This is a genomic window from Acinetobacter sp. QJM3NY_42, from assembly GCF_056173745.1.
Genome location: NZ_CM149689.1, coordinates 2306346 through 2421688 on the forward strand (window position 1 = coordinate 2306346; position 115343 = coordinate 2421688).

Consider the following 115343-nt stretch of genomic DNA (forward strand, 5'->3'; position numbering starts at 1 on the left):
TTACTTGAGTTGTTGCCACTCAATTACAGCTTGTGCATGGTTACCAATTAAGGTCCATTCACCATCCATTACATTGAGCTGTAGTTGCATGGTTCGTTCACACAAGGCTTGTAACGCCTCAGTAGAAGCCTCAGAAATCTGCCATACTTCGACATTATCCAAAGTTTTTATCTTGCTGTTCTTTTTCCACCAGTCCGACACCTGGCTGCCATAGGCTATAATGGCGACCTGCTTGCAGCGTGAACTGGCTTTTTTAACTTTATCTTCATCCGGACAGCCTACCTCAATCCATTTTTCCAATTGCCCCGTTAAGTCCTTTTGCCACAAGGCTGGCTCATTGGTCTCAAACAGGTCTTTGGTAAACTCAAGCTGCTCATCAGCAAACCGAGCAAAAGCAGCAATACGTACCATCAAGCGTTCAATGGTTTCAGATGGATGCAAAGCCAGAGTCAGTTGATGGTCACTGTACTGGTGTGTATCCATATTGGCAATATTCAGGTCTGCCTTATATATTGTTGCTTTTAACGCCATAACGGTATCTTCATCATAAAAGTATAAATGGCGCCAAGCATAGCAAAAAAATAGGTCTATTTATTTTAAGTAATGGCCATCTCAAGGAAAATTTTAAATCTGGCTATTTTCCTCGGCTATATTTAACTGTGCAGCCAAAAGGCTCATCTCAAAATTTTCCCAATTACGATTTTCAGCTGTAATTATCTCTATCCGGTTATCTATCCCTTCTTCACCTGACTTGTAATTCAGCTGTTGCGGATTGAAGTTAAAATAGATCCAGCCCTGATCAGTATTAAAGATCCCTTTGATTCTCAGCCAGTTTTCAGTTGCACAAAACAGATCCAGCAAAGCATAAAAATCAAATTGCCAGCGCTTAGGTAATTTCCAGCCCGCTACACTATAACCTTGTGCAGTTTCTACATAATGATAAGGTAACTTTTTAATTGGTTCTTCACTCAGCAGTGCTGTTTGTAAACGCTGTACTTTAAGCAAAGGCTGTAACTTGCGCTGTATACCCTGATACAGCAAATCAATTTCTGCCAGATCAAGCTGCCCCTGTTCGGCCATTATCCAGTCTTGGCCATAGGCCGCATATTCCTTTTTGAGCTGTTCTAAAGCCTCCCCATCAGCAAAACTCATCAGATCACCATGTGAAACCACTATGATTTGTGCGGCTTTAAGCTGATCCTGATAAAGGTTTTGGCTTACCCACTCCTGTTCGTGTAAACGTGAACCATCCAGCACTGTCACCAGAGCACGAACGGTAAGCGTCTGTTGCCAATGAGGCTCAGTAAGCTGTTCGAGTAACTGGGCCGGATGTCCAAGCCCAGTAGGTTCAATAAATAGCCGGTCTGGCTTGGTTTCAGATAACAGTCTTGAAAGAGCAATCTGCATAGGAAGCTGGCTGCTACAGCATAAACACCCTCCCAGCAGCTCCTTTATTGCGTACCCCTGCTGCTGAGGTAACAGTTGTTGGTCAACTCCGATCTGACCAAATTCGTTCATTAAAATAGCCCAGGTTTCATGCTTTGGTTTCTGCCTCAACAGATGTTGTAACAGTGTGGTTTTTCCTGCACCTAGAAAACCGGAAATAATGTGGGTTGGTATTGCGGCTGGTGTCTGAATCAACTTCACGAAAATTACTCTGCTTAATGAAAATAGTAGACAAGGGATCTCAATTTTATACTGGTGACCTATTCATACCATAGGTTCAGTTTTTACTTGGACTTGCATTGAAATCTGAACATAAACAAATTATTCAGGCTTAATCTTACTCTTATAAAGCTTGCGAAATCTTTTTAATTTAAGTTTTTACTTTTTAACTGCTCTCCGCCATGTATCTATTCAAATAATCCTCTTTCAAATTTATTTTTCTTTACTATATACAGATGGAAAAATAATTTTCAAAAACACCGTACTACTGTTTTAAAATTCTGAACCATTCTATAGCTGTGTTTTGTTGACCAGATTTATGTGATTTTAAGAGTTTTAGGCTCATATTAAATATAAATGATGAACATAATAATTTTTATTTGCTTACATTTAAGATCAATTTTTAATCAATTTAATTTAAATATAGTTTATTTTCTCAAGATATAAGATTTTTACTGGATTTTTATAATAATTTTTAGAAAAATAAAGAAAGAACCTTAAATTAAGCAATTTATTGAATTGTTTAATAAATTTAATTTCTATGATTGTTAAATTTTATTGATTTATAAAAAATATAAGAAATAACCAATCATTGCTATAAAAATATATCACCTCTATTGTGTATTTAGGTTAATTTATTGATCAAATATTAATCTAATTTACATGATTTTATACATTTTAGTATGATTTATTATTTAATTTTTTACATTAAACTTACATTAAATCCTTAATTGTGTTTTGAGTGTAACCGTAAAGTTACGCTTTGTATGAATTATTGCAGGCTCAGAAAAGGGAACATAGCATGACATCCAACCCAGAAGTCCTGAACATATACACTGTTGAGGGATATGTACTGGGTTCTTTATTGTTTACAAATAGAAGGATGCCAATATGAAACTTGTTAAAACATTACTTGCTACTACTCTTGCTCTAACTGCTGCTACCAGCTTTGCTGCAACTGCTAAAGATCAGTCAGCTACTGAAGAAAAAGTGGTTGTTTCAACTCAGGAACAACCAACTGCTGCTGGTACAGAAAGTGCAGCTGCTCAACCTACAACTGCTCAGCCTGCATCTGAAAGTGCTGCTGAAGAAGCTAAAGATTCTGTTGCTCAGCCACAGTAATTTTATGTTTTAGTGACATCATTTTTTTAAAGCTGTATAAAAGTTTTAAAGAAATAGGTCAAGCCTTGCTGCGGCTTGGCCTTTTGCTTTTTAGTACATTATGATTGAAATATATTTATTTAAGTTTAAATAAGAGATATAAAAAATGATCGCCGGAGCGATCATCTGGTAAATATATTGGCTTAACTTGGGGATGTCGTCTTTTTATAAATACTGCAAGAAGGATGATGATGCTCTTGCAGGCGTAGCACCTTACGCTGTTCAGCAGCTTCAAAGCGGCAACGTTTCCAGTCATTGTTCAAATTCAGTGGAGGAACCTGACGTGGTTTACCCTGCTCATCTACGGCAACCATAGTAAAATAACAGCTATTGGTATGGCGCACTGTACGCTTTTGAATATTCTGTGCTTCTACCCGTATGCCAATTTCCATTGAAGTACGGCCTACATGGTTTACGCTGGCCAGAAAAGTCACTAGCTCACCAACATGAATGGGTTCTTTAAAATTTACCTTATCTACAGACAGCGTCACCACATAACTTCCTGAATAGCGGCTGGCACAAGCATATGCCACCTGATCCAGTAGCTTCAGAATCGTTCCTCCGTGGACATTACCTGAAAAGTTAGCCATATCAGGCGTCATCAGGACAGACATTGTAAGTTCAGATTGATCATCTGTAGCAGGAACGACTTGATCTAATGGTGACATTGTCTCTTTGTCTCATCTATAACTGGGATATTTAAGGGACATTATTATATCGCTTTTCACTGAAAAAACATGTTCAAAGCGGCAAATCACCTGTAACAATAAAATAAGTTATTTAAAAACATATTAATAGAAGCTTTAAGGCTTTTAATGAGTACATCCGCCTGAATAGAAAGGCCGGCAGATGCCGGCTTTTGTTTAACTTGCCCGATAAAATGGGGCCTGTGATTTGGGTAAAGATGGCCGGTTACGAATCCGGTCAGCCAGTTTTTCTGCAATCATGATAGTGGTTGCATTCAGATTCCCAGTCATAATTACGGGCATGATAGACGCATCAACTACTCTTAAACCATTTATGCCGTGAACACGGCCCTGACCATCAACTACAGCCATATCATCTTCACCCATTTTACAGCTACAGGAGGGATGATAAGCTGTTTCTGCATGATTACGCACAAATTCATCCAGTTCAGCATCAGATTGTAAGTTTTTACCCGGGCTAATCTCCTCCCCACGATATGCATCTAATGCGGGCTGATGCATAATTTCTCGGGTGATACGGATTGCATCACGAAATTCTCGCCAGTCCTGCTCAGTACTCATGTAATTGAACAGGATACTCGGATGCTCAAATGGGTCTCTGGATTTAAGCTTGATCCGGCCCCGTGAAGGTGAACGCATAGAACCAACATGGGCCTGAAAGCCATGTTCTTTCACCGGATTAGAACCATTATAGTTAATGGCAACCGGCAAGAAATGATACTGGATATTGGGCCATGTAAATTCATCTGAACTGCGAATGAAACCACCTGCCTCAAACTGATTGCTGGCTCCAATACCTTTTCCTAAAAACAGCCACTCGGCACCAATTGCCGGCTGATTATGCCACTTTAACGCAGGATAAAGTGAGACCGGTTTTTTGCATCTGTATTGCAGGTACATTTCCAGATGGTCCTGCAAGTTCTCGCCCACCCCAGGCAAGTCATGTACTACCGGTATATCCATTGACTTCAAAAAAGTACTTTGTCCGATGCCTGAGCGCTGTAAGATTTGCGGTGAAGCAATAGCTCCTGCACACAGTAACACTTCATTTCTAGCATATACCTGATGTAGTTGAGCAGTATTTGCACCTTGAATATATTCAACGCCAATAGCACGTTTGCCCTGAAATAAAATTTTGTTAGTCGTGGCATGAGTCAGGATCGTGAGGTTCGGACGGCCCTTCGCCATATCCAGGTAGCCACGCGCTGTACTGGAACGTCGGCCTTGCGGTGTTACAGTACGATCCATAGGACCAAAACCTTCCTGCTGGTAGCCGTTCAAATCATCAGTACGTGGATAACCAGCCTGTACCCCTGCCTCAACCATAGCATGAAATAACTCATTATTGCCCTGTTTAGGGGTGGCTACAGAAACGGGACCCGAATCTCCATGATAATCATTGCCACCAATATCACGTGTCTCTGCTTTTTTATAGTAGGGCAGACAGTCAGCATAGCTCCAGTCTTCTAAACCTTTAAAGCTGGCCCACTGTTCCAGATCCATGGCATTACCCCGGATATAACACATGCCATTAATAAGTGAAGAGCCACCTAGACCTTTACCGCGGCCACATTCCATACGGCGGTTATTCATATGAGGCTCAGGGTCAGTCTGATAAGCCCAGTTGTAACGACGACCCTGCAAAGGATAAGCCAGAGCAGCCGGCATCTGGGTACGAAAATCCAGACGGTGATCCGGCCCACCTGCCTCTAGCAAAAGGACACTGGTCTGCGCATCTTCAGTTAAGCGTGCTGCCAGTACGTTACCTGCGGAGCCGGCACCGATAATGATGTAGTCATATTCTTTCTGCACAATATCCTCTCCTGATCAGGCTTTGAAAATAGACTGAAATGGTTGCAGTTCTACCTGTACCGATTTGAGCTGGGTATAATTTTGCAGGGTCTGGATACCATTCTCACGCCCTACACCAGACTGTTTGTATCCTCCAACAGGCATTTGTGCAGGCGATTCTCCCCACGTATTGATCCAGCAGATTCCGGCTTCAAGTTGATGAATCATTCGATGTGCCTGTGCCAGATCTGAACTTACTACTCCCGCGGCAAGTCCGTAATGGGTATCGTTAGCGCGCTGAATGACTTCTTCTTCATTCTCATAATTCAAGATACTCATGACCGGCCCGAAAATTTCCTGCTGCACAATCTCCATCTCGTCATGACAGTCAGTAAAAATAGTGGGTGCAACGAAAGCACCCTTGGCCAGTTCATTTGCAGTAAGCCGATGCCCCCCGGTTAATACACGTGCACCCTGCTGCTTACTGCGCTCAATAAAGTCCAAGACTTTTTGCATATGAGGAAAACTGGCAAGCGGACCAAAATTGGTATCAAGTTTTAAGGGATCTCCTATCCGGATATATGGAATCCGCTCCAGAAGCTTTGTTTCAAAAGCTGACTGTAATTTTTTAGGAATAAATACCCGAGTACCATTAGTACACACCTGACCTGAACTGAAAAAGTTTGCCATCATCGCGATATCGGCAGCTAGATTCAAATCGGCATTTTCACAAATAATCAGAGGTGATTTTCCACCCAGTTCCATCGTTACATCTTTTAAAGAAGAAGCTGCTGCTGATGCCATAACTTTCTTGCCGGTTTCCACCCCACCGGTAAACGAGATTTTCTGAATATCGGGATGTTCCGTCAGATACTGCCCGATTTCTCCCCCACCAGTTACAACATTAAAGACACCGGCTGGCACACCAGCCTCGGTATAAATTTCAGCCAGCTTCAGGGTCGTCAGTGGTGTAGTTTCACTGGCCTTGAATACCATTGCATTTCCGGCAGCTAAAGCTGGGGCAGATTTCCATAAGGCAATCTGAATTGGATAATTCCAAGCCCCAATCCCTGCTACCACCCCTAATGGTTCACGGCGGGTGTAGGCAAATGAACCCTCACGTAATGGAATCTGCTGCCCTTCAAGCATCGGTAAAATTCCGGCATAATATTCAAGTACATCGGCTCCAGTCACAATATCGACCGTTGAAGTTTCACTATATGCCTTGCCACTGTCGAGGCTCTCAAGCACTGCAAGCTCATCATTACGTTCACGTAAGATGCTGACTGCTCTTGCCAAAATACGTGAACGTTCAATCAAGCTCATAGCTGCCCAGATTTTCTGACCGTTTTGTGCAGAAATAACTGCCCGGTCAATATCATCTTTGGTACAGACTTGAACCTCTGCCAGAACTTCACCATTGGCCGGGTTAATGGTCTTAAAAACATCAGGAGAAGAACTGTCTGTAAATTGTCCGTGGATGTATGGACGTTGCAGATTGAACTTCGACATGAGAAATCTCCTTTTGTTGTGATTCTTAATATACAAGCTTGTGATCGATGTATTGCTCACAGATCCGGATGGTTTCATCGATCCTGAGCGGTGTCTGGCTTAATGCGCCGCGTAACCAAAAACCATCGATCAGTGCAGCAAGTCCGAGAGCTGCATCTTCGGCCTGTTTTTCATCCAGACACTTGCAAAATTCGTGTTTAAGGCTGGAATACAGCCATTGCTCATTGACTTGCTGTAATTCATGTAAATCCGGTTGATATAAGCTAACCGACCAAAAAGCCAGCCAGGTTTTCATGGCAGCCTGATTTATCTGTGAGGGCGAAAAATTGCCCCGCACAATGGCCATAAGCCGGGCTTTGGGAGAAGCTTCTGTCTGGCTTAATGCCTGTGCCACTGCAGTTTCCAGCTGCGCCAGCAAATACTGCATGGTGGCAAAAATAAGACCATGCTTGTCTTTAAAGTAATGACTGATAATACCGGTCGATACACCTGCTCTTTTGGCAATCTGGGAGATTGAAGCCTCAGCAAGGCCTAACTCGTTAATAGCTTCCAGTGTGGCATCAATCAGTTGTTGGCGACGAATCGGTTGCATTCCAACTTTAGGCATCGGTCTTATCTTCCAAAATACAGAACAAGTGTGAACTGCTACATATTTTATCTTTATTTTTATTGAACGTTCAATTAAAAAAAACTATAGTTTTATAGCAAAGATGTACAGCACACTTTATTTTTGGATCTGTTGTAGCTTTTAAACCAAGCTATTTACTTAAAAAAACTGTTTAAAAAAGAATAAAGTGTACTGTAAATCCGAAATTTATATATTCATTGGAATCTCGAGATTTATGGCGAATAAAACAGTCGAGCAGACGAGGGACAGCCTGAATAAGGTGGTCTTTTACGTTTCTGCTTCACTCATTCTACTGTTCTCTACTATTACTATTTTATTTAATGAACAGGCAAATTATGTCATTACAGCTGTACTAAATTGGGTATCCAGTACATTTAGCTGGTATTACCTCCTCGCAGCTACCCTATATATGGTCTTTGTTATTTTTATTGCCTGTTCACGTTATGGCAATATTAAACTTGGACCCAAGCATTCAAAGCCGGAATTTAGTCTGCTCAGCTGGTCAGCAATGCTGTTCTCCGCCGGAATCGGTATCGATCTGATGTTTTTTTCGGTGGCTGAACCACTGTCACACTATATTAATCCGCCAGTAGGTACGGGCGAAACTTATGCAGCTGCACGGCAGAGTATGGTCTGGACCATGTTTCACTATGGCTTGACTGGCTGGTGTATGTATGCCCTGATCGGTATGTCACTGGCGTATTTCAGCTATCGCTATAATTTGCCTTTAACCATTCGCTCTGCGCTTTATCCCATCTTTGGTAAAAGAATTAATGGTGCCTTGGGTCATACGGTCGATACGGCTGCGGTACTGGGAACAATTTTTGGTATAGCTACCACTTGTGGTATTGGTGTTGTACAGCTTAACTATGGCTTACACGTACTTCTTGGCCTGCCAGAGAATTTATGGGTCCAAACTCTGCTAATTTTAGTGGCTGTAATCATCTGTATTATCTCGGTCACCTCTGGTGTAAATAAAGGTTTGCGGATACTTTCCGAAGTCAATATTTATGTGTCAGTGGGTTTGCTTATTTTTATATTGCTGTTGGGTAATACACAGTTCCTGCTGAATGCCCTGATTCAAAATTTCGGCGATTATCTCAGCCAGTTTCCAAAACTTACTTTAGAGAGTTTTGCCTTTGAACAGCCAACAGAGTGGATGCAGAGCTGGACACTGTTTTTCTGGGCCTGGTGGGTGGCATGGTCTCCTTTTGTGGGTCTATTTCTGGCACGTATTTCCCGAGGGCGCACCATCCGTGAATTCGTCTGTGGCACCCTGATCATTCCTTTGCTGTTTACCATGACATGGCTATCCATCTTTGGTAACAGCGCCCTTCATAGTGTAATTTTTGAAGGCAATATTCAGCTTGCCGAGACAGTAATTGCCAACCCGGCCCATGGTTTTTATGATCTGCTGGCCCAGTATCCGGGCTTTCCATTTATTGCTTCAGTGGCCACTATTACTGGTCTCCTGTTCTATGTGACTTCAGCCGATTCAGGGGCGCTGGTGCTGGGGAACTTTACAACGAAATTTACCCACATTGACCATGATTCACCCCGCTGGCTCAGCATTTTCTGGTCAGTTGCGATTGGCCTGCTTACGCTGGCAATGCTGATGGCAAACGGTATTACAGCCCTACAAAATGCCACTATTATTATGGGACTGCCCTTTAGCTTTGTAATTTTTCTGGTTATGGCTGGTTTATATAAATCATTACGTCTGGAAGATTTCCGGCAAGCCAGTACCAGTATGAACGCCGCTCCTGTGGTGGGCAATGTCGATATTTTTAACTGGAAAAAACGTCTGAACCGGGTTATGCACCATCCGGGAACTACCGAAACCAAGCGTATGCTGGATGAGGTCTGTTTGCCCGCCATGCAGGCTGTAGCAGATGAACTGATGAAACGGGGTGTTGAAGCCAGTGTAGAACAAAAACTGCTTGAAGATGAACTGCCGCTTTATCATCTGGATATTATTATTCATTTAGAACAGGAACAGAATTTTATTTATCAGATCTGGCCGATACGCTACATCACACCCAACTTTAGTGAACGTGGCAAACGTGGTAAACGCCACTATTACCGTCTGGAAAGCTATCTCTATGAAGGTTCCCAAGGAAATGACCTGGTTGGTTACAGTCGCGAACAGGTGATTAACGATATTCTGGATAAATATGAACGTCATATGATGTTCCTGCACATTAACCGGATTAGTCCGGGTACACGGCCACTTTTCCCAGATCCAGATGCTTAAACTCAATACGGATGACTCCAATGAACCCAGATGCAATCCATTCATTTGCCCTGTTCTTTTCACTGCTCAATCCTTTCCTGATGAGCATTTATATGCTGGGAATTATCCGCACTTCTGAGGCAAAAACGTTTAATACAGCGCTGATTACAGGCAGTCTGATCAGTTTCATGGTTTTTCTGCTTTTTGCCTGGGGTGGTGAAACGGTATTTAACCAGTATCTACATGTGCGTTTTGAATCTTTCCAGATTTTTGGTGGCCTGATCTTCTTAGTAATTGGCTATCGGTATGTTTTTGAAGGTGCAGAAACTATTGGCGTTATGCGTGGAGCACCCGAGCATTTGGCCGGCACAATTGCCATGCCCTTTATGATCGGGCCAGGGACTATCAGTGCAGCAGTCATTACCGGTATGAAAATGTCTATACTAGAGACAGCGGCAGTCATTGCATTTACCCTGTTACTCAGTTGTAGCCTGCTGATCCTGATGAAATATGCACATGATCATTTACAGAAACGTTCGACCCGTTATGTAGATATGTACACTGCAATTGTCGGACGGCTAGCTGCCTTACTCATTGGTACAATTGCAATTGATATGGTGATTACTGGTGTAGTAGGAATCTGGACAGACATGGTTTAAATACCAATTATTTTGGCAGGTAATTTTCAGCTAATTTACTGGGCCTTTTAATAGAAAAACCAGAATTTTTAATTGAGTGTATGGAAAGATACAGATCAGCTCTTATCGTTCCAAAAATGCTACGTTTCGTTATAGCTATACGGGTTTATCGCGCCGCTAAAAACAATAAAATAGATAACAGATAGAACAGTTATATAGAGGTGTCAAAATGAATGCTTATTTACACCGCAGTGAAAACCGGGGTCATGTGCAGGCAGGCTGGCTCGACACAAGACACAGCTTTTCCTTTGGTCAGTGGTATGATCCAAAATACATGGGTGTCAGTGCATTACGTGTTATCAATGACGACCGGATTGCGGCCCATAACGGCTTTGGTACGCATTCCCATGACAATATGGAAATTTTAACCTGTGTCCTGTCTGGAACTATTTTTCATCGCGACAGTATGGGTAATGAAGGCCAGATTCATGCCGGTGAATGGCAACTCATGAGTGCAGGCCATGGCGTTCAGCACAGTGAAATTAATAATCATGATGAGCCCGTACATCTGCTCCAGATCTGGATTCATCCTAATATCAAAAATGCTGAGCCAAATTATCAACAGATCAGTCTGGACCCGGGCAAACATCCGGACCAGTGGCATCTGATTGCCGGACCAGAAGCAAATGCACCAATGCACATACGCCAAGATGCAGAGGTTAAAACTGCTGTCTTGCAAAAAGATGCTTCTCTAGAGATTGCTGCAAAGCATAAGATCAACTATGTTCATGTAATTGAAGGCTGTGTGCAAATTGGTGAATATACCGTAAATGCCGGTGATGCTTTAGTTTTCGAAGCTGAAACTGAAGTTAAAGCCCTAGCAGACAGCCGCATGATCTGGTTTGATTTACCTTAACTTTTTAAAGTCATAATTAACAAAAAGGAAGGGCTTGCCCTTCCTTTTTTATAAATATTGCAAGTTCATAAACTTCTATCTATTTAAAAAATCAGTTTCAGACCGAGTCCGTACTGCCAGTCTTTTTCTGACGAGGTTTCTTGCTGCCAAACTGTAGCTTCACGCCCTTTCTCATAGGCATAAGCCACATCAATAAAAGGCATGACTCGCTTATTAATTTCATAACGGGACTGCACACCCAGTTGCAAGCTGGATAAACCTTTTTTACGCGCATACTTTGAATCATCACTTAACACCAGCTCTGACTCAATATAAGGCTGTAAAATCAGCTTTTGCGTTACTAACAGATCACGCTCACTCTTCAAGTTAAAAGAGAGTTGCTGGTCTTTTCCAGCATACAGGTAGGCATCTGTTTCAAAGAAATAGGGCGCCAGACCATGCAATCCAAGCATGGCGTCTATCTGCTCCTGCTGCTCTGGTTGCCGTTCTGTGTAGCGATAACGCACACCGGTCTGCACGTCCCAGAAGTCAGAAATAGCCCGGCTATACAAAGCGGCAATATCATAATCTGCCTGTTCTGACTCAGCCTTATGAATATGACCTTTTATAAACAGCCTGTTCTCATCTGTTCCGATTCGGCTTTCAAGTTCAGTTTTTAATATTCCCTGTCCATCCGGATTCCAGATCCAACGATGCTCAAGTTCAGTACGTTGAAAAATTTGTCCACCATGTTCACGTATATGGTTGGCATGAGCTTGTGCTTCTGACGTTACGGTCATGGTTTTCTGCGTTGTAACAGATTGCTGCTGTAACTTGTCCTGATGGTCATGCAAAGTTTCAGCAAGGCTTATATTGCTTAAAAGCAAAATACCACTACCAATTAGCAGACGATTACATAACTTAGTGATGTGCATGCCTAGCTCCTTGTGACGAGTGACTTGCTGCTGGCGTATGAGTTGCTGATCCAACTTGGGCTACTACCAGTTTATTCATCATACCGGCACTCATGTGATAAAGCAGATGACAATGAACCGCCCATTCACCCAACTCATCGGCGGTGAGTAAAGCCGTGACGGTCTGGCCTGGCGGTACAATCACAGTGTGCTTATTCGGCATATTTGCCAGCGGCTGACCATTTTCCAGCTGCATAAACATGCCATGCAAATGCATCGGATGGGCCATCATGCTGTCATTGATAAATTTTAGCCGGACACGTTCACCATATTTCACCTGTAAAGGCTCAGCCTCAGTAAATTTCTTACCGTTCATAGTCCAGACATAGCGCTCCATATTTCCCCCCAGACGGATGACCAGCTCCTGTTCAGGCTGACGCTGGTCAGATTGAGGATTTAAGGATTTTAAGTCTGCATAAGTGAGTGCTTTATGTCCTGCAGGGGTCGAGGCATTAGCCCAGCCATAGACCGGTGTAGTGGTACTTTGTGATAATCTTTGTTCCGTTATATCCGACATAGTCCGCTGTTCTGCTGCTTCCTGTTTTTTTGATGAAGTCACCATTTTCGAATGATCTATAGCAGCATGGTCTGTGCCCGGTACGGGCATTTGGGAATGTATCTCACCCTGAGCGTCGCTATTGCTCATATGTCCGGCATGCTGATTAGCCATATCATTATTATGGCCGCCATATTGCATCCCCATATCAGCCATGGTCAGCAAGGCACGTGGTCTGGCATCAGGCTGCCGGGTTGCGGGCCGGGCAGAATCCGCCTGATCATGCAATGAGGCAAGTGCAAAGCCGGTACGATCAATTGATTCGGCCTCAATCTGGTAATGACTATCTTTGGGCTCGACAATTGCATCATAGGTTTCGGCTGTACCAATCCGGAACTCATCTACAGGTACTGGCTGAACTGGCTGCCCATCTGCACTCACTACATGCATTTTCAGGCCCGGGATTCGGACATCAAAAAAGGACATGGCTGAGGCATTGATAAAACGTAAGCGGATCTTCTCGCCTGATTTGAACAGACCTGTCCAGTTCTGCTTTGGTGTCTTGCCGTTAACCAGAAAAGTATAACCTGTGACATCCGATAAATCGGTTTTTAGCATGCGCATCCGGTTCCGCATAGAACGGTCTTTCCAGGTAGCTGACCAACCTTCACGTTTTACCTGCTGCCAGACATCACCTAGGGTTTCACGCCGGTTCTGATAATATTCTGCTGACTTCTTCAGGTTATTTAGAATCTGGTCACTCTTGCTCTGGTGAAAGTCGGATAGCATCACTACGTAATCACGCTCTGCCTGTTCATGCTTGGCGATAGACTGGTGATCTTTGGGATAGACTACAAATGCCCCATATAGGCCATCCTGCTCCTGTCCCTTACTGTGTGCATGGTACCAATAAGTTCCATTCTGACGAATTTTGAAGCGGTATTCAAAATGACCACCCGGTTTAATACCCTGAAATCCATTAAAGCCAGGTACACCATCCATTAAAGCCGGCAATAACAATCCATGCCAGTGTAAGGAAGAGTCTTCATTTTTAAGCTTGTTATAAACATGAATTACGGCTTCATCGCCTTCTTCAAACTCGAGTAAAGGAGCTGGAAATTTTCCATTTACAGTAATACGTTTTAGTGGCTTGCCGGTTACATTCACCAGCTGTTCATCAATAGTAAGATGATATTCCTTGACTGCCGCCATTAACCAGGTGGATGAGGACAGACAGGCACCCAGTAACAGGGCTTGACTCAGTTTTATAGACATGATTTGACCTTGATAATTAAAAATAATTTTTAATCGTGAAATTAAGGTCAGGCTTTAGGAGGGCGCAGAATTTCCTGCCAGTATCCCGGCAAGTAACGGGCAAAATAATGGCTGTGGCTTGTTTCGGGTAAAGAAAGATTTGGTAAAGATTCAGGCACGTTATCAGCTGCTGCTAAAACCACTTGCAGTGTATTGCAATGTAGTGAGCTGCAATCGTGACAATGAACCTGCTGCACTGTCTGATGGTTATCACCATTGATACAAGAATGATGCGCAGATTGTGATGCAGCATGAGACACTTCGTGACAGCCTGCATGGCCAACATGCTGGTTCACTTGCTTCGTAGGTTGAGATCCGCCGGAATGACTTAGCAGATGAGCAGACACAGTAGACCATCCTGTTAGAAAAACAAGAAAACAGATAAGCCAAGACTGTTTTAAAAGTCTGCCAAGGCGCACGTTCAGGTCCACAAATCGTATATTAGCTATATCAGCATAACGGATTTTTGCCGGGGTGCAAGCGGATTTCAATAGGCCATTCCATATAAAAACCGAAAAATAATGGCTGAGTATTATTTTAATTTTCACTTATTACGATATTCATAATTAAATTATATATTGTGTAATATATAAAAATAAGTATGATAGAACTAAGATAAAAACAGCTGTCTTAAGCTTTGGAAAATTTGCAGACATTTTAATTTCTGGACATGAACTAACTTTAAGCAAGTACCCTGATTTCCATAGATACATCAGGTCAGATAAAAGCGGCAGGCTGCCTTCATTTGGACAAAAGGAACAGTTAAATGACGACACAACTTAAATCATTCATCGATGTTGCACCAGATTCAGATTTCCCGATTCAGAACCTGCCTTATGGTATTTTTAGTGAAACAGCTGATGGAAAACGTCGCGCCGGTGTTGCACTAGGTGAGTATGTAGTAGATCTGGCACTACTTGAACAGGCTGGCTTACTCACGATTGAAGCAGGCAGAAACTATTTTGATCAGTCAACCTTAAATCAGTTTATTGAGTCTGGACGTGATCAGTGGACTCAAGTTCGCTCTACCCTGCAATTGCTTCTTTCCAGTACAAATCCAGAACTGCGTGATAATAGCGAATTGCGTGAAAAAGCCTTCTTTAAACGCTCAGAAGTAGTGCTACATTTACCAGTCCATATTCCCGGCTATACCGACTTCTATTCTTCAAAAGAGCATGCTACCAATGTTGGCTGTATGTTCCGTGATCCCAAGAATGCCTTGCTTCCTAACTGGTCAGAACTTCCGGTCGGCTATAATGGTCGTGCCAGCTCAGTAGTAGTTAGTGGTACAGATATAGTTCGCCCGTCGGGCCAGGTTAAACTGCCAAGTGAAGAACGCCCTGTATTCACTGCCTGTCGCAAGCTCGACTTTGAACTGGAAACCGGTTTTATTATTGGCAAACCAAACCAGCTGGGCGAACCGATCTCCATTGAAAATGCCTGGGACCATATTTTTGGAATGGTACTGTTTAATGACTGGTCAGCACGTGATATTCAGCAATGGGAATATGTACCACTTGGTCCATTTAATGCCAAAACGTTTGCTTCCTCTATTTCACCGTGGATTGTCACGCTAGACGCCCTGCAACCTTTCAAGACCAACAGTCCGGAACAGGAACCACGTCCATTGGCTTATCTGCGTGAAGACAACAGTGCCAACAGTTACGATATCCAGCTTTCTGTTGAACTTCAGGCAGCCGGACAGGTACAGGCCGATGTGATCTGCCAAACCAACTTTAAATATATGTACTGGTCAATGGCCCAACAGCTGACTCACCATACGATTTCTGGCTGTAACGTTCAGGTCGGTGACTTGATGGGTTCAGGTACCATTTCTGGCCCTACTCCCGATTCTTATGGCTCCCTGCTGGAACTTACCTGGAATACGACCAAGCCACTTACACTCTCAAATGGCGAACAGCGCAGTTTCTTGCAAGATGGCGATACCCTGATCATGAAAGGCTACTGTGAAAAAGATGGTCTGCGTATCGGTTTTGGTGAGGTAAGCGGCAAGGTACTGCCAGCTGTCCAGTTTAATTTTAATACTGATGAATCAGAGGTAGAGCAACGTGAAGCTGTATAGTTACTTCCGTAGTTCCGCGGCTTACCGGGTGCGTATTGCCCTGAATCTTAAAGGACTGCACTACGAACTTGTGCCTGTACATCTGCTGAAAAATGGAGGCGAACAGCGTTCTGAAGCTTACTGCCGCATGAACCCAACTGCACTGGTGCCTACGCTCACAGATGGAGACTTCAATCTGGGCCAGTCCATGAGTATCTTAGAGTATCTTGAAGAAACTCATCCTGAAACGCCCCTCTTACCCAAAGATGCACACTCGCGAGCAAGAATTCGGGCATTTTGTCAGAGTATTGCTTGTGATATTCATCCGGTGAACAATCTGCGGGTATTACAGTATTTAAGTCAAACCCTGCAAATTGGTGAAACAGCAAAATCTGAATGGTACGCCCATTGGGTGACTGAAGGTTTTAAAGCACTTGAAGCTTTATTACACGACTCAAATGGCAGCTACTGTTTTAACGATACTCCTACACTGGCAGACTGCTGCCTGATTCCTCAGGTCTATAACGCCAAGCGTTTTAATATTGACCTGACAGCTTTCCCCAAAATTGAAAGTATTTATACACACTGCTCAACATTGAGCGCATTCCAGAATGCTGCGCCAGAAGCGCAGTCGGATGCCGCATAAAAAATAAGGACATTTGTTCATGACTATTCAAATCGAAAAAATTCACCATGTGGCCTACCGCTGTAAAGATGCTAAAGAAACCGTCGAATGGTATAAGAAAAACCTGAACATGGATTTTATTCTGGCATTTGCCGAAGACCATGTACCTTCTACCAAAGCTTTTGACCCTTATATGCACCTGTTTTTAGATGCCGGGAATGGTAATGTTCTTGCTTTTTTTGAACTGCCAACCCAGCCAGAAATGGGCCGCGACGAAAATACACCAAAATGGGTCCAGCATATTGCATTGAAAGTTAAAGACCGTACAGCTCTTGAAGCCGCCAAAGCACATCTAGAGGCAAATGGTGTAGATGTACTCGGTATTACTAACCACGGCATTTTCCATTCAATTTATTTCTTTGATCCAAACGGTCACCGTCTGGAGCTGGCTTATGATGATGAAAAAGCCCCGCAGAAAATTGCCATGATTACTGAAGAAATGAAATATGAGATGCTAGAAGAATGGAGTAAAACCAAGCGTGCGCCTCATCATACTCATTTTTTGCATGCTGACGAACTGGATCAGACTACCGCTTAAACCATAGGAATTCAACTTATGAATAAAGTCTATGAAAGTGCAACTGCTGCCCTTCAGGATGTAGTCGCAAATGGACAAACTCTGGCAGTCGGTGGTTTTGGCCTGTGTGGTATTCCTGAAGCTCTGATTTCAGCTCTAAAAGAAACCGGAGTAAAAGACCTGACCTGTATTTCTAATAATGCAGGAGTAGATGACTTCGGTTTAGGAAAGTTGCTGGCTACCCGTCAGATCAAGAAAATGATTTCATCCTATGTTGGAGAAAATAAAGAATTTGAGCGTCAATACCTGAGTGGTGAACTTGAAGTTGAACTTACCCCTCAAGGTACGCTGGCCGAAAAACTGCGGGCCGGCGGTGCTGGTATTCCCGCTTTTTTTACCCAGACCGGCGTAGGCACTCTCATTGCTGAAGGGAAGGAAGAGCGAGAGTTCAACGGCAAAACCTATATCATGGAAGAATCACTGACAGCCGATATATCGCTGGTTAAAGCCTATAAAGCCGACAAAGCCGGAAATCTGGTCTTTCGCAAAACTGCACAGAACTTTAATCCGGTCTGTGCCATGGCCGGAAAAATTACCGTGGCTGAAGTTGAACAGATTGTCGAGATTGGTGAGCTGGATCCGGATGCTATTCACCTGCCGGGAATCTATGTTAACCGTATTGTACTCAATGCCACACCTGAAAAACGGATTGAACAGATGACACTGAAAACGGCGGAGGGATAAATATGGCTTGGTCACGTAATGAAATGGCACAGCGTGCCGCACAGGAGCTTGAAGACGGATTTTATGTCAACCTGGGTATTGGATTGCCGACCCTGGTCGCCAACTATATTCCAGAACAGGTCAATGTCTGGCTCCAGTCTGAAAACGGTTTACTGGGGATTGGGGAGTTTCCGACTGAAGAAACGGTGGATGCTGATCTGATCAATGCGGGTAAGCAGACCGTAACAGCCCGGCCCGGCGCTGCATTTTTCTCAAGTGCTGAATCCTTTGCCATGATTCGTGGTGGACACGTCAATATTGCGATTTTAGGGGCAATGGAAGTTTCCGAACAGGGAGATCTGGCCAACTGGATGATTCCGGGCAAGAAAGTTAAGGGCATGGGCGGAGCCATGGATCTGGTTGCAGGTGTACAAAAAGTCGTAGTGCTGATGGAGCACTGTGCGAAAGATGGAACACCAAAAATTGTAAAACAGTGTAGCCTGCCACTTACAGGTAAAGGTGTAGTCCACCGGATTATTACCGACCTTGGTGTGATGGATATTGACGCCGCAGGGATGAAACTGATAGAACTGGCCAAAGAGGTGACGCTAGAGCAGATTCAGGCAGTTACAGGCGTACAGCTAAATGTACAGCTAGAGAATGATGCAGCCTGATCCAATACTATAAAAATTATGTGAATAAAAAAGCAGCTTCGGCTGCTTTGTGTGTCCTAAGTAAATAATAAAACAGGCTATGGGCAGCTAGATACCATATCCAAGAATAAACAGACAAATGGATTTCAAAAACTATGTATAAACATCAAGGATTACTTGAGCGGTTCGCTCTTCGTATCAGTAACTGGTCAGAAAAATGGTTTCCTGACTCTTATATCTTCGCTTTACTGGGAGTCATCATTGTTTCAATTGCCGCGATGACGATCGGTGCTCCGGCCCAAGCTGTAGCTGAAGCTTTTGGTGATGGATTCTGGAGTCTCATTCCATTTACCCTACAAATGACCATGCTGATTATTGTCGGCTATGTGGTTTCGGTTTCCAGACCCGTCGAACTCCTTATTCAGAAAATGGCTCTTATACCCAGTTCCGGTCGTAAAGCAATTGTACTGGTTGCTACCGTCAGTCTGCTGATTTCCCTTGTCAATTGGGCCGTGAGTACTATTTTGACGGCTCTTTTAGTGATTGCACTGGCAAAACGTACTGAACTGCGAATGGACTACCGGGCCGCGGCTGCTGCAGCTATTATTGGTATGGGTGCGACTTGGGCACTGGGTATCAGTTCATCTGCTGCCCAGCTACAAGCCAATAAAGACAGTTTACCTGAATCTATTTATCAGCTTACCGGGGTTATTCCCTTCACTGAAACAATTTTTCTGTGGCAATCCATCGTTATGACTTTGGTACTGATCATTGTCTCAATTGCAATTGCCTACTGGTCTGCCCCCAAAAGTGAAAACGTCAAGACCATGCAGGATTTTAACTTGGACTTTGAAATTGAGAAAAAGCCAGAACTAAAGTCTAGCCGCCCGGGAGACTGGCTAGAAAATTCCCCAATCTTAACCATACTGGTGGTGGCGATTGGTGTGGGCTGGATGATTCTCGAATTTACCCAGCAGAATCCAATTCTGGCTATTTCCAGTTTAAATACCTATAACTTTGTCTTTCTGATGCTGGGTCTGGCTCTGCATGGGACGCCACGTAATTTTCTTAATGCCGTGTCCAAGGCAGTGCCTGCGGTCTCTGGCGTATTAATCCAGTTTCCTTTATACGGCAGTATTGCTTTTATTATGACTCACGCCATGAACAGCAATGATCTTTCTTTATCTCACTATATTGCCGAGTTTTTTGTTTCTATTGCTTCCAAGGAAAGTTTTGCTGTAGTGATGGGAATTTATTCAGCTATTCTTGGCTTTTTTGTACCCTCAGGTGGTGGAAAATGGATCATAGAGGCCCCATATGTTATGCAAGCTGCCAATGACCTGAAAGTACATTTGGGCTGGTCAGTGCAGATTTATAATGCTGCTGAGGCTTTACCGAACCTGATCAATCCATTTTTTATGTTGCCGATGCTGGGTATTTTGAAACTTAAACCTAAAGATGTGATTGGTTTTACCGTAACCCAGCTGATCGTGCATTTTCCGCTGGTTCTTTTTTTATTGTGGATACTGGGACGTACTCTGGCTTATACCCCACCTGTATTTTAATAGTACTGGCTTTTTCAAGAACAAAAGAGCCTTTCATTTTTACCAACACTGTACTGCGTTTTTTCGTTATGGTCTGAATAGGAATTCAAATATGCAACCGATTGTTATTGTTTCTGGTAGCCGTACTGCTATGGGAAGTTTTCAGGGTGGTTTATCCAGTTTAACTGCACCTGAGCTGGGAGCAGCCGTCATCCGGGAATCTCTACAACGCGCTGATGTTCAAGCCGATCAGGTTGATGAAGTGATTATGGGCTGTGTACTCCCTGCCGGGTTAAAACAGGGCCCGGCCCGTCAGGCAATGCGTCTGGCGGGCTTGCCTGACCATGTTGGCGCCACCACTATCAATAAAATCTGTGGTTCAGGCATGAAAGCTGTCATGCAGGCAGCAGATGCAATTAAGGCAGGTAGTGCTGATATTGTAGTGGCAGGCGGGATGGAATCAATGAGTAATGCTCCATATCTGATGCCCAAAGCACGTGCAGGATTTCGCATGGGTCATGGTGAGGTCAAGGACCACATGTTTTTAGAAGGTCTTGAAGACGCAGAAACCGGCCGTTCGATGGGTTCACTGGCACAGGACATGGCTAACCAGAAAGGTTATACCCGCGAACAGATGGATGAGTTTGCGATCCGTTCTTTAACCCGTGCGCAAAAGGCTATTAGCGAAGGCTATCTAAAAGATGAAATTGTGCCAGTAACTGTCAGCAGTCGTAAAGGTGAGGTCATTGTGGCTCAGGATGAGAATCCATTTAATGCTAAAATTGACAAGATCGCTACCTTGCGTCCAGCTTTTGCCAAGGATGGAACAATTACGGCAGCTAATGCTAGCTCAATTAGTGACGGCGCTTCAGCCATGCTGGTCATGACTGAAGAAAATGCACAGCAGCGTGGTCTGACACCACTAGCAAAAATTGTAGCGTATGCTTCACATTCACAACATCCCTCTGAATTCACAATTGCTCCAGTGGGTGCAATTGAAAAAGTTCTGAAGAAAGCCGGCTGGAATGCAGCAGAAGTTGATTTATGGGAAATTAACGAAGCCTTTGCCATGGTAACGATGGCCGCGATTGATGCCTTTGAGCTGGATGTTGAAAAAGTTAATCTACATGGAGGTGCCTGCGCCCTAGGTCATCCATTGGGTTCATCAGGTTCACGTATTATTTTGTCACTGATCTATGCACTTAAACGCACTGGCAAGCGTAAAGGTATTGCAGCACTTTGTATCGGTGGTGGAGAAGCCACTGCAATAGCGATTGAAATCATGGCCTGATCTGAGTATTGTCAATTTTCTGCAGGATATACCATCGAGCGTGGTATATCCTTTTTCATATTCTGACTCTGGAAACAATCATGTCTCAGCAAGATTACGAAAATGGCCTGAAAGTCCGCACTGAAGTTATGGGTGAGGCATTTGTACAGCGTGCCCAAAACAACACCGTTCCATTTACCCAGCCGCTGCAAGACTGGATTAATGAACATGCATGGGGGTCGACCTGGCAACGTGAAGGTATACTGCCACGCAAATACCGTTCTCTGATTACGCTTGCATTTCTGGTTGCCCAGAAGAGCCCTACCGAACTAAAGGGACATGTTCATGGTGCACTCAATAACGGTGCCACAGTTGAAGAGATTCAGGAAGTTTTATTGCACAGCCTACCTTATTGTGGAGCACCAGCAGCCCAAGAAGCTTTCCGGGCTGCGCTTGAAGTGATTAATGACTACCATAATTCGTAAAATTTTATAAAGTGCAGGCCTTTAACCTGCATTTTTTATTTTTATTAATATAAATATTTTATGGTTATTATTTAAACTTTAGTGCTAGAAAAGCATTTTGTTTGCTGGAAGTGTGTTAGCCTTAAGTTGATGGCTTAGCTTTGAAATTAATGGACATCAGTTATATAAATTAAGTTTTCCTCATATATTTAACTGATGGACAGCGTATAATATTAAGACATCTAATAATAAGTATCCTTTTAAGAACTATTCCCCAAGGAGTCAGCACCATGACTTATCAACATATTTTAGTTCCCGTAGATGGTTCACCAACTTCTCTCGCTGCAGTCAAACAGGCAGCTGATATTGCCAAGGCTTTTGGCAGTAAGGTTACAGCAGTTTGTGTACTTTCAGTTGAACCTTTTATTGCTGTTGAATTTGTCGATACCCAGACGCTGGTAGAAGACTATCGTAACAAAGCTAAACAGGAAATACAGAAAACTCTGGATCAGGCCAAAGCCCTTTTTGCCGCAGAAGGAGTAGAAGTAGAAACCCGTCTGACTGAAGGACAGGAAATTTATAAAGAAATTATCAATACCGCAGAAGAGATAAATGCTGACCTGATTATTATGGGTTCACATGGTCGTAAAGGCATCAAGAAAATCTTTCTCGGAAGTGTAGCCCAGAGTGTATTGGCAGCAACGCATTTACCAGTCATGATTATCAAACAATAATTATTTGATCTGTTAATTGCATTTAAATCTCAGGTCAGGAGAGGAAAATCAGCCTAGACAGTTTTAAAGACTATCCAGCTCATTTTCCTCACATGACTTTCTAAGATATCGGTTCTGATGAATACCTTAGATCCCGATCCATCTTCAATCGATTGCACTACTCCCACTATTGCTGTAGGTCACTTAGATAACATTCTTTTTCCTTTAAGTAAAAACTGCCCAGTTCCGGTATACTGATTGTTCAATACGACTTTGCTCACCTTCTTCATGATTCAGAAAAAGCTGTAGCTTAAACTAAACCTGCTGTTATTACTTTGCCTAAAGTAATTCAGGATCATCACTCAACAGGTTATACGAATAGGGAGCGATTTAAATAGCATGAGTATGGCCTTGTACATATAAATAATTATTATTCATTTAGTTTTCTATATTTCATTTTTAGAGGCTACTTATATAGTCAGAAAAACAATACCTGAGATAAAAATCTTGAGTAAAGCTAATTCTTATTTAACCAGAAACTACTGACCCAATATCCAAGCAATAATATTCAGCAGTCTAAATATTTAAGATCTTTTTAAAGCATAAAGAGAACTGCTCACTAGTCATTTTTTATATTCTTACAAAAAATAAATAATCCAACCAGAATCAATTCAGCTCTTCTTGAGCAGGCTCCTCAAAGCGAGTTATCCATTGATCCAGGTTTGCCAAGTCAACCACAGGTATACTGTCGATGCCCAGCTGGTTACGTTTTTTCAGTCGTGACTTCAGCTCATCTATAGATGCCTTCAAATAGCACACTTTGGCTATAACACCGAGCTCCTTGGCTACAGCGCGATAATGATCACGCTCCGTCCTTAACCAGAAGCCATATTCAAGAATGACACTGTGGCCCTGTTTAAGTAATTGCAGGGCAAGCTGCCACTGGAGCTGCTCTACCTTAATTCTTGCCTGATCATCGTAAAAACTTAAACCGAGATCATATAACCACTCATCTGGTGAAAAGCGAATAGCCCCATATTCTTTTTCTAGAATTCTAGCCAATGTAGTCTTTCCTGAGCCTGGTAATCCACACATTAAATAAAGAACTGGAATTATAGTATTTTCAGGCATTTATTATTTTCCCTTTCTTTCATTTCTGACTATAGTCGTAGCAGATTAGGTTTTGACTGATAACTTTCTCTATTTTATATTTTTAATTTAATCAAAAATTAAAGCATTATGTGCGCTTACTCCTGCCAGTGCCCCATCACCTACGGCTAAAGACACTGAACCGCCGGGCCGAGCTGCGTCTCCACAGGCAAACACCCCATCAACTGAAGTTGCTTTTAGGTCATTTGTATAAATGAATTCCCCTGTTTCATCTTCTTCAATTTTACAACCCAAATCCTTAATCCAGCCTTGCTCTAAAAAGGTTTTAGTTTGTATAAACAATCCATCAAAGTGTGTGATGCTCTGATCTGTAAATATTACATCAGCATGAGAATCCATCTGCTTAATTGAACGGTCATCTATGGTCACGCCTCTTTCTTGTAATTGCTGTTTGACTTTCAGATTCAACAGGTCTGGCTGACCATTTAATAAGAGTGTAGTCTTACCCCAGTCTGGAAGCATCATGGCCAGATGGGTAACATGGGCAGAACTGGCTAAAAGTGCAATATTTCCCTGATTGAGTTCATAGCCATGGCAATACGGACAATGAAATACAGATTTCCCCCAACGTTCGTTTAGACCTGAAATATCGGGTAAGCGGTCAGTGACCCCCGAGGCTATAATTATTTTTTTGGCATGAATTGGCTGTTGAGTATCCAGACACAAATAAAAATCCTGATTATTTTTTTCTACCCGGTGGACCGTGCCTTGTTGCCAGTTGACTGTCTTATAGCGCTGTAATTGTTCCCGTGCCTTTTTTATAATTTCCAGCGCCTGAATTCCATCTTGTGCAAGAAAACCATGAGAATTTTCGGCGAATCGATTTCGTCTCTGCCCTGCATCAATTACTATAATATTTCGACGTGCCCTTGCCAAAGGTACTGCTGCAGATAAGCCGGCATAACTTCCGCCAATAATTGCAACGTCATAAATCATTTTGATAACTCCGAAAATCTCATTTTAGGAATTAGCTTAATACTTCTAGCTTATACCAATGTTGATGTCCTTTATGAGAAATGCAACTTTATGATTATTTTGTTTGCTTAACTGAATTTCTTTATCACCTTAAAGTGAAATGGCTATCTCAAGCAGCATTTTTTTAAAATAGAAAATTTAAATCTATAGCAGATCACACCTACCCCAAATATTAATTTTAATTAACCAGTTATTTTTAATGAATATATTTATTATATAGGTACTTTTTTACTTATTATTTTATTCACTTAAATAATATATCAAAATTAATCACTTTATATAAGTTTACTAGCTTAAACCTCCCCCTACACCAGCAGAACTTTCTTTTTGAGTAAATGCACTACTTATGCGCAGGCTAGTATTGTTATCAATAGTACGCTGATAATCTACAACAACTGCCTGTTCAGATCTTTACAGATCGGCACCAGCACGGTTTTTCCTTATAAAACGGCTGTGCTTATTACTACATTTATCACTTGATTTATAATTTAGCACTGCTTCTTCAGGGATAACTCCCTTAAATTGGTCACTAAAAAACCTGCTCTAGCCTGATCATGAGAATAGATAGCATCTTAAGTATCGATCTTCTATTTTTTAATATTTAACCTTCTCTGATACCATATTATTTAGATATTAAAATTCTCAATATTTAAAAAATATTTCTATAAAATAAGATTTTTAAGGCTGACTATAATAGAAATTGTCTTGTTATTTTAGTTTTTATTAAAATCAATAAGTTAAAAATATATTCAATTCAGAAGTTATAAGCCCTAATATATAGCTAAAATAAACTCCCTCTATTTTAACAACCTTAACAATAAAAGAGTATTCTATGCGTCATTCTTATCATGCTGAACAGCACTATATGGAGCGTGCGGGATGGTTACGTGCTGTTGTACTGGGTGCAAACGACGGGATTATCTCTGTTACCAGCCTTGTCATTGGCGTAGCGGCAAGTGGGGCCTCCACTCATACCCTGTTAATTACCTGTATAGCCGGCCTGATTTCTGGCGCTGCCTCAATGGCAGCCGGCGAATATATATCAGTTAAGTCCCAGCAGGATATCGAGCAGAGTGATTTGAATATGGAAGCACGAGAATTAGATCTTCATCCGGCCCATGAATTAAAGGAGCTCCAAGATATCTATATACGTCGCGGTTTAGACTCTGACCTTGCCCGTCAGGTTGCTCAACAGCTGACTGCACATAATGCTCTGGACGCCCATGCAAGAGATGAAATTGGTATTTCAGAACAGACTTCAGCAAATCCTGTTCTTGCAGCAGTCGCATCAGCTCTGGCTTTTTCAGTGGGGTCTTTGTTTCCTGTTGCTGCAATTATTTTTCTTCCTGAATCTATACTCCAATCAGGCATTATTATAATTGGTATATTAAGTCTGGGAGTTCTGGGTGCGCTGGCAAGCTATGCCGGTGGCAATTCTATCTGGAAAGGTGCAATACGTATTATGATATGGGGAATTATTGCAATGCTGTTTAGTGCATGGGTGGGTTCATTATTTAATGTCACAGCTGTTTAGGCAATAAATCATATAAATATATTGTACCCTTATAACTCTTTTAATTTTATTTTAAGCAAGAAAAACCATAATCCAGATAGTATGTTTATGTGATCAGGTTATGGGCTTATTCATATAACACCCATCATGTTAATTTTAGAATTTCTTAAAATCAAATAACCATAACTGATCTATTTAACATACTGCCAAACGACAGGATCAACATAATCTTCATCAATATGGTAGCCCTGTGCCATAACTTCTTTTTCATCAATTTCCCTTGATTTTTTACTTCTTCTCAACTCATTTGTAAATGCTTGTTCTAACTCTTTTGATGTCATTTTATAAGTATCAATATTATTCTCTGAATCATCCATTGAATTTCTTTCATCATAGCGAATTGTATTGAAAGTATAATGAACCATATATTGTTCTTTACCATCTTCAGTTTTTTTAGTTTGTTTTATACTCAGATCCAAAAGGATACCATTGCCATATAAGCGGTAGCCGATCGAGTTTCCTCCAACTGTATTTATTATTTTTTTCCATTCTTCATAATTAAAGATATAAGTCGGATCAATGACATCACCTGATTCCATTAGATATCGAATATTATCTTCTTTTGCTATTCGTGCAGAAAAACGATAGAAATAATTTTTCCACTCGGCCTGATTAATTTTTTTCATTAAATCAACATAAGCTTGATAGGCTTGTTCAGGACGTACAAACTCTTCTTTGTTTAAACCTGCATTGATAGTCATCACCTCAATACCTTCTTCCCCATGAAAAGATGCTCCAAGTACTGAAAAAACATGATTAATGGTCAAGCTACTTGTACTATTCTCGATTTTAATTTGGCCTAAGTTCGGTAGTGAAAAATCTAATTCTCGAAAACTCGCTACTGGGTGATTATCTACCTTCCCTTGATTGTAGTGAGCAAAATCTTTAAAACCTTGTGGACCAAAATGTAGTGAATAAGGTTGCTGATTCATTGTATTGTTCTCTGTATTTTTTGGATGAGGTTGACAGCTTAAAAGGAAGAGTCCGAATATAAAGACAAAGATCAAGTTAAAATAGATCTTAAATTTTTCCATCATTACTGTCCTTACCAACATTAAAATCAGCTTTACTGTTACCCCATCCTGCAATAATTGCGAGTTCCTTTTCTAAAAATGGACGTCCTTTGTTACTCAACATTAAAAGATGATATTTTTCTGCTGCTTTTTGAATCCATTCCATACGGCTATCATAGTTTTGAACTCTAGTATGTGGCAAAGGCTCAATATAGACAGATTCAGGGAGTTGATTAATAACTCCTGCATGACGACCTTTATAGTTTCCATTTTTATCAGGTTTGACCGTATCAACGCCATAATCACTAGATAAGACTAAGGTACTATCAGGGAGCTTGGTATAGCTTTGTAACGTTGCCTGTGCTTGTACTTTCCAATCTTTCCATACCAATTCCTGTAAAATATTTCTTTGCTCTTGTACTGCAATCGCCATCAAATGTTTTAAAAGATTTTTACTAGACAACTTAAATCTAACTTGTCTTGATTCATTCTTTCTTTTAAATACATTTTCAATTTTTGGAAGATACTCAAAAGCCTGTGTAATTTCAGGGGTACTTTGTAAGTGCTTAATTATCGGTAAGCAACTTGACCAAGGAATATTTCTTACTTCTTCTTTTATATGGGTGAATTTTGAGACATCACGTTGAGTTCTACACTGGTTAAAAGATGCAGATGACATACTCCAAGCGTAGTGCCATGGAGCAATATCCATGAATAACCATAAATTTCCTTTTGCAAAAGAATGTACAGGGTCTCGAATCACACTGAGTGGCATCCACTTATATCCCCATGCGGTGAGTCCATGTTTGAACACTGCTGCAACTGTTTTTGAGGCAAATGCGCCTAGACCCATCCAATAATAACGACCTATAAGTTGTTTATCTCCATGATTTTCCTGTTCAAGGTAAATTTTGGCATAGACCGATGCTATTCTTCTAGCTCTTGCTTCATATCCTGGTTCGAGTTTATAGAGATTTTTTCGTACATCCATTAAATTAGATACGTTTTGCAATTTCAAGCGAACCTCTTGCCTCAATCTTCTTAATGATTTGTAGAATCTCAGGAGCCTGAATCTGGTTAATACGCTTATTAGCAAGAGCAATATAAAGCTCATCCAATGAAGCTCGTACATTACTAATGTGTTTGGATGACCAAGTTTCTTTTTGATTATTGAACCAATCCTCTGCGACTTCCTTAAAATAAGGCTGCTCCTGCTCAACCTCAGTTGTATTTTTGAGTTTATATCTCAGATCAAACGCGATCTCCCTTGCACGCTTTAAACTTAGCTCAGGATAGATACCTAATGCTTTAGACTTCCTTTGTCCATTTTCCGTGTATCTGATAGACCAATATTTTTTGCCATTCGGATCGACTCGTAAAGACAGACCATTAATATCAGAAAGGCGGTACTGTTTTTCCTGCGGTAATGCTTTTTTACACAGCACATCGGTAAGCGACATATCTTTGTCCCACATAATTAAACTTATTTAGTGGGTCAAATTGTCCCAATTTTGACCCTCATAAAAGCAAAAATAGGGTCAAACAGCTTAGGACAAGGTCGGACAACACAGCCAATAAAAAAGCCTCTAAACATTAAGTTTAAAGGCTTTTTTAGATCCCGATGGATTACTTCGGAAAGAATTTTGGTGGAGGTGGCGGGAGTCGAACCCGCGTCCGCCAGCACTACACTCGAGAATACTACATGCTTAGATATCGTCTACTTTTTTAACTCTTTGTGACCCGACGAACAGGGTACAAATCGCGATCCTCTTAATTTAGTACAAAACCCCAAGGCTTGGTTTTATACGGACTTGTGTGCGTGCGCTTCAGTCGGACTCCCTAACCACAAGTATTCAGAGAGGCGGACAAGCTGCCCTTAGGCAGCTAGAGCGTATGATTCGTCGTTTGCGACTAAAAAATGCAAATTTGATTTACGAGAGAAAATGCGCTCTCGGCATGCATCTATGAGTTTCATCACCAGCGTCGAAGCCAGAGACACCCCCAAGTTACGTTCCTATCTTAGCATACTTTTACTGATTTACCATGCCGTAATTCATTAAAATCAAGAGCGAGATAGGTTTAATACTATAATTGCGGTAGTATTTTATTTTTCAAGTTCTTCTTATAAAAACATGAGTTATTTATTAGCACTCGATCAGGGAACAACTTCCAGCCGGGCAATTGTTTTTGATGAATCAGGCCGCATTCATGCCACTGCACAGCGTGAAATTCATATACAGACTCCTCATTCCGGTTGGGTGGAACAGGATGCACAGGAAATCTGGACTACACAAATTGCCGTAGTTCAGCAGGCACTCGCCTCAGCACATTTGCTGGCAAAGGATATTAAAGCATTAGGTTTAACCAATCAACGTGAAACTACAGTCGTGTGGGATAAACGTACTGGTCAGGCACTTACTTCTGCCATTGTATGGCAGGACCGTCGTGCATCCGACTGGTGTAATCAGATGATTGAACAGGGCCACATGCAGTTAATCCAGGAAAAAACCGGACTGCGAATTGATCCTTATTTCAGTGCAAGCAAATTGGTCTGGTTACTCGAACATGTCGAGGGACTGCGTACACTGGTTGATCAGGGACATTTAGCGTTTGGAACAATTGACAGCTGGTTAATCTGGAATCTGACACAAGGTGCTGAACATGTCATCGAAGCGAGTAATGCTTCACGAACCATGCTCATGAATCTGCAAACCCAAAGTTGGGATGAAGAGCTTTTAGAACTGTTTAATATTCCATGTTCCGTATTACCTAAAATTATCTCATCTGACTGCTATGTTGCAGATACCGCCAGTGGACTTTTGGGCTCAACCATTCCAATCATGGGAGTTTTAGGTGATCAACAGGCTGCACTATTTGGTCAATCCTGCTTTGAGGCAGGTACAGCCAAGAATACGTATGGTACAGGCTGTTTCATGTTATTTAATACAGGCACTGACGTCCAGTTCAGTCAGAACAAGCTGCTGACTACCTTAGCTTGGCAATGCCAGAATCAAGCCCACTATGCACTCGAAGGGAGTGTCTTTATGGCGGGTGCAATTATGCAGTGGCTACGTGATGGTTTAGGGATCATTCAAAAAAGTAGTGATACTGAAAAACTGGCAGCACAGGTTAAATCCAGTGAGGGTGTAGTTTTAGTGCCTGCTTTTACCGGATTAGGCGCACCGCATTGGGATAGTGAAGCACGGGCCATGATTTGCGGTATGTCACGCGGAACTACAAAAGCACATATTGCACGTGCCTCGCTAGAAGCAATTGCCTTTCAAGTTTCTGATGTATTGTCTGCAATGCAGGCTGATCTGGATCAGCCCTTAAAAGAACTGCGTGTAGATGGTGGAGCCAGTTGCAATGATATGATGATGCAGTTTCAGGCAGATTTACTGAATGTACCAGTGTTACGGCCTAAACTACAGGAATCGACGGCATGGGGCGCCGCAGCCATGGCGGGGCTAAAAGCTGGAGTATTTAATAGTCTGGATGATCTTTCAGCTTCCTGGCAACTGGAGCGAGAATTTATACCGCAAATGTCAGAAGATGAGCGTCAGCAACATTTAGCGCGCTGGAAAGATGCCCTACAGCGGGTACGGTCCGACCTAAACTAATTCAACAAGAGTAAATAATAAAAAACCAGGCCAAGCCTGGTTTTTTCATCAGTGTGTTGGCCCCGTTGCAGCGCCTGTTTTTGGTTTTGGACACAACCAGATAATCAGGCCAGATACAACAAATACCAGTGAAAATAGCAAAAACACATGGTCAGCCGCTAATGTGAGTGCCTCTTTGTTTACCAGATTGGAAATCATCGCTAAAGCACCTTCCGGACTCATACCACTTTGGACTAATACATGTTGTGTCGGTTCAGGGTTCAAGCTCGACACAATTTCACTGCGTGCCAGTTTGGCATGATCATCCCACATCGTGGCAGACATAGAAGCACCTATTGCACCTGCCATCGTTCGCATAAAACTCATCAGACCAGCAGCAGAGGCTATTTCCTGAGGCAATACCGACGCCAGAGCAATATTCGACAGTGGAATGAAGAAAAATGGCACTGCAAAACCTTGTAGAATCTGTGGAATTGCCAATGCCATAAAGTCTGCTTCCGAGGTCCAGAGTGCTCGCATAAAGGTCACTCCACCCAAGACTAATAGACCGAAACAGGCCAAGGCACGCTGATCATAACGGGTAGAAAGCTTGGCAACCACAGGAGACATAGTCAGGCTGCCAAAGCCCATTGTTGCTGTCACATATCCGGCCCAAGTCGCAGTATAGCCAATATTGATCTGTAGCCACTGTGGAATCAGCACAATACTGCCAAAAAACGCACCGAAACCAAACGATAAGGCCAGTACTGAAATCGTGAATCCCCGATGCCTGAAGACCCGTACATTTACGATCGGATTATGTTCGGTAATTTCCCAGATTAAAAATACGATAAATCCGGCAATCGCAACTGCAGCCAGACTGTTGATAAGATTACTGTGAAACCAGTCATGTTCATGACCTAAATCTAGCATCAATTGCAGGGCACCAATCCAGATTACCAGCAGGATAAGTCCGATGTGGTCAATCTTGAGCTTATTTAATGGGGTTTCAGCACTTTTGAGTAGGCTCACTGCTCCTAAAGCGCAAATAATACCGACTGGAATATTAATAAAGAAAATCCAGTGCCAGGAAATATTATCGCTGATTGTACCGCCAAGAATTGGTCCAAGAATCGGTCCAATGACGGTAGTCATCGCCCAGAGACCCATCGCCTGTGCATGTTTTTCCTGTAGGAAAATCCGCATAAGCAGAGTCTGGCTCAGTGGCATGATCGGCCCGCCAAAAAGCCCCTGCCCGATACGGCAAATGACCAATAAGGCCAAGCTGTTTGAAAGGCCGCATAATACTGAAAAGACAGTAAACCCGATGACGCAGGCAACAAAGGTACGGACCACTCCAAAGCGGCCAGCCAGCCAGCCGGTTAATGGTACGCAGATTGCTTCGGCAACAGCATAGGAAGTAATTACCCAGGTGCCTTGTGTACTTGAAACAGCAAGGCTTCCAGTAATATGTGGTAATGAGACATTGGCGATGGTGGTATCAAGGACCACCATAAAGTTAGCCAGTGCCAGCACCAGCGCTGCAATCAGCAGCCGTCCGCCTTTAAGGTCGGCAAAAGGTGTGCTTTGGCTATTCATATTGAATTACCTGGTCAGGTCAACCGTTGCGTTCATGGACAGCCCTACCCTAAGCGGATGCTGTGCCAGCTCTTTCGGGTCAAGTGCAATCCGTACTGGTAGACGTTGAACCACCTTGATCCAGTTTCCTGTGGCATTCTGGGCTGGAATTAAAGCAAAAGCAGCTCCAGTTCCCCCGGAGAAGCCTAAAACCTTGCCATGATAAACCACCTCATCACCATAGAAATCTGATATCAACTCTACAGCCTGACCGGTTCTGACTTTTGCCAGCTGACTTTCTTTAAAATTAGCATCGACATAAAGCTGGGCCACAGGAACCACCACCATCAGTGAGTTTCCCGGTGCTACACGCTGTCCGACCTGCACATTACGGCGGCTGACCACACCATCAAGTGGCGCACGTACTTCTGTCCGTTCCAGATCGAGCATCGCCTGCTCTACCCGTGCCTGGGCAATCAGTACATCGGGAGTAGAGCGTTCAGTGGCACCACGAATCAGTGCTTCGTTGGCGGCCAGTGTGCTTTGTGCTGCTTTACGGTTAGCCTCAGCTTGAGACAGACCCGCTTGTGCTAAGGTCAAGCTAGCTCGTGCGGTATCTAACACGGTTTGCGCACTGCTCATTTCTTCTTTGGAAATTGCGCCTGTTTCTGAGAGCTTGCGACGGCGTTCATAATCAGCCTGAGCCTTGGCAAGATCAGCCTCTGCCTTCTTAACCTGTGCCTGAGCACTGGCAATCTCATCAGCGCGTACCGACACCTGTGAATTTAGTGACTGGCTGTTGGCCGAGGTTTGGTTATATTGTCGTTTGGCTTTGGCCAGTTCTGCCTGTGCCTGCGCCAGAGCAATTTTAGCATCACGCGGATCAATACGTACCAGTACATCTCCCTGTTTGACTTGTTGGGTATCCTTGACCAGCACTTCTGTAACCTGTCCGCTCACCATAGAGGTAATCTGGGCAGTATCGGCCCCTACGTAGGCATTATCTGTAGAAACCGAACGGCTGGCAAAGTACATCCACAATGCATAGATCAGCACCGCGACAATAAAAAGAATCGCTACAATTTTAAGAAGTTTTTTTCTTTTATTGGGAGGAGGGAAATCGCCAGAAGAAGTGACTTGCGCCGGGTCGAGATCATGAGCTTGAGCATCAGTCATAGGCTATTCCTTTTGAATATGGACCAAAGCACTGTATGGGTGAAAAGACCTTGTCTGGAGCCTATCCAACTTTTATTTGGGGCTTGTTTTTCATGCAGGGCTTTGGAGAAGGAGATGGATTTTAATGCAGCTTTAAAATAAATGTCGCAAAAAAAATGTAACTGGCAAGTTCTCTTTATATGAGAAAGCTCTGCCGATTCCCCAAATAGAAACTCCAGTTTTATAGAAGTTTTAGCATTTAACTCCAAAGTCGGTTTTATCTCATCTGCATCAGGCCATCTTGCTTTAACTGTTTTTCTAATAGGCATAAGACGCAATTGCTGTGGCAATCGCCTTGTTTTCATCATTGATCATGGTCATACGCATGGTACAGCCTTTACGTCCTAATCTGAGCGTTTCAGCACGTGCAATAAAATGCTGTCCACGGCCCGGAGCCAGATAATCAACCCGCATATCAACAGTCGCCAGTCGGGAGACTTTTTTAATAGTATCTGCCAGTTGCTCTGCAGGCGCGCGCTTATATAGCTCACCCATGGCAACAATACCACCGATACTGTCCAGCAAAGTTGCAGCCACACCACCATGCAGAATCTGGAAAGCCACATTACCGATCATATAAGGCTGCATTTCAATGTAACCCTCAATTTGCCCTTCAACGACCCGCATAGTCATGCCATTATGCTGAAAATAGGGAGAACTGTTAAAGGCCTTGCATAACTGTTTAAGCACCACATCAATATTGACTTTCGAGCCCAGATGAATATTGCCAGTCCAGCTTTTATTTGTCTCGTTAACCATTTGCCCGAATTACCTTTATTGAATAAATAAATAAATACCGTCGCCCTAAACCCAGATTATGGGTCTACAATAGCGGGTAGTTTAATACTGATGATCGAGATTGTTATGACTTATACGTTCAATCGTCCTGCATTTCCTGCCACCCGCATGCGTCGTATTCGAAAAAATGAAAAAATGAGATCAATGGTCAGGGAAACGCAACTAACAGCTGATCATTTGATTTATCCCGTATTTGTGTTACCTGGACAAAATCAGAGCCAGGATATTCCAAGCATGCCGAATGTACAGCGCCTCTCTGCAGACCTATTACTAAAAAAAGCGGAACGTCTTCTGGAACTCGGAGTTTCCAAGCTGGCATTATTTCCGGTGACGCCTCAAGAAGATAAAAGCCTGACAGCTGAGGCTGCATGGCATGAAGATGGTCTGGTACAAACTACTGTTCGCCTGCTGAAAAAAGAGTTACCTGATATGATACTTATCACGGATGGTGCACTTGACCCGTATACGACTCATGGCCAGGACGGTATTATTGATGCTAGCGGCTATGTACTTAATGATGAGACTGTAGAATGCTTGATCAAGCAGGCATTAAGCCATGCTGAAGCAGGTGCAGATGTGATTGCACCAAGTGACATGATGGATGGACGCATTGGTGCAATCCGTCAGGCGCTTGAAGCCAATGGACATATTTATACCAGTATCATGGCCTATTCAGCAAAATATGCTTCTAGTTTCTATGGCCCTTTTCGTGATGCGGTAGGCTCGGCCAGCAATCTGAAAGGTGGCAATAAATATAATTACCAGATGGACGTAGGTAACCGTGCCGAAGCCCTGCATGAAATTGCCCTAGACCTGCAGGAAGGCGCAGACATGGTGATTGTCAAGCCAGGTATGCCGTATCTCGACATTGTGCGGGAGGTGAAATATACTTTCGGTGTACCTACTTTTATTTATCAGGTAAGTGGCGAATATGCGATGCTGGCAGGCGCGATCCAGAATGGCTGGCTGTCCGACAGTGCCATCCTTGAATCATTACTCTGCTGCCGTCGGGCTGGTGCGGATGGAATCTGGACCTATTTTGCTGAAGAAGCAGCTCTTAAACTTAAAGCGATGCAGTAAAATTCGGACAGGATAATGAAGATTGCCATTATTGGAGCCGGAATCAGTGGACTGCTTACGGCACTTGAGCTTATAGAACAGGACTGTTCAGTTGATATTTTTGATCAGCCCTACAGCGGGAGTGCCTCTTGGGCAGGCGGTGGAATCCTCTCTCCAATGTATCCCTGGCGTTATACACCCGCCGTAAACCAACTGGCTCAATTTGGCAAAGCTTTATACCAGGAATGGAACCAGAAGTTGCAACCGGTTTCAGGAATAGATTTTCAGATTCATGAAACCGGCATGCTGATTTTTGACCAGGAAGATTTTAGGCAGGGCCTGAGTTATAGCCAGCAATTTCAGGAGCCAATGCAAATCTGTGAACTTATACAGCATGAGCAGCTTCGTCAGATTAACCCGCATATTGCATCTGGTTTTAAAGAAGCCCTCTATTTCCCCCAGCTTGCCAATATTCGTAATCCACGGCTATTACAATCCATTCAGAATTATTTAAAAACGCATCCTAACGTGCAGTTTTTCGAAAATACAGCAATTCAACAGCTTGATATTCAACATGGACAGGTTATGGCTGTACGAGACCAGAATCTTTGTAGTTTCCAGGCCGATCAGTTTGTACTGACTACAGGTGCCTGGTCTGAACAGTGGTCTAGACAGTTAAATATCCAGTTACCGGTAAAACCGGTACATGGGCAGATGATTCTGTTCAAGACACCAGAGAACTGGTTACCGACCATGTGCATGAACCGGGTAATGTATCTGATACCACGTTCTGATGGCCATATTGTCTGTGGTTCGAGCATGGCTCATCAGGGTTTTAATACTTCTATAAACCCTCAGACTTCAGAAAGTATTTTAACTGCATCTCTGGAAATGGTGCCTGAACTGGCCCAATTTCCCATTGTGAAACAGTGGGCTGGGCTGCGTCCCGGTTCTCCAGAAGGTATCCCTTACATCGGAAAAATACCAGATATTAATAATTTATGGGCGAATTTCGGGCATTTCCGTAATGGTCTCTGCATGGGGCCTGCATCTGCCCGCCTGCTGCGTCAGCTCATTCTTAAGCAGCCGCCCCTGATTGAGCCTCAAGTTTATTCACCTGAACGCTTAATTCCTCAAAGTTATGATAGGGTTCACTCAACGGCCAGCTAAAAGCAGATGATCATTTCTCATCTAAAAGATCGGTAAGTGCACTATTTAAATCTGGATATTGAAACTCAAAGCCTTGTTCCAATAAAGCTTGAGGCATTACAAACTGCCCATTTAATACCAGTTGTGACTGTTCACCCAGCATTGTTTTCAATACACAGGCTGGCATACTCAACAATGGTTTTTTATGTAATTTAGCAGCAGCTATTTCAGCAAATTTTCTCTGAGTGCCCTGTTCTGGCGCTACCAGGTTATAGACTGCCTTTGCCTCACGCTGCTGTAAAATAAATGTAATGGCACGCACCACATCATTAATATGAATCCAGGTTACCGGCTGAAGGCCATGACCGATCTTGCCGACCAGATTAAAACGGATTGGCATAAGCATCTGTGGCAATATCCCGCCGTTTCTGGCAAAGACTACTCCAAGCCTGATAATACTAACCTGTTGTCCGGGATTGTTTTTTGCCTGATGTTCCCACCGCTGACATAGCTCGGACATAAAGATATCCTGCGGCGGTGAGCTTTCATTACAGTATCCGCTCCACTGTTCTTGTGGATCAATACCATAGTACCCTATCGCAGAACCTGAAATGATGCGATGTGGCTGTATCCTGTTCTGTTGTAGCCATTCAAATACTTGACGTGTTGTCTCAATCCGGCTATTGATCAGTTCAAGTTTGCGCTTTTCTGTCCAGCGTGACTGGCCAATATTCTCACCTGCCAGATTAATTACATAATCAATCGGTTCCTGACTGATCTGTTCCAAACGGTGAATATATCGCAAACCGGCCTGAGAAGAGCTTCTATTTGGATTACGTGTCAGACCAATCACCTGATAACCCTGCTGAATCAGGTAAGCAGCAAGATGTTGGCCAATAAAACCGCTGGCACCGGTGATTAATACCTGTGGTTTCTGCTGCATCATGTAGTCCTCTTATATTTTTTAGTCAGATGAGCCAAATTTATGCTGAGCCATACGCTGGGCTTGTGGTCCATAGAACCAGTATGTCAGTAAATATAAAGGAATGGCCATGAGCAGACACATAATTGCAACCAGACTCAAAAATTGCGGGTGCTGAAGATACAGCATAAAATTCTGCCATATTTCCGGATCTTTTCTTGAAAACCACACTAAACCTAGAACCAGAAAACTCAGGTTATAACCCCAAAATATCAGGGTAAATCCCAAAGTCAGCCTTTTTCTTTCCCGCTGGCTTGGCGCACGGCCCTGTTGATTTAAAAACTTGTATAGGGTAATGATCATCGCGGCCATATAAGGAATAATAGTCAAAATACCGCCCAGACCCGCCGGTAATAATGCAGAGACCACGCCTACCACTAAGGTAAGTCCCAAACACCAAAGGAAAAACTGCAAATAATATCTTGTAAGCGAGGGCATTTGACCAGTCCTAAAACAACAGATTTTTTTCAGTATAAGCCGGATAAAAAGTTTTTTTAATTTTTTTGCATTTCTTTGTCAACCAAATCCGAGGACATTACGTTATATAGGGTACAAGGCCAGCAGCAACCGCAAACGATGCATGGCATCCGCATCTGTTTACGGTGGCCTTTACTTATCAAAGCAATAACTTGAACTTCATGGCGAGTGTATATCCTGGTATCACTCATCGAAGTTTCCTTCCTTGGCCGACGATTTACTCATCACTCGAATCGTCGGCTTTTATTTTGCCTGTATATTTTAGCTTGCTACTTTAAAACCCTTTATTTTTATTGATCCTTATAAGCTTTAAGCTGGCATACAATAGATTATCTGCTGGCAACTAGCCAAGTACAGGCGGAAATGCTTATAGTATAGCCTTGCAGTGGTAGCATTGGGTTTTGGGGCAGGCATGGCGGTACGTTTTTTTCATACTTCAGATTGGCACTTGGGGCAGTTTTTCTATAACCACTCGCGGCAGTATGAACATCAACAGTTTCTGACCTGGCTTATAGAACAGATTAAAGACAAACAGCCACATGCGCTACTAATTGCTGGTGATGTTTTTGATGTGATTAATCCGGCATCTAGTGCTCAAAAGCAGCTCTATCAATTTCTGGCCGATGCGCACTCTGCTGCTCCCCATATGCAAACCCTGATGATTGCCGGCAACCATGACTCTGGTTATCGTCTTGAACAGGTTGAACCTTTACTTGAGAAATACAATGCAAAAACAGTCGGTATCGTGCGCTGGAATACCGAGCATCGTCTTGATTTCGACCGGCTGATTTTACCTATTCATAATGAATATCAAGAAATAGTTGCCTGGTGTATTGCACTGCCCTTTTTACGCCCGGCTGAAATTACCGGTCATGGTGAAGCAACCCAAGACAGCCAGCAGGCAATCGAATACATACATCAGGCACTTATTAAGGAGGCCTTGCAGCGTAAAACTGCAGATCAGGCATTAATTCTTATGTCTCATGCACATATGCAGGGTGCTGATGAATCTAAAGAGTCGGAACGGCCCATCATTATTGGCAACCATGAAGCACTTTCGACTGAACTGTTTAGCCCTGAAATTGATTATGTGGCTTTGGGTCATCTACATAAACCACAGAAAGTCCAGTCTCCACATGTCCGTTATAGTGGCTCTCCGATTCCTCTTTCATTTAGCGAACTCAACTATAAACATCAGGTACTTGAGGTCAATATTGATCCGGATCTATCTGAGAATAGACTCGAGATGAATCCGCTTTATATTCCGCGTACTGTACAGCTACACCGCTTGAGCGGTGAACTCGATGAGGTATTAACGCAGCTTACCTTACTACCTGCAGGAGAAATTTCTGATATCGACCAGCGTGATTATCTTGATATTGAATATTATAGCCTGACTCCGCCTCCACCTGACTTACGCAAAAAAATTGAAGATCTGCTCCCACCCGAGCGCTATCGGCTGGTGCGGATTAGCCGAAAATATTTACAGCAGAGTTCATCTGAAGTTCATGCATCTAAAATTGATCTGGCACCGCCAACCCCTGAACAGCTCTTTGAACAGTTATGGCAAAAAATGGGCTATAGTCAGGATGAACAGGTCAAGCAAGATTTTATGACACTACTGCAAGATGCACAGCAGTCAGAACATAAAATGAAAACGGCGGATAATACATGAAAATTGTACGCCTAAAACTCCAGAATCTGGCTTCTTTAGCAGGTGAACAGGAGATCAATTTTGAGGCTGACCCTCTACAGCATGCTGGTCTGATTGCTATTACTGGCGCCACAGGTGCAGGAAAATCGACCCTGCTGGATGCGATGTGTCTGGCATTATTTAATAAAATTCCCAGATTAAAAACCCATGAAGGTAAGCTCAAGGATGTCAGCGGCCAAGACGTACAGATTGATTCAACCCTCAATATCCTGCGGCGAGGAACAGCCCATGCCTATAGTGAGCTTGAGTTCATCGCCCAGAACCAGAAACGCTATATTGCCCGCTGGGAATTAAAACGTGCACGCGGACATGCCGAAGGTAAATTACAGGCAGTGCAGCGTGCATTGGTCTGTGTCACTGATGGCAACATGCTTACAGACAAGGCTAAAGAGTGTGATAAACAGGTATTGGAGCTGATTGGCCTGAGCTTTGAACAGTTTACCCGGGCCGTACTTCTGGCGCAGTCAGAAGTTGGAGCGTTTTTAAAAGCCAAAGACAATGAGCGGGCTGACCTGCTGGAATACCTGACCAATTCCAATATTTTCAGTCTGGTGGGTAAGGCTGCGTTTGAACGGACCAAAATGGTCCGGGTACAGCGAGAAAAATTAAATGAGCTGATTGGCCATGTAGAGCTGCTCAGTACTGAACAGATGGCGCAACTCGAAGATCAATATAAAGCACGACAACAGCAAGTGCAGCAACTTGAGCAACACCGCCAGATTTTAAGAAATGAGCTGCAATGGCATAAAAGTCACGACCTGCTCTACACTCAGATACAGGCCAAGCAGGAGTTTTATCAGGTCCAGCTGGATGCCAACCAGAAGCTGGGTGAACAGCGCCAGCGTTTACAACAGCTTGAGCAGTTCGCCTCCATTCGTCCAATCCTGCTTCAGCAAAAACGCTGTGAGCAGCAATTGCAGAATCTTGAAAAACAAATTTCTCAACACCAGCAGTTATTCCAGCAGGTTTGTGAGCAGTATCAGGCAGCACAAAAAAGCTGTCAGGCAGCCAGAACTGCAGTAGAAAATGAAAAGCTGCGTCAGAACCAGCTAGCTCCCTATTTGAATCAGGCCAAACAGTTCTTGGACCAGCGGAAGCTAATTGAGAGTCAGTATACGCAGGTACGCAATAAACTTAAGGAAAAAACTGCTGAACAACAGCAGCAACTTGAACAGTTACAGCAGGCACAGCAACAATATCAGCAGCTGGAAAATATACAGCAGCAACTACAGCAGCAACTTGCACAAAGCCAGCAATTGTGCGGTTTTGATAGTGAACCGCAAGCCAGTTTACAGCACCTGAAAGCCTATATAGCTCAGGCTCAACAGGCATCGGAACTGTACACGCAAGATCAAATTATCCATCTTCAAATCCAGCAGGATTCAATTGAACAGCAACTTCATAAACTGGTTCAACATGCAGGTGATGCCAACCAGCTTGAACAAAAACTGCGTGATTTGTATCAGCAGCGTGAGCAACAGCTGGAACGCATCTACCAGTTTGAACAGCTCCAACACCAGCTTGAGCGCTGGCAGATACACTATATTGAACATCAAAGCCTCGACCAGAATATTCATCAATTAAAAAGTGAGATTCAAGAGCTGCACAATGCAATGCTGGAACAGCAATCAGCTTATGAGCATGACAAGAAAGAGCGTGAACTGTTACAGAAGCAATTACAGCAACAGCGTCTACTCTTTTCAGAAAATATTGAGCAGTTACGTGCAGCTCTGCAGCCAGATGAACCGTGTATGGTCTGCGGCAGCCAGCAGCATCCTTATCGTGAACAGCAGCATTTACTTGAGAAATCATTGCTGGCTATACAGGAACAGCAGGAAAAAAATTATCTGCAAAAAGAACAGGAAGCTCAAAATCAGTGGCTGGCTGCCCGGCAGCAGTATCTAAAACAGGAAACCGTCCTGTCACATTTGCAGCAACAGCAGCAGTACTCTCTTGAACAGATACAGCAATTACAACAGCAGCTTCAGCACAAATACAGTTTTTCCGGGCTAGAGCTTCTATGGGAACAGCCCCCCGAACAATTGCTTTTAAAACTAGGAGAGCTACAACAGGTTCAGCTTAAAGTACGTGAACAGCTTGATTTTAATATTACAGAAACTCAAAAGACCCAGTCGCAGTATAATGAATTGGTTCGGCAACTCGAAAAGCTTCGAGCACAATGTATCCGTGCACAGCAATTACAACAGCTCGCTACTCCAATTTTAAAGAAACTGCCTTCAAGTCAACATTCAGACTGGCATGACAATAGCCTTCAAGAAGCACAACATATTTATCAGGTCTTCCAGAATCGCTTGTTACAGCTTGAGCAGCTAAATACTCATAAAGGCTCAGTAGAGCAGCTAAACCTAAAATTACAGCCTCAACAGCTTCAATATCAATATTTAAATACGCAAATTGTTCAATTAGAGCAAGAGCTGGAACAGCTCAAGCAGCAAGGTCTAGATAATGTTACACAGGTTAAAGAATTAACGCTGAAAGTTGCCGGACAAACTTACGAACAGGCCCAACATTGGCTGGATGACCTTACGCAACAGCTTTCTATACTGGAACAATCCTGCTTAGAAAAACAGCAGTATTTTGAAGGACTTCAGCAAAACTATCAGCAGCAGCAATCCAAAATTTCTCAATTTCAGGCGACCCGGCAGCATGTTCAGCAGGAATATACGAATATATATGCCCAAGTTCAACACTGGCTCAATGATCATCCTGACTATTCCCCTGAACTGATTGAGTTTTTAGTATTACAAGATGCGACAGAAGAACAGCGAATACGTCAATTGATTCAGGCGAACGATCGGGGTCTATCTGAGGCAAAAACTGCCTTAAATACCCTACAGGAACAGTTTGAACAGCATCTTGCTACCAAACCGGCCCATGAGTTTGAACAGTTACAGAATTTGCTTGAAAATCTGGAAATACAGCTAGAACATACTTATCAGGAACGTGATCAGCTAAGAACAAAACTGGAAATCCAGCAGCATAATTTGCATAAGCAGCAACAGTTTCAAAAACAGATTGTGCAGGTACAGCAGGAAGAATACCGTTGGAGCCGTATTTCAGAGCTGATTGGCAGTGCAGACGGTGCACGCTTTAAAAAACTTGCTCAGGAACATCACTTGGATATTCTGGTCGAATATGCCAACCAGCAGCTTCAACCATTAGCACCACGCTACCAATTGCAACGAATTGAAGACAGCCTGGGACTGGCTATTATTGATCACCACATGAACGGCGAAGTCCGGCCGGTCCTGTCACTCTCTGGCGGAGAAACCTTTTTGGTTTCACTCGCATTGGCACTGGCAATCGCCAACATGGCTTCAGGTTCCATGAAAATCGAATCTTTATTTATTGATGAGGGTTTCGGTACGCTAGACCCGGCATCTCTACATGTAGTCATGGATGCACTGGACCGTTTACAGGGTCAAGGTCGTAAAGTAACCTTAATTTCACACGTACAGGAAATGCATGAGCGTATTCCTATCCAGATTCAGGTGAAAGCGGTTGGCTCTGGCGCCAGTCGGATTCAAATTGTTGGTTAATATAAGGCAGCTTCATTTTAAACTGCCGGCAGATTTGAAAATAGTTGTTTCGGTGCTGATTATACTTTATCTGAATAATCCCGGGTGCCAAATAGCGCTGTTCCAATCCGCACCATGGTAGAGCCGGCTACCACTGCAGCTTCAAGGTCAGCTGACATTCCCATACTCAAGGTATCCCAAACTTGCGGATGGGCATGAAATGTGCGCACCTGGTTAAATAGTTGCCGGGTATGTTCAAATGCATCAGTATGGCCTGGTGCCGGTATAACCATTAGGCCACGCAGGCATAAGTTTGGAAGCTGACTGATCATCTTGACCAGCTCTGCAACCTGTTCAGGTGTACAGCCATCTTTGCTTTCTTGCCCATCAATATTAACCTGAATGCAAATATTTAAAGCAGCTCGCTGTTCAGGTCGCTGAGCAGACAGCCGCTCTGCAATAATAAGACGGTCTACCCCATGTACCCAGTCAAAATTTTCAGCCAGCAGTTTAGTTTTATTGCGCTGCACGTGTCCGATAAAATGCCATTCAATATCATTTAAATCTTGCAGGCTGTGTATTTTTTCGAGTGCTTCCTGTAGATAGTTTTCACCAAAACTGCGTTGCCCAGCCTGATACATTTCACGTAAGACGCCAGCAGAATGTGTTTTGGAAACTGCCAGTAATTGTACTGTTTCATCTGCACGTCCTGCTTTGTGGCTTGCTTCTCGAATCTGTGCCAGAACCTGATCACGGGCATCTTGAAGTTTATTCATTGACTGAGTTCTCATTTTGCCAAGTTTTTTTAAATTCCCTGTATTCAACTGTTGGTTCAGCTGAGGGAAAGCCGTATTATTCTACAAAATAATCAAGAATTCTTTTACGGTGGCGGGGACATTATGGATATTACAGAACTTTTGGCATTCTCGGTTAAAAATGGTGCCTCAGACTTACATCTTTCAGCAGGAATGCCGCCGATGATCCGGGTCGATGGAGAAGTCCGCCGTATAAATCTGCCGGCACTTGAGCATAAGGATGTACACCGTCTGGTCTATGACATTATGAATGACAAGCAGCGCCGTGACTATGAAGAACTGCTGGAAACCGATTTTTCTTTTGAAGTTCCCGGTGTCGCCCGTTTCCGTGTGAATGCATTTAATCAGAACCGTGGAGCTGGTGCAGTCTTCCGGACCATTCCATCGAAAGTACTGACTATGGAAGATCTAGGCATGGGCCAAATCTTCCGTGATATCTGTGACTACCCACGTGGTATTGTTCTGGTTACTGGCCCGACAGGTTCGGGTAAGTCAACCACGCTGGCAGCAATGCTCGATTATATTAATGAAAACCGTTATGACCATATTTTAACAGTAGAAGATCCGATTGAATTCGTACATCAGTCTAAAAAATGCCTGATTAACCAGCGTGAAGTCCACCGTGACACACATGGCTTTAATGAAGCCCTGCGCTCAGCCTTACGTGAAGATCCGGATATTATCCTGGTAGGTGAGATGCGTGATCTTGAAACTATCCGTCTGGCACTGACTGCGGCAGAAACTGGTCACCTGGTATTTGGTACCCTGCATACCACATCAGCTGCAAAAACAATTGACCGTGTAATTGACGTATTTCCTTCTGAAGAAAAAGATATGGTTCGTGCCATGCTATCTGAGTCACTTCAGGCTGTGATTTCACAAACACTCCTCAAGAAAAATGGTGGTGGTCGTGTAGCCGCCCATGAAATCATGATCGGAATACCGGCCATCCGTAACCTGATACGTGAGAATAAAGTTGCTCAAATGTATTCTGCTATTCAGACCGGCGCCAACCATGGTATGACTACCCTTGACCAAAGCCTGAAAACTTTAGTCTCTAAAGGCGTCATCAGCCCGCAAACTGCCCGTATGGCAGCAAAACAGCCCGAAGCTTTTATGTAATTTGCAATGTAATTAAGTGAGATAGCACATGGACTTTAATGACTTGCTTAACCTGATGATGGAACAAAAAGCATCGGATCTGTTTATTACTGCCGATGTTGAACCGTCAATGAAGATTAATGGCCAGATTGTTCCGGTTTCAAAAAACAAACTGACTGGTGAAATTGTCGGACAGCTAATTCATGCAATTATGACCGATAAACAGCGGCAGGAATTTGCAGATACACGTGAATGCAACTTTGCTATCACTAACCGGGAAAAAACAGCCCGTTTTCGGGTCAGCGCCTTTCAGCAGCGTGATTTACCCGGCATGATTTTACGCCGGATTGAAACACAGATTCCAACAATGGATGACCTGAAACTGCCACAGGTGTTAAAAGAACTGGCTATGACCAAGCGCGGCATTATTATTTTCGTGGGTGCCACCGGTACAGGTAAGTCAACCTCGCTTGCTTCAATGATTGGTTATCGGAACCATAATTCCAAAGGTCACATTATTACCATTGAAGATCCGATTGAATTTGTTCATGAACATGCCGGCTGTATTATTACCCAGCGTGAAGTAGGTATTGATACGGCATCCTTTGAAATTGCGCTAAAAAACACGCTGCGACAAGCACCTGATGTTATTTTAATCGGAGAAATTCGTTCAAGGGAAACGATGGATTATGCGATTGCATTTGCAGAGACTGGTCACCTGGTCCTGGCAACTTTACATGCCAATAATGCCAATCAAGCACTAGATCGTATTGTCCATTTCTTTGAAGCAGACCGGCATAGCCAGCTGTATATGGATTTATCACTGAACTTAAAAGCGGTAATTGCCCAGCAGTTGATCCCTACTCTAGATGGTAATGGCCGGCGTGCTGCAATTGAAGTTCTGATTAATACCCCTCTACTTGCAGATTACATCCGTAAAGGCGAAGTACATGAAATCAAGGACCTGATGAAGCGTTCACGTGAATTGGGTATGCAGACGTTTGACCAAGCACTATATGATTTGTATAAGGCCGGTCAGATTAGTTACAAAGATGCCCTTAAACATGCCGATGCTCCAAATGATTTACGTCTGCAAATCAAACTGTCCGAAGAAGGGGCCAGTCAGTTAATGGCTGCAGGACGTAATATTACTTTTGACGGGCAATAAACGATAACGACAATAAAAAAGGGCCATTCCATGGCCCTTTTAATATGTTGTATTTATGTAGATTTTATTTCTTGCGAAAAGCATCTTGGCATTCAGTATCGCCACAGTAACCATATAAATTGAGCGAGTGACCTGTCAAATGAAAATTATATTGCTCAGCAACCTTATGCTGCTCCTGTTCAATAATATCATTTGTAAATTCAACCACTTTATTACAGTTTAGGCAGACCAGATGGTCATGATGATCTTCCTGCATAATTTCAAAAACTGAATGACTATTTTCAAAATTGTGACGCTGGATAATACCGGCTGTTTCAAACTGGGTTAACACACGATAAACGGTTGCTAAACCTACATCTTCACCCTGTTCGAGTAAAGTTTTATAAATATCTTCCGCACTCAAATGATGTTGTTTTGAATTTTCTAATAATTCCAATATTTTGATTCGTGGAAGGGTAACTTTAAGTCCAGCTTTGCGTAAATCTTGATTTGAAATAGCCATGAAAAAAGGTCTCTCAACAAATTTTAAGTTGGAATATGCAACAGAGTTTAGATGCAGTATGATTTATCCTTGGATCAAATGCATCATAATTAATTGGGATAGTGTAGCAAAATGCAAAAACTTATGCTGACGTTAGTCGTCACTTCACTGCTTGTCGGCTGTTCAACCTTGGGCGTTTATAAAGTTGACATCCCTCAGGGAACGCCATTAACTCAGGCACAAGCTTCAAAAGTCCAGGTGGGTATGTCTCATCAGCAAGTACGTTTTCTGCTTGGAAGCCCAACCGTAACTGATCCATTGAATCCATTACGCTGGGATTACATTTACAACTATATCCCAGGAACCTATGCCAAGAAAGCCAAGATTCCAGCGGCACATGGCCAGCATTTAAAGATTTACTTTAATGAAACAGGTATTGTTACCAAAATTGAAGGGCTGGAAACTATTCCAGAATTCCAACCTGGTCTGCCTGCTTCCAGAGAAGCGATTTTAAATGCGCCCCCACTATAGACGCTTTAAAATAAAAAGAAACCCCTCGATGAGGGGTTTTTCATATCATTTCAATTGTCTGAGGCGATTACTTTTGGCATAACGTCCCACCGGATTTTTTTCTGCCCGCTTACGGCGAGTCTCTTTCGGATTTACGGTTAAAGGCCGATAGATTTCTACCCGGTCCCCTGCCTGTAGTGGCTGGCTCATCTCAGTCACTTTTATGCCAAAGATTCCGGTCTGTAGCACTTCAGGTAAATCAATCTTATTCCGTATACCACTTTGCTCTATTGCATCCCGAACGGTCATTCCTTCAGTAAACTCAACAGCAATCAGAAACTGTGCTTCAGGATGGGCATAAGCGACCCAGACTTGCTGATGCTTCACCATTATATAAACTGCCTGATAATCGCAACCATAGCTAATAAAATAGATAACGGTAAAACAATACGCACTGCAATACGCCACAAGTTGTAAAACAGCTCATTACTAAAGTTCATAGATTTGCGTAAATGGCTAATCTTCATGATCCAGCCAGCAAAAATGGCATAGATCAGGCAAATTATAAGACCCCATAACATTAATACCAGATTTAGCGCTGAATAAATTTCTGGAATCGCCCAAACCAGTAAAGCAATTAGTAAAATCGCCCATTGTAGAACAATCGCAACTTGACGTTGTAATAACTGCTCACGGGCAAATTGAATAAACAATGCCGCTGCTGCTAGTGCAGTAATCACCAATGCAATAACAGGAAGCTCACCATTAGCAACAAAGAACCCAAAAGCAATTACAGCGACTAGCTGTGCAAACCAGATCGGTAGAACGGTGCCTGTTACTGCATTTTGTGTTTGTACCCGAGGCAAACTACTTTGCCAGTATAAGCCCAATCCCAGACCACTGGCCACAAGCGCAAGTACTGTTGCACTTCCCCACTCGCTAAACTCGACTGATGTCCATTGCCAGCTTGCAGCCGGTGTACCTAGGGTATTTGCAGTAATTAGTGAAATAATAACGCCTAAAGCTGTCACAGGAACAAGGAACTGGCGTGGAATAAAAGAGCCAATTAATGCAACCACTGCCATTGCCAGAAAAACAAGATGTGGAGCAAAGTCCGGAATCATTTGCAACTGAATCAGCTGAGCGGCATTAAATAATACGGCACCAGCCAAGAATGGAATAAAGATAACTGCAAGCCAGCCTACTAGACGCCAGCGTGCTGAGGCATCTGCATCGCGGGTCAGCCCAGATAAAGCATTTAATGCGGTAGTTTTGGAACGTTTAGCGAGTGCAATTTCCAGATAAGTAATCGGTAAGGCTAAAAATAGCATCGTTCCTAACCAGAGCAACCAAAAATCAAACTGTCGCTCGAATTGAATCCCCACCACCGGGGCAAGCGTCGCAATAATAATAAAGGTTAAACAAAATGCCATCAGCGGCGATAACCATCGTGACATAGAATTGTCCTGCATGATGCGTTCCTTGAATGAGTCTGCCGATATTTTGCCTTTCTCATGAACGAAAATCAAAGACTCAAATAAAAAATGCAAACCACCCCGAAAGATGATTTGCAGCGCTAATTTTTTATTTACTTATTCCTTGTTATTCTTATGTCAGTTTTCTTATGAAAAGAAACGAGCAAACCAATTTTTTCCCTTTTTCTTTTCTTTCTCTTTCAGGATGCCCATCATATTTTCTTTTACAGCGCCAACATAATCAGCATCATCATGCTGAATATGGTTAATTAACCATTTTGAAAGGATTTCATGTAACTCATGTTCAATAGACGCCCCTTGTTCAAACTGTTGACGGTAAAGTTCAATCTTTTTAATAAACAGATCGTGTACACGTTTATGAGGTACACGATATTTATAACCGGCTTCTTCTTGCAAGCTCTCTTCAAAAGTAAAATGTGACTGGGTGTAATCAATAATATCATCAAGAATCTGTTTCGTATGATGACGATCTGTATTCTGGTCAATCTGGTTAATATAATCCAGAATCCGCTTGTGTTGATCGTCAATTACATCGATACCAGTATTATACTCTGGACTCCATTTCATTTTCATTACGTCCGCCCCAGCTATAATCAATTAAGTACTGAGAGAATCATATCGGTAAAAAAACAAAATAAAAATGAAGTAATTTGGTTGGTTTTAATATAATTTCCATATTTATTATTCAAACTATTATTTTTGATATAAAAAATATTTTAACCAGACCAAAAGAGTAAGTTATTTTTTAACCAATTTATATTATATTTAGTTTTCAATATTTTATTAATACAAGCTTTTCTATATTTTATATATTAAGGGGTATATAATAAATCTATTATTTTATAATAACTTATATTTTAATATTGATCAGCTTTAGTGACTCGCTTTAATTCAGGATTTTTAGCTTCCCGAATGAGTCGTTCAATATGTGTAAAAGCATATTTAACCGGTTTTCCATGCTGAAATAAAATCATTTCACCTGGTTGATATGCTGTCCAGATCTCATTATGAGTCAAAGGTTCTGTAGTAATAACTGCAACCCGGTCTTCTGGTGTAGTCACATGACTAAAATCGACTTCAACATCTAAATCGATTAATTGTGCAGGCTGAAACGGATATTCACGTACCAGCCAGTGCAGCTTAGTGGTGGCATAGCTAAATAATGCCTGGCCATTTGAAAGACAATAATTGAACGTACCGTACTCTGCAATTTTAGGTGCAACATCCTCTAGTACAGCAAAAATCTCTTCTATTGCAGGCTCATTATAGCCAAAATGCTCAACCAACTGATCAAGCAAATAACAGAATGCATATTCACTGTCAGTATTTCCTACCGGCGTAAAGCGGCCAGTCAATGGAGGATTAAACTCATGCAAGTCACCATTATGGGCAAAAATCCAGTGGCGCCCCCATAATTCACGTATAAATGGATGTGAATTTTCTAAAGTAATTTTACCCTGTGTTGCTTTACGGATATGGGCAATTACATTTCGAGATTTGATAGGATAATTACGGATAAGCTCAGCAATCGGCGATTCTACTGCCGACTGATTATCTACAAATAGCCGGCAGGCCTTATCTTCAAAAAAAGCGATACCAAAACCGTCTGAATGGTCAGAAGTTACTCCAGCCCGCTGTGAAAAGCCGCGGAAAGAAAACGTTATATCTGTCGGAGTTGCACAATTCATTCCCAAAAGCTGACACATAATCTTTAATCAGGGTCTTAATAAAATCTTGAAGTTATTGTGCATGAGTCATCTTAAACTTGTAAATCTTAATCTTGGTATATGTCTGTTTTATTTCTTGCAAACAGAAAAAAGTCACCGAAGTGACTCTTTAAACTGTCCAGTTATGACCTGCTTGCACCAAAATGGGCACGGTTAGTAATCAAAGTTCCAACTCCATGATCAGTAAAGACTTCCAGTAGGGTTGCATGAGGTACGCGACCATCAACAATGTGGGCACTAACTACACCTGCCTTGACTGCATCAAGTGCACAGCCAACTTTGGGAATCATGCCACCATAGATCACGCCTGTTTCAATCAGATGATCAACTTCCTGTGTGGTAAGGCCTGTTAGCAATTTTTTATTTTCATCCAGTACACCGGCAATATTGGTTAACAGTACTAGTTTTTCAGCACCTAGAGCTTCAGCCACCTTCCCTGCAACCAGATCAGCATTGATATTGTAGGTATTACCTTCCTCGTCTACACCCAGTGGTGCAATCACCGGAATAAAGTCACTCTGGGTAAACATTTCGATGACATCGGTTTTTACTTCAACGACTTCCCCTACCAGTCCCAGATCAATCTGGTGAATGCTGCCATCTTCTGCCTGTTTTTCCATCAGAAGTTTGCGAGCTTTAAGCAAATTACCGTCTTTGCCGGTCAAACCAATTGCACGGCCACCATGCTGGTTAATCAGATTGACAATAGACTTGTTAACACTGCCACCTAATACCATCTCGACTACTTCCATAGTCGCAGGATCTGTTACGCGCATCCCATCTATACGCTCAGACTCGCGGCCTAACTGTTTTAGAAAGGAATCGACCTGCGGGCCTCCACCATGTACGACGACCGGGTTTAAACCGACTGTTTTTAACAGAACAATGTCACGGGCAAAGGAGCTTTCCAGTGCCGGATCAGTCATGGCATTACCACCATATTTTACCACCAGCGTTTTACCGGCAAAATGTTGAATATACGGCAACGCTTCGGTCAGAATTTCAGCCTTGTTGATGCCAGCACTAGTTTGCTGATGTGGCATTCACCTCTCCTTATTGAGCATCCAGGATATCTTGTGCAATTTCAGGATATCGTTCACTTAACATTGAAACAAATTTATATCGGATTTTATCCAGCGTCAGGCGGTCGTCCGCATCAAAACGTACGGTAAAGTACTCGCCAGTATTGGAAGCTCGAATAATGCCAAAACCATCTTTAAAATCAAGGCGTATTCCATCAATCTTACTCAGTTGAGCACCAAAACGGTGACTCAGGATTTCGATATCCTCCAATACGGTTTTAGGATTGGTCTGATGTGTACTGATATAAGTATCTTCGGTACAGCAGCGCTCAGGATAGACCGCCAACAACTCTGATAACTTTTTGTCTGGGAAATGTCCCATATATTCAATGACACGTAACGCTGCATATAAGCCATCATCATAGCCAAAACCACGACCATCATTAAATACATAGTGGCCAGCGTACTCTCCACCAAAAACAGCATAGCCCCCAGATTGTGATAAATATTTTCTGAGAAAGCTGCTTCCTGTACGGATCATATGTGGATGTCCACCCAAGTTTCGAACCGTATTACGAACCATGCTGGAACATTTAACATCGAATACCACTGCGTGACCGGGATGGTTTTCCAGACACATCTGGCTAAATAAAGAAAGTAGACGGTCTGCAGTAATAATATTTGCCTGTTCATCGACCAGTACTACCCGGTCCCCATCACCGTCCAGTGCGATACCAATATGGGCCTGCTGTTCAATCACATTTGCCTGTAACTGTTTTAAATGAACAGCTTGAGATGGGTCCGGGGCATGATCTGGAAAATTACCATCAGGCTTACAGCGCAAAGCGATCACTTCACAGCCGAGTTTCTTCAAAATGGTTTCTGCACACTCTCCTGCTGAACCATTCAACGCATCCAGTACAACCTTGAGCGGTTGTTTTAAGTGAATATCTTTTAAAATTGCCTGCTGGTAAAGGCTACAGAACTCGGCCTTATGCTGATGTGGCAAGGTTAAAATAGAATCAGATATAGAAGGCTGATAATAATTTTCTGCTGTACTTGCGATGGATTGGATCATATCTGGACACGGCGGTTCACCCTGAATAATCCATTTAATTCCGTTATCGGTTTTTGGATTATGGCTAGCGGTCACCATTATACCGTTTCCACTATAGTTGCGCGCTAAATAGTACATTTGCGGACTGGAACAGCAACCAATTTCAGTAACACTCAGCCCCTCTTCACCACATACTTGAGTCAGAATTTGTGCATAGAAAGGACTACTTAATCGCGCATCATAACCAATCACCAGTTCAGACTGGCCAGCATCTTTAAACTGTTTTGCCAAGGCGTGTGCAGTTGCCCGGACCACAGCCGGAGTAAAACAAGCAAGTTTTCCACGGATATCATATGCGCGAAAAATAGCTTTTGGAAAAGGAGAATGATTTAATTCCATACTATATTCTTTTATTCAAGGCGCCTACCTTGGAAATAAAAACTAAAAATTCAGAATAAAAAAGTAGGCGGGTTATTATCAGAATGCATAAGGTATACCTAAAAAAAGAATATTTTTTAATATAGATTCAGTAATGTTTCAACAAGAAATGTTAAGAAATTGTTTTTAAAAGTTTTATTAGCTTATAAACAGGCTATTCTCTGTTTATAAGCTGTTATTTTACTTCTGCCCGGTATGGCCAAAACCGCCAGTTCCCCGCTCGGATGCAGTAAATTCATTCACTTGTTCAAATTGTGCCTGGACTACGGGAACCAGTACATATTGAGCCAGGCGCTCACCAGGTTCCAGTGTAAAAACTGTCTGACTACGGTTCCAGACAGATACCATAAGCTCGCCCTGATAGTCTGAATCAATCAGGCCCACCAGATTACCAAGTACAATCCCATGCTTATGACCCAGTCCAGAACGCGGCAAAATTAGACCCGCAAAATTTGGGTCTTCAATATAAATCGCCATTCCAGTCTTAACCAGAATAGTTTCACCAGGTTTAATTTGCACCGCCTCATCCAGACAGGCACGTAAATCCAGTCCGGCAGAACCAGAAGTCGCATAAGTTGGCAAAGGCCATTCATTACCCAGACGCGTGTCGAGTACTTTAATTTGAACTTTCATAAGTATTCCTATTTCTATGTCGAGTACAGACCAGCTGACTTAACGTTTCAATAAAGCTTTGAGATTCTGTAAATATTGCTGTGCCTGTTCTTTCGGGTCTACATTAGCAACCAGTTTTTTCTTGCGGCCTAACCATTCAACTTCATCTTGAGGCAACTCATCCAGAAAGCGGCTTGGCGTCATCTGTTTCATTTGTCCCCCATTCTTGCGCTGCTCTGCCAGAGTTAGAGTTAGAGCCTGACGGGCACGGGTAATACCCACATACATCAGGCGACGCTCTTCCTCAATAGTTTCACTGGCAATCGAATTTTTATGGGGCAATAATTCTTCTTCCAGTCCAATCATGTAGACATACGGAAATTCCAGCCCTTTAGCAGCGTGAAGAGTTAGCAAGTTTACTTTATCAATATCTTCCTCTTCCTGTTGCTGCTCCAGCATATCGAGCAGAACCATTTTACGAATGACACTCTCAATATTTTTATCATCCACATCTTCTGCCCGGTTAATCAGACTTTGAATACTACTGTAGAGACTTTCAATATTATCTAACTTGCTTTTTTCTTGAGCAGGTGTAGCTGCCTGTTCTCGGATATAGTCGATATAACCTGCTTCATTCATCATCTGGCGAATTTTAGGAACTGGTTCGTCATCATCCAGCAATTCACGGGTAAAATTTCCAATAAAATCAGCAAACTCATGCAACTGTGTTACAGCTTTTTTAGGAATGACCATCGTGAGCCGCTGATCTCCGGCTGCAGATAATAAAGACAGATGGTTATCTTGGGCAAATAGTCCAAGTTTTTCTAAGGTTACCGGTCCAATTGCACGCTTGGGTGTATTAATAATACGCAAGAAGGCACTATCATCTTCTGGATTAATAATAAGGCGCAGATAACTCATGACATCCTTGATCTCTGCACGGGCAAAGAAAGACTGGCCACCCGACAGTTTATAGGGAATTTGCATCTGGCGAAGCTGGGTTTCTAAAACGCGTGCCTGAAAGTTACCACGGTACAGCACTGCATAATCTTTCCAGCTGCGGGCATTCATCAGTTTATGCGTTAAAATATCCTTTACAACACGTTCTGCCTCATCATCGTCATTACGACAGGTAATGACCCGGATCACATCGCCGTGGCCTTTATCACTCCAGAGCTGTTTATCAAAGATATGAGGATTATTGGCAATTACCGCATTGGCAGACTTCAGGATCCGGCTGGTCGAACGATAGTTCTGCTCAAGCTTGATTACTTTTAGGTTAGGAAAATCCTGCTGTAATAATGCCATATTTTCAGGTTTAGCTCCTCGCCAGGCGTAAATTGACTGGTCATCATCACCTACAGCTGTAAACTGGCCCATCACGCCTACCAGCAGCTTAACCAGAATATACTGTGCGGTGTTGGTATCTTGATACTCATCGACCAACAGATAACGTACCCGATTTTGCCATTTATCACGTACTTCCGCATTTTCCTGCAACAAGCGGGTCGGCATCACAATTAAGTCATCAAAATCAACAGCATTGTAGGCACGAAGGTTGCGCTCATATAACTGGTAGAGATGTGCCATCTGTACATCTTCTGGAGTTTCACAAGTACTATGTGCCTGTTCCGGTAAAATCAGATCATTTTTCCAGTCAGAGATTTTTTTCATTGCCTTCGCAATGAGTTCTTTACTTTCTGCACCCGATAGATTGTCACGATGCATCAGATCCATCAGTATGCGTTTACAATCATCTGCATCTAAAATAGAAAAGTTGTTTTTAAGAGGCGTATTTTTCAGCTCAAGGCGCAACATGTTTAAGCCAAAAGTGTGAAAGGTCGAAACTGAAAGTCCTTTAATTTCCTCACGTGACAACAATTTACCGACACGCTCTTTCATTTCTCGTGCAGCTTTGTTAGTAAAGGTCATTGCTGTAATCCGGTGCGCCGGTATTCGGCACTGCTGGATTAAATAAGCAATTTTACGGGTAATTACCGAAGTTTTACCTGAACCTGCCCCTGCAAGTACTAACAAGGGTCCTTGAGTGTATTTCATAGCTTCAAGTTGCTTGTTATTTAACTGACTTGCCGACGACATAATACTACCTCTCCTGATCCGAGCATGATTATAGACAGGTCTGTTTCAGATGCCTAATGTTAATTGGGTACCAAATAGCCATAAAAAAACCACCCGAAGGTGGTTTTTATACAACTTCAATTAAATTATTGGGTTGCATAAATACTAATTTCTACACGGCGGTTTTGTTCACGGCCTTCAGCAGTTGCATTTGATGCAATCGGGTTAGAAGCACCTAGACCCTGAGCATTAATACGGGTACGTGGAACGCCCTGGCCAGCCAGATAGTTGGCTACAGCCTGAGCACGCGCCTGAGATAGCGGGATATTGATTGAATCATTACCAGTGCTGTCAGTATAACCAGTTACCAAAATGGCACTCTTGTTATCTTCTGTCAGGGTTTGAGCTACTTTATTAAGCGTTGTATAGAAGTTTGGCTTGATCGTAGACTTGTTGGTATCAAATGTAATGTTGCCTGGCATAATCAGACCAACAGAACCATCCGGGTTACGGTTAACTTCTACCCCAGTACCTGCCATTTGTTGACGAAGTTTTTTCTCTTTATTGTCAAGATACACGCCTGTAGCTGCACCGACCACCGCACCAATTGCTGCTGCACGGTTATTCTGTGCACTTGAATTTGCATTTGACTTAGAAATACCATAACCCGCAAGTGCACCCAGACCGGTACCAATTGCTGCTTTATCATATTCCATGTTTTGGCAACCCGAAAGTGCCATTGCCCCTACTACAGTTGAAATCATTAGTGCACGCATTGCATGCCTCCTTGTCCTTGTTGTCTAAAAGGATAATGAAATAAAAAAAAATTTTATAACATTGATTTTTTGTTAAAAAATAATGGATTATTTACATTTTGTAATACTTTTAGATCTTTTTCGGAAGTCATAGCCCATAATTTCTTCATACTCGCTTTTTGATGAGTTTTTTTGATGAAATACTTCATTTCATGAATTGCTTCATTTAGGATGACAGGGTTCAGGTAACAGGACCTTTCTATGTCATCCCAAAACAAGAAACAAGCTTTACTAAAAAAAATTACACGTGGACTGACCGTAGGCTCGGTAATTACAGGAAGTACTTTCCTGCACGGACCACCTGTGCTGGCGCTCGGGTTAACAAAGCTGATCAAAAACTCGCGTAAAATTGATGAAACGAATATTGAGATTACGAACCGCTGGTTAGCAGTCAATAACTGGTTAATTGAGCATGTACTTTCTGATTTAAAATGGGATATTACCATTGATGAAAATCTCGATTTAAGCATGCAAGGTCGTTATCTAATGACCTGCAACCATCAGAGCTGGGTAGACACTACAGTGAATCAGTACTTTGGTCTGACCCGTATGCCTCTAACCCGTTTTTTTACCAAATGGGAACTGATCTTTATTCCTTTTGTCGGCCAGGCTTTTAAAATTTTAGGTTTTCCGATGATGAAGCGGCACAGCAAAGAGCAGATCGCAAAGAATCCTGATTTAAAAACCCGTGATTTGGAAGAAGCACGCAAGGCCTGCCAGCAACTGGTAAGTCAGCCTTATACCCTGCTCAATTATCTGGAAGGGACACGTTTTACCCAAGAAAAACATGACCAGCAGAAATCACCTTATAAGCATTTGCTTAAACCTAAGGCTGGTGGACTGGCATTAGCATTGAATATTTTAGAAGATAATATTGATGCGCTGGTGGATATGACTATTGTTTATCCGGATGGTGTCCCAGGCTATGGAGATTTCTGGTTAGGTGACGTAAGCCGGATTGCAGTAAACCTGCGTAAAATTGAAATACCTGCTTGGGTTAAAGGTGGCAATTACGAAGAAGATGAAGAATACCGTAAACGCTTTCAAGCCTGGGTACATCAGATCTGGACTGAAAAAGATCAGTTAATTGAATCCATACAGCAAAAATATGCCTAGTTTTTCTATACTCTGAACAATCATTAAGGACCTGTATGCAAGAAGAGCCCGTCAAAGCGAGAACCAGTTTTATTCCAGTGCGACATGATACGTTAGCCTGGAAATTGTTTCTGGTTTATGACGTATTCATGATGGTACTGATTGTCATTAATCTGGTCTGTTTAAGTGGTAATGCCATTTTAATGAGTGACTTCGGAGAATGGCTGTTTGAGTTTATCCGTGTGCCTGAAGCCCTTCAGTTTTATAAGACTGAATTGCGTCCTTGGGTGATTAAAACAGAAGGCTGGTTTACCAGCTTCCTGGTGGTAGAGCTTCTGGTACGCTGGCTGATTGCCATTATTTATAAACATCACCCACGCTGGTTCTTTTTTCCTTTTATACACTGGTATGAATTACTTGCCATCATTCCACAATTACGTTTTTTAAGATTACTGCGCGCCGGGGTAATTGCTTACCGTTTAAATGAACTGGGTTATCAGGTTATTCCTGAAAGCATTTATAAGCGTGCGCTGTTCTATTATCACGTGGTAATGGAAGAACTTTCCAGTCGTGTAGTCTTAACCATATTAGATGGTGTACATCGTGAACTGGTCACCAGTACTACCCATAAAAAGCTGATCCATGATCTGGTCGATCACCACCGGGACCTTTTTGCGGCAGCTCTGGCTCAGGTATTACAGGAATCATTAGCTCTGGCCTTAAAAGAACATCAGAATCAGCTCTCAAAAGAGGTTGGCCTGATTGTTAACCGGGCCATCGAAGAAACGCCGGAGCTCACCCAACTGCTACGCCTGATACCGATTGTAGGCAGCCGTATTGAACAGCAGATACAGAGTATCGGCCAACGCTTGGGTGAAAATATTACTTATGGTTTAATTGATCCGCTGGTAGATGGAACACTGGATCAGCCAAACTCGACCTATATGCTGATCGCACAAAGAGCCAGCCAGTTAAATATAAATAATCAGGCACTTGAGCAATTGGTTGAATCAGCAGTATTTGAAAGTTTAGAATCCATCCGTAAACAAGTAAAAATTAAACAATGGCAACAGATTCTGGCCGAGAGCAAAGTAGCCAAAGAATAAACATCTCGGTCAAAATATTTGTACTTCGGCTAGAGAATTCATGCATTTTAGTCTAGGATTTGCTCTATTTAATAACATGACTTTGGCAAACTTTAAGTTAAAAGCCTCTAAGGAATAATTATGGCTGATATACGGGTTACAGGCAGAATGGTTAACTTTACCCGGTTAACCTTTGACACCAATGATCATGATGCTATCCGCCAGCAACTGAACACTCTAGTCGATGAAAATGCTTATCAGGGTGCCCTGGTTATTCTTGACAGTACCGTCGAGCAGGAACTGATTGCACTGATCCAGCTGCTCGTCAGCCTAGATTTGCAGCCTATGGCTGTAATTGACGGCATCCTAGGTGATCAGGCACGCGCCATTCAGTTCCCGGTACTCGCCTCTGACCGCCCGTTACAGCGCATCAAGCCTACCAAAGAACAGGTAGTTGAAGCGCCAGTATCTCAACAGGCCGAGGCTGAAAAAACAGGCAGTATTCGTTATATTACCTCTTATCACGATGAGATTTTACGTACTGGGCAGTGTCTGGTCCAAGACCATGGCGATATTATTCTAAAAGCCGGAATCAACAGCGGCTCTGAAGTGATTGCTTCAGGAAATATACATATTTATGGCAGTGTTCGTGGTAGAGTCATTGCCGGCGTAGGAGGCAATACCTCTGCAAGAATTTTCTGTCATTCCCTTGAGGCAGAACTGGTATCTATTGCAGGCACATACTGTGTAGCAGACGACATCCCGCAGCATGTCGCCAAAAAACCTGTACATATTTACTTGAATGATGACCAAGAGCTTGAATTTGAAGCCTTGGAATTTTAAGGTATAAATTATCACCAAAAGCCCCATTTAAGGGGATGGACCATAACAGGAGTGGATTCGGTGGCCAAAATTGTTGTCGTAACATCAGGCAAAGGTGGAGTGGGTAAAACTACAACAAGCGCATCTTTTGCAACAGGTTTAGCCCTACGTGGTCACAAAACCGTCGTTATTGATTTTGACGTAGGCTTACGTAACCTGGATTTGATCATGGGTTGTGAACGCCGCGTGGTTTATGACTTTGTCAATGTTTTAAATAATGAAGCCCGTTTACAACAAGCTTTGATCCGTGATAAAGATATTGAAAATCTTTATATTTTACCGGCATCACAGACCCGTGATAAGGATGCATTAACAGATGAGGGTGTTGCCCGGATTATAGATGAGCTCTCACAAGAGTTTGACTATATTATATGTGATTCACCAGCCGGTATTGAACGTGGTGCTATCTTGGCCATGTATCATGCTGATGAAGCAATTATCGTAACCAACCCTGAAATCTCTTCTGTGCGAGACTCAGATCGCATTATTGGCATGCTGGACAGCAAGACCAAAAAAGTAGAACAAAATGAAGGCCGTGTACGCAAGCATTTGTGTATCACTCGTTTTAACCCAGAACGTGCAGACCGTCAGGAAATGTTATCAATTGATGATATTTCAAAAGATATTTTACGTGTCCCGACTTTAGGGGTGATTCCAGAATGTCCAACTGTACTTCAGGCATCAAACGAAGGTAAACCGGTTATTCTATATACTGAAACCAGTGCTGGACAGGCTTATGATGACCTGGTTGCGCGCTTCCTTGGTGAAGAACGTCCTTATCGTCACATTACTGTGAAACCGAAGGGCTGGTTAGCACGACTATTTGGAGCATAATTATGGCAGGATTCTGGAGTAAGCTTTTTAGTGGTGATGAAAAACCATCAAGTGCTAAAACAGCTAAAGACCGACTGAAAGTCATCGTGGCCTCTGAACAGGGTTTAGGTAGACGTCTAAGCCAAGACAAAATAGACCAGATGAAAAAAGAAATTATGCAGGTGGTCAACCGTTATGTACGCGGTGTAGATGAGCAGCATATTCAGATGTCTGTTCGTTCTGAAGCGAACATCGAAATGCTGGAAATGAATATCAATTTGCCTGAAGAACGTTAATCTCATTACTGATTAGGCAACCGAATTAAATCAAGGCAGAATATGCAGCAGCGCATGGAAAGTATCACTTTCTCCTGCTGCAAGTATTTTGCTTTTTTAATTTTGTTTTGAATACTGAGGAGATCGTGATGGCATTGTCACAGCCAGCAACATTCAATGAAGAATGGTCAGATGAACGTGTGTTTGGCTATTTGAATCAGCTTCCTCCTGAAGGCATAAATGCTGACTTTCATGTTCTCTATCATGCATTCAAGCATATGCGTCCAAGTGATTATGAACGTTTGCTGAACAAGTTTATTGCTGATGGCCGAGATCTAAATGCTACTAATCCTCAGGGACAACGTATTCATGAAGTGATTGCTGAATTTCCGCGCCAAAGTGCTCCATTTCTAGAAGTTCTGGCTAAATTTGCTTAAAAACAGCTTTATAACCGAAATAATAAAAAACCTGCTTGAAGCAGGTTTTTTATTTAAAGACCTTTTATACTAAAATTTCACGCTTACCATTTGCACCCATCGCACTTACAATACCATTTTCTTCCATCTGATCAATAATGCGCGCAGCACGGTTGTAACCCAAGCTAAATTTACGCTGGAGAGAAGAGGTAGAAGCTTTACGGGTTTCCAGTACAAATGCGACACACTGGTCGTAAAGCATATCCCGGTCGGAACCGCCTTCTCCACCATCCTCGAAACCACGTGAGCTTGGTTCTTCATCAAACGGTGTCAATATCTCGTCAATGTAATCAGGATCACCACGTTCGCGCCATGCATCACAAATACGGTTAACTTCATCATCAGAAATGAAGGCGCCATGTACACGTTCGGGTTCAATTTTACCTGGCCCCAAGAACAACATATCACCGTGCCCTAACAAGTCCTCTGCCCCACCTGCATCTAAAATAGTACGGGAGTCAATTTTGCTGTTAACACGTAATGCCACACGGGTTGGAATATTGGCTTTAATCAGGCCGGTAATGACATCCACAGAAGGGCGCTGAGTTGCAAGCAATAAATGAATACCAGCAGCACGTGATTTTTGCGCGAGACGAGTAATCATTTCTTCTGCTTTTTTACCCACCTGCATAATCATATCTGCAAATTCATCAGCCACGATCACAATCATAGGTAAAGGAGTTAAGCGTGGAGCACGCTCTTGAGTTGCCGAATCACCGGGTTTCCATGTCGGATCAATCAGATCCTCACCGTTCGCAATTGCTTCTTCGACCTTACGGTTATAATCAGTAATCTTGCGGATTTTCATGAAGGACATCAGCTTGTAACGACGTTCCATTTCATTAACACACCAGTTCAGTGCACTGACCGCATCTTTCATATCAGTCACTACGGGCGTTAAAAGGTGGGGAATATCATTATAGTTAGCCAGTTCTAATTGCTTTGGATCAATCAGAATTAAACGCAACTGATCGGGGGTATATTTGAGCAGCATGGAAAGAATCATGGCATTTACAGCGACTGACTTACCCGAACCGGTAGTCCCTGCCACCAGCATGTGGGGTGCCTTGGCAAGATCAGTCAAAACCGGATTACCTGAAATATCCTTACCCATAGCCATTGAGATAAGGCCATTCGGGTCGCGATATGCCGGTGTTTCCAGTAGCTCGGTTAAACGTACCATTTCACGGCTACTGTTCGGTACTTCGATTCCAATATAAGGTTTGCCTGGTATAACTTCCACTACACGCACCGAAGCCATGGACATTGAGCGAGCCAAGTCACGGGAGATGTTGGTTACTTTAGAAGCTTTTACCCCAGGCGCCAGATCCAGTTCAAAACGGGTGACTACCGGTCCTGGCTGGGCCTCAACCACCTTGGCTTTAACATTAAACTCCTGCAACTTGATTTCCAGAAGTTCTGACAGGCGTGCCAACTGCTCAGCAGTAAAGTTTACTTTCTTGTTCGGGTCTACCGGATCTAGCATGTCAACTGGAGGCAAAGTTGACAGATCACGACGCTTGTGTACCACTTGCATGGCACGTGACATCGGCCGCCCAGCCCGGTCAGTTAATGGCGCATCAAGATCAAATTCTTCTTCAATTTCTTGAGGTTTACCAGCCGTTTCATGCCAAGCCTCAATAAAGGCTTCTTTATCTTTGGCAAGAATTTCACGCTCATCTAGATGCTGCTCAGTCTCTGTTTCACGCTCTAGTGCATTAAACTGAGTTTTAATCTCTGCTTTTACAAAGGGCGTAGACTGAGCATAACTGCTTGTTGTTCTCACAGGCTGATCTTTAAAGTGGTCTTCATCTTCCACCAGAAAATCAACCAGCTCCTCAAGCTCAGCAACATCACTGCCGTTATTCTGCATGGACTGTCTCATCAGTGCAGATTGAACTCCCGTGGCGCTTGCTGCCCCAGAAACACTGGCCGTCACACTGGATACAGTAGCTGATGCGGCAGATGAGCCCTGTCCATTCGATATATTTTTGCTGTTAAAAGGTGTATGTACATCTGTTGCCGTTTTAGTTGGCGGTACAGCAGCTAACAGCTCATCAAAAATCTGGTCATCATTCCAGTCCAATATCTCATCATTATGTGGTGTTTGAGGCTGATACGCAGGAGAACGGGATTCAGGCTGTCTTTCTTCCTGAGCCACTACCACTTGTTGCAGATGATCATGTGGTGTAACCGGTTTATCATCTTCGGCAGCTTTTAACAGGGCATCAATATCACGGTCATGATTATCATCATGTTGTAAAGCACGCCATACTTCACCGGTGGCGACCACACGCTGGCTGTCCTGCTGTAACTGATGGGCTTTTTCTAAAGTACGTTCAAACTCTGCTTCATCTTCAGGATCAAGTGAAGGCATCTGATGTTGTATCTGCTCTTTTGCCAACATATCGTTAAATAGACGCTCTGCTTGCAGGTCTGCTGCTGAAGGTTGAGAGGCTATCTTAGCTGGCTGCTTTATTTCTGAAGCTAAAACCTGCTCTTGTGCAGGTTCTCTGGTTCTGATCGCGACCGGCTTTTTTATTGGTTGCTGTTCAGTGCGGTCAAAGTCTGATTCACTGGAAGGTACATTACGGTAAAACAGATCTTGCAGATATGCAGGGGTTGCCTTAAGCGTAACCCAGGTTTTATTCCATTGAATACCAAATGCCAGAGTCAGTAAAATTAGACAAAATACAATCAGAAAGAAAGTAGCACCATAAATTGTTAACACCTGTACCAGACTACTTCCCAGTTCATAACCGATAATGCCACCAGAGGCATTTTCCAGAGTATCTGCAGGTAAATTCCAGTGTAGATATAAAAGGCTGGACGTGGTCAGGATTAAAAAAAACTGGGCAGCATAACGAAACGGACGGTTCAGGAAACTGCGTGGCCACCAGAGCTGGATAGCTTCAATAAAAAGGTAGATGGGAATAAGCAAACTTGCCCATCCTACAAAGCCAAAAAGCAAATCTGCAATCCAGGCACCCGCTACGCCGCTGGCATTAGAGACTTGCTGGGTATCACTGGAAATATGCATCCACCCGGGGTCAAACGGTGTATATGTTACTGTTGCCAGAAACAGATAAATCCCGAATGAAACCAAGAATAATGTCATTAATAAGCGCTGTGCATAAACATTTGACACCGCAGTCATATACTGTCCCGTAACCATTTATCAATTGATGTTCTTATATAGAAGCCGTCAGGCTTTCTTCAAAGAAGAAAACTTTATATTATGCACCGGTTCCCATTAAAATGATGCATCATTATTTATTTGTGTTGTTAACATATTTTATATAGCTCAAACCGATTTCCATCATCAAGATTATCCACATGGATTGAACACAACTTTGCTGATGTTTCACGTATACTTTTAACAATTCTACATAAAAAAGGATAGCTTTAATGAGCATTCGTCACTCACGGTTAATTATTTTGGGCTCGGGCCCCGCCGGTTACAGCGCAGCAGTGTATGCAGCACGTGCAAACCTAAAACCCACACTCATTGCAGGCATGCAGATGGGTGGCCAGCTTACGACCACTACTGAAGTAGACAACTGGCCAGGTGACCCTGAGGGTCTTACTGGTCCAGCTTTAATGGAACGTATGCATGCTCATGCAGAGCGGTTTGGTACTGAGATGATTTATGACCATATTAATGAAGTGGACTTAAATGTTCGTCCCTTTGTTTTGAAGGGTGATATGGAAGAGTACACCTGTGATGCCCTGATTGTGGCAACAGGCGCAACCGCCCAGTATCTTGGTCTGGAATCCGAAGCCAAATTTATGGGCCAGGGTGTAAGTGCCTGCGCAACCTGTGATGGTTTCTTCTACAAAAACCAGAAAGTTATGGTAGTAGGTGGAGGTAATACTGCGGTTGAAGAAGCATTGTATTTATCAAATATCGCTTCACATGTTACGCTTGTACACCGTCGTGACAAACTGCGTTCAGAAAAGATTTTACAAGATCACCTGTTTGAAAAAGAGAAAGAAGGCAAAATTTCGATTCTCTGGAACCATCAGGTTGAAGAAGTCCTGGGCGACAATACTGGAGTAACCGGTGTAAGACTCAAATCTGTTCAGGATGACACACTACGTGATGTTGATGTTCAAGGTTTATTTGTTGCCATTGGCCACAAACCAAATACCTCAATGTTTGAGGGCCAGCTTGAATTACGTAATGGCTATATTCAGGTACAAAGTGGCACAGCAGGTAATGCGACTGCAACGTCAATCCCAGGCGTATTTGCAGCAGGTGATGTAGCAGATGATGTTTATCGCCAGGCCATTACCTCTGCGGGTTCAGGCTGTATGGCTGCACTTGATGCAGAGAAATACCTGGATGGTTTAACACCAGAAAGTTAAGAGAGTTTAGTTATTTTCTTAATAGCCGCCTCAGTGCGGCTATTCTTATTTTCAGTTTTACAGTTATGCTTGTATGCCTGTTTGAAATTACTTACCATAAATTAAAGTGATTTTTTCAGACTGAATCATGACCATGCTTCCCCCCTCTCAATATATTTTTCCTGATCCTATAGAAGCTGATACTGAAGGCGAAGGCCTTATATGTATTGGGGCTGACCTCTCTCCGTCTACTTTATTAGAAGCTTACACACATGGGTTATTTCCCTGGTTTAATGCGGGTGAACCTATTTGCTGGTGGTCACCAGAACCACGCTGTGTAATTTATCCAGAATGTTATAAACCGAGCAAATCTTTACTACGGAGTATGAAAAAGTACAACTATCACATCACGGTAAATCAGGCTTTTGAACAGGTTATTTCTTCATGTGCCTTACCGCGTAGCTATAGTGAAGAGACGTGGATTTCCAAACAAATTATCCAAGGCTACTGCGACCTGTTCAATGCAGGTTTTGGCTATAGTATTGAAGTCTGGGACGATACAAAGTTGGTAGGAGGCCTATATGGGGTCACCATTGGCAAAGGCTGTTTCGGTGAATCGATGTTCAGTACCCGCACTGATGTTTCAAAAATGGCTTTTTATAGTCTCATGTTAATTGCAAAGGAGAATAATTTACCCTGGGTCGACTGCCAGCTGGTAAATGAACATCTGCTTAGCTTGGGTGCCTGTACAGTTTCTCGGCAGGATTATCTTAAATCGTTACAAGATGTAATTATTCAACCTACTATCGATTGGAAAAAGTATCAGGAGCGTGTATTTTCAAGTGAAACAGTTGCACTTAATAGCTGCCTGAGCGAATGATAATAATGAGGGACCATGTATGAAATCTTATCACCCTAAGTCCCTGTTAAATGACTTGCAGTACTATATTACACCACCACATGACTGTAGTTATCTAGAAAAGAAATCTGCACGCATGGTCTTTCTGGACCCTGTTCACCGTATTGACGTAGAAACATTGTCTGAGCTTTCTCGGCTAGGCTTCCGACGTAGTGGCGACTTTATCTATCGTCCAGAATGCCATTTATGCCGGCAATGCCTTTCCTGTCGGGTCCCTGTAAATGCTTTTCAAATGAACAGCAGCCAGAAAAAAGCATGGAAGCGTAACCAGGATTTACGCATGAATATTATTTCAACTCGTGATGCAACCTGGCAGCATTATGCACTGTATGAGCGCTATATTTTGGCACGTCATGCTGATGGAGACATGTATCCACCCAGTCAAGACCAGTTTGAAAAATTCTTGGTACATAGCTGTACAGAAAGCTTCTTTCTTGAGCTGTGGAAGGATGAACAGCTCATCAGCGTTTCTACATGTGATCCGCTGGATGATGGTATTTCAGCGGTTTATACTTTTTTTGATCCTGATGAAAACCGCCGCTCCTTAGGGGTATTTGCAATTTTAAAGCAGATTGAATATGTAAAAATGCTAAGTTTAGATTACATCTACCTCGGTTACTGGGTACCACATTCAGCTAAAATGAACTATAAATCCCAATATACCCCATTAGAAATTTTACTAGATGGACAGTGGCGGCATCTGAACCGTTCCTTAAACGCTGAAGAGATTCATGCGCTGGGTGATTCACTCCTCACCACCCTTCCTTCGGGCTGGAATCAGCTGATTGTTAAATAAATCAGTTTGACTTAGCGAAATAACTGGCTGAAATCCTCACTACAAGACTTGACCATGATAATGGCATGTTCACGTCCTCCATTCGGTCCAGGATAATAATTACGTCGCTGATCAATTTGATGAAAGCCGCTTTTTTCATAAAGTGCGATGGCAGCTGTGTTGCTTTCACGTACTTCCAGAAAAATTTGTACAGGCATATTTTCTAAAAGTGAAATTGATTGCTCAAGTAGGGTATAACCTAGTCCTTTACCTTGCCAGGAAGGATGAATACCCATTAATAACAGGTTAGCTTCATCTAGAATAGGCTGTAGAATACAGAAGCCGATAACCTGATCTTGCAGCTCGTATACAGTACACAGATAACTTTGTAATGCCTCTTCAAATAATCGAAAAGACCACGGGTGAGTCTGAACCTGTTTTTCAATCTCAGTCACCTGAGGCAGGTCAGATTTTTGCATTAAGCGGATCATATACAACAGGGCTTTTATAGCTATCCAACTTGCATTATAAGAATTGTTTATGAAAAATCGAGAATAAAAAAGGACAATTTAAATTGTCCCTTTTCTTATATACTTTTAGAAACCTAGTTTATTACGCCATTTTTCTAAAAGAGCTGTGGTATCTGTATCATTTGGATGAAATTTTGGTCTTAAAAAGTCTGCCAGTTCAGGAATTTGTCGAGTTATAAAACCCTTACGGCCATACATAAATTTCAGCATATATCTGGTATTTTTCCAGGTTAGTTTTTTATCTGCGCTTAAGAGACGCACAGTAAAATATGACTGTGTAAAGAAAATCAGCGTTAAGGCAATGATTAGCGCCGAAGAGCGCATAAAATAAGCCTTGGGCCCTTGCCCATACATTGCTGTATAAACATCAAAGGCTACAGCTTTATGCTCATTTTCCTCTATGGCATGCCACATCCAGAGTTTATACATGGTCTCATCATTAAATAAGGCCTGCACATCTGCATTCTGCAACAGCTCAGCCGCAATAGTGGCAGTAAAATGTTCAAGAGCACATGTACCTGTTAAATCAACCATTTCCTTGGTGTAACCGAACGGTTTCATCAGACGGTATACAACTTCCGTACCTACTTTAAGTACTTGCCCTGTCTGCTCTTCCATTTTACGTACATCATAACCATAAGCCTGAGCAGAAGCATTAAAGGCAAGATGCTCCTTAGAATGCATAGCTTCTTGCCCGATAAAAGCACTAATCTCTTTTTGAAGTGCTGGATCTGAGAGTTTAGGGTTTTGACGCACCGCACGGGTACTATCTACAAAAAATTTTTCACCCTCTGGAAACAGTGCAGATAAAGCTGTCATAAAATGGGTTATACCGGCATCGCCGCTCGCCCAGTAACGTGGAACCTGATTAAATTCAAAGTCCATACGACGTACAGGAAAGCTAGCACCGGCACGATTTGAAATATTTACTTTAGCATTCATTAGGGTTACTCCTCGCAAGTGAGCAATTCGCTAGCTTGCTTTTATTTTTTGATTTCTTATTTCTTATCATACGTCTTTTTTATTGTGCTATAAGGGCAGATAAGGACATAGAATTATCAGTTAAGGACAGCTGATATTTATTTTTGTCTGACAATTTTATAAAGTTATTTAGATATATATTTATATAAATAAAAAAAGCGCCCTAAAAGGACGCTTTTTTTGACACAGTAAAGTGATTATGCAGTTACTTTCGCAACAACACCAGCACCTACTGTACGACCACCTTCACGAATCGCAAAACGCAGACCAGCGTCCATCGCGATCGGGTGGATCAGCTCAACTGACATCTCAACGTTGTCACCTGGCATAACCATTTCAACGCCTTCTTTCAGCTGGATCGCACCAGTTACGTCAGTTGTACGGAAGTAGAACTGTGGACGGTAACCATTCAGGAATGGAGTGTGACGACCACCTTCTTCTTTAGAAAGTACATATACTTCTGCATCGAATTTAGTGTGCGGCTTGATTGTACCTGGTTTAGCCAGTACCTGACCACGCTGAACGTCTTCACGTTTAGTACCACGTAGCAGAACACCACAGTTCTCGCCTGCACGACCTTCGTCAAGCAGTTTACGGAACATTTCTACACCCGTTACAGTCGTTTTAACTGTATCTTTGATACCAACGATTTCAACTTCTTCGCCGACTTTAACGATACCAGACTCAACACGGCCAGTAACTACTGTACCACGACCTGAAATTGAGAATACGTCTTCGATTGGCATTAGGAATGCTTTGTCGATTGCACGTTCTGGTTCTGGAATGTAAGTGTCAAGCGCTTCAACCAGAGCAAGAACTGCAGACTCGCCATACTGACCGTCGTTGCCGTTCAGTGCTTGAAGAGCTGAACCACGGATGATTGGAGTGTCATCACCTGGGAAGTCATAAGTAGACAGGAGTTCACGAACTTCCATTTCTACCAGTTCAAGTAACTCTTCGTCATCAACAAGGTCACATTTGTTCAGGAACACGATGATGTAAGGTACACCAACCTGACGAGAAAGCAGGATGTGTTCACGAGTCTGTGGCATTGGGCCATCAGTTGCTGCACATACAAGGATCGCGCCGTCCATCTGAGCAGCACCAGTGATCATGTTTTTAACATAGTCAGCGTGGCCCGGGCAGTCTACGTGAGCGTAGTGACGAGTTGGAGAGTCATATTCTACGTGTGAAGTATTAATGGTAATACCACGCGCTTTTTCTTCTGGTGCAGAGTCAATTGCTGCGTAATCTTTCGCTTCACCGCCGTAAGTTTTTGCACAGATTGTTGCAATCGCAGCGGTTAAAGTTGTTTTACCATGGTCAACGTGACCGATTGTGCCCACGTTTACGTGTGGCTTATTACGTTCAAACTTGGCTTTAGCCATGATGATCTTCCTTTATTAACTACTCATGGAGGGTCACCCCATGAGCACTTGGTTTTTAACTAAGAATTAGTTTGGGCTTATAGTAATCGAAAGATTACTCGTCGTCACCTTTTTTACCGCCAGATTGGAATTTGCTGATGATGCCTTCAGCCACGTTACGTGGAGTTTCAGCATATTTAGCGAATTCCATTGAGTATGTTGCACGGCCTTGAGACATAGAACGCATTTGAGTCGCGTAACCAAACATCTCAGCCAGTGGAACTTCTGCACGGATAGCTTTAGTACCGCCAGGTAAGTCGTCCATACCCTGAACCATACCACGACGACGGTTCAAGTCGCCCATGATGTCGCCCATGTAGTCTTCTGGAGTTTCTACTTCAACTTTCATGATAGGTTCAAGAAGAACAGGATCTGCTTTCATGAAACCGTCACGGAAGGCATAAGAACCTGCCATTTTGAACGATAATTCGTCAGAGTCGACATCGTGGTAAGAACCATCAAATAGTGTCGCTTTAATACCCACAACAGGGTAACCAGCCAGTACACCATTCTTCATACGTTCTTGAATACCTTTGTCAACTGCACCGAAGAATTCTTTAGGTACTACACCACCAACAACTTCTTCAGCGAATTCGTATTCTTTACCAGTTTCGTCAACATCAATAGGCTCAAGACGGACATATACATGACCGAATTTACCTTTACCACCTGTTTGACGTACGAATTTACCTTCTTGCTCAACAGTCTTTTTGATTGTTTCGCGGTAAGCAACCATTGGTTTACCAATATTCGCTTCAACACCGAATTCACGCTTCATACGGTCAACGATGATGTCAAGGTGAAGCTCACCCATACCAGCAATAATGGTCTGACCTGATTCTTCATCGGTACGAACACGGAACGATGGATCTTCTTTCGCCAGACGACCTAAAGCAATTGACATTTTTTCTTGGTCAGCTTTAGTTTTTGGCTCAACAGCCAGTGAAATTACTGGCTCTGGGAATTCCATACGCTCAAGCGTAATGATGTTTTTCTCATCACACAGAGTATCACCTGTAGTTACGTCTTTCAGGCCTACACATGCTGCGATATCACCTGCACGGATCTCATCAAGATCCTGACGCTCATTGGCATGCATCTGCACGATACGGCCAATACGTTCACGCTTAGATTTAACCGGGTTGTATACAGGATCGCCCTGTTTTAATACACCAGAATAAACACGAACGAACGTCAGGTTACCTACGAATTTGTCATTCATGATTTTGAATGCAAGAGCAGAGAACGGAGCTTCATCAGATGCTTCACGAGTCGCTTCTGTTTCAGCTTTATCGTCAAGAATACCCTTGATCGCTTCAACGTCAGTAGGAGCAGGCAAGAACTCAATTACTGCATCCAACATACGTTGAACACCTTTGTTCTTGAATGCAGAACCGCAAAGCATAGGTTGAATTTCAGATGCTAATGTACGGGCACGTAGACCTTTCTTGATGTCTTCTTTAGAAAGATCACCTTCTTCCAGGTATTTGTCCATTAACTCTTCTGAAGCTTCAGCAGCGGCTTCAACCATGTTTACACGCCATTCTTCAGCCAGATCTTGAAGATCAGCTGGAATTTCGCCGTATTCAAACTGCATGCCTTGAGACGCTTCATCCCAGATAATTGACTTCATTTCGATCAAGTCAACAACACCGGTGAAAGTATCTTCAGCACCAACAGGGATTACTACAGGTACTGGATTTGCACCCAGACGTGATTTCATTTGTTCAACAACACGGAAGAAGTTGGCGCCAGTACGGTCCATCTTGTTCACGAATGCCAAACGAGGTACTTTATATTTGTTTGCCTGACGCCATACTGTTTCAGACTGAGGCTGTACACCACCTACCGCACAGTACACCATGCATGCACCATCAAGTACACGCATAGAACGTTCAACTTCGATTGTGAAGTCAACGTGTCCCGGGGTATCAATTACGTTGATACGGTGTTGCGGGAATTGGTTACCCATACCAGACCAGAAACAAGTAGTTGCAGCAGAAGTAATGGTAATACCACGTTCTTGCTCTTGTTCCATCCAGTCCATAGTCGCGGCACCGTCGTGTACCTCACCGATTTTGTGAGAAACACCTGTGTAAAACAAAATACGTTCAGACGTAGTTGTTTTACCTGCGTCAATGTGCGCAGAGATACCAATATTACGGTAACGAGAAATTGGGGTTTGACGAGCCATGATTTCTTGCATTCCTAAATTTTGTTGTTAAAACAGGACGCTTTAAGTTACTTTTGCAACTTAAAGCGAATTGATGACAGATCAATGAAAAACATGCCTATCATCTTCCTGATTAGGGCCTGTTTTAACCGCTTAGAAGCGGTAGTGAGAGAAGGCTTTGTTAGCTTCAGCCATACGGTGCACATCTTCACGTTTTTTGATCGCTGCGCCTTTACCTTCAGCTGCATCTAGCAACTCACCAGCAAGACGTAAAGCCATAGTTTTTTCAGAACGCTTAGCAGCAGCATCTACTAACCAACGCATTGCTAGGGCAGTACGACGGGATGGGCGCACTTCCATAGGTACTTGATAAGTAGCACCACCAACACGGCGTGCTTTTACTTCGACCATAGGGCGAACTTTTTCAAGAGTAGTCTCGAAAAATTCAACCGGATCTACTTTGTTTTTTTCTTGAACGCGGTCTAAAGCACCGTAAACGATGCTTTCAGCAATAGATTTTTTACCATCTTGCATTACGTGGTTCATGAATTTAGCGATGGTTTGGCTGCTGAATTTTGGATCCGGAAGGATTTCACGAGCAGCGACTACGCGACGTCTTGGCATTTTAAACTACCTATAAATATGACACTTCAGGTTAATCCAGCAGTAGCACAAAGTGTCGTGTGCATTCGCTGGCCTTACTACACGTCGCTTGAATTTCACAAAAATAAATGCAGAAATCAGACAAGCGAGACGATAAAGGTTTGTGGCTCTATATCCTTAAGAAATTATTTCTTAGGACGTTTAGCACCATATTTAGAACGTGACTGGTTACGATCTTTAACGCCAGCGCAGTCTAAAGAACCACGAACGGTATGGTAACGTACACCTGGTAAGTCTTTAACACGACCACCACGGATCAGAACAACACTGTGCTCTTGCAGGTTATGGCCTTCACCACCGATATAGCTTGATACTTCAAAGCCTGAAGTTAAGCGAACACGGCAAACTTTACGCATTGCTGAGTTAGGTTTTTTAGGTGTAGTTGTATAAACACGTGTACAAACACCACGACGTTGTGGACAAGCCTTCAACGCAGGAACTTTGGATTTCTCAACCAAAGTCGTACGACCCTTGCGGATCAACTGATTTGTTGTTGCCATATGGCAATTCTCCCGTAAATAAAAAACCTCAAAAAAATACCACTTTTTGAGGGCATGCAATTGTAAGCCAAGACACAAAAATGGTCAACATTTGATGCCATAACAAATGTTGACCAAGTACCTGACAAAGCTTATTTATCAAGCTTTTATGTTTTTAGCCTATTTTTTCGAAGAAGAGTTTTTTGTAACTGCTTCTTTAGCTTCTGTAGAAGAGTTTGTAATGTCACCAGTTTCAACTTTAACCTAATCAACAGGCTTATCTATTGCTTCTTCGGCTGCAAGTTTAGCCTGATTGCCAGCAACCAGTTCTTCCTCATCAACTACCGGGTTATCTTCATCTAATGGCACAGCAGTCTTTTGAGGCTCTACTGCTTCATGAGGCTCCACCATATCTTCCGCCAAGCTTTCGATATCTTGCTGAACTTCCTGCTCAATATCAGCTTCTGTCTTTTTCTCTTCTTCAGAAGGTTTTTTCTGAACTTTCACCTTGGCAATCGTGTCATGGTCTTTAAGCTCAACTTCTTTTATCTTGTCAAGATTGACCTGTTCTGGCTGTTCAATTTTTTCCGGTTTGGCAGAAACCGCAGGACTTGCCTGCTCCAAGGCTTTCTCTGAACGGTTAAATGCTTCCAGAGGTGAAAGTGAAGAGTCATTATGCTGCTCTAGATAAGATCGTGCTTCAGCAAATGCTGTCTGTGCCTTTTGGCTGGCCTCTTCAACCAGTTTCCAGCTATAGATTGCGCCAACTGTTGCACCAACCAAAGGAGTAAGTTTAGTCAATATAGATAGCTTAGAAAAAACAGTAGGATTATCTTGTTGCTGACCATCCTGCCCGATCCATTTTTTAAGCATTTCAAAATCATTACTCGACCCTAACAGCTGCTGTAACTGTGAAACATCATTATTTTGCAGCATACCGCTCACAGCTTTAAGGCCCATCAGTATTGCCTGTTTTTCAGCAATCAAACCCATGTCAATCTGTCGCAGCACATGTTGTACAATTTCCTGATCTTCTTTCAAATCGAAGCCATGCGCCCGTCCGGTCTGGTAAATGGTTCTAAGAGCTAACGCTAGAGATGCTGGTACATCAACCGCGGCCCCTACAATACCGGTTGCACCGCTGACTGCGCCTTGGACTGATGCAATCCATTTATTCTGCTCTGCCAGAGCCTGACTTAAACGTTTTGAACGTTTAGGATCTTTTTCGAGCTCTTCAAGTTTACTGGCACCTGCCTCGCTTAAAATGGCTTCCACCGAACTGAGTTGTGAACTGAGTTCACTCAGACATTCAAACATATAATCAGAGATTTTATTACTGACTTCAGGAGGAATAAAATTAGCAACACCATTAAAACGGTTGTAATGACGACCTAATAGTTGACGTGACATTTTGGGCACATAATCACGTAAAATATGCTGTGGATGATCATCAGGACTAGCTTCCATTGGACTTTTTACACGAGCAGAGCCTTCAATAACCTGATTCTGATCTGTCTGTCCATTCTGCTTAGTGGCACCACCAGGCGTTGCTTGATTCAGCATATCCAAACCTGTAGAACTGAGCTTTTTAGCCACTTTCACAGCACTGGAAATAAAACCTGCTGACTGATTATTATTAGTATTCGTCATCAATCTCCCCTCTTCATTCAGTTAGTTATTTGATAGTAAATACTAGGTGTAGTGAAGATTTAACACAATTCTAAAGTGTTTCTTTTAGTTATAAGCAGGTAACTCAAAGCATGCTATGTGCAACTCGTGTATAGCTTGCAATACGCATAGGATTTGCCATAAGAAAACAAAAACCTTTCTGTTATTATGAGTTCAATTTGAAAGATGAGTAGCGTAGCGCATCCGGCATAACCCCGCTCCTGCCAGAGTGTCCAAGCCAAGCTCATAACCTCACCATAAAGGGAACTGTAGATGAAACGTGTTGTAATCACTGGTATGGGTATTAACTCATGCATTGGTAATACTTTAGAAGATGTTACTCACTCTTTACAAAACGGCATTTCAGGAACACGTTTTAATCCAACTTATGCTGAACTTAATTTCAAAAGCCATGTAAGTGCAGCTGCAGAACAGAACTTTGACAATATTGACCGTAAACTGAAACGTTTTATGGGCGTATGCGCCATGTATGCTTATAACTCGGCTGTGGCTGCAGTAGAAAATGCGGGCCTTCAGGTAGAAGATCTCGCTGGTAATCCACGCTACGGCATTGCAGGTGGCTCTGGCGGTAACTCAACAGCTTCTGTAGTTGAAATGACCAAGTTACTAGAAGAAAAAGGCGCACGTAAAATCGGACCTTTTTTTGTGCCACGCAATATGAGTAATACCATTACTGCTAACGTAGGTGTTGCATTCAAACTTCAAGGTATGGCGCACTCTATTACCAGCGCCTGTGCTACTTCTGCTGATGCAATTGGGTATGCCTATAATCTGATTCAGCTAGGCAAACAGGACCTAATGCTGGCAGGTGGCGGTGAAGAAGATCACTGGTCTCAAAGCCTGTTATTTGATGCTATGGGCGCATTGTCTTCAAAATATAATGACACACCAGAAAAAGCTTCACGCCCATATTCAGCTGATCGTGATGGCTTTGTCATTGCAGGTGGCGGTGGTTTTGTTGTTTTAGAATCTCTTGAGCACGCTCAGGCTCGTGGTGCCAAAATTCTTGCTGAAGTGGTTGCATATGCAGCCAATTCTGATGGTGCGGACATGGTAGCGCCAAGTGGTGAAGGTGCAACCCGCTGTATTTTAATGGCGCTTGAAGAAGCCAAGCAGCATGGTATAGAAAGCATCGATTATGTGAATACTCATGGGACATCAACACCTGCCGGCGATGTAACCGAGCTTAAAGCAATGGAACGCGCTTTTGGCGAAGGCCATGTACCAGCAGTCAGTTCAACCAAGTCCATGACTGGTCACAGTCTGGGGGCAGCAGGAGTACATGAGGCAATCTATTCTGTTTTAATGATGCAGAATGACTTCATTGCTCCCAACATTAACGTGACCGAACTGGATGAAGGCGCTAAACCATTTGATATTGTGCTTGAAAAACGTGATGCGAAACTAAATACTGTAATGAGTAACAGTTTTGGTTTTGGCGGCGTCAATGCCTGCCTGATTTTCAAGAAATGGGATAATTGATGAATGCACCTTCTGATGCTTTCTTTTGGATAAAGGCTTTACATATTATTGCCGTGGTATGCTGGTTTGCTGCTCTGTTCTATCTACCGCGTCTTTATGTTTATCATGCCATGAGTGATGATACAGTCAGTCATCAGCGCTTTGAAGTAATGGAGCGTAAGTTGTACCGGGGAATTATGTGGCCTGCAATGATAGCTACCCTGATTACAGCACACTTTCTGGTGGACTGGGGAGATCAGTTTTATCATTACCATGAAGCTTTATGGTTTTATCTAAAAGTAGCATTAGTCGGTTTACTGGTCATTTACCATTTTGTTTGTGGCTATTACCGTAAAAAACTGATCGGAAATGCACATTACAAGACACATAAGTTCTGGCGTTTTTTTAATGAAATGCCGACCCTTTTACTGTTTGCTATTGTCATTCTGGTAGTGGTCAAGCCCTTTTAATTATCAATAGTCGAAAAAGCCCCAGATTCGGGGCTTTTTTATTTGTCTCAGCTTTTTAAATTTATTTTTTATAAAAGCTTTAAATTACATAAATAAAAAATTAAAAACTGATTTCCATATTTTTTAGCTCAGCCTACTTAAAATTGCCGGTAATGTATCAAAACTTTTTATCATATATTGAGGCTGTGCCTGCATGAGCTCTTCTGCAGAACCGTAACCATACTCGACCGCAATTGTATTTATGCCATTATGACGCGCCCCTAAAATATCATACTCACGGTCTCCAATCATTAAACACTCCTGTGGCCTAAGTTGCTCCTGCTGCAAAATGAAAGCAATTAATTCTGCTTTGTTTGTACGCTCACCGCTCAACTCGCTTCCATAAATTTGAGTAAAATAATCTGCGAGCTGAAAATGTTCCAAAATTTGTCTGGCATAGATAGCAGGTTTTGCTGTGGCAAGAAATAATTGATACCCCTGCTCTTGGAGATATCTGAGAGTTTCTGGCACAGCCGGATAAACTTTATTTTCAAAAAGTCCGACTACAGAAAAACGCTCCCGATACCCCAGCAAAGCCTGCTCAGCAAGTTGTTCATCTCCATTATCAAGCAGCTTAACAAAAGATGCTTTTAAAGGCGGCCCAATGGTCCAGTCAATATCCAGATCGGGCTTTAGGGGATAACCTAGTTTTTCCATAGCATAACGGATACAAGTATGTATTCCCACCTTGGGATCAGTCAGGGTACCATCAAGGTCAATCAGCAGATTCTTTATAGTCATGTTGGACAGTTATTCAGTAGGTTTAACACGGGATTAAGGTCGAGAGATGAAGTAAACTATTCTATACTAGCGTAATTTGCATTAAATAAGGATACGGCAGTGCGTCCTACAGTTCTTTGTTTTTCCGGACTTGATCCTTCAGGCGGCGCAGGTCTGCAGGCTGATATTGAAGCAATTGGGCAAAGTGGTGCACATGCTGCAATTGCCTGTACTGCTCTAACCATACAGAACTCTCAACAAGTATTTGGTTTTGAGGCAAGTTCACGAGAATTATTACTAGCGCAGGCCAATGCAGTAGTTGGCGACCTCCCTATCCGATGTGTAAAATCTGGCATGTTGGGTACTACAGAAAATATTAGCGCGCTGGCTGAATTTTTAAGAGCTCACCCAGATTATCAATATGTGCTTGATCCGGTACTGGTTGCCAATAGTGGCGGTTCACTTGGTAATCAGGAAACTTTAGTTAAAGCATTTATAGAGCTTATTCCTCTGGCCAGCATTCTAACCCCTAACACAGTCGAACTGCGGGCTTTAACTGGTTTTGACGACCTGGAAACTGCCACTCAAAAGCTGTTTGAAATGGGTGCAAAAGCCGTTCTGGTTAAAGGTGGGCATGAGAATACCCCAGACTATATTCGTAATGCACTTTATATTCAGGGTGAAATGGTGGCAGAAAGCCACTGTCCACGATTACAAGGTGAATATCATGGTTCTGGCTGTTCACTGGCAAGCTTTATCGCAGGACGCTTAGCATTAGGAGATGAGCTGGTTCAGGCAGTCCAACATGCAGAAACCTGGCTATTTGGTGTCTTAAAAAATGCAGAAACTCCAGTGCCTGATGGGCAGAAAATACCAAAACGTTTTTAAAATAAAAAGCCCGCTTAATATAGCGGGCTTTTTATTATTGCTTTATCGAGCATACAAACAACAATTTTTGCTTACTCACCCTGTCTATTGGGGAATACGTAAAACCTGACCTGGATAAATATCATCAGCATTTTTTAACAAAGGACGGTTAGCTTCAAAAATTTTATTATATTGATTAGCATCACCATAAAATTCTTTAGAGATTTTAGAGAGAGAATCCCCAGACTTTACAGTATAGAATTTGCTTTGCGGTTCAGGTGTAGCAACTGTCATCTGATCATCTACTTGAGCCACATGATCAATATTACCGACGGCCAGAATAATTTTCTCACGGTCTGCCTGACTTTTCACTTGGCCTTTGATTGTAGCCAAATCAGTATTACTGTTATAACTGACTGACAGACCTTCTACACCAAGCCCCAGACTCTTTACATGAGCCAGTAACTGATTCGCGATCTGTTGTGCTGAAGGTTCTGCAGCCTTAGGTGGAGCCTGTGGAGCCGCTTGAGGAGCAGAATTAGCAGGCGTAGCAGCTTGATGCTGTTCTACCTTTGCTTCATTCTTTTTACCAATACCTTTTACAAAGTCAAAAAGTCCCATCGTTCTACTCCATGTTAGTGGATGAATATTGTGTATTGCTATCTTATTTTTATACCGAATAATTTAAGGTACTTAAGTTTTATTTCGGCTGTAAACAGTAAACTTATGTAAGACTTGCTACGCTCTACTTACTACCTATTAGTCTTTTGTTTCAATTAAGGATGAAATAAAAAAAGCCACCCTTAAGGTGGCTTTTTATCAGCACATGCTAAAAGACAACTTACTGAGCAAGTTTCTTGGTAACATAATCAATTGCTGATTGAACAGTAGTGATTTCGTTAGAATCTTCATCAGGAATAGTAATGTCGAAATCATTTTCAAAAGACATCACAAGTTCAACCAGGTCCAGAGAATCTGCACCCAAGTCATCCATGAAAGATGCTTCATTTTTAATTTCTTCAGCACGCATACCGAGTTGTTCTGCTACAGCCTGTTTTACGCGTTGTTCGATATCGCTCACAGGAATTCTCCTCATTGCTTGTGGCGTTTTTAATTGCCGTTAGTTTAATTGAATATCAATTATTTTAAAAGTTTATCCAACAGCCTTAAGCCATGTATAAACCACCATTTACGTGTAAAACTGTACCAGTAATGTAACTTGCTTTTTCACTAGCCAAGAAACTTACTGCATTAGCGATATCTTGTGGCTCACCTAAACGTTGCAGTGCCACTTGATCACTCATTTTCTTACGTATTTCTTCGCTCAACTGCTCTGTCATTTCCGTTGCTATAAAGCCAGGCGCCACACAGTTTACTGTAATCTGGCGGCTACCCATTTCTTTTGCCAGCGAGCGGCTAAATGCCTCAATACCAGCTTTTGCAGCAGAATAGTTGGCCTGCCCCGGATTCGCAAAATGAGCTACCACTGAACTGATATTGATGACGCGACCAAAACGGGCACGTGTCATGCCTTTTAATACACGTTTAGATAGACGATAAACAGCTTTTAAATGAATATTTAAGATGTCATCCCAGTCATCTTCTGACATACGCAGTAATAAATTATCTTTAGTAATACCGGCATTATTGACCAGAATCAGAACTGGACCATATTTCTGCTCAATTTCAGTTACCAGAGTATCAATTGCCTCGGCATTACGTACATCCAGCACCGCTCCAGCGCCTTGTTCTGCAAAGTCTTGGGTCAGCTTTTGAGCACCTGCTTCCGAAGTTGCAGTGCCCACAACAAAATAACCGTCTTGAATAAGCTGTTGAGCAATGGCCGCACCAATGCCCCGGCTTGCACCTGTAACCAGAGCAACCTTACGTTCTTGTGTCATGCGATTTTCCCTTCTGCCACTAAAACGGCATTTAATGCATCTTCCATACGACCTTTAGTGTCGAGTGGAAATGCTTTTTCAATATTCGGTAAACGCTTTGCCAGATTTGCCAGTACATTACCCGGACCACATTCTACAATGTACTGGATACCATGATCTTGCAGGTATTGCATAGTTTTGGTCCACTGAACTGACTGGTAAAGTTGTGCAGTTAAAGCTTGACGCAACTGGCCAACATCTGTCGCGATTTCTGCGCTGACATTTTGTATTACAGGTAGCACAGGTAGCTCAATGGCAGTTTGTTCCAATGCTTCTGCAAATTTCTCTGCGGCAGGCTTCATTAATGAACAGTGTGATGGTACAGATACCGGAAGTGCAATTGCCTTGCCTGACTTTTCTTTGGCTTGGGCCATGACGTTACTTACCAGTGCAGCAGTTCCTGCAATGACTACCTGACCTTGTGCATTATAGTTTGCCGCCTCAACCGAACCTTGGCCACCCTGTGAAGCAGTCTGACACAATTCAACCACCTGCTCATCTGCAAGGCCCAGAATTGCTGCCATGGCACCCTCACCTTGAGGTACGGAAGACTGCATCAGTTTTCCGCGCAAATGTACCAGTTTCACCGCATCTGCCAGAGACATCGCTTCTGCAGCCACCAGCGCACTGTATTCTCCCAAAGAGTGACCAGTTAAATACTTCGGTGTTAAGCCACCAAGTTCTAGCCATACACGCCACAAGGCGATACTTGCCGTTAACAGCACCGGTTGAGTATTTTCTGTCTGGTCCAGGCCTTCACCACTTTGTGCAATGTGCCAAAGATCAAAACCCACAGCCTCTGAAGCTTCCGCAAAAGTATCAATCACACCACTAAACTGTTCTGCAAGTTCAGCGAGCATGCCGACTTTTTGTGAGCCCTGACCAGGAAACACAAATGCAGTTTTTGTTGCCTGAGCCACTTGCTCGAGTCGTTTAGCAGACATATAAAAATCCTTTATTTCGTCTTCACTCATTTCCGGTGCAGAAATTTAACATTTAATTCATCATTTTTTAATTGCGAAATACAACAAAAAAAGGGAGCATACGCTCCCATTTTTTCTATACTTAAGCATGATGCTTAATGCATATTATTGCTCATTATTCAGCATCAGCTGCTTTAGCGAACAATTGACGACCACGGTAGAAACCGTCTTTAGTCACGTGGTGACGACGATGAGTTTCACCAGTAGCTTGGTCTACAGTTAATGCATTCTCGGTTAAAGCGTCATGTGAACGGCGCATGTCACGGCGAGAGCGACTTTTACGGTTTTGCTGAACGGCCATGATGGCTCCTTACAAAGATCGAAAAAATGGATCAGAACAAAAATTCAGTTGTCTTAACCTGTAAGTATAGCACTTATGAGTTAAGTTTGCCTTTCAAACTTGCCAAAACATCAAACGGATTTTCACGCTTTTCTTCGGCATGCTCTTCGGCAGGTCGATGCTTATGTTCACAAGCGTCATGCTTAGGTGAAAGTGGCACCAACAATAACAGCTCATCCTCAAGCAGAGTGACCAAATCAATCAGGGCAGGTGCATCAGGATCACCTTTGATCAAAGCTTCACTCTCAGCTAGAACGATGTAATCAGCATCCTCATCCAAGCGCTCTATCAGTGACTCATCATCCAGTAACGCGATATGAAAGTCTGAAACAAGTGAAATTTCCACCGGTTCCAGACAACGCTGGCATTCCATTGGAACTTTCGTTTCAACATGACCATCAAACCACGCGACACGATGATACGCATCCATTGATAGCTTACAGTCTATAGAGACCAGTTGATGATCAATTGGTCCAACAGCTTCACGAGCAATACGAACAAAGCGAGACAATGGCAGGGTACCTGACCATGTAAAGCCTTGTTCAGCCCATTTAAACGGCTCAATCTGTGCCGGAAAGGTATTTGCTGACATAATTAAGGCGGCAATTCTACAAATTCATCAGTACTCTGTCAAAGATTAAGATACAATTTTGTACTTATTTAGACAGATCATTTGGGTTTATTCAGTCATGGATCAGTTGCAGCCGCAACCTGAAGTCATAACTTCGTCTCTTGTTCGCATCAACTCCACTTCTGGGCAGATATCGGCTCTGGCGGCACTGCAACTCTTGCCTTGGAACGCACTGCATACAGAAGAACAGCAAGTTGATTGGCTTATCTTACACTTTAATTATTGGTTTTCCCACCATAATGTCATGCTGGTACGAGGAGAATTTGAACCAGAATATTTCCCGGCCACCGATACCTCTCCTGCCCGCATCCAGTTTGCCCATGGTTTTTTTAACAGCGCCCTGCATGAAATCAGCCATTGGACGATTGCCGGTAAAGAGCGTCGCCTGCTGGCTGATCTGGGATACTGGTATGCTCCAGATGGACGGACAAGAGAGCAGCAAGCCCTGTTCGAACAGGTTGAAGTTAAACCGCAGGCAATTGAATGGCTTTTTGCCACAGCTTTTGGCCGCAAGTTTCGGGTCTCTTTAGATAACCTTACTGGTGAAAGTGGTAATGGCAATACCTTTAAAGACAATGTCTATGCCCAAGTGTGCCGCTATATGAATGCAGAAGCCTGTCTGCCAAAAGACGCCTGGTATCTGATTTCCTGTATTTGTACCTGCATACGTGGTGGCGAAATGTTACAGGCCAGCGAATTTAAAAGAGAAATGCTTGATTAATTTACATAAATCAACCGATCTAAACTTGTAACCCAATTCTCTGGGCACTGATAATTTAGAAAGTTACTGTCCGTGAACTTTGAGGAACAATAAGATGCTTCATTTAAGAGTACATCCTGAGAATCCACAGCCACGGCTCATCACTCAGGCAGTCGAACGGATCCGTGCGGGCGATGTAGTGGTCTACCCTACCGATGCTGCTTATGCAATTGGTTGCCAGATCGGAAATAAAAATGCCATGGAACGTATTGCGCAAATCCGCGGTTTAGGGCCTAAACATCAATACGCCATTATGTGCAGTGACCTCTCCGATATTGCAACCTATGCCAAGGTCGATAATGCCATGTATCGGCTATTAAAGGCCAATACCCCTGCAATTACTACATTTATTCTTCCCGCCACCAGTGAAGTACCACGGCGTTTAATGCATCCGAAAAGGAAAACTATTGGTTTACGTATTCCAAGTAATCCAATTTGCCAGATGTTACTCCAGGAATTGGGAGAACCGTTACTCACCAGTACCCTGATTTTACCTGGACAGGAAGACCCGCTGGATGATCCTTACGAAATCGAGCAGCAACTTGGTAAACGTATTGATGTTTTCATTGATGGGGGCTTTGGCATGCTAAGCACCACCAGTATCGTAGACCTTTCTGGAGAAAATCCGGAAATTATCCGCTATGGCGAAGGTGATGTCAGTGCTTTTGAGTAGGTTTGACACTTTCTCGGACAATTGTAAAATCATATGCACCCAACATCTGATAAGTTGATGCTGAGGCAATTGGTATGAACCTTTTTAAAGTCCTTCTTGATTTAGAGAATTTTCCAGAAGATCACACTATTTATGCCGAGCTTCCTTGGACACTTGAATCTGAAACAATTGTCGTCTCAGAACCAGACTCCGGGAGCGTAACCCTAAACATTAAAGATATTAGCTATAGCTATTTTCTAGAAGTATATATAGCTGAAGAGCTGTTGATTAGTCTGACCAAAACAAACCTTTGTTTACGGGAGAGCTGTCAGAAAGTGATCGAATACGCCATAAATGATGCCTGACCTTTGAAAAGGCTCTTTACCAATTTCTATAGCTCACCCCATTCTTTCCTGCCTATCACGCAGGTTTATCAGTTTTTTTACATTTTTATGGTTTTTATAATTTATTCAGCTTGGCTTTTCCATTAGAATACGTTCACCTTATTTTTTACTTTTTAGTGATCTCGCTTTCTTGCGCGCAGGATCCTAGAAGTTCTCCAGCTTTCATGCCTTTGAAAATTCGCGTGGCCTATAACCGAAATGAATCAAGCGACCCATAGTTCTATGGAACAGTTGCCTTATATCCGCGTAATGGATGAATGGCAACACAGTATTCCAGATGATCTTTACATTCCGCCTGCTGCATTCGAAATTTTACTTGAACATTTCGAAGGCCCCCTCGACTTTTTAATTTACCTGATCCAGAAAAATGGCTTTGATTTACTGCAGTTAGATATTGCACCAATTGCCAGCCAATATCTGTCCTACATGGATAGCATGAAATCTCTCAACATTGAACTGACTGCGGACTATATGGTCATGGCAGCTTTGCTTGCAGACTTGAAGTCCCGACTGCTATTACCTAAACCTGCTGCTATAACTCTGGAAAAAGATCCCAAGCAGCAGCTGATTGACCGGCTCGAAAATTATTTGCGCATTAAACAGGCAGCTGAACGTTTAGGACAAATGCCAGTCTTGGAACGTGATACATTCAATGTGAATGTAAGTTTAGGAACAGTAAATAGTATTTATGAAGGCTATGATGCTGCAAATCTGCGAGACGCGCTATATTGCATCTTTAACCGCCCTGAGCCTGTCGTTCATCAGATTCAGCAGGAACCAGTTTTACTTGAAGAGCGGATTGCCTATATTGAAGTATTGATCGAATCAGGCAAAAGCTTAAGTTTTGACGAGCTGCTCAAACCAAGCCAAGGTAAAATGGGTATGGTGGTAACATTCATGGCGGTTTTGGAGCTCACCCGCCAGCAGAGAATCCATATTATTCATAGCGGAATAGAAGTCCCCCTGACTATTCAGGGAGCAGTAGCATGACCATCGACCAAAGTGCAGCATTCTCAGTTGATGAGCTGCATCATGAAGTTCTGATGCAGCTTGAAGCCATTATTTTTGCCAGTGAAGCACCGGTCAGTCTTTTGAGGCTTAAAGAAGCTTTCCAGAACCAGTATAATAAACAGCAGTTGCGACAGTTTTTACAGCAGCTGGCTGTTTTACAACATGGCCGTTCAATTGAGCTGGTCGAAAGTGCTCAGGGCTTTCGTTTTCAGGTTCGTGCCAGATACAAACAGATTATTGCCCAGACTTGGCCGGAGCGGCCAACCCGGCTTTCCCCATCTTTGCTCGAAACAGTAGCTGTCATTGCTTATCATCAGCCTGTTACACGTGCAGATATTGAACAGATTCGCGGAGTTTCGAATAATAGCCAGATTTTGAAAACATTATTTGACTGGAACTGGATTAAAGAATCCGGTTTCCGAGAGATTCCGGGACGCCCCGCGTTGTTAGTGACGACGTCTCAATTTTTAAATGCTTTTGGCCTGGCTTCATTAGGTCAATTGCCTCCCCTGCAGGATGCCAAGGAAGCTTTCATGACGCTTGATGCTAATGCAGCACTGTCATGAATAGGTGGACTGTTGATAATTATTTCTAAGGTTATGCTGTCATGAGTGAAAAATTGCAAAAAGTCCTAGCACGTATCGGGCTAGGTTCTCGCCGTTATATGGAAGAGGTCATTGCTGCTGGTCGCGTAAGTGTCAATGGTCGTGTTGCTCAGGTCGGTGAGCGTATAGAACCAGGCGATGAATTGCGTATTGATGGCCGTAAGGTGCAATTTCAGATTGAAGATGAGATTCGTCGTCGCGTTCTGATTTACTATAAGCCAGAAGGTGAAATCTGCTCACGCAATGACCCAGAGTCACGTCCGACTGTATTTGATCATTTGCCTACAATCGCCAATGACCGTTGGGTTATGGTAGGCCGTCTGGACATTAACTCTACCGGCCTTTTACTGTTTACCAATGACGGTGAGCTTGCAAATCGTCTGATGCATCCTTCAAATGAGATCGAACGTGAATACGCAGTCCGTGTTATGGGCGAAGTTACCCCGCAGATCCGTCAGAATATGCTAAATGGCGTCGTGCTAGATGATGGCCCAGCCAAGTTTGAATCTTTTTCTGAAATTGGTGGTGATGGTATTAACCGCTGGTACCAGGTCGTGGTTAAAGAAGGACGGAACCGTGAAGTTCGCCGTATTTTCGAATCACAGGGTTTAAAAGTAAGTCGTCTTTTACGTACTCGCTATGGTACAGTTATTCTGCCGCGTGAGCTGCGCACTGGGCGCTGGATTGAGCTGGATAAAGCAGATATCGATAACCTGACCAAGTCGGTTGAGCTTAAACCGCGTCAAGGTACTGGCCTGTATGGCATGGCGAAACGTCGTACTGAACGTATGGCTGAAAAACCTATGGCAGCTCGCCGCGGTGGTTATTTGCGTCAACAGCGCCGCGAGAATGAAGGAACAGAACAAACTGCTGCACCACGCAAGCCTTATAGTCCGAAGAAGTTTTAAAACGGTCTTTTACTGCTTTAAACAAAAAAGTCGCCTTGGCGACTTTTTTTAACGGATCACCGGGATTTCAATCCATTCTGCTTCCGGGAAATGCTTTGTCATGTAAGCCCGTAGATAGTTTGATGTATCACAGGCGATTAACGGGTCTTGAGAATCATCCATTCCATTATAGGCCACAGCAAACAGCTCTACCCCTCGGCTTTTCAGCAGCTCCAGACTCAGTAAAGTATGATTAATACTTCCCAGACGCCCAGAGGTAACCAGAATAACAGGGAACTGATGAGCCGCTATATGATCAATAGTAAGCACATCATCTGTTAAAGGAACCATAAGCCCGCCGGCACCTTCTAGCAGCACTGCATCATAACGTCTAGCCAGTTCTTGAGTCGCAGCATGAATTTTATCCAGATCAATTTCACGCCCATCAATTTTTGTTGCAAGATGCGGCGAAGCTGGATAAGACAGAATTTCTGGCATCGTAAGCTTTTCTTCGTCTTCGGCAAACCAGCCCATGCCCATAATAGTCCGGTGCTGTTCGATATCCTCCGAAATGTTGATATTTCCGGTTTGTACCAGTTTCTGTGTAATAGTACGGGTACCATGTTCATTCCAGATTTTGGCCAGATAACCAGTGGCAAAGGTCTTTCCTATACCAGTATCAATTCCGCTCACGAAATAAATTGAGCCTGTCATCGAACTCTCCGAGCTATACAATAAATTGGGTGGTAAGTTAATGGATATTGCTGTATTCCCTCATAAGCTGGACTTTTTACAAACTGCTGATACTGATCATAAAACTTGTACAGTGACTGCTTAGTCCAGCGATGCTGACTACTGGTTGCCGTTACGCCGGTCAGTTTTAAATGCTGGAGAACCTGTTTTGGATGCTCAAAATATAAGGTTTCCTGCTCTTCCTGTATTTCCAGAACTTCAAACCCTGATTTGCACATTTTTTCTTTTAGCTCTTCCAGACTGAGGTAATTTAACCCCTGACCCGTTAAAGTTTTAATCTCACGCAAGTTTTCTGAACCAAAGCTTGAAAAACAGAACCAGCCCTGCGGTTTTAATGCCTCGCTGCATTTGTTAAATACCTGCTCCAGGTCATGCATCCATTGCAAGACTGAACTGGACATAATAGCGTCAAGTTGTTCCGGAAAATCAAGTCGTTCAATATCTCCAATACACCAGTCCAGCTGTTCAGCAGCAGAAAAATGCTGTCTGACCTCAGGATACAGATCATTGAGTATGAGCTGTTCAATCTGAAAGTTCTGTTGCAGTAATATTGTTAAGTGACCTGAGCCACAGCCCAGTTCCAGTACTCGAGGAATTTGTATGGCTATATGCCGGCGCATCATTTCAATTAATCGCTGGCAAATTATCTTTTGCGCGACTGCATGTTCAGAATAACTGGAGGCGGCTTTAGCAAAGCGCTGGGCAATCAGCCCGGTATCTATATGAAAATTTTGACTCACAGTAATGCTACCAATTGTTCAATTTCTTCTGGCTGAATTTGTGATGTCAGTGAGATTCTCAGTCGCGCACTATTGGCCGGTACAGTAGGTGGGCGTACTGGCATGATATAAAAACCTTGTGCCTGTAAATAGTTGGCTTTGTCTACCGCCGGCTGACTATCTCCGATAATAACTGGAACAATATGACTACTTGAGGGACAACAAAAACCAAGACTCTGAACTTTATGCTGTAAATGATGGCTTAAATTTACCAAGTGATCGCGCTGCTTCTGCATTTTTTGCATATGCTCGAAAACAAACCGAGTCCAAGCTATCGAAAGCGGAGGTAATGCGGTACTGAAAATAAGTGGACGCATGCTGTTAATCAGATATTCACGAATTACAGGTTCACAGACCAGATATCCTCCCACTGAAGCAAGTGCCTTACCAAAGGTGCCTACCAGAAAATCAATCTGGTTAATTACTGCATATTGCTCCGCACAGCCTAATCCCCGCGCTCCGCGGACACCAATAGCGTGAGCTTCATCGACATATAACATAACTTTTGCAAACTGCCGTTTTAGCGACACCAGCTGGTTCAGGTCTGTTTCATCGCCATCCATACTAAAAATAGATTCGGTGACCACAATGATGCGTTCATAAGTGTCATCTGCATGATACTTTTGCAAGAGTTGCTGTAAATGGTTTAAATCATTGTGACGGTACCGCAGGTATTTGGCTGAGGACAGACGAATTCCATCAATCATGCTGGCATGAACCAGTTTATCGGCCAGAATCAGAGTCTTACCATCACTTAATGCCGGTAAAATCCCTATATTCATATGGTAGCCACTATTGAACAGCAGCACTGCACGCCCGTCAAAAGCCTGGCTCATACAGGCTTCCAGCTGTTCATATTCCGGAAAATTACCAGTAAGCAGACGTGATGAAGAGGAACTGAGCCAGCGCTGTTCCAGAGGGCACTGATCAAAAAAGACCTGTCTTAATTCGAGATCAGCAGCCAGCCCCAGGTAATCATTAGAAGACAGATTCAGCATATGCTGGCCTGCAATTTCAATGATCCGTCCTTGTTGCCGGTTGGCCGTAAACTGGCGAAAATTCCCCTGCTGTCTTAACTGCTCCAGCTGCTTGGTATAATGCTCAAGCAGTTTCATGCTGAAGCTCCTGTAGCTGTTGCACTACTTCTACCAACTGCTGAAGTAAATAATCCAGTTCATTACAAGTGATGATATAAGGAGGCATCACATATACCAGTCTTCCAAACGGACGTACCCAAATTCCACGACGGACAAATTCCTGTTGTAGAATTTGCATATTTACCGGCACAGTTAGTTCAACAACACCGATAGCACCTAATATTCGAACATCCTCAACATACTCCAGTTGAGATAGCGCAGGTAAGTACTGTTTGAGTTGCTGTTCAATACGGCGGATGTTGGCTTGCCAGTCTTGAGCCAGTAATAACTGTGTACTTTTAAGGGCAACTGCACAGGCAAGTGGATTGGCCATAAAAGTAGGCCCATGCATAAATACCCCTGCCTCTCCCTGACTGATTTTTTCAGCAATCGCTTTACTGGTTAAAGTTGCTGACAAAGTCATGTATCCGCCAGTTAAGGCTTTTCCTATACACATGATATCCGGCTCAACGCCCGCGTATTCCCAAGCAAACAGTTTACCAGTGCGTCCAAAACCGGTAGCAATCTCATCAAATATAAGCAGGATCTGATACTTTTCACAAAGTAGCTTGGCTTGACGCAAGTATTCAGGATGATAAAAACGCATACCTCCTGCACCCTGTACAATGGGTTCCAGAATCAGCGCGGCAATACAGGTATGATGCTGTACTAAAGTTTGCTCTAGCTCTGCAATATCTTGCGGATTCCACTTTTCATCAAAAGCAGTTTGTGGAGCCGGAACAAAAAAACGGTTGGGCAGACTGCTACCAAAAATCTGGTGCATGCCGGTTACTGGATCACATACCGACATTGCATTCCAGGTATCACCATGATACCCGGAGCGAGGCGTAACAAAATTAGTCTTCTTCAGCTGGCCCTGCGCGCTCCAATACTGCACTGCCATTTTTAAAGCGACTTCAACTGCAACCGAACCGGAATCAGCATAGAAAATCTTATCGAGACCTGGTGGCGTAATATTCAGAAGAAGCTTGCCCAGCTCAATCGCAGGATTATGGGTCAGTCCACCAAACATGACATGTGCCATATCTTGTAACTGATCTTGAACCGCCTGATTTAATTCAGGATGATTATAACCATGAATAGTACACCACCAAGATGACATACCATCAACAAGCTTGTGACCATTCTCCAGTTCGATAGTTGAGCCATAGGCCCGTTTTACCTTAAAAGCTGGTAAAGGCTGAGTCATAGAAGTATAAGGATGCCAAAGATGCTCAAGATCAAATAAGTCAGCCATCTAACACCCATCCTTCACATTAAAACTATTATTTATATAACTCATGCATCTTAATAGCGTAAAGCAATAAAATAAATTGCGAGAAACAACAAAGTTTATATTTCCCTAAGTCATATTTAAAAAACTACAAATTTTTTTGCTAGTTAATATAATTTCACTATAAGGGAAACCATGTCCGACATTAGGCAACAGTTCAGTTGTAAGTAAATTTGCCTTTAAAAAATGAAAATCAGTGATAATCTGGCAAGGTATGAGCTGATCCTGTTCAGAGACGAGATGATACTGTCGACCTGGATATTTTTGTAAGATTGAAACTAAATTTAATTGCTCAAGTTGCTGTAAACCAGAAATCAGATTTATAGGATCATCAGTTTTAATAAAACTTTGTAGAGATCTTATATCGTTACGAGCCATAACTCCGCCTGTACCGATCAGATGACAAAAACGCTTCAGAGTAGATTCCCTATCATTTAGAAAAGCACCTTTAAATGCCTCAAAAGTTACACGAGACATTGCATTTGGCCATTCTTCCGTAGCAACAAAGCACGGATTGGAAGCTAATGTAACCAGAATTTTAGCCTGACCGGTCTGTTCAAAAATCTTCTGAGCCAGAATAGTGGCAAGCTGACCTCCTAACGACCAGCCCATTAAAATATCAGCTTTAACCGCTTTTTGAAGCACCCCCTCCAAAACTGCCGGTTTAAAACTGTCGAATATATCAATCAGTTCAACCTGAAAATACAGGTTTTCAAGAGCAGTTTTAAGTCCGGCTAAAGGCTGAAGGCCCAAGCCCCAGCCACTAATAAGTAAAATCTTTCGCATGCTTAATCTGATTTAATTGATCGGTTCTACTATAAAATACTGCTCAATAGAATACAGTCATTAAAAAGCCCAATCTTCTGACTGGGCTTGCTTGAATCATACAAATTTTAAATTTGAGACTGGATATAATTTTGCAGGCCAATCAATTCAATCAAACCTAACTGTTTTTCCAGCCAATATGTATGATCTTCTTCAGTATCAGACAACTGCTGGCGTAACATGTCACGGCTGATGTAATCCCCTTTTTCTTCACATAACTGGATACCACGGGCCAGTTTTTCACGCACATGATATTCAAGTGCAAGATCAGCTTTTAAGCAGGTGCAAACATCTGAACCAACATCAATACTGTCACGTTCCATATTAGGTGTACCGCCTAAAAACAGGACACGACGGATAATTGCATCAGCATGAGCTGCTTCTTCCTGCATTTCATGGTCAATTCTTTCGTAGATTTTACTCAGGCCCCAATCTTCATACATGCGAGAATGAATCAGGTATTGATCGCGAGCTGCCAGTTCGCCACCAATCAACATATTTAAGTAGTCTATGACTTCTGGATTGCCGCGCATATTCTTACTCCTCATCATTTTAAAGTTATTATGGGTGATTGGTATTTAGAATGCAAAATTAAAATTATGTAAGTTTATGATTTATATAAATTAAAAATGAGAAGCATACGCATTTGCATTTTATATCATCAGTTAATTGGTTGTTTTCATAATAGATTTTTCTTATTTTGAGATTGGCGATTTTTTAAAGTCATTTAATTTATTTACAAAAAATTAAAAAAGTAATCTTATTAACTGCTGAGCTATAACTAAATACCTCTCAAAAACGGGTTTTAATATTATTTGAGTGAACTATATAAAGCAGCTGGATCCTACTTTTTATAAGTAATATAGAAAAAGCCAGGTCTTTCAATTTTTTAGACAGCACTCACGCAACATATCAAATTGGCTTATTTTTACTATATTGTTAATGTGAATAAAGTATGTAAAGGTTGTTAACCTTATGTAGGTTTAATAATAAATTCCGGCCAAAAGTCAACTTTTAATGATAAATAAGATAGACCATTTATCAGAATAATCAGGCTATTTGAGCAATGAACGAATCTGCATTTTCCTCTGCCACAGTACAGTTCTCTGCTGTTTCATTACAGAAGATGATTGCAGATGGTCATAAGGAAAATACTCATTATTGTTTGTTTCTCGATATTGACGGCACACTTTCTGATTTTCAGGATGATCCCGAAGATAGTTTTATTCCTGAAAATACATTAAATATTCTTCAGACCATTTTAAAGCTTGATGTGCCTGTTATTGCGGTAACCGGCCGACATGTACAGGTCGCCCAGTCTCTTTTTGCCCCCTTATGCATTCCGGTTGCTGGACTGCATGGGCTAGATATCCAAATTGATGCTCATACGCATTTCAAACCTGATCTGAGTCAGATTGATTTTGTCCGCTTGAGGCAGGATTTAGAAGCAGCTTGTGCACCTTATCCCCAGCTGTTAATTGAGGATAAACAGTACTCGGTTGCTTTGCATTACCGGCAGTGTCCTGAACTGGCAGACACAGCAAAGCAAATCATGCAGGTACTGCATCGATCTCATACGGCACTTAAAATCAATGAAGGTAAATGTGTTATTGAGTTACTTCCTCGACAAGCCGATAAAGGAGAAGCAATAAACACCATATTAAAGCATTTGGAACTTACTCAAGTTTTACCGATTTTTATAGGTGATGATAAAACCGATGAATCTGGTTTTAGAACAATAAACAACCATAACGGTATAAGTATAAAAGTCGGCCCAGGAGAAACCCAGGCTCATTATCGGCTCAAAGATATTAAAACGGTAGCTGATTTTCTTGCACTATTTTCAGAATTCTTAAAAACGCGTGTTTTGACACAGAATCAAACACCAAATGGAGAAAAAGCATGTCTAAACTAATCGTATTATCGAACCGTGTTAGTCTGCCAAATCCCGACAAGCCCGCTGCGGGAGGCTTGGCAGTGGCGTTACAGGATGCACTTGATGAAACCGGCGGGATATGGTTAGGCTGGAATGGCGAACAAATCAATAATGATCAACAAGCCGAGTTTGGTCGCATTAATAATAAAAATGTAGAATATCTGACCTGTCCATTGACTCACCAGCAATATGAGCAGTACTACTGCGGTTTTGCCAATAATACCCTATGGCCTGCAATGCATGAGCGCGCAGACCTGATTGAATGTAATGCGGAAGAATATGAAACCTATCAGCAGGTAAACCGCTTATTTGCTGAAAAACTAAAAGATATTGCCCAGCCAGATGATGTGATTTGGGTTCATGACTATCATTTTTTTAGCGTAGCACGCTATTGCCGTGAATTAGGCATGCAAAACAAAATCGGCTTCTTCTTGCATATTCCATTTGCACGTTTAGTCATATGGCGCCAGATACCTATGGCAAACCGCCTCATTCAAGACCTATGTCAGTATGATGTAGTGGGTTTACAAACTGAACATGATCAGAACCTGTGTATGCAGGCCTGCACCACCCTACTTCAGGCACAAAAGATTCAGCAATACCTGCTTAGTTACCAGAAACGCATTACCACTATTAAATGTTATCCGATTGGGGTCAATCCGGATCATATTCAGAAAGTAGCCCGTCAGTATGCCGATGACTCACAGTCTGTTTTTGACTTTGATGCCTTAGGTAAACAGCAGACCATTATTGGGGTGGACCGAATTGATTATTCCAAAGGATTACTTGAACGTTTTAATGCATATTCCGACTTTTTAGCTACTTATCCGGAATATCACCGTCAAGTAACAGATTTACAGATTGCCTGCCCATGCCGTCTGGATATTGTGGCTTACCAGGAATTATTTAAACGTCTAAAAGAGAAGGTTAAAACTATTAATGCACAATTTGCTCAAGATGACTGGCTGCCAATTGAATGCAGTCATGATGTCGTCGCTCATGAGGCATTAATGGGCATCTACCGCAAATCAAGTATCTGCTGGATCAGTTCAATCCGTGATGGTATGAACCTGGTAGCAAAAGAATACATTGCAGCTCAGGACCCTGCAAATCCTGGTGTATTGATCCTTTCAAAATATACAGGGGCTGCTGAGCAGATGCCAGAAGCTATTATTGTTGATCCAGAAGATCCTAAAGCAATGGTTCAGGCATTAAAACTTGCGCTAGATATGCCTCAAGAGGAACGTATCCGCCGTTATCAAAAACTGATTGCGGGGCTTAAAGCTTTTGATATTAATGACTGGCGTAATGCATTTCTGGTTGATCTGCGTCAAAATAATGAATTGCAGAACTTTAAACGGCCTGGCCGTGATACAGCCAATCCAGTTTATCAATTGCTGTAGTGCCCTCAGTTTATATAGAAGTATTGTCTATAAAAAAACCGGTAAACTTCCAGCTTACCGGTTTTTATGTAGTGGCGTTTAAATAAGCTGACTTTAGGCGGGGCCTACTCGAGTAAACCGGTTTAAAATAGCTACAGTAGCCAATAATACTGCCACACTCGCAAACATGATGGTTAAGCCGGTCATCTCACCAATTACACCGATCAATGCCGGGCCAGACAGAGATCCTGTATAAGCCATAGTCGATACACAAGATAGGGCTGCCGCTTTAGGCATAAAGTTCTGACGTCCAACACGTGAAAACATGACAGGTACGATATTTGAACAACCTAGACCAACCAGTGCATAACCTAACAATACAATAAACCAATGTGGAGCCAGTACCACTACTGCTAAACCTGTAGCAGCACAGATAGCACTATAAGTTACAATATTTTTTTCACCCAGTATTTTCAACAGGTAACGCCCCGAGAAACGGCCCAATGTCATGGCAATCGCAAAGAAAGTGTAAGCCAGCCCTGCAAAGGCTGGATTAACACCATATTTGCTGGTCAGGTAAATGCCACTCCAGTCCATGGCCGCACCTTCCGATAAAAATGCGATAAAGCACATTAGTCCAATTAGCAAGATAATAGGCGCAGGCAGTTTTTTATGACTTTTTTTATGCTCTGCCGTGTCTGCTTCAATCTGTTCATCGCGTTCAATTTCACTTAATGAAGCTGGAACCGCAATAATGCTAATGACGAATAGCATAATACTTACTGCCAGCGCACTAATCAGTGGCGATACGCCAGCCGCTAAAAGCGCCGTTACAGTCATTACACCAGCCAAGCCACCTAAGCTGCACATACCATGAAAACTCGACATCATGGCACGCAGACTGTTCTTCTCTACAATAACTGCCTGTAAATTGAGGGCGACACCAAAACTTCCTGCAGCTGTACCGAACAGGAACAGAGAAACCGCCATCATTACTGATGTATTCCAGACAGCAAGCCCCGGCAATACTAACAGTATCAACAGCGCCGCAAAGCCAATAATTGCACGGCAACCGATTCGTTGTACCAGAGCCCCAGTCGCAGGCATAGCAATCATTGACCCCACACCCATACAGAGCAATAACAGGCCAAAATCAGCATGATTTAAATTTAGACGCTGCTGTGCAAATGGAATCAAGGGCGCCCAGGCCGCCGTTCCAAAGCCCAAGCTAAAAAAGTTCAAACGTGTAGATAGACGTTGTGCACTCAGTTGAGCTGCGCTATCTAAAACTGCTGTTCTGGAGAAAAGTATCACAGTGTGCCACCACCATTAAAAAAGACCTCGGTATTCCATTCCAGAGAATTCCAATAGAAAAACCCCTACCGGTTTGTAGATATATCTACTTATTGGCAAGGGCTTTTGATGGCGAAATTATACACACTTACAAGAACAATACATCCATTTCAAAATATTTTTTCAGTCTTTTTTGTAACTGTAAAAGCCTTGCTACGTAAGGCTTTGAAAACATTTTCAATGCACTAAAAAACAGCATGAATATGGATAAACCATGTAATTTAATTTACATTAAATTACTTGACCATAGGTTTCCATTAGCTCAATAAACTGCTTTTCATTTAGTGTCTGAATATTAAGCTTTTGTGCCTTTTCCAGTTTTGACCCAGCCTTTTCCCCGGCAACCACACATTTAGTTTTGGCAGATACACTGCCACTTACACGTGCGCCTAAAGCTTGTAACATCTGGGTAGCCTGTTCGCGTGTAAGGTGCTCAAGTGTGCCTGTTAAAACCCAGCTTTCACCATTCAATGGCTGGCGCGTTGAGGCAATTGGTGCATCCCAATGGATGCCTGCGGCCAGCAATCGATCAATTACTTCCAGATTATGTTCTGCACGGAAAAAGTCATAAATCCATTCGGCTGTTATATCGCCTACATCAGGCACTTTTTTCAAGCTATCTACATCTGCCTGTTGCAAGGCTTCTAGGGTTTGAAAGCTGTTGGCCAGCATCCGTGCCGTTGTTTCACCGACACCTCGTATCCCCAAGGCATAAATAAAACGGGCCAGTGTAGTTTTTTTACTTTGTTCAATTGCATTGATCAGGTTCTGAACTGATTTTTCACCCATTTTTTCAATGCCAAGCAACGTATTCCGATGCTGGTGCAGATGATAAATGTCTGAGACATCTTTCAACAGTTCAAGATGCAGCAGTGACTCTACCCAGCGGTCCCCCAGACCTTCAATATCCATAGCCTTGCGGGACACAAAATGGCGAATTGATTCAATTCGCTGTGCTGCACAATATAACTCTCCCGAACAGCGGGCCAAAGCCTCACCTTCCGGCATCACTACAGGTGAGGCACACACAGGACAGGTTTCCGGTAGATTTATGACTTCGGCAGTGTCCGGACGAAACTCAGGCCAGACTTTTTCCACTTTAGGAATCACGTCTCCGGTTCGGTAAACGCTCACTGTATCGCCAATTCTTACATCCAGACGGTGAATCTCGCCAATATTATGTAGTGTTACATTGGATACTGTTACACCTCCGACAAATACCGGATTTAACCGGGCAACAGGCGTCAGGATACCTGTTCGTCCTACCTGCCAGTCTATATTCTCTACTGTAGTGAGGGCTGCGATTGCAGGGAACTTATAGGCAGTTGCCCAGCGCGGTTCCCGGCTTAGAAAGCCCAGCTGTTTTTGCTGTTTAAGGCTATCTACCTTAACCACCATGCCATCAATTTCCACACCCAGGTCAGCGCGCTCTTCCATAATTTTTTCATAGCGGCGCTGTACTTCTTCAATCGAATCACATAAAAATTGCCGTTCGGCAATTTCAAAACCCAGATCACGTAACCAGTGCAGACTTTCGGTCATGGAGTTTAAGTGATGTTCTGGTTCACACTGGGCAATTCCATAAGCATAAAAGGCCAATGGACGCGCAGCGGCAATACCCGGATCTAACTGGCGAAGGCTTCCAGCAGCAGCATTGCGCGGATTGGCAAATATTTTTTCACCTTTGGCTTCATTTTCAGCATTTAATTTTAAAAAACCGGTTTTAGGAATTAGAACTTCCCCTCGCACTTCCAGCAATTTAGGTATAGCAGCCTGATCAGAATAAAGGTACTTTGGCAAATTACGGATAGTTTTAACATTCTGGGTAATATCTTCTCCAGTTTCTCCATCACCCCGCGTTACCCCACGTACCAGCTCACCATTTTCGTACCAGAGTGAAATAGCCAGCCCATCGAGTTTTAACTCAACCTCATACTTGACCTGTTGCCCCGGAAGACGCTCCTCTACCCGACGGGCAAACGCGAACAGGTCTTCCTTATTAAACACGTTTCCGAGCGACAGCATCGGCACTGCATGTCTGACTGACATAAACTTGCTCAGAGCTTGTCCACCTACACGACGAGTCGGCGTATCATTTTGAACAAGATCCGGATACTGCTCTTCGAGTGCTTTTAACTGATGAAACAGGGAATCATATTCATTATCGGAAATACTGGGCTGATCCATTACATAATAAGCGTGATTATGCTGTGCGATCAGCTGTATAAGTTGACGCATCTGCGTCACAATGCCTGCTGTAGATTCCATAAGATTCACCATATAAAAGGGCGGATACTCCCGCCCTGATGCTGCTTTTAATCTGTTTTTTAATTAAATGCCGGATCAGACACTGACATGATCCGGCCGGTAATCAATCACCTGATGACGCCAGTGCTCTTTAAGCTGTGGCGTAAACTCAAGATTCTGTTCATCATATACTTTACCATCAATTTCCCGCGCAATCAGGCCGGCAATACTGGTCATCATATCAAAACCGGTAATAGCATTCGGATTTGGCAATGCCAGAAAGAAAGCCAAACCCTGTACTTGCTCGGTAGACAGACTTTCAAGGTCAAAACCTGCTGGACCTTCATCAGTAATACGCAGTACAGAGAACATCAGTGGACTTTGTTCTTCTGTTTTTTCATAGCGGTGGAAGCAGGACATCTCACCATAACGCAGACCATATTTTAACAATACCTTCAGGGCCTTATCACCTGATAGAGCACGGCGCGGATTTGGATAAACATTCAGTGCAATAATCTGCTGCGCAGTTGCTAGAGCACTTTCATCATCACAGCGCTGCTGTTCATGTAAATGTACATCAAGGATATTGCTTTCACCATCAAACTCGGCAATTTCGGCAGTTTCAATAGTGGGATTCAAGCTAAATTCCGGCTCTTTTGGCTCAGACCCATCAGCCACTTCAGTTGATTCTGAAGTTGTCTTTTCTACTTTCTTTACTTGCGCCTGAGTTTCACTCAAAGCAATAGCTTCTGCAGGTGCTTCTGGCTGAGCCCGAGTTTCAGCCTTATCTGTAGAGACAGACTGAGAAGCAGATACTTCAGGTTCTGAAGCTTGTTTAGAATGTTGTCCGGCTGTTGGTACAGACTGTTGAGTGGCCGAGCTCTGATCAAGCTGTGGTTCTTTGCGCACTGTTGGTGTAACCGCACTCTCGCTGGCCTGTAGCTGGTCACGGACATGACGGGGAATCACCGGCTTGTTGCTTTGCGGGTCTATATAAAGTTCAGATTCGAGTGAGGGTGCCGTATTTGGCTTTTTCAGCATCATACGCAGCCCGACCAGAATAATAATAACAGCAACAATAATCCCTATCAGGGTAGTGACTTCCATACTTATGCCTCCGCGACTAAACCGTATTCTTTTGCTTGTTCTAAATTGACTGTGACTAATTTTGATGTTCCTGGCTCAGGCATGGTTACACCGAGTAAGTCTGTTGCCATGGTCATTGCAATTTTATTATGTGTAATGTAAATGAATTGTACCTGTTCAGAAAGTTCTTTTACCAAATTACAAAACCGCTGAACATTGGCATCATCTAAAGGTGCATCAACTTCATCCAGTACACAAAACGGAGCCGGATTTAGCCTGAAAATTGCAAATACCAAGGCCAGTGCAGTCAGTGCTTTCTCTCCACCTGACAATAAAGCCAGAGAACTGTTACGTTTCCCAGGTGGCCGTGCCATTAATTTAATACCAGATTGCCAGTCATCTTCCAAGCTCAGACTGGCCTCACCGCCATTAAAGACTTTAGGAAATAGTACCTGTAGCTCGGCATTTACCTGATCAAAAGTACTCATAAACAGCTTACGGGTTTCCTGATCGATACTCTTCATGGCATTTTTTAGCTGCTCTACAGTATTTTCCAAGTCCCGCATCTGATGACTCAGCTCTTCAAAACGCTGGCTTACCTCATCATATTCCTGCGAAGCAGCCAGATTTACTGCACCAATTTTTTCAAATTTTTGCTGTATTTTTTCGAGCTGTTGCTGATGACCAGACAAATCAATCTTTAGCCCTAGAACCGGCTCGCTATTTAATTCTTTAAGCTGTTCAGTATAATGCAAAAAGTCTGATTTGGCCGCCTGCCAGGCTAGACGCTTTTCTTCCAGCTCGGTACGCAAAGACTCATCCTGCTGCTGAAAACGATAACGCTGTTCCGTCAGTTGCTGTTGTTTTTCCTGAACCTGATTCAGTTCAACTTGCCATTTATGCCAGCTTTTTTCTAAATTTTCAGTAAGTTGCTGCTGCTGTGAAAATTGCGACTCCAGATTAGGTAACTCCAGCTGAATAGGGTCAACAAATTTTTTAGACTGCTCTATTTGCGTTATAATCTGCTGATACTGGACTTTTAAAAATGAAGCATCTTTTTCCAGCAATTCAATCTGTTGCTTGGTTTGCATTGCCTGCCGGCGTATTAAATCCAGCTCCTGTTGGGCATGTTGCAGATTTTGCTGCATACTTTCCAGCTGCTCAGTCAGTTCTTCAAATTGGAACTGCTGGGCTTTATAGTTTGGCAGTATCTGCTCGAGCTTTAAATCTAGGGCATGCAGATCAATTTCCAGATCATCCTTTTGCATGGCATCTTCTTGCAGCTGAAGATCAAACTGTTGCAGCTGGATATGTAATTGCTGCTGCTGTAATTTCAGTGCCTGTGCGGTACTTTGTATTTTAGCAATGCTGATATCAAGCTGCTGTAATACTGTTTGCTGCTGCTTAAGCAGATCAAGCTGTAATTGCTGTTGATGCTGCTCAGTCTGGACTTGCTGCTTGACCGTTAACAGCTGAGCTTCTTGCTGTTCCAGCTGCTCACCAGACTGCATTAATAATGCTTCGATTTCTTCCAGACGGATACGGTGGCTTAACATACCTTGTCCGGCTTGGCTGTCATCATCATAATAAAGTGCAATGGCCCAATCTGCACCTACATGATAACCATCGAGTGTCAGGATGGACTGACCAGTATGCAGTTTATCCTTTAAATATAGCGCTTCAGATAAAGTTGTAGCGACCGCAACCTGAGTCCATAAAGAATAATGTGGTGTTTCAATCCAGTTGGCTAAACAGGGTAAGTGGTCCAGTTGAATGAGTTCATCTGAATGGCCTTTAAGTTGTCTTGAAATGTTCTCGCTGAAGCTTTGCCCGGTCTCTAGCACATGTGCAGTCAGCCATTTAGACAGAAACTTTTCAATGAGGCTTGCATATGGTTTGGCCTGCTTGTTCAGTTTAAGTATTTGTACTAACTGTACCTGGTCTTTCTGGATTACCGGGCCATATTGAGTCATCAACTGTTTCAGGTTTTTCTGTTCAGAATATAGTATCTGAATTGATGATTTCAGCTCTCCCAGTTTACTGCTCTTTTGTGTATAGACTGATTCAAGCCCGATAATTTTCTGCTTTCTTGTATTAATCTGCAGTTCTAAAACTTCAATCTGCTGTTGCAACTGCTGTTTTTCAGTATGTCGCTGTTCAAGCTCATCTGATTCATACTGCTGTTGAAGCTGGGCAATCTGGGTATGTAAGGTTTCACGTTGCTGTTCAATCCGACCAATATTTTTTAAGAGCTGCTCGGTCTGCGCCAACATCTGCATTTTCTGCTGTTGCTGTTTTTCGACCTGTTGTTTGAGCTGCTCAAACTGTTGCCCTACCTGTTGCTGCTGGGCTTTTAAAAGTTGTATATCCTGAGTCCGACCTTGGTGCTGCTGTTCCTGTTGCTGTGTCTGCTCATCCAGCTGTTCCTGTTGCTGATACAGATTTTCCAGCTGAAGCTCAATCAACTTCAGCCGTTCTTTAGTCTGAACTTTCTGCTGCTCAAGCTGGTTAAGCATCGTGGTGTTTTGCTGAAATAGTGACTGCTTCTGTTCCAGCGTCATTTTGAGTTCAGCCATTTTTTTTTCAGCTTGCTGCCACTCACTCTGTAAAGGGGCAGATTGCTGCAATAACCGCTGAAACAGCTCGCTGGTCGAGGTCAGATTATGCTCTAGAGTATGTAGCTCAGAACGCACCAGTTTAAAAGACTCTCCCAGTTCATTCATCTGCAAGGTATATTCCTGCTGCAAATGCTGGCTTCGTTCACATTGCACAGAGAGAATTTCGATTTTAAGGGTACGAATCCGGTTTTCCAGTTCCTTGTACTGAACTGCAGTTTCGGCCTGTTTTTTTAAACTTTTTAGCTGACTTTTAAGCTCTAGCGCAATATCTTCCAGACGGGATAGGTTTTGAGTGGTATGTTCAAGATGTAGCAGCGTTTCTCGGCGACGGGCCTGATAACGTGAAATACCGGCGGCCTCCTCAATGAAAACCCGCATTTCATCAGGTTTGGCATCTACCAGCCGGTTAATCATGCCCTGTTCAATAATGGCATAGGAACGTGGGCCCAAACCGGTTCCCAAAAAGATATCGGTTATATCGCGGCGGCGGCAGCGCGTACCATTAAGAAAATATTCAGACTTACCTTCACGGTTAACCTGTCGACGTACAGCCAGTTCGTTATATGCATTGTAGGCGCCGCCCAGTTTTCCATAGGTATTGTCAAAGCGGAGTTCGACACTGGCCATACCCACAGGTTTTCGTTTTGCTGTACCGGTAAAAATAACATCCTGCATGCTGCCACCTCTCAGCTGACGAGCACTAGACTCGCCCATTACCCAGCGAATAGCGTCAATCACATTAGATTTGCCACAGCCATTTGGGCCTACCACTGCACTGCGGCTATCTCTGAAATTCAAGGTGGTTGAATCGGCAAACGATTTGAAGCCGGAAAGTTTTAAACTGCTTAAACGCATAGTGTCCTGATTAGCGACGCGAGCGACGGGCCCAAGCTAATTCGATCTGTTTCATTCGTGTCAGCGATTCCAACACAAGGTTGCGCAAGTGTCGACAAAAATCTTCCATAAATAAAGTGGCTTGTTGTGAATTTCGGTTCAAAATAGCATCAATCACTAATTTAAACAGTTCAAATGACTCCTGCAGCTCACGACGTGAAGTATTTAAGGTCAGAAAATAACTGCGTCTCAAAGAAGGTAACAGCTCATTCAGAAATTTCATCAAATAGAGATTGACAACTAATCCTTGCTGCTCCATCAGATATTCGAAAATCTGATCATAAAATTTTTCTGTATGGCCATGTTTTACCTGCTCCTGCAAATAAACCAGAAGTTGCTGTAGAATTTGGGCATCTGTACCACGCCAGCCCTGACTGATTTGCTGGACCACCTGCCCGAGCAGCAAGCAACTGGTATCAAATAGCGCTCGAACCTGTTGAGGCGACATTTCAGCTACAATTGCCCCCCGACGCGGATAAATCTCAATTAGATGAGTACGCTCTAATAAAAGCAGTGCTTCACGGACTGACCCACGGCTGACATCCAGCTCCTTGGCAATTCTCAATTCCTGTATCCGTTCACCCTCAACCAGTTCTCCGCTGATAATCTGTTCAGCAATGCTTTTAGCAATTTGTTCAGAGAGACTGTCTGTTGCTTTAACTGTCATGACTCACCTACTTTTATTTATATAAACTGCACTGAATGCAGTTTTTTATTGGTAAATGAATTGTTGACAGCTTTAAACTTTAAAACTATGTCATTGTCGGACAATTTTCAGGTATTTTAGGTCAATTCTCACATCATGAAAGAGAAAGCTTTAGAAATAAATACTGACTGCCTGATAAATAAAATATACACCTACGACACTCAACAGTCCGGCAAAGCACTTTTTGAGCATAACGGGAGAAAGCATATGGGCGACTCTGGCACCCAGCTTGGCAGTAATGAAACTCATTGTACTGATACCAATAAATGCATAGATATGAACATAGCCAATCGCATTTGGCACTTCTACATTTGCCTGGTGTCCAAACCAGATAAAGCCCAAGGCACCTGCAATGGCAATTGGTAAGCCACAGGCCGCAGAGGTAGCTACAGCCTTTTGCATGATCACACCATGCCGGTTTAAATAAGGCACTGTCAGACTGCCTCCACCAATGCCAAAAATGGCAGAAGCTATACCAATACCTCCTCCGGCCAGCATTTGTACCGGTGCAGAAGGTAATGTGCGGTCCGGATTTACCTGAACATGTGCGCCCCTGAACATCTTGTATGCAACCCATATGGCAAACAGCCCAATAGCCAGCTGCAGATGCTGTCCAGACAGCAGATCTGCCACACCCGCTCCCAGAAAAGAACCAAGAACCAAGCCAGGAGCCAAGTTTTTAAACACTGCCCATAATACGGCACCGCGTTTATGATGTGCCATTACCGAACTGATTGAAGTAACAATGATGGTGGCTAAAGAAGTACCAACCGCCATATGCATCAGCACATTCGGATCATAATTTAACTGGGTAAAAACGATATAAAGAATAGGTACAATAATCAGGCCGCCGCCTACTCCAAACAGACCGGCAGCAAAACCTGCAATTGCACCAATCAGCAAATATATGATTAACTCCATCATTAATTTCTCATTTCTCTTTATTTCAATATGGATTTAGATTCCCGCCGGCTCCAGCAACTACTGGCGCAAACACACCATTGCCCTGAGGCAGTAGTACTTAAAGCAGAGACCACCTCAACCAATGATGATGTCCGTGAAATTGCACAGAAAGGAATAAAGTCTGCACTGGTCTGTAGTGCCAGACAAACTCAAGGGCGTGGCCAGCATCAGAGGCCTTGGGTATCGCCTGAAGGAAACATTTATTTAAGCACATTGTTGCAGACAGGAACAGCAATAGACGGCCGGCTGGCTCTTGAAATAGCCCTGAATATCTTGCAATGCCCTTCTTTACAACCCCTTAAACTTCAGGTCAAGTGGCCAAACGACCTTTACAGCCATCAGGGGAAATGGGGCGGCATTCTGGTGGAACCAATTACTGCACAGCAAGCTATTATTGGCGTAGGGATCAACATTTACCAGATACATGATGTACTCGACCAGTCGGTAACTTCGTTGACACAACTGGGTTTGGCTCAAATAGATTTAATGCAACTTATCGCTGAACTTTATCATGCCATCCAGCAGGCAGGAGAATGGTTTAGTCATGGTAGCCATCAGCTGGCAAACCGCTTTAATCATCATGCCGCTTTTTTAAACGATATGGTTTACTTCGAGCATCATCAAGGTATTGCTGAAGGAAAATTCATCGGAATTCAAAATGATGGCGCAGTTACGTTACAAATCGCTGATGAAAGCCATACTTTTTATCAGGGCCGCTTACGCCGTCAGCAGTAAAAAATCAGGGTTGTGCTATGAGAGAGTTATGGTTAGATATTGGCAATACACGCCTGAAATACTGGATTACTGAAGATCAACAGGTGATTGAACATGCAGCCGAGTTGCATTTACAGTCACCGTCTGACTTGCTGTTAGGTCTGATTCAGCACTTTAAAAGTTTAGATTTATCCCGGGTTGGCGTATCTTCGGTTCAGGATAAAAAAAATAATGATCGTATTTATAAAATTTTAAGGTTCCTGAATATTCCTGTAACTTTTGCCAAAGTTCATGCTGAATATGCTGGCCTTGAATGTGCCTATGATGTCACGCAGCTCGGTATTGACCGCTGGCTGCAGGTTCTTGCCGTAGCCCGGCCAAAACAGGACTTATGTATCATCAGCTGTGGAACAGCACTGACTATTGATCTGACACACGGTCATCAGCATTTAGGTGGATATATTTTGCCGAACCTCTATCTGCAACGTGATGCATTGATTCAGCACACTAAAGGAATTCGTATTCCTGAAGCAGCTTTTGATGACTTGAGCCCTGGCCGTAATACACTCGATGCAGTACACCATGGAATATTATTAGGCCTCCTCAGTACTATCAAGCATGTCTTGCTACAGTCCCCCCGTCAGTTAATTCTGACTGGAGGCGATGCACCACTGTTTGCCCGCTTCCTTGAGCAGTATCAACCTGAAGTTGAAACTGATTTACTGCTCAAGGGGCTACAACGTTATATTCATTATTATTCAGTCAGCACATAAGGTTCAATCGCCTGCCACACCTCCGGCAGCTCGGTACAGCCTTCAGAGTCAATAAAGTGCCCTTGATGCTTAGCCTGGATAACTTCAGCATCCAGGCTTTTAGCCTGTTCCAAGCTAAATTTTGGTGGTACACGGTCATCACCCTCTGAATAGATCACAACCCGATGTTCTATCTGCTGCTTTAACAGTTCCAGGTCAATTTTGCAGGCATCAATAAAAGGGTCAACCTCTTCAAGACGCCCTAAACGTCCGTTAAAGCCTGCTACTAGTACCAATTGTTTGATCTTCTGGTTCTTTAATTGATGTGATAAGTAATGCAAGGTGGCAATACAGCCCAGACTGTGACCAATAAAGATACTGTTTTCATTAATCTCTTTAATTTGCTCAGCCATTTGCTGATCCCAGTCTTCCAGTTTAGGAGTTGTTGAAGGGTCCAGACGTAGTACCTGCAAACTGACATTTTGCTGTTTGGCATATTGTTGAATCCAGGGAAACCAGTTCTGTTCAGGGCCAGCGGTATAACCATGAACTACAATAACCTGTGTCATTTTTCTTCTCACTTTTGACGATGAATGCCTTGAGTGTGCCGTAAACTATGACTGATTCGGGTAAGCAAATGTTGGGTTTTCTTAACTTTAAAATATATAAATTCTTAAGCTTGAAAATAAAAAAGAGCGCTTAGTGCGCTCTGTTTTTAAATACGATTAAGGCTTTTTCTGCGGGTCGTTTCCGCCAAAAAGCGGGCCTGCGCCACCACCGCCACCAAACTGTTTTTGCAGATTGCCAAGTGAACGCATCATCTTGCTCATACCTGCGGGATTGGAGAACTTTTTCATCATTTTTGCCATCTGAGCATGCTGTTTAATCAGTTTATTGACTTCGGCAACATCCATACCACAACCAGCAGCAATACGTTTTTTACGGCTCGGATTAATCAGATCAGGATTACGGCGCTCTTTTACAGTCATAGACTGAATGATAGCTTCCATTTTCTTGACCTGCTTTTCAGGATTAGCCTGCTCTAGCGCCTGCTGAATTCCTGAGTTGCTCATACCTGGCAACTTGTCCAGAAAACCCATCATGCCGCCCATTTTGCTCATCTGTTCGAATTGCATCAGCATATCTTCAAAGTTAAAACTGCCACCTTTCTGCAGTTTCTTCGCCATTTTTTCGGCTTTTTCTTTGTCGATCTTACGTTCAACTTCTTCGACCAATGACAGAACATCACCCATACCCAGAATACGCTGTGCAACACGTTCCGGATGGAAAGGTTCCAGGGCATCAAGTTTCTCACCCATCCCCAGAAATTTGATTGGCTTACCGGTAATAGCACGCACTGACAATGCCGCACCACCCCGCGCATCACCATCAGTTTTGGTCAGGATCACGCCAGTCAAAGGCAAGGCATCATTAAACGCCTTGGCAGTATTTGCAGCATCCTGACCAGTCATGGCATCTACCACGAACAGGGTTTCAGTTGGCTGAATGGCGGCATGGAGTGCTTTAATTTCGCCCATCATGTCATCATCAATATGCAGACGGCCTGCAGTATCGACAATCAGCACATCAGCAAACTTGATCTTGGCCTGTTCTATGGCACGATTCGCAATAACAATCGGATCTTCATCAGCACTTGACTCAATAAATTCTGCGCCGACTTCATTCGCAACGGTCTGAAGCTGTTTAATCGCTGCCGGGCGGTAAATATCGGCAGAAACCATTGCTACTTTTTTCTTTTGACGTTCTTTTAAAAAGCGAGCCAGTTTTGCAGCAGTTGTCGTTTTACCAGCGCCCTGCAAACCTGCAAGTAGTACTATAACCGGAGGCTTTGCAGCTAAGTCAAGACTTTCATTAGCCTCTCCCATCATTTTGGTCAGTTCGTCATAGACGATCTTGACAAAAGCCTGCCCAGGAGAAAGTTGGCTCATAACCTCCTGACCCAATGCCTGTTCCTTAACTTTCGCAATAAATTCACGAGTTACAGGTAACGCAACATCGGCTTCAAGAAGCGCCATACGTACTTCGCGTAACGTATCTTTAATATTGTCTTCGGTCAGTTGCCCTGAGCCAGTAACATTTCTTAAACTCTGCGTGAGTCGTTCTGTTAAGGTATCAAACATTGCAAAATCCGCTTAAAATGGCCAGTTGCAAAAAATCTTTCCTAAAAATAGAAAATTTATGCATAGAATGCTATAGGATACTGTAGTTCGCGTAGAATTTATATCTTATAACTTCAATATTCATAGTCCGAGAAAAGGTTTGACATGCTCAGTCTCCCCTTGGTTTTTACGATCTTAGCATTAATCGCTTATACCACATCATTCTGGTATTTGTTTGTTAATTTAATGTCTAAACATCAACCAAACCATGGGCTCATCGGCGTTATGCTGGGCTTAGGACTTTTTCTGCATGCAGCAGTATTGTATAGCGATATGCTTACACCAGCGGGCATTAATTATGATGTTTTCAACCTGATGTCTTTCACCTCAGGACTGATGCTGCTGTTGAGCCTGCTTTTTAGTACTTACCGGCCGGTATTGGCCTTAAACCTGTTAGGCATACCTGTAGCGGCAACCGGTCTGGTCATGGGATTCGCTTTTAGCCGTCCAACCCAGATTATTGAGCAGCGGGATTTAGGTTTAGACCTGCACATTATCTTATCATTATCTGCATACGCGGTTCTGCTGATGGCAACTATTCATGCGGTGCTGCTCTGGTTCCAAAACCGTGAACTTAAAAACAAACAGAAACGCCGGATTTGGGTGAATTTATTGCCTTCTGTTCAGGCAATGGAATCCCTGCTATTTGACCTGATTATTACCGGCTTTATTTTACTTACGATTGCCTTGGGTCTGGGTTTCTTTACTGTTGATAACTTCTTCGCCCAGCATCTGGCTCATAAAACGGCTTTTAGTATCATTTCCTGGTTTATTTATGGTGCCCTTTTACTTGGGCATTACAAATTCGGCTGGCGTGGTCAAAAGGCGATTCGCTTTACATTAGTCGGTTTTCTTTTGCTGGCCATTGGCTTCATTGGTAGCAAATTTATTTTAGAAATGATATTAGGCCGTTAAATAAAATTGAGTTTTTCTTGAATCTCAGTTTTACGCCAGCTTCTTATTTTAATACTGGATGTACACGACCAATACGCAAGGCTAATGGCCATTTAACCAGTCTGGTCTGTTGAGGATTGCCCCACATTGCCACTAATTCGGCTCGAAGTGACTTTAAGGGATCAATACCCAAGCTCTGTCTGGCCTGTTTTAATGCAGACCACGTACTGATATACCCGAGAAGCTGTTCCAGATTCCACATCATGTGCATGTTCAGAGCAGGTGTTTCAACTGGTTGAAATGGAAAAGCCAAGTTCTGGTATTCATCTTCTACATGGCGCCGTTCGGGAGGCCAATAAGGCATGATGGTGTCGTAGTAAAAATGTTGAATAGGTGCATTTACCTCTCCGTCTACATGTAACACACCATAACTTATCAGAGCGATTATGGCATCTGGACGTGCAACCCGTCTCACCTCTTCATAAAAACTTTTCAGCTTAAACCAGTGCGCGGCTTGCGCGACCGTGATCAGATCTACACTTTCTCCGGGTAGTCCACTATTATCTGCCAAGGCAGTTTTATAGTTTATCCGTTGATGTGGCTGAGCCTTGGCAATCTGCTCTGTACTGGCATCTGTCGCGACTACCTCATCAAAATACTCGGCAAGCAAGATCGAAAGTTGGCCTGTACCGCAGCCACAATCCAGTGCACGCGCACAAGATGGAGTAAGCTCGGCCAGCATTTTGGCTAATATATGGGGGTAGTTCGGCCGGTACAATGCATACTGTTTCGAGTCTTTCGAAAAATGGTCCTTAAACTGTCGGTTTTCCATGGGAACCCATCCTGCCTGAGTTTGAATAAAACTTTGTACAATGCAAAGCCTATCCTGTTGCTATCTATTAAAATAGTTAAAATACAAAGTAGCTTAGTTGATTAATTAATCCTCATAACTTAGTGTAATTCTATTAAAGCTTATTTTATCTCGATTCTGGACATCCCACTTAAAAATGCGTATAACGCTGTTTTTTCATTGTCCAGGTAAGACACTGTGAAACTTGTTCTTGCGCCTATGGAAGGCTTAACTGATCCGATTATGCGGGATGTACTCACACATGTGGGGAGCTTTGACTGGTGTGTGACCGAGTTTATTCGTGTTACGGACTCTGTTCTGCCCGATCATATCTATTACAGTTATTGTCCTGAATTAAAAACTGAAGGTAAAACAGCCGCAGGTACTCCGGTTCATGTCCAGTTTTTAGGCAATAATCCTGAAATGCTGGCGGCAAATGCAGTACGCGCTGCTATACTGGGTGCTCCCGCAATCGATATGAATTTTGGCTGCCCGGCAAAAACTGTAAACCGCCATCGTGGTGGTTCTGTACTCCTAGATGAACCAGAGGTTGTATATGAGCTGGTAAAAGCTGTACGTGATGCAGTCCCGGCCCATATTCCAGTTTCGGCTAAAATGCGCTTAGGCTATATGGATCGTAACTTTATGCTGGACAATGCGCATGCTATTGAAGACGCAGGCGCATCTTGGGTGACAGTTCATGCCCGTACCAAAGCTGATGGTTATACTCCGCCTGCGTTCTGGGACCAGCTGCAACCCATTCGTGAGGCCCTGAAGATTAATGTAATTGCCAATGGCGAAATCTGGAACAACACTGATGCACGTCAATGCCAGCTAGAATCTGGCTGTGAAGACTTAATGATTGGACGTGGTGCCGTTACCACCCCTGATTTAACCCAATGCATCCGCAATAACTCAGATGAACCCCTACTTTGCTGGCAAGATCTGTTAGATTTACAGAGACGCTTTATCAATGGCCCATCCAAAACTGAAATCGGTATGGTTGGCCGTTATAAACAGTGGTTAGGCATGATGTCAAAACATTATCCAGAAGCAAAAATGCTGTGGAATGAAATCAAACGTCTGAAAAAAATTGACGAAATTAATGAAAAGATCACAATACAGCTGGCCAGTCCGTAAAATTAAAATATGACAGACTGGCCATACCACTTACTTAACTTGTGAAACAAAAGTAGGTAACTGCCAGGCTCCACCTGCAAAACCTTTGCATTGACCAGTGGTTGCATTGTAACTTTCTACAAAACCGTTACTGGTCCAGACCCACTCCTGCCGGCTCCAGCAGTCCCCCAAGCCACGTCCTTTATGATGGGCAAAAATTTCACCCTCACTAAAACTTGAACCCTGTGTAGTTGCCAGATGCTTGACCTGTTTAAGTTGAGGGTCCATCACCCAGTAACCTGAACCGGCATTATAGGCACCACGCCAGCACGGACTTTCAACTACAACATTCTGCCTGTCTAATGGATAGACCGTTATCTGGTCATGATCAAGATAATTTGCTTCAAATAAAATTGGACAGCCTTCCCGGTCTGCTGTTTTTTTAAATTTAGTAATTAGTGCTTTGGCTTGCGGGCTATTTAAGGCGAAATATCGTGCTGTGCCCGGCCGGTAGGTTTTAGTAAGTACTGGCATAGACTGGGCCTTGATTACTTTATCTTGGCTAACATTTCCAGAACGAATCAGAGCAGATGCAGTATCTACCCGGTTCTGAAAGGCATCCATTTTAAGTAATACTGCGGTTGCACCCTGATCAGATAGTTGCCACTGCTCCTTACCCAAACTGAAGACAATCTGGCTACTGCCCTTCAAGGCAGTTAAAAGATGCTGAGTCTGCTGTTTAGAGAGCGTACCACGCGCATTGTCTCTTTTTAGTATAATACTGCCTAGGGGGCGACTATTAATATATAAACTAAGATGAGGAGTACCTTTAATCTGTTCCAGAAATTTCTCGTCTTCATGACTAATCTGGACCTGAGCCAGCACTGCGGTATCTGGCCCAGCCTTACGTGTCAACAAAACTGATACCGGATGAGAGATGTTTTCTTCAGTCTGATAACCGGCAGCACGACAGGTACCTGTATTTTCACAGGCGAGTGACCAGTCTTTATATTCAAAGGCCAAACTGGCAGAGGCACCAGCCAGACATAATGTGGGCCACATTAAAATAGCGCCGAGACCAAATACTGTTTTCATATTGGCTTCCTGTACTTATTTTATTGTCCCTGATATTGAATTGCATCTGCCCAGATGCCTAGTTTGAAATTGTAAATAAAAAGAAATAATTATAGTTTTTTAAATTTTTTTATTTACTGAGGCAGTTCAATGGCCGTAATTTTCCAGCTCCACCCACTACGACTCAAGATAAAGCTGGTATACCTATTAGCTGTAGGTACCTGAACTCTAAACCTGTTCATGCTCAAATACCCAGCCTTGTAATTTAAAGCTGTTTGTGAAGAAGATGCTGAAGCAACAGATGCCCCAGATAAGAATGAGGCAGCAGCTTTTTTAGGTTCAGGCAGATGATAAACAACTGAAGAGCCTTCATACCGGGTGAGCCGGATTGCTTCTGAGAACTCCTTCCCTTGTAGTAACAGTGCGACACCATATGGATTAACCAAAGTTTCTACCAGGTAGTTAGTCAAGTCTGTTGTAAGCTGCGCACCAAATTGCTCAAACGGATTAGAGCGTTGCTCAAAACCCATTTTTTGCTCTAAGTATTGGCTTAGCTGACTTTTTAAGCTTTGCCGCACAGCCGGATAATCGATATAAGATGAAAGCTTGCCAGGCTGATTCTCCTCAACTGCCTGCTTAACCTGATAAAGTACCCAATAAGGTGATGCAAACCACCAACCGGCAATCAATAATACCAATAATCCACTGAATACTTTCAGAATTTTCATATAACCTTTATACCATTTCATCTAAACTGGTGATGTTTATTTATTGCATCATTGGTTTCAGTTTTAGTCTTCTTTCAGCTATTCAGTTTTTATCTTAAAATCTCTGTGCCTTAGTTAATTCTTACTTTTTATTGAGCATACATTATAGTAGCAAAGGCATCACGCACATGCTGATTAATATAAGCTGTGAGTCCTTTACCACTGACTGCAAGCTGCTTCATCTTTTCGACATGATGTTCGCCCGCACTAATATAGGTATAGACATATTGTTTGGCTGATCCTTTAAACTGCACCATGATATAGTCCGAACCAATATAATAAAATTCAATATGGGATTTACCGCTAACGTCTTTATATGCTTCCAAGATCAGGCCCACCTGTCTCTTAACACAGTCGCCCTATTCTATCCTGCAAGGCGAGCAACTGATTTTTTAATTTACGTTGTATTAGTTTAATCTTTCAGCCCTACCGCTTTGTATAATTTTGATCAACGGGCAAACGCTGAAAAGCAACCTGAATACTTCATGTATTTAAATAATGGCTAATAAGTTCAGCTGCCATAAAATTAGGCTTCCCATGATAAAAGATACTTATAATTATTTTTCAGGCTCACATTGTACCGGCATTGCGAAACCCTCACCCTGAATAAATCCAGTCTGGTTATTTTCATTTATTGCCAGAATAAAATTGGCTGCAATATCTTTTTGTCCATCCATTGCCAATTCATTCGCTGAGGCTAAAAGATGCTGCCGGTCATATAAAATTTTTGCTTGTCCTGACCAACAAGCGCTATAGGCACAAACCTTTAACTCACCAGCTTGCTGCAGCTGGATATACATCGGCGTAAAATTTTCCTGATTTATTTCACAGCCACGCGCACCACAATAGATTTCGAAATCATGATTTTTGCAGCTCCAGTTGGCTGCATAAGTCAAAGGGCTAGCCAACAGCAGGCTTAAAAATAAAGTACGAATCATGACCGATTAAATCTAGAAAATTTATCGGCCAAAATAGCGTACTTAATATCAGAAACAAAATACTTTTATTTACAATCTTGAGGTCAGATCAAAATTTTATCAGGATGAAATATTAGGACTTTCTTCTTCATCTTCATAGATATAAGACATGCAGCCCCAACCATCATATTCGCCGTCAAATTCTCCAGCAATTTTAGTAAACCATTCTTCTAGGTCCACAATATCTTCATGTTCAGGAATCATATTAATATGAATATTTACTATCCATAAGTTTGCCCCGTCAGTCTGCTCGTCTTCCTGAAACATGGAAACTTTTTGTTCCTGCTGCAGTAAATGTAGCGCGCACTTTTCTGCCAGTTCCTGAGTTTTAAAAACAATAGAAAATTCGACCTCATGCAGGTCGCTCAAGTCATTGCCATCTTCATACATTTGCCAAAGTACATCGCCATTTTCATCGTCAGGAAATTGCTGATAGTCACGAGTCATGAGATTATCCTTGTTATGCTTGTGGTCATTATAAATAAATCATCATTATTCAATATCAGCACAAAGATTAATCTATTTTAATTTCACATAACCAGCTTAATTCTGTTTCTAATTAATTCATGATGATTTTAAATATAAAGTTTATAACCATAGACCTGGTTTAAGAACCACCTGTTTTATATTTAAATTAATTTATACAGCCAATATACCAGTCTAAAGATCACCTGTGATTAAAACGGGATAGCCATATTAATTTCAATCAAATCTTTGCTTAGCGGTTGCTGAAAAGCCAGGTAACTGGCATGCAATGCCATTCGCTTTAAGTAAAAACCACCAGGTTCAGGATGATATAACTTGTCTCCCATAATAGGATGTCCAATATATTGCATATGTACTCTTAACTGGTGCGAA

General features: G+C 42.8%; 112 protein-coding genes, 1 other RNA gene and 1 pseudogene (1 of these 114 only partly in view). 46 read left to right on the forward strand and 68 right to left on the reverse strand.

Going from position 1 to position 115343, the window contains the following annotated elements; all coding sequences use genetic code 11:
• Together AC0VYT_RS10910 and AC0VYT_RS10915 are read right to left on the reverse strand one after the other, a co-directional pair.
• Positions 1-531 (reverse strand): YaeQ family protein, encoded by a 531-nt coding sequence (locus tag AC0VYT_RS10910; protein ID WP_005019006.1) that lies wholly within the window; start codon positions 529-531, stop codon positions 1-3.
• A 93-nt stretch (positions 532-624) separates the two neighbouring features.
• Positions 625-1647 (reverse strand): CobW family GTP-binding protein, encoded by a 1023-nt coding sequence (locus AC0VYT_RS10915; RefSeq protein ID WP_005019004.1) that lies wholly within the window; start codon positions 1645-1647, stop codon positions 625-627.
• A gap of 909 nt (positions 1648-2556) precedes the next feature.
• On the opposite strand from AC0VYT_RS10915, the gene AC0VYT_RS10920 reads away from it, so the two are divergent.
• Positions 2557-2787: a hypothetical protein gene (locus tag AC0VYT_RS10920; protein ID WP_005019002.1), complete on the forward strand. Its 231-nt coding sequence runs from the start codon at positions 2557-2559 to the stop codon at positions 2785-2787.
• 182 nt (positions 2788-2969) lie between these two features.
• Here AC0VYT_RS10920 and AC0VYT_RS10925 read toward each other — a convergent pair whose 3' ends face one another.
• The 4 genes from AC0VYT_RS10925 to betI form a co-directional block, all read right to left on the reverse strand.
• Positions 2970-3494, reverse strand: a complete 525-nt coding sequence (locus AC0VYT_RS10925; RefSeq protein WP_005018999.1) for an acyl-CoA thioesterase — start codon at positions 3492-3494, stop codon at positions 2970-2972.
• Positions 3495-3689: 195 nt separating this feature from the next.
• A complete protein-coding gene (gene betA / locus AC0VYT_RS10930; protein ID WP_005018996.1) occupies positions 3690-5345 on the reverse strand; it encodes a choline dehydrogenase in 1656 nt (551 codons plus the stop codon).
• Between the two features lie 15 nt (positions 5346-5360).
• Complete coding sequence (betB, locus tag AC0VYT_RS10935) at positions 5361-6836, reverse strand: betaine-aldehyde dehydrogenase (protein WP_005018995.1); 1476 nt, start codon at positions 6834-6836, stop codon at positions 5361-5363.
• A 25-nt stretch (positions 6837-6861) separates the two neighbouring features.
• Positions 6862-7443: a transcriptional regulator BetI gene (betI, locus tag AC0VYT_RS10940; RefSeq protein ID WP_005018994.1), complete on the reverse strand. Its 582-nt coding sequence runs from the start codon at positions 7441-7443 to the stop codon at positions 6862-6864.
• Positions 7444-7678: 235 nt separating this feature from the next.
• Here betI and AC0VYT_RS10945 point away from each other — a divergent pair, with 235 nt between their 5' ends.
• From AC0VYT_RS10945 to AC0VYT_RS10955, 3 genes are all read left to right on the forward strand, one after another.
• Positions 7679-9718, forward strand: coding sequence for a choline transporter (locus AC0VYT_RS10945; protein ID WP_005018992.1), 2040 nt, complete (start codon positions 7679-7681; stop codon positions 9716-9718).
• A 20-nt stretch (positions 9719-9738) separates the two neighbouring features.
• Positions 9739-10356 (forward strand): MarC family protein, encoded by a 618-nt coding sequence (locus AC0VYT_RS10950; RefSeq protein ID WP_005018990.1) that lies wholly within the window; start codon positions 9739-9741, stop codon positions 10354-10356.
• Positions 10357-10564: 208 nt separating this feature from the next.
• Positions 10565-11251 carry a pirin family protein gene (locus tag AC0VYT_RS10955; RefSeq protein WP_005018988.1) on the forward strand — a complete coding sequence of 229 codons (687 nt, stop codon included), beginning with the start codon at positions 10565-10567 and terminating at the stop codon, positions 11249-11251.
• Between the two features lie 83 nt (positions 11252-11334).
• Here the strand turns inward: AC0VYT_RS10955 and AC0VYT_RS10960 are convergent, their stop codons facing one another.
• From AC0VYT_RS10960 to AC0VYT_RS10970, 3 genes are read right to left on the reverse strand one after another with little or no spacing between them, the layout of a single operon-like run.
• Positions 11335-12165 carry a copper resistance protein B gene (locus tag AC0VYT_RS10960; RefSeq protein WP_005018985.1) on the reverse strand — a complete coding sequence of 277 codons (831 nt, stop codon included), beginning with the start codon at positions 12163-12165 and terminating at the stop codon, positions 11335-11337.
• Positions 12152-13975 carry a copper resistance system multicopper oxidase gene (locus AC0VYT_RS10965; RefSeq protein WP_005018982.1) on the reverse strand — a complete coding sequence of 608 codons (1824 nt, stop codon included), beginning with the start codon at positions 13973-13975 and terminating at the stop codon, positions 12152-12154. The genes AC0VYT_RS10960 and AC0VYT_RS10965 overlap by 14 nt, the downstream gene beginning before the upstream one ends.
• A gap of 47 nt (positions 13976-14022) precedes the next feature.
• Positions 14023-14361 (reverse strand): hypothetical protein, encoded by a 339-nt coding sequence (locus AC0VYT_RS10970; protein WP_005018977.1) that lies wholly within the window; start codon positions 14359-14361, stop codon positions 14023-14025.
• Positions 14362-14780: 419 nt separating this feature from the next.
• Between AC0VYT_RS10970 and fahA the strand changes: the two genes are divergently transcribed.
• The 9 genes from fahA to AC0VYT_RS11015 all read left to right on the forward strand — a co-directional run bounded on the left by fahA (position 14781) and on the right by AC0VYT_RS11015 (position 22666).
• Entirely contained in the window at positions 14781-16097 is a 1317-nt protein-coding gene (gene fahA, locus AC0VYT_RS10975) for a fumarylacetoacetase (RefSeq protein ID WP_005018976.1), read from the forward strand.
• A complete protein-coding gene (gene maiA / locus AC0VYT_RS10980; protein WP_005018975.1) occupies positions 16084-16722 on the forward strand; it encodes a maleylacetoacetate isomerase in 639 nt (212 codons plus the stop codon). Before fahA ends, maiA begins: the two co-directional genes overlap by 14 nt.
• Before the next feature lie 19 nt (positions 16723-16741).
• On the forward strand, positions 16742-17299 hold the full coding sequence (locus AC0VYT_RS10985; RefSeq protein ID WP_005018974.1) for a VOC family protein: 558 nt from the start codon (positions 16742-16744) through the stop codon (positions 17297-17299).
• 18 nt (positions 17300-17317) lie between these two features.
• On the forward strand, positions 17318-18022 hold the full coding sequence (locus AC0VYT_RS10990) for a CoA transferase subunit A (protein ID WP_005018972.1): 705 nt from the start codon (positions 17318-17320) through the stop codon (positions 18020-18022).
• Between the two features lie 2 nt (positions 18023-18024).
• Positions 18025-18675: a CoA transferase subunit B gene (locus tag AC0VYT_RS10995; RefSeq protein WP_005018970.1), complete on the forward strand. Its 651-nt coding sequence runs from the start codon at positions 18025-18027 to the stop codon at positions 18673-18675.
• A gap of 134 nt (positions 18676-18809) precedes the next feature.
• On the forward strand, positions 18810-20219 hold the full coding sequence (locus AC0VYT_RS11000; protein ID WP_005018968.1) for a short-chain fatty acid transporter: 1410 nt from the start codon (positions 18810-18812) through the stop codon (positions 20217-20219).
• Positions 20220-20310: 91 nt separating this feature from the next.
• The gene (locus AC0VYT_RS11005) at positions 20311-21489 is read left to right on the forward strand and encodes a thiolase family protein (protein WP_005018967.1); all 1179 of its coding nucleotides are present in this window, start codon (positions 20311-20313) and stop codon (positions 21487-21489) included.
• 80 nt (positions 21490-21569) lie between these two features.
• Positions 21570-21953: a carboxymuconolactone decarboxylase family protein gene (locus AC0VYT_RS11010; RefSeq protein ID WP_005018966.1), complete on the forward strand. Its 384-nt coding sequence runs from the start codon at positions 21570-21572 to the stop codon at positions 21951-21953.
• Positions 21954-22222: 269 nt separating this feature from the next.
• Complete coding sequence (locus AC0VYT_RS11015; RefSeq protein ID WP_005018965.1) at positions 22223-22666, forward strand: universal stress protein; 444 nt, start codon at positions 22223-22225, stop codon at positions 22664-22666.
• Between the two features lie 645 nt (positions 22667-23311).
• Here the strand turns inward: AC0VYT_RS11015 and AC0VYT_RS11020 are convergent.
• Positions 23312-23776 carry a P-loop nucleotide/nucleoside kinase family protein gene (locus AC0VYT_RS11020; protein WP_005018963.1) on the reverse strand — a complete coding sequence of 155 codons (465 nt, stop codon included), beginning with the start codon at positions 23774-23776 and terminating at the stop codon, positions 23312-23314.
• Between the two features lie 87 nt (positions 23777-23863).
• Complete coding sequence (locus tag AC0VYT_RS11025) at positions 23864-24751, reverse strand: NAD(P)/FAD-dependent oxidoreductase (RefSeq protein WP_005018960.1); 888 nt, start codon at positions 24749-24751, stop codon at positions 23864-23866.
• A gap of 871 nt (positions 24752-25622) precedes the next feature.
• On the opposite strand from AC0VYT_RS11025, the gene AC0VYT_RS11030 reads away from it, so the two are divergent.
• Positions 25623-26324, forward strand: a complete 702-nt coding sequence (locus AC0VYT_RS11030; RefSeq protein WP_005018958.1) for a VIT1/CCC1 transporter family protein — start codon at positions 25623-25625, stop codon at positions 26322-26324.
• Between the two features lie 170 nt (positions 26325-26494).
• Here AC0VYT_RS11030 and AC0VYT_RS11035 read toward each other — a convergent pair whose 3' ends face one another.
• The 4 genes and pseudogenes from AC0VYT_RS11035 to ssrA all read right to left on the reverse strand — a co-directional run bounded on the left by AC0VYT_RS11035 (position 26495) and on the right by ssrA (position 29379).
• Positions 26495-27397 (reverse strand): hypothetical protein, encoded by a 903-nt coding sequence (locus AC0VYT_RS11035; protein WP_005404372.1) that lies wholly within the window; start codon positions 27395-27397, stop codon positions 26495-26497.
• Positions 27384-28394, reverse strand: coding sequence for a DUF2515 family protein (locus AC0VYT_RS11040; protein WP_005018956.1), 1011 nt, complete (start codon positions 28392-28394; stop codon positions 27384-27386). The genes AC0VYT_RS11035 and AC0VYT_RS11040 overlap by 14 nt, the downstream gene beginning before the upstream one ends.
• Positions 28378-28836: pseudogene (locus AC0VYT_RS11045) on the reverse strand (tyrosine-type recombinase/integrase); the annotation flags it as partial. The gene AC0VYT_RS11040 and the pseudogene AC0VYT_RS11045, both read right to left, overlap by 17 nt.
• A 184-nt stretch (positions 28837-29020) precedes the next feature.
• Positions 29021-29379, reverse strand: a transfer-messenger RNA (tmRNA) gene (gene ssrA / locus AC0VYT_RS11050).
• A gap of 129 nt (positions 29380-29508) precedes the next feature.
• On the opposite strand from ssrA, the gene glpK reads away from it, so the two are divergent.
• A complete protein-coding gene (glpK, locus tag AC0VYT_RS11055) occupies positions 29509-30996 on the forward strand; it encodes a glycerol kinase GlpK (RefSeq protein ID WP_005018953.1) in 1488 nt (495 codons plus the stop codon).
• Positions 30997-31044: 48 nt separating this feature from the next.
• Here glpK and AC0VYT_RS11060 read toward each other — a convergent pair whose 3' ends face one another.
• The 4 genes from AC0VYT_RS11060 to AC0VYT_RS11075 are packed head-to-tail and all read right to left on the reverse strand — an operon-like array spanning position 31045 to position 34527.
• On the reverse strand, positions 31045-32574 hold the full coding sequence (locus AC0VYT_RS11060) for a DHA2 family efflux MFS transporter permease subunit (protein WP_005018951.1): 1530 nt from the start codon (positions 32572-32574) through the stop codon (positions 31045-31047).
• Positions 32575-32580: 6 nt separating this feature from the next.
• Positions 32581-33729 (reverse strand): EmrA/EmrK family multidrug efflux transporter periplasmic adaptor subunit, encoded by a 1149-nt coding sequence (locus AC0VYT_RS11065; RefSeq protein ID WP_005018949.1) that lies wholly within the window; start codon positions 33727-33729, stop codon positions 32581-32583.
• Complete coding sequence (locus AC0VYT_RS11070; RefSeq protein ID WP_034430376.1) at positions 33726-34037, reverse strand: hypothetical protein; 312 nt, start codon at positions 34035-34037, stop codon at positions 33726-33728. The genes AC0VYT_RS11065 and AC0VYT_RS11070 overlap by 4 nt, the downstream gene beginning before the upstream one ends.
• Positions 34027-34527, reverse strand: coding sequence for a thioesterase family protein (locus AC0VYT_RS11075; protein ID WP_005018942.1), 501 nt, complete (start codon positions 34525-34527; stop codon positions 34027-34029). The genes AC0VYT_RS11070 and AC0VYT_RS11075 overlap by 11 nt, the downstream gene beginning before the upstream one ends.
• A gap of 105 nt (positions 34528-34632) precedes the next feature.
• Between AC0VYT_RS11075 and hemB the strand changes: the two genes are divergently transcribed.
• Together hemB and AC0VYT_RS11085 are read left to right on the forward strand one after the other, a co-directional pair.
• A complete protein-coding gene (gene hemB, locus AC0VYT_RS11080; RefSeq protein WP_005018940.1) occupies positions 34633-35646 on the forward strand; it encodes a porphobilinogen synthase in 1014 nt (337 codons plus the stop codon).
• 15 nt (positions 35647-35661) lie between these two features.
• Positions 35662-36795, forward strand: coding sequence for an NAD(P)/FAD-dependent oxidoreductase (locus AC0VYT_RS11085; RefSeq protein ID WP_005018939.1), 1134 nt, complete (start codon positions 35662-35664; stop codon positions 36793-36795).
• Between the two features lie 10 nt (positions 36796-36805).
• Here the strand turns inward: AC0VYT_RS11085 and AC0VYT_RS11090 are convergent, their stop codons facing one another.
• Positions 36806-37720 carry a TIGR01777 family oxidoreductase gene (locus tag AC0VYT_RS11090; RefSeq protein WP_005018938.1) on the reverse strand — a complete coding sequence of 305 codons (915 nt, stop codon included), beginning with the start codon at positions 37718-37720 and terminating at the stop codon, positions 36806-36808.
• A gap of 18 nt (positions 37721-37738) precedes the next feature.
• The gene (locus AC0VYT_RS11095) at positions 37739-38194 is read right to left on the reverse strand and encodes an ABZJ_00895 family protein (protein WP_005018937.1); all 456 of its coding nucleotides are present in this window, start codon (positions 38192-38194) and stop codon (positions 37739-37741) included.
• 451 nt (positions 38195-38645) lie between these two features.
• On the opposite strand from AC0VYT_RS11095, the gene AC0VYT_RS11100 reads away from it, so the two are divergent.
• Together AC0VYT_RS11100 and AC0VYT_RS11105 are read left to right on the forward strand one after the other, a co-directional pair.
• Positions 38646-39908: an exonuclease SbcCD subunit D C-terminal domain-containing protein gene (locus tag AC0VYT_RS11100; protein WP_005404367.1), complete on the forward strand. Its 1263-nt coding sequence runs from the start codon at positions 38646-38648 to the stop codon at positions 39906-39908.
• On the forward strand, positions 39905-43507 hold the full coding sequence (locus AC0VYT_RS11105) for an AAA family ATPase (protein WP_005018935.1): 3603 nt from the start codon (positions 39905-39907) through the stop codon (positions 43505-43507). Before AC0VYT_RS11100 ends, AC0VYT_RS11105 begins: the two co-directional genes overlap by 4 nt.
• 59 nt (positions 43508-43566) lie before the next feature.
• Here the strand turns inward: AC0VYT_RS11105 and AC0VYT_RS11110 are convergent, their stop codons facing one another.
• The gene (locus AC0VYT_RS11110) at positions 43567-44262 is read right to left on the reverse strand and encodes a YggS family pyridoxal phosphate-dependent enzyme (RefSeq protein WP_005018934.1); all 696 of its coding nucleotides are present in this window, start codon (positions 44260-44262) and stop codon (positions 43567-43569) included.
• A 123-nt stretch (positions 44263-44385) separates the two neighbouring features.
• On the opposite strand from AC0VYT_RS11110, the gene AC0VYT_RS11115 reads away from it, so the two are divergent.
• Together AC0VYT_RS11115 and AC0VYT_RS11120 are read left to right on the forward strand one after the other, a co-directional pair.
• Positions 44386-45423 carry a type IV pilus twitching motility protein PilT gene (locus AC0VYT_RS11115; protein ID WP_005018932.1) on the forward strand — a complete coding sequence of 346 codons (1038 nt, stop codon included), beginning with the start codon at positions 44386-44388 and terminating at the stop codon, positions 45421-45423.
• Between the two features lie 28 nt (positions 45424-45451).
• Entirely contained in the window at positions 45452-46570 is a 1119-nt protein-coding gene (locus AC0VYT_RS11120; RefSeq protein ID WP_005018931.1) for a PilT/PilU family type 4a pilus ATPase, read from the forward strand.
• A 64-nt stretch (positions 46571-46634) separates the two neighbouring features.
• Here the strand turns inward: AC0VYT_RS11120 and fur are convergent, their stop codons facing one another.
• Complete coding sequence (gene fur, locus AC0VYT_RS11125; protein WP_005018930.1) at positions 46635-47072, reverse strand: ferric iron uptake transcriptional regulator; 438 nt, start codon at positions 47070-47072, stop codon at positions 46635-46637.
• A 111-nt stretch (positions 47073-47183) separates the two neighbouring features.
• Here fur and AC0VYT_RS11130 point away from each other — a divergent pair, with 111 nt between their 5' ends.
• Entirely contained in the window at positions 47184-47582 is a 399-nt protein-coding gene (locus AC0VYT_RS11130; protein ID WP_005018929.1) for an outer membrane protein assembly factor BamE, read from the forward strand.
• A gap of 45 nt (positions 47583-47627) precedes the next feature.
• Here the strand turns inward: AC0VYT_RS11130 and AC0VYT_RS11135 are convergent, their stop codons facing one another.
• The 9 genes from AC0VYT_RS11135 to AC0VYT_RS11175 all read right to left on the reverse strand — a co-directional run bounded on the left by AC0VYT_RS11135 (position 47628) and on the right by AC0VYT_RS11175 (position 56768).
• The gene (locus tag AC0VYT_RS11135; protein WP_005018928.1) at positions 47628-47951 is read right to left on the reverse strand and encodes an RnfH family protein; all 324 of its coding nucleotides are present in this window, start codon (positions 47949-47951) and stop codon (positions 47628-47630) included.
• Positions 47951-49033, reverse strand: coding sequence for a membrane protein (locus tag AC0VYT_RS11140; protein WP_005018927.1), 1083 nt, complete (start codon positions 49031-49033; stop codon positions 47951-47953). Before AC0VYT_RS11140 ends, AC0VYT_RS11135 begins: the two co-directional genes overlap by 1 nt.
• A 150-nt stretch (positions 49034-49183) precedes the next feature.
• Positions 49184-49630 (reverse strand): bacteriohemerythrin, encoded by a 447-nt coding sequence (locus tag AC0VYT_RS11145; protein WP_005404364.1) that lies wholly within the window; start codon positions 49628-49630, stop codon positions 49184-49186.
• 284 nt (positions 49631-49914) lie between these two features.
• Positions 49915-50763 (reverse strand): class II glutamine amidotransferase, encoded by an 849-nt coding sequence (locus AC0VYT_RS11150; RefSeq protein WP_005018924.1) that lies wholly within the window; start codon positions 50761-50763, stop codon positions 49915-49917.
• A 143-nt stretch (positions 50764-50906) separates the two neighbouring features.
• Positions 50907-51827 carry an acetylglutamate kinase gene (argB, locus tag AC0VYT_RS11155; RefSeq protein ID WP_005018923.1) on the reverse strand — a complete coding sequence of 307 codons (921 nt, stop codon included), beginning with the start codon at positions 51825-51827 and terminating at the stop codon, positions 50907-50909.
• A gap of 10 nt (positions 51828-51837) precedes the next feature.
• The gene (locus AC0VYT_RS11160; RefSeq protein ID WP_005018922.1) at positions 51838-53262 is read right to left on the reverse strand and encodes a phosphomannomutase/phosphoglucomutase; all 1425 of its coding nucleotides are present in this window, start codon (positions 53260-53262) and stop codon (positions 51838-51840) included.
• Between the two features lie 219 nt (positions 53263-53481).
• Entirely contained in the window at positions 53482-53934 is a 453-nt protein-coding gene (gene dut / locus AC0VYT_RS11165; RefSeq protein WP_005018920.1) for a dUTP diphosphatase, read from the reverse strand.
• A gap of 39 nt (positions 53935-53973) precedes the next feature.
• Complete coding sequence (locus tag AC0VYT_RS11170) at positions 53974-56013, reverse strand: UvrD-helicase domain-containing protein (protein WP_005018919.1); 2040 nt, start codon at positions 56011-56013, stop codon at positions 53974-53976.
• A 125-nt stretch (positions 56014-56138) separates the two neighbouring features.
• The gene (locus tag AC0VYT_RS11175; RefSeq protein WP_005018918.1) at positions 56139-56768 is read right to left on the reverse strand and encodes a YiaD family glycine zipper/OmpA-like lipoprotein; all 630 of its coding nucleotides are present in this window, start codon (positions 56766-56768) and stop codon (positions 56139-56141) included.
• A 240-nt stretch (positions 56769-57008) separates the two neighbouring features.
• On the opposite strand from AC0VYT_RS11175, the gene AC0VYT_RS11180 reads away from it, so the two are divergent.
• The 6 genes from AC0VYT_RS11180 to AC0VYT_RS11205 all read left to right on the forward strand — a co-directional run bounded on the left by AC0VYT_RS11180 (position 57009) and on the right by AC0VYT_RS11205 (position 61394).
• Positions 57009-57923: an acyltransferase gene (locus AC0VYT_RS11180; protein ID WP_005018916.1), complete on the forward strand. Its 915-nt coding sequence runs from the start codon at positions 57009-57011 to the stop codon at positions 57921-57923.
• Between the two features lie 35 nt (positions 57924-57958).
• A complete protein-coding gene (locus AC0VYT_RS11185) occupies positions 57959-59008 on the forward strand; it encodes a hypothetical protein (RefSeq protein WP_005018915.1) in 1050 nt (349 codons plus the stop codon).
• Between the two features lie 120 nt (positions 59009-59128).
• Complete coding sequence (minC, locus tag AC0VYT_RS11190) at positions 59129-59830, forward strand: septum site-determining protein MinC (protein WP_005018914.1); 702 nt, start codon at positions 59129-59131, stop codon at positions 59828-59830.
• 60 nt (positions 59831-59890) lie between these two features.
• Positions 59891-60703, forward strand: a complete 813-nt coding sequence (minD, locus tag AC0VYT_RS11195; protein WP_005018911.1) for a septum site-determining protein MinD — start codon at positions 59891-59893, stop codon at positions 60701-60703.
• A gap of 2 nt (positions 60704-60705) precedes the next feature.
• Positions 60706-60978, forward strand: a complete 273-nt coding sequence (minE, locus tag AC0VYT_RS11200; RefSeq protein ID WP_005018909.1) for a cell division topological specificity factor MinE — start codon at positions 60706-60708, stop codon at positions 60976-60978.
• A gap of 128 nt (positions 60979-61106) precedes the next feature.
• Positions 61107-61394: a PA4642 family protein gene (locus AC0VYT_RS11205; protein WP_005018908.1), complete on the forward strand. Its 288-nt coding sequence runs from the start codon at positions 61107-61109 to the stop codon at positions 61392-61394.
• 64 nt (positions 61395-61458) lie between these two features.
• Here AC0VYT_RS11205 and AC0VYT_RS11210 read toward each other — a convergent pair whose 3' ends face one another.
• The gene (locus tag AC0VYT_RS11210; protein WP_005018906.1) at positions 61459-64590 is read right to left on the reverse strand and encodes a DNA translocase FtsK; all 3132 of its coding nucleotides are present in this window, start codon (positions 64588-64590) and stop codon (positions 61459-61461) included.
• Positions 64591-64841: 251 nt separating this feature from the next.
• Here AC0VYT_RS11210 and trxB point away from each other — a divergent pair, with 251 nt between their 5' ends.
• From trxB to AC0VYT_RS11225, 3 genes are all read left to right on the forward strand, one after another.
• Complete coding sequence (trxB, locus tag AC0VYT_RS11215) at positions 64842-65801, forward strand: thioredoxin-disulfide reductase (protein ID WP_005018904.1); 960 nt, start codon at positions 64842-64844, stop codon at positions 65799-65801.
• Positions 65802-65928: 127 nt separating this feature from the next.
• Positions 65929-66660 (forward strand): leucyl/phenylalanyl-tRNA--protein transferase, encoded by a 732-nt coding sequence (aat, locus tag AC0VYT_RS11220; RefSeq protein ID WP_005018903.1) that lies wholly within the window; start codon positions 65929-65931, stop codon positions 66658-66660.
• 19 nt (positions 66661-66679) lie between these two features.
• The gene (locus AC0VYT_RS11225; RefSeq protein WP_005018902.1) at positions 66680-67495 is read left to right on the forward strand and encodes an arginyltransferase; all 816 of its coding nucleotides are present in this window, start codon (positions 66680-66682) and stop codon (positions 67493-67495) included.
• Between the two features lie 11 nt (positions 67496-67506).
• Here AC0VYT_RS11225 and rimI read toward each other — a convergent pair whose 3' ends face one another.
• From rimI to AC0VYT_RS11260, 7 genes are all read right to left on the reverse strand, one after another.
• Complete coding sequence (gene rimI / locus AC0VYT_RS11230) at positions 67507-67965, reverse strand: ribosomal protein S18-alanine N-acetyltransferase (RefSeq protein WP_005018900.1); 459 nt, start codon at positions 67963-67965, stop codon at positions 67507-67509.
• Between the two features lie 105 nt (positions 67966-68070).
• Positions 68071-68946 carry a metal-dependent hydrolase gene (locus AC0VYT_RS11235; protein WP_005018894.1) on the reverse strand — a complete coding sequence of 292 codons (876 nt, stop codon included), beginning with the start codon at positions 68944-68946 and terminating at the stop codon, positions 68071-68073.
• A 236-nt stretch (positions 68947-69182) separates the two neighbouring features.
• A complete protein-coding gene (gene tuf, locus AC0VYT_RS11240) occupies positions 69183-70373 on the reverse strand; it encodes an elongation factor Tu (protein ID WP_005017071.1) in 1191 nt (396 codons plus the stop codon).
• A gap of 94 nt (positions 70374-70467) precedes the next feature.
• Positions 70468-72606 carry an elongation factor G gene (gene fusA / locus AC0VYT_RS11245; RefSeq protein WP_005018892.1) on the reverse strand — a complete coding sequence of 713 codons (2139 nt, stop codon included), beginning with the start codon at positions 72604-72606 and terminating at the stop codon, positions 70468-70470.
• 132 nt (positions 72607-72738) lie between these two features.
• Positions 72739-73209, reverse strand: coding sequence for a 30S ribosomal protein S7 (gene rpsG, locus AC0VYT_RS11250; RefSeq protein WP_004655203.1), 471 nt, complete (start codon positions 73207-73209; stop codon positions 72739-72741).
• Between the two features lie 164 nt (positions 73210-73373).
• Complete coding sequence (gene rpsL, locus AC0VYT_RS11255) at positions 73374-73748, reverse strand: 30S ribosomal protein S12 (RefSeq protein WP_000246374.1); 375 nt, start codon at positions 73746-73748, stop codon at positions 73374-73376.
• A 243-nt stretch (positions 73749-73991) separates the two neighbouring features.
• Positions 73992-75377, reverse strand: coding sequence for an EcsC family protein (locus tag AC0VYT_RS11260; RefSeq protein WP_005018891.1), 1386 nt, complete (start codon positions 75375-75377; stop codon positions 73992-73994).
• A 291-nt stretch (positions 75378-75668) separates the two neighbouring features.
• Here AC0VYT_RS11260 and AC0VYT_RS11265 point away from each other — a divergent pair, with 291 nt between their 5' ends.
• Together AC0VYT_RS11265 and hemJ are read left to right on the forward strand one after the other, a co-directional pair.
• Entirely contained in the window at positions 75669-76898 is a 1230-nt protein-coding gene (locus AC0VYT_RS11265; RefSeq protein ID WP_005018889.1) for a beta-ketoacyl synthase N-terminal-like domain-containing protein, read from the forward strand.
• Positions 76898-77347 (forward strand): protoporphyrinogen oxidase HemJ, encoded by a 450-nt coding sequence (gene hemJ / locus AC0VYT_RS11270; protein ID WP_005018886.1) that lies wholly within the window; start codon positions 76898-76900, stop codon positions 77345-77347. Before AC0VYT_RS11265 ends, hemJ begins: the two co-directional genes overlap by 1 nt.
• Positions 77348-77470: 123 nt before the next feature.
• Here the strand turns inward: hemJ and AC0VYT_RS11275 are convergent, their stop codons facing one another.
• Complete coding sequence (locus AC0VYT_RS11275) at positions 77471-78127, reverse strand: HAD-IA family hydrolase (protein ID WP_005018884.1); 657 nt, start codon at positions 78125-78127, stop codon at positions 77471-77473.
• 99 nt (positions 78128-78226) lie between these two features.
• Here AC0VYT_RS11275 and AC0VYT_RS11280 point away from each other — a divergent pair, with 99 nt between their 5' ends.
• Entirely contained in the window at positions 78227-78994 is a 768-nt protein-coding gene (locus AC0VYT_RS11280) for a hydroxymethylpyrimidine/phosphomethylpyrimidine kinase (protein WP_005018882.1), read from the forward strand.
• An 84-nt stretch (positions 78995-79078) separates the two neighbouring features.
• On the opposite strand, the gene lysM is transcribed toward AC0VYT_RS11280, so the two are convergent.
• The 6 genes from lysM to AC0VYT_RS11310 form a co-directional block, all read right to left on the reverse strand.
• Positions 79079-79594, reverse strand: coding sequence for a peptidoglycan-binding protein LysM (gene lysM / locus AC0VYT_RS11285; protein ID WP_005018880.1), 516 nt, complete (start codon positions 79592-79594; stop codon positions 79079-79081).
• Between the two features lie 220 nt (positions 79595-79814).
• Positions 79815-80054, reverse strand: a complete 240-nt coding sequence (gene acpP, locus AC0VYT_RS11290; RefSeq protein WP_005018879.1) for an acyl carrier protein — start codon at positions 80052-80054, stop codon at positions 79815-79817.
• An 85-nt stretch (positions 80055-80139) separates the two neighbouring features.
• Positions 80140-80874, reverse strand: coding sequence for a 3-oxoacyl-ACP reductase FabG (gene fabG / locus AC0VYT_RS11295; RefSeq protein WP_005018873.1), 735 nt, complete (start codon positions 80872-80874; stop codon positions 80140-80142).
• Complete coding sequence (gene fabD / locus AC0VYT_RS11300) at positions 80871-81857, reverse strand: ACP S-malonyltransferase (protein ID WP_005018871.1); 987 nt, start codon at positions 81855-81857, stop codon at positions 80871-80873. Before fabD ends, fabG begins: the two co-directional genes overlap by 4 nt.
• A 154-nt stretch (positions 81858-82011) precedes the next feature.
• The gene (gene rpmF / locus AC0VYT_RS11305; protein WP_000290730.1) at positions 82012-82197 is read right to left on the reverse strand and encodes a 50S ribosomal protein L32; all 186 of its coding nucleotides are present in this window, start codon (positions 82195-82197) and stop codon (positions 82012-82014) included.
• A 73-nt stretch (positions 82198-82270) separates the two neighbouring features.
• Complete coding sequence (locus AC0VYT_RS11310; protein ID WP_005018869.1) at positions 82271-82828, reverse strand: YceD family protein; 558 nt, start codon at positions 82826-82828, stop codon at positions 82271-82273.
• Between the two features lie 97 nt (positions 82829-82925).
• Between AC0VYT_RS11310 and AC0VYT_RS11315 the strand changes: the two genes are divergently transcribed.
• The 6 genes from AC0VYT_RS11315 to rluB all read left to right on the forward strand — a co-directional run bounded on the left by AC0VYT_RS11315 (position 82926) and on the right by rluB (position 87207).
• Positions 82926-83588 carry an elongation factor P hydroxylase gene (locus AC0VYT_RS11315; RefSeq protein ID WP_005018867.1) on the forward strand — a complete coding sequence of 221 codons (663 nt, stop codon included), beginning with the start codon at positions 82926-82928 and terminating at the stop codon, positions 83586-83588.
• Positions 83589-83682: 94 nt separating this feature from the next.
• Complete coding sequence (locus AC0VYT_RS11320) at positions 83683-84300, forward strand: L-threonylcarbamoyladenylate synthase (protein ID WP_005018864.1); 618 nt, start codon at positions 83683-83685, stop codon at positions 84298-84300.
• Positions 84301-84374: 74 nt separating this feature from the next.
• The gene (locus AC0VYT_RS11325) at positions 84375-84644 is read left to right on the forward strand and encodes a hypothetical protein (protein WP_005018862.1); all 270 of its coding nucleotides are present in this window, start codon (positions 84375-84377) and stop codon (positions 84642-84644) included.
• Between the two features lie 237 nt (positions 84645-84881).
• Entirely contained in the window at positions 84882-85673 is a 792-nt protein-coding gene (locus tag AC0VYT_RS11330; RefSeq protein WP_005018860.1) for a segregation and condensation protein A, read from the forward strand.
• Positions 85670-86260, forward strand: a complete 591-nt coding sequence (gene scpB, locus AC0VYT_RS11335; RefSeq protein ID WP_005018859.1) for an SMC-Scp complex subunit ScpB — start codon at positions 85670-85672, stop codon at positions 86258-86260. The genes AC0VYT_RS11330 and scpB overlap by 4 nt, the downstream gene beginning before the upstream one ends.
• A gap of 41 nt (positions 86261-86301) precedes the next feature.
• Complete coding sequence (rluB, locus tag AC0VYT_RS11340; RefSeq protein WP_005018857.1) at positions 86302-87207, forward strand: 23S rRNA pseudouridine(2605) synthase RluB; 906 nt, start codon at positions 86302-86304, stop codon at positions 87205-87207.
• Positions 87208-87255: 48 nt separating this feature from the next.
• Here the strand turns inward: rluB and bioD are convergent, their stop codons facing one another.
• The 6 genes from bioD to ftn form a co-directional block, all read right to left on the reverse strand.
• Entirely contained in the window at positions 87256-87900 is a 645-nt protein-coding gene (gene bioD, locus AC0VYT_RS11345; RefSeq protein WP_005018853.1) for a dethiobiotin synthase, read from the reverse strand.
• The gene (gene bioC / locus AC0VYT_RS11350) at positions 87897-88679 is read right to left on the reverse strand and encodes a malonyl-ACP O-methyltransferase BioC (protein ID WP_005018851.1); all 783 of its coding nucleotides are present in this window, start codon (positions 88677-88679) and stop codon (positions 87897-87899) included. The genes bioD and bioC overlap by 4 nt, the downstream gene beginning before the upstream one ends.
• The gene (locus AC0VYT_RS11355; RefSeq protein WP_005018849.1) at positions 88676-89833 is read right to left on the reverse strand and encodes an 8-amino-7-oxononanoate synthase; all 1158 of its coding nucleotides are present in this window, start codon (positions 89831-89833) and stop codon (positions 88676-88678) included. Before AC0VYT_RS11355 ends, bioC begins: the two co-directional genes overlap by 4 nt.
• Entirely contained in the window at positions 89820-91112 is a 1293-nt protein-coding gene (gene bioA, locus AC0VYT_RS11360) for an adenosylmethionine--8-amino-7-oxononanoate transaminase (RefSeq protein WP_005018847.1), read from the reverse strand. The genes AC0VYT_RS11355 and bioA overlap by 14 nt, the downstream gene beginning before the upstream one ends.
• Before the next feature lie 105 nt (positions 91113-91217).
• On the reverse strand, positions 91218-91934 hold the full coding sequence (locus tag AC0VYT_RS11365; RefSeq protein WP_005018844.1) for an alpha/beta hydrolase family protein: 717 nt from the start codon (positions 91932-91934) through the stop codon (positions 91218-91220).
• A gap of 107 nt (positions 91935-92041) precedes the next feature.
• A complete protein-coding gene (gene ftn, locus AC0VYT_RS11370) occupies positions 92042-92506 on the reverse strand; it encodes a heteropolymeric bacterioferritin subunit Ftn (protein WP_005018842.1) in 465 nt (154 codons plus the stop codon).
• A gap of 533 nt (positions 92507-93039) precedes the next feature.
• On the opposite strand from ftn, the gene otsB reads away from it, so the two are divergent.
• Positions 93040-93888 (forward strand): trehalose-phosphatase, encoded by an 849-nt coding sequence (gene otsB, locus AC0VYT_RS11375; protein WP_005018839.1) that lies wholly within the window; start codon positions 93040-93042, stop codon positions 93886-93888.
• Positions 93876-95312: an alpha,alpha-trehalose-phosphate synthase (UDP-forming) gene (locus AC0VYT_RS11380; RefSeq protein WP_005018837.1), complete on the forward strand. Its 1437-nt coding sequence runs from the start codon at positions 93876-93878 to the stop codon at positions 95310-95312. The genes otsB and AC0VYT_RS11380 overlap by 13 nt, the downstream gene beginning before the upstream one ends.
• A gap of 93 nt (positions 95313-95405) precedes the next feature.
• On the opposite strand, the gene AC0VYT_RS11385 is transcribed toward AC0VYT_RS11380, so the two are convergent.
• From AC0VYT_RS11385 to AC0VYT_RS11410, 6 genes are all read right to left on the reverse strand, one after another.
• Positions 95406-96605 carry an MFS transporter gene (locus AC0VYT_RS11385; RefSeq protein ID WP_005018836.1) on the reverse strand — a complete coding sequence of 400 codons (1200 nt, stop codon included), beginning with the start codon at positions 96603-96605 and terminating at the stop codon, positions 95406-95408.
• 270 nt (positions 96606-96875) lie between these two features.
• Positions 96876-98912, reverse strand: a complete 2037-nt coding sequence (ligA, locus tag AC0VYT_RS11390; RefSeq protein WP_005404910.1) for an NAD-dependent DNA ligase LigA — start codon at positions 98910-98912, stop codon at positions 96876-96878.
• A gap of 75 nt (positions 98913-98987) precedes the next feature.
• Entirely contained in the window at positions 98988-99998 is a 1011-nt protein-coding gene (locus AC0VYT_RS11395) for a cell division protein ZipA C-terminal FtsZ-binding domain-containing protein (protein ID WP_005018834.1), read from the reverse strand.
• Between the two features lie 2 nt (positions 99999-100000).
• Positions 100001-103450, reverse strand: a complete 3450-nt coding sequence (gene smc, locus AC0VYT_RS11400) for a chromosome segregation protein SMC (protein ID WP_005018833.1) — start codon at positions 103448-103450, stop codon at positions 100001-100003.
• A 10-nt stretch (positions 103451-103460) separates the two neighbouring features.
• Positions 103461-104156, reverse strand: a complete 696-nt coding sequence (locus tag AC0VYT_RS11405) for a GntR family transcriptional regulator (RefSeq protein WP_005018832.1) — start codon at positions 104154-104156, stop codon at positions 103461-103463.
• 150 nt (positions 104157-104306) lie between these two features.
• On the reverse strand, positions 104307-105116 hold the full coding sequence (locus tag AC0VYT_RS11410; RefSeq protein WP_248130383.1) for a sulfite exporter TauE/SafE family protein: 810 nt from the start codon (positions 105114-105116) through the stop codon (positions 104307-104309).
• Positions 105117-105146: 30 nt separating this feature from the next.
• On the opposite strand from AC0VYT_RS11410, the gene AC0VYT_RS11415 reads away from it, so the two are divergent.
• Positions 105147-105893 (forward strand): biotin--[acetyl-CoA-carboxylase] ligase, encoded by a 747-nt coding sequence (locus AC0VYT_RS11415; RefSeq protein ID WP_005027555.1) that lies wholly within the window; start codon positions 105147-105149, stop codon positions 105891-105893.
• 17 nt (positions 105894-105910) lie between these two features.
• Entirely contained in the window at positions 105911-106645 is a 735-nt protein-coding gene (locus AC0VYT_RS11420) for a type III pantothenate kinase (protein ID WP_005018826.1), read from the forward strand.
• Here the strand turns inward: AC0VYT_RS11420 and AC0VYT_RS11425 are convergent.
• Positions 106627-107193, reverse strand: a complete 567-nt coding sequence (locus AC0VYT_RS11425; protein ID WP_005406582.1) for an RBBP9/YdeN family alpha/beta hydrolase — start codon at positions 107191-107193, stop codon at positions 106627-106629. The genes AC0VYT_RS11420 and AC0VYT_RS11425 overlap by 19 nt on opposite strands.
• 156 nt (positions 107194-107349) lie before the next feature.
• Complete coding sequence (ffh, locus tag AC0VYT_RS11430; RefSeq protein ID WP_005018824.1) at positions 107350-108765, reverse strand: signal recognition particle protein; 1416 nt, start codon at positions 108763-108765, stop codon at positions 107350-107352.
• Positions 108766-108909: 144 nt separating this feature from the next.
• Between ffh and AC0VYT_RS11435 the strand changes: the two genes are divergently transcribed.
• Complete coding sequence (locus AC0VYT_RS11435; protein ID WP_005018823.1) at positions 108910-109719, forward strand: cytochrome C assembly family protein; 810 nt, start codon at positions 108910-108912, stop codon at positions 109717-109719.
• Positions 109720-109762: 43 nt separating this feature from the next.
• Here the strand turns inward: AC0VYT_RS11435 and AC0VYT_RS11440 are convergent, their stop codons facing one another.
• Positions 109763-110530: a class I SAM-dependent methyltransferase gene (locus tag AC0VYT_RS11440; RefSeq protein WP_005018822.1), complete on the reverse strand. Its 768-nt coding sequence runs from the start codon at positions 110528-110530 to the stop codon at positions 109763-109765.
• 216 nt (positions 110531-110746) lie between these two features.
• Here AC0VYT_RS11440 and AC0VYT_RS11445 point away from each other — a divergent pair, with 216 nt between their 5' ends.
• Entirely contained in the window at positions 110747-111688 is a 942-nt protein-coding gene (locus AC0VYT_RS11445) for a tRNA-dihydrouridine synthase (RefSeq protein WP_005018821.1), read from the forward strand.
• Between the two features lie 30 nt (positions 111689-111718).
• On the opposite strand, the gene AC0VYT_RS11450 is transcribed toward AC0VYT_RS11445, so the two are convergent.
• The 6 genes from AC0VYT_RS11450 to AC0VYT_RS11475 form a co-directional block, all read right to left on the reverse strand.
• Entirely contained in the window at positions 111719-112762 is a 1044-nt protein-coding gene (locus AC0VYT_RS11450) for a DUF1176 domain-containing protein (RefSeq protein WP_005018820.1), read from the reverse strand.
• Between the two features lie 113 nt (positions 112763-112875).
• Positions 112876-113469, reverse strand: coding sequence for a DUF2939 domain-containing protein (locus AC0VYT_RS11455; RefSeq protein WP_034433235.1), 594 nt, complete (start codon positions 113467-113469; stop codon positions 112876-112878).
• 128 nt (positions 113470-113597) lie between these two features.
• The gene (locus AC0VYT_RS11460; RefSeq protein WP_026443988.1) at positions 113598-113834 is read right to left on the reverse strand and encodes a hypothetical protein; all 237 of its coding nucleotides are present in this window, start codon (positions 113832-113834) and stop codon (positions 113598-113600) included.
• 231 nt (positions 113835-114065) lie between these two features.
• On the reverse strand, positions 114066-114446 hold the full coding sequence (locus tag AC0VYT_RS11465; RefSeq protein ID WP_005018812.1) for a hypothetical protein: 381 nt from the start codon (positions 114444-114446) through the stop codon (positions 114066-114068).
• Between the two features lie 99 nt (positions 114447-114545).
• Entirely contained in the window at positions 114546-114932 is a 387-nt protein-coding gene (locus tag AC0VYT_RS11470; protein WP_005018810.1) for a ribonuclease E inhibitor RraB, read from the reverse strand.
• Positions 114933-115162: 230 nt separating this feature from the next.
• Positions 115163-115343 carry the end of an RluA family pseudouridine synthase gene (locus AC0VYT_RS11475; RefSeq protein WP_005018808.1) on the reverse strand. The gene runs 485 nt beyond the window's last position, so 181 of the gene's 666 nt are visible here — the last part of the coding sequence; its start codon lies beyond the right edge, outside the window; the stop codon is at positions 115163-115165.

What these genes read in the sequence shown, in the direction of transcription:
- AC0VYT_RS11070 (WP_034430376.1), bottom strand. Translation starts at nt 34,037, where the DNA reads ATGCCTATTAGAAAAACAGTTAAAGCAAGATGGCCTGATGCAGATGAG.
- AC0VYT_RS11435 (WP_005018823.1), top strand. Translation starts at nt 108,910, where the DNA reads ATGCTCAGTCTCCCCTTGGTTTTTACGATCTTAGCATTAATCGCTTAT.
- AC0VYT_RS11205 (WP_005018908.1), top strand. Translation starts at nt 61,107, where the DNA reads ATGGCATTGTCACAGCCAGCAACATTCAATGAAGAATGGTCAGATGAA.
- ftn (WP_005018842.1), bottom strand. Translation starts at nt 92,506, where the DNA reads ATGCGCGGCAATCCAGAAGTCATAGACTACTTAAATATGTTGATTGGT.
- AC0VYT_RS11415 (WP_005027555.1), top strand. Translation starts at nt 105,147, where the DNA reads ATGGATTTAGATTCCCGCCGGCTCCAGCAACTACTGGCGCAAACACAC.
- AC0VYT_RS11465 (WP_005018812.1), bottom strand. Translation starts at nt 114,446, where the DNA reads ATGATTCGTACTTTATTTTTAAGCCTGCTGTTGGCTAGCCCTTTGACT.
- AC0VYT_RS10910 (WP_005019006.1), bottom strand. Translation starts at nt 531, where the DNA reads ATGGCGTTAAAAGCAACAATATATAAGGCAGACCTGAATATTGCCAAT.
- AC0VYT_RS10985 (WP_005018974.1), top strand. Translation starts at nt 16,742, where the DNA reads ATGACTATTCAAATCGAAAAAATTCACCATGTGGCCTACCGCTGTAAA.
- minC (WP_005018914.1), top strand. Translation starts at nt 59,129, where the DNA reads ATGGCTGATATACGGGTTACAGGCAGAATGGTTAACTTTACCCGGTTA.
- AC0VYT_RS11235 (WP_005018894.1), bottom strand. Translation starts at nt 68,946, where the DNA reads ATGAATGCTAAAGTAAATATTTCAAATCGTGCCGGTGCTAGCTTTCCT.
- AC0VYT_RS11105 (WP_005018935.1), top strand. Translation starts at nt 39,905, where the DNA reads ATGAAAATTGTACGCCTAAAACTCCAGAATCTGGCTTCTTTAGCAGGT.
- AC0VYT_RS11170 (WP_005018919.1), bottom strand. Translation starts at nt 56,013, where the DNA reads ATGTCGTCGGCAAGTCAGTTAAATAACAAGCAACTTGAAGCTATGAAA.
- fabG (WP_005018873.1), bottom strand. Translation starts at nt 80,874, where the DNA reads ATGACACAAGAACGTAAGGTTGCTCTGGTTACAGGTGCAAGCCGGGGC.
- AC0VYT_RS11135 (WP_005018928.1), bottom strand. Translation starts at nt 47,951, where the DNA reads ATGGTGAAGCATCAGCAAGTCTGGGTCGCTTATGCCCATCCTGAAGCA.
- AC0VYT_RS11275 (WP_005018884.1), bottom strand. Translation starts at nt 78,127, where the DNA reads ATGACTATAAAGAATCTGCTGATTGACCTTGATGGTACCCTGACTGAT.
- rpmF (WP_000290730.1), bottom strand. Translation starts at nt 82,197, where the DNA reads ATGGCCGTTCAGCAAAACCGTAAAAGTCGCTCTCGCCGTGACATGCGC.
- AC0VYT_RS11090 (WP_005018938.1), bottom strand. Translation starts at nt 37,720, where the DNA reads ATGATGCAGCAGAAACCACAGGTATTAATCACCGGTGCCAGCGGTTTT.
- AC0VYT_RS11185 (WP_005018915.1), top strand. Translation starts at nt 57,959, where the DNA reads ATGCAAGAAGAGCCCGTCAAAGCGAGAACCAGTTTTATTCCAGTGCGA.
- tuf (WP_005017071.1), bottom strand. Translation starts at nt 70,373, where the DNA reads ATGGCTAAAGCCAAGTTTGAACGTAATAAGCCACACGTAAACGTGGGC.
- AC0VYT_RS11005 (WP_005018967.1), top strand. Translation starts at nt 20,311, where the DNA reads ATGCAACCGATTGTTATTGTTTCTGGTAGCCGTACTGCTATGGGAAGT.
- lysM (WP_005018880.1), bottom strand. Translation starts at nt 79,594, where the DNA reads ATGGGACTTTTTGACTTTGTAAAAGGTATTGGTAAAAAGAATGAAGCA.
- AC0VYT_RS11325 (WP_005018862.1), top strand. Translation starts at nt 84,375, where the DNA reads ATGAACCTTTTTAAAGTCCTTCTTGATTTAGAGAATTTTCCAGAAGAT.
- AC0VYT_RS10945 (WP_005018992.1), top strand. Translation starts at nt 7,679, where the DNA reads ATGGCGAATAAAACAGTCGAGCAGACGAGGGACAGCCTGAATAAGGTG.
- AC0VYT_RS11075 (WP_005018942.1), bottom strand. Translation starts at nt 34,527, where the DNA reads ATGGTTAACGAGACAAATAAAAGCTGGACTGGCAATATTCATCTGGGC.
- AC0VYT_RS11450 (WP_005018820.1), bottom strand. Translation starts at nt 112,762, where the DNA reads ATGAAAACAGTATTTGGTCTCGGCGCTATTTTAATGTGGCCCACATTA.
- bioD (WP_005018853.1), bottom strand. Translation starts at nt 87,900, where the DNA reads ATGACAGGCTCAATTTATTTCGTGAGCGGAATTGATACTGGTATAGGA.
- AC0VYT_RS11115 (WP_005018932.1), top strand. Translation starts at nt 44,386, where the DNA reads ATGGATATTACAGAACTTTTGGCATTCTCGGTTAAAAATGGTGCCTCA.
- AC0VYT_RS11410 (WP_248130383.1), bottom strand. Translation starts at nt 105,116, where the DNA reads ATGGAGTTAATCATATATTTGCTGATTGGTGCAATTGCAGGTTTTGCT.
- AC0VYT_RS11065 (WP_005018949.1), bottom strand. Translation starts at nt 33,729, where the DNA reads ATGACTGATGCTCAAGCTCATGATCTCGACCCGGCGCAAGTCACTTCT.
- AC0VYT_RS11020 (WP_005018963.1), bottom strand. Translation starts at nt 23,776, where the DNA reads ATGCCTGAAAATACTATAATTCCAGTTCTTTATTTAATGTGTGGATTA.
- AC0VYT_RS11145 (WP_005404364.1), bottom strand. Translation starts at nt 49,630, where the DNA reads ATGAAAATGAAATGGAGTCCAGAGTATAATACTGGTATCGATGTAATT.
- otsB (WP_005018839.1), top strand. Translation starts at nt 93,040, where the DNA reads ATGAACGAATCTGCATTTTCCTCTGCCACAGTACAGTTCTCTGCTGTT.
- AC0VYT_RS10950 (WP_005018990.1), top strand. Translation starts at nt 9,739, where the DNA reads ATGAACCCAGATGCAATCCATTCATTTGCCCTGTTCTTTTCACTGCTC.
- hemB (WP_005018940.1), top strand. Translation starts at nt 34,633, where the DNA reads ATGACTTATACGTTCAATCGTCCTGCATTTCCTGCCACCCGCATGCGT.
- smc (WP_005018833.1), bottom strand. Translation starts at nt 103,450, where the DNA reads ATGCGTTTAAGCAGTTTAAAACTTTCCGGCTTCAAATCGTTTGCCGAT.
- AC0VYT_RS11060 (WP_005018951.1), bottom strand. Translation starts at nt 32,574, where the DNA reads ATGAATAGCCAAAGCACACCTTTTGCCGACCTTAAAGGCGGACGGCTG.
- AC0VYT_RS11210 (WP_005018906.1), bottom strand. Translation starts at nt 64,590, where the DNA reads ATGACTGCGGTGTCAAATGTTTATGCACAGCGCTTATTAATGACATTA.
- ligA (WP_005404910.1), bottom strand. Translation starts at nt 98,912, where the DNA reads ATGGAATCTACAGCAGGCATTGTGACGCAGATGCGTCAACTTATACAG.
- minE (WP_005018909.1), top strand. Translation starts at nt 60,706, where the DNA reads ATGGCAGGATTCTGGAGTAAGCTTTTTAGTGGTGATGAAAAACCATCA.
- AC0VYT_RS10990 (WP_005018972.1), top strand. Translation starts at nt 17,318, where the DNA reads ATGAATAAAGTCTATGAAAGTGCAACTGCTGCCCTTCAGGATGTAGTC.
- rimI (WP_005018900.1), bottom strand. Translation starts at nt 67,965, where the DNA reads ATGATCCGCTTAATGCAAAAATCTGACCTGCCTCAGGTGACTGAGATT.
- rpsG (WP_004655203.1), bottom strand. Translation starts at nt 73,209, where the DNA reads ATGCCAAGACGTCGCGTAGTCGCTGCTCGTGAAATCCTTCCGGATCCA.
- AC0VYT_RS10925 (WP_005018999.1), bottom strand. Translation starts at nt 3,494, where the DNA reads ATGTCACCATTAGATCAAGTCGTTCCTGCTACAGATGATCAATCTGAA.
- AC0VYT_RS11425 (WP_005406582.1), bottom strand. Translation starts at nt 107,193, where the DNA reads ATGACACAGGTTATTGTAGTTCATGGTTATACCGCTGGCCCTGAACAG.
- AC0VYT_RS11365 (WP_005018844.1), bottom strand. Translation starts at nt 91,934, where the DNA reads ATGCGAAAGATTTTACTTATTAGTGGCTGGGGCTTGGGCCTTCAGCCT.
- AC0VYT_RS10965 (WP_005018982.1), bottom strand. Translation starts at nt 13,975, where the DNA reads ATGTCTATAAAACTGAGTCAAGCCCTGTTACTGGGTGCCTGTCTGTCC.
- AC0VYT_RS11110 (WP_005018934.1), bottom strand. Translation starts at nt 44,262, where the DNA reads ATGAATAAACTTCAAGATGCCCGTGATCAGGTTCTGGCACAGATTCGA.
- scpB (WP_005018859.1), top strand. Translation starts at nt 85,670, where the DNA reads ATGACCATCGACCAAAGTGCAGCATTCTCAGTTGATGAGCTGCATCAT.
- trxB (WP_005018904.1), top strand. Translation starts at nt 64,842, where the DNA reads ATGAGCATTCGTCACTCACGGTTAATTATTTTGGGCTCGGGCCCCGCC.
- argB (WP_005018923.1), bottom strand. Translation starts at nt 51,827, where the DNA reads ATGCCACATCAGCAAACTAGTGCTGGCATCAACAAGGCTGAAATTCTG.
- AC0VYT_RS11405 (WP_005018832.1), bottom strand. Translation starts at nt 104,156, where the DNA reads ATGACAGTTAAAGCAACAGACAGTCTCTCTGAACAAATTGCTAAAAGC.
- bioA (WP_005018847.1), bottom strand. Translation starts at nt 91,112, where the DNA reads ATGGCTGACTTATTTGATCTTGAGCATCTTTGGCATCCTTATACTTCT.
- AC0VYT_RS11030 (WP_005018958.1), top strand. Translation starts at nt 25,623, where the DNA reads ATGCGTCATTCTTATCATGCTGAACAGCACTATATGGAGCGTGCGGGA.
- AC0VYT_RS10955 (WP_005018988.1), top strand. Translation starts at nt 10,565, where the DNA reads ATGAATGCTTATTTACACCGCAGTGAAAACCGGGGTCATGTGCAGGCA.
- AC0VYT_RS11330 (WP_005018860.1), top strand. Translation starts at nt 84,882, where the DNA reads ATGAATCAAGCGACCCATAGTTCTATGGAACAGTTGCCTTATATCCGC.
- AC0VYT_RS11100 (WP_005404367.1), top strand. Translation starts at nt 38,646, where the DNA reads ATGGCGGTACGTTTTTTTCATACTTCAGATTGGCACTTGGGGCAGTTT.
- AC0VYT_RS11000 (WP_005018968.1), top strand. Translation starts at nt 18,810, where the DNA reads ATGTATAAACATCAAGGATTACTTGAGCGGTTCGCTCTTCGTATCAGT.
- AC0VYT_RS11175 (WP_005018918.1), bottom strand. Translation starts at nt 56,768, where the DNA reads ATGCGTGCACTAATGATTTCAACTGTAGTAGGGGCAATGGCACTTTCG.
- AC0VYT_RS10995 (WP_005018970.1), top strand. Translation starts at nt 18,025, where the DNA reads ATGGCTTGGTCACGTAATGAAATGGCACAGCGTGCCGCACAGGAGCTT.
- AC0VYT_RS11440 (WP_005018822.1), bottom strand. Translation starts at nt 110,530, where the DNA reads ATGGAAAACCGACAGTTTAAGGACCATTTTTCGAAAGACTCGAAACAG.
- AC0VYT_RS11395 (WP_005018834.1), bottom strand. Translation starts at nt 99,998, where the DNA reads ATGGAAGTCACTACCCTGATAGGGATTATTGTTGCTGTTATTATTATT.
- AC0VYT_RS11310 (WP_005018869.1), bottom strand. Translation starts at nt 82,828, where the DNA reads ATGTCAGCAAATACCTTTCCGGCACAGATTGAGCCGTTTAAATGGGCT.
- AC0VYT_RS11140 (WP_005018927.1), bottom strand. Translation starts at nt 49,033, where the DNA reads ATGCAGGACAATTCTATGTCACGATGGTTATCGCCGCTGATGGCATTT.
- glpK (WP_005018953.1), top strand. Translation starts at nt 29,509, where the DNA reads ATGAGTTATTTATTAGCACTCGATCAGGGAACAACTTCCAGCCGGGCA.
- AC0VYT_RS11225 (WP_005018902.1), top strand. Translation starts at nt 66,680, where the DNA reads ATGAAATCTTATCACCCTAAGTCCCTGTTAAATGACTTGCAGTACTAT.
- AC0VYT_RS11035 (WP_005404372.1), bottom strand. Translation starts at nt 27,397, where the DNA reads ATGGAAAAATTTAAGATCTATTTTAACTTGATCTTTGTCTTTATATTC.
- fur (WP_005018930.1), bottom strand. Translation starts at nt 47,072, where the DNA reads ATGGCTATTTCAAATCAAGATTTACGCAAAGCTGGACTTAAAGTTACC.
- AC0VYT_RS11085 (WP_005018939.1), top strand. Translation starts at nt 35,662, where the DNA reads ATGAAGATTGCCATTATTGGAGCCGGAATCAGTGGACTGCTTACGGCA.
- AC0VYT_RS11150 (WP_005018924.1), bottom strand. Translation starts at nt 50,763, where the DNA reads ATGTGTCAGCTTTTGGGAATGAATTGTGCAACTCCGACAGATATAACG.
- AC0VYT_RS11180 (WP_005018916.1), top strand. Translation starts at nt 57,009, where the DNA reads ATGTCATCCCAAAACAAGAAACAAGCTTTACTAAAAAAAATTACACGT.
- rpsL (WP_000246374.1), bottom strand. Translation starts at nt 73,748, where the DNA reads ATGGCAACAACAAATCAGTTGATCCGCAAGGGTCGTACGACTTTGGTT.
- betI (WP_005018994.1), bottom strand. Translation starts at nt 7,443, where the DNA reads ATGCCTAAAGTTGGAATGCAACCGATTCGTCGCCAACAACTGATTGAT.
- AC0VYT_RS11120 (WP_005018931.1), top strand. Translation starts at nt 45,452, where the DNA reads ATGGACTTTAATGACTTGCTTAACCTGATGATGGAACAAAAAGCATCG.
- AC0VYT_RS11010 (WP_005018966.1), top strand. Translation starts at nt 21,570, where the DNA reads ATGTCTCAGCAAGATTACGAAAATGGCCTGAAAGTCCGCACTGAAGTT.
- ffh (WP_005018824.1), bottom strand. Translation starts at nt 108,765, where the DNA reads ATGTTTGATACCTTAACAGAACGACTCACGCAGAGTTTAAGAAATGTT.
- fahA (WP_005018976.1), top strand. Translation starts at nt 14,781, where the DNA reads ATGACGACACAACTTAAATCATTCATCGATGTTGCACCAGATTCAGAT.
- AC0VYT_RS11315 (WP_005018867.1), top strand. Translation starts at nt 82,926, where the DNA reads ATGGATCAGTTGCAGCCGCAACCTGAAGTCATAACTTCGTCTCTTGTT.
- betB (WP_005018995.1), bottom strand. Translation starts at nt 6,836, where the DNA reads ATGTCGAAGTTCAATCTGCAACGTCCATACATCCACGGACAATTTACA.
- AC0VYT_RS11095 (WP_005018937.1), bottom strand. Translation starts at nt 38,194, where the DNA reads ATGCCCTCGCTTACAAGATATTATTTGCAGTTTTTCCTTTGGTGTTTG.
- AC0VYT_RS11025 (WP_005018960.1), bottom strand. Translation starts at nt 24,751, where the DNA reads ATGATTTATGACGTTGCAATTATTGGCGGAAGTTATGCCGGCTTATCT.
- AC0VYT_RS11015 (WP_005018965.1), top strand. Translation starts at nt 22,223, where the DNA reads ATGACTTATCAACATATTTTAGTTCCCGTAGATGGTTCACCAACTTCT.
- AC0VYT_RS11470 (WP_005018810.1), bottom strand. Translation starts at nt 114,932, where the DNA reads ATGACTCGTGACTATCAGCAATTTCCTGACGATGAAAATGGCGATGTA.
- AC0VYT_RS11130 (WP_005018929.1), top strand. Translation starts at nt 47,184, where the DNA reads ATGCAAAAACTTATGCTGACGTTAGTCGTCACTTCACTGCTTGTCGGC.
- AC0VYT_RS10920 (WP_005019002.1), top strand. Translation starts at nt 2,557, where the DNA reads ATGAAACTTGTTAAAACATTACTTGCTACTACTCTTGCTCTAACTGCT.
- rluB (WP_005018857.1), top strand. Translation starts at nt 86,302, where the DNA reads ATGAGTGAAAAATTGCAAAAAGTCCTAGCACGTATCGGGCTAGGTTCT.
- aat (WP_005018903.1), top strand. Translation starts at nt 65,929, where the DNA reads ATGACCATGCTTCCCCCCTCTCAATATATTTTTCCTGATCCTATAGAA.
- AC0VYT_RS11420 (WP_005018826.1), top strand. Translation starts at nt 105,911, where the DNA reads ATGAGAGAGTTATGGTTAGATATTGGCAATACACGCCTGAAATACTGG.
- AC0VYT_RS11260 (WP_005018891.1), bottom strand. Translation starts at nt 75,377, where the DNA reads ATGACGAATACTAATAATAATCAGTCAGCAGGTTTTATTTCCAGTGCT.
- AC0VYT_RS11380 (WP_005018837.1), top strand. Translation starts at nt 93,876, where the DNA reads ATGTCTAAACTAATCGTATTATCGAACCGTGTTAGTCTGCCAAATCCC.
- fusA (WP_005018892.1), bottom strand. Translation starts at nt 72,606, where the DNA reads ATGGCTCGTCAAACCCCAATTTCTCGTTACCGTAATATTGGTATCTCT.
- AC0VYT_RS11455 (WP_034433235.1), bottom strand. Translation starts at nt 113,469, where the DNA reads ATGAAAATTCTGAAAGTATTCAGTGGATTATTGGTATTATTGATTGCC.
- AC0VYT_RS11160 (WP_005018922.1), bottom strand. Translation starts at nt 53,262, where the DNA reads ATGGAATTAAATCATTCTCCTTTTCCAAAAGCTATTTTTCGCGCATAT.
- fabD (WP_005018871.1), bottom strand. Translation starts at nt 81,857, where the DNA reads ATGTCTGCTAAACGACTCGAGCAAGTGGCTCAGGCAACAAAAACTGCA.
- AC0VYT_RS11320 (WP_005018864.1), top strand. Translation starts at nt 83,683, where the DNA reads ATGCTTCATTTAAGAGTACATCCTGAGAATCCACAGCCACGGCTCATC.
- dut (WP_005018920.1), bottom strand. Translation starts at nt 53,934, where the DNA reads ATGAAAGTTCAAATTAAAGTACTCGACACGCGTCTGGGTAATGAATGG.
- AC0VYT_RS11355 (WP_005018849.1), bottom strand. Translation starts at nt 89,833, where the DNA reads ATGAAACTGCTTGAGCATTATACCAAGCAGCTGGAGCAGTTAAGACAG.
- AC0VYT_RS10960 (WP_005018985.1), bottom strand. Translation starts at nt 12,165, where the DNA reads ATGCACATCACTAAGTTATGTAATCGTCTGCTAATTGGTAGTGGTATT.
- hemJ (WP_005018886.1), top strand. Translation starts at nt 76,898, where the DNA reads ATGAATGCACCTTCTGATGCTTTCTTTTGGATAAAGGCTTTACATATT.
- AC0VYT_RS11265 (WP_005018889.1), top strand. Translation starts at nt 75,669, where the DNA reads ATGAAACGTGTTGTAATCACTGGTATGGGTATTAACTCATGCATTGGT.